The organism is Cupriavidus consociatus (assembly GCF_017814975.1).
GTDB classification, from domain to species: domain Bacteria; phylum Pseudomonadota; class Gammaproteobacteria; order Burkholderiales; family Burkholderiaceae; genus Cupriavidus; species Cupriavidus consociatus.
The window spans coordinates 56,012-167,224 of sequence record NZ_JAGIQA010000007.1; the positions used below are offsets into that span (position 1 = coordinate 56,012).

Here is a 111,213-nt window from a genome sequence, read left to right on the forward strand (position 1 = left end):
TAAACCTTACAACGCGGCGGTAAGAATGCCCTCCGCTGCCCGTCCCCGGAGGCCATCGTGACTGATATTCCCTCTCCTTCTCCATCACCGGTCCGCACCGGCCTGCTTGCCGTGGTCACCGGTGCCTCGTCAGGCATAGGCTATGAACTGGCGCGCTGCTGCGTTCAGCACGGCTATGACCTCGTCATCGCCGCCGATGAGCCGCAGGTTGAAATTGCGGCCGCGCAACTGCGCGACGAAGGTGCCCAGGTGGAGGCGATGGTGGCGGACCTCTCCACGCCGGCCGGCGTTGAGCAGTTGTGCGCGGCCGTCGACAACCGCCGGATCGACGTGCTCTGCGCCAATGCCGGCCGCGGCCTCGGCCACGCGTTCCTGGACCAGGATTTTGCCGACATCCAGCGCGTGGTCGAAACCAACGTGACAGGCACGGTCCACCTGTTGCACCGCATGGGCCAACGCATGCGCGAGCAGCGCAGCGGACGCATCCTGATCACGGGTTCGATCGCCGGTTTCATGCCCGGCACCTACCAGGCGGTGTACAACGCCACCAAGGCGTTCCTGGATTCGTTCTCATACGCGCTGCGGCACGAATTGCAGGGCAGCGGCGTCACCGTGACCTGCCTGATGCCCGGCGCGACGGAGACCGAGTTCTTCGAGCGGGCCGACCTGCTCGACACCAGAATCGGCCAGCAGAAGAAGGCCGACCCGGCCGATGTCGCACGGAACGGCTTCGATGCGATGATGCGTGGCGACGGCGAGGTCATCACCGGGTGGCAGAACAAGCTGCGTGCGGCAATTGCCATGGTCACGCCGGCCGACGTGCTGGCCGAGCAGCATCGCCGCATGGCGCAGCCGCACAGCGAGCCGGACGATCGACTGCCGCCGGAGGAACCTCCTGAAGGAACGCGCCGCGACGCCTGACCCTGGCGGCAGAGGGGCCGCGCCAGCGGCGCAGCCCCTTCTCACCTCATGGCACGGCAAATCAGATGCGCCTCGTGCCGCCGGTGCTGTCCCGGCCGGCACCCGGGCCGCCGCTGCCCGCCTCCATGCCGCCGCCATAGCTGCTGGCGGTCGACCCGGTCGCGCTGCCTGCACTGCTGACGCCGCTGACATGTTCGCGCCCGCCCGCGGCCGACCCGGTGCGTCGCGTATCCCCGACACCCTCGGAAATGCCCGAGACGCCGAATGGTCCGGCCGAACCCATCCGGATCCCGTTATGGACCTCGCGTACGCCAAACACGTCGTCGGCGATGTCCTCGATGCAGTATTTCTCGCGGCGATCGCGCACGTTGCCGCTCAGCCGCACCACGCCGCCCTCCACGTCGACCTCGACGTCCTGCACGTCGACATGGCGCGCATGGGCCAGGCGTTCGCAGATTTCTTCGCGGATGCGTTCGTCGCTGCGCTGGTAGCCCTTCGGGCCGACGCGGTCGCGCCCACGCAACGGCTGGCCATACCTGCCTGCACCCGGGCCCCGCGTGCCGAAATCGCCGGCGCTGCGCCCGGACGAACCCAGCCGCTCGGACATGCCGGTCCGGCCGGCGTCGTCCTCATCCCGGCCGCTCTCCCAGCCATAGGAAGTGGTGGACGACGATCCGCTGCGTGCCCGGCGCGTCTGCGCGCCGGGTGAGGCGTAGTCCGAAATGCTATAGCCCTGCTCATATCCGCTTCGGCGCGAGGTCATGCCACCCTGGCGGCCGGTCATGGCCTGGCCGCCGCGGCTTTCGCCCCACTCGTCGCGCACGTTGCCGCCCTGGTCCGAGGCGCTGCCGCGCCACGCTTCATCCTCGTCCCACGGCGCGCGCCGGCCGGAACGCTGCCAGTCTTCGCTCTCGCCTTGACGGCTGCCGTAATAGCCTTGCCCGCGCACGTCGTCGCCGTGGCGCTGGCGGCCTTCGTATCGTCCCTCGCCATAGTCGCGGGCCGGTCCGCCCGACTGCCCGTAGCGGCCTTCGCCATAGCCGCGCGGGTCGTCCGCGCCTTGACGGTGCGGCGCCTCTTCGTCGCGCCACCACGAGCTGCTGCCCTGATTCCGGAATGGATGCATGGTTGGCCTCCTGCCGATCGGAACTGCTGAATGGGAACTGCGGCGCCGCATGGAGCCGCGCCGCACCGCTTGCCAGAGGGCGCAAGTTCCGTACCACTGCGGCAAGCATCTCGCGCCGCCGCGCGCGGCTTGCAGTTCACGCAGGCACAAGCCAACGCAACGGCGGGCGCCCTGTAAAAAGCGCCCGCCGTTGTAAGGCATCCTTGCGATGCCTGGGAGACCCCAGAGTTTCGTCCGAGCGGTCCGGCGCGGATGCCGGATGATGCGCCGCCTCAGGCGGCAGCGAGTGACTCCGCAAAGCCCAGTGCGGATTCGCCGTTCTGGTCTTCCTGCATGATCAGCCCGACGCCACGCCGCTTTGCCGCGGCCTTGCCAATGTTGACGGCGACGTCCCGATCCTCGCAATGAACCAGGCCCTTGCGTGCGCTTTCGACCGTCAGTTCCCAGCCCTGGGGCGTCTGCCTGATGAGGAAGTTCGCAGCCATGGGTCGCTCCCGAGTCGTTTACGTGTTCTTGAAGCGTAGCGCATGGGTGCGAGGGCAAAATCGGCGTCCGTCCTATAGCGTGTGGGCACTTCTCCTACATGCCCGATCCAAAGCGCCTCTTGATACATATCAGAGCTATAACTAAACGGAGTTTCATAAAATTCGTCGCAATTTAGCGAACACAAACGCAGGAAACGATGGATTTGCGCACTGCCACGGCCCCACCGTCCCCCGGCAAGAGCGTGCTGCATGACGTAGAGCAAACCCAGCTGGCAATCGAACTGATCGGGCTGGGCGCGCGCCTGCAGGTGCTGGAATCGGCACTGACGTTGCCGCGCGGGCGTCTGGTCCGGCTGTACAAGGAACTGCGCGGGACTTCGCCGCCAAAGGGCATGCTGCCCTTCTCGACCGACTGGTTCGTGACGTGGCGGCCCAATGCGCATGCGTCGATGCTGCTCAATGCCTACCGCTTCATGCGCGACGCCGGCGGGCTGGCGGGTATCCGCGCGGTACTGTCGGGCTACCGCGTCTACCGGGAGCAGCTGTCCATCACCGGCGAAACCGCGGAACTCAGCTTTACCCGCGCCTGGACGCTGGTGCGCTTCCATGAGAACGGCATGCTGCAGCTGGCGCGCTGCCGGAGCTGCGCAGGCAACTACGTGGTCCAAGCCCATGGCCGGCGCAGGCATGCCGTTTGCGGCCTGTGCATGCCCCCCGCACGGGCCGGCAAGGGCCGCAAGGCGGTCGCGCGCACCGCGGCCTGAGCGCGCCGGTGGCAGGCATTGTCTCCTGCCGCACCGTCAGCGCTGCCGCGGCCTCCCAAGATAGGCAAGCCAGCCAGACCGGCTAGCCGCGCGCTTGCACGCGGTCTTCACGATTGTCCTCGGGGAGCCCCGCCGATGTTCAGGATCAACCTGCTGTCCCGCATACTCGGCGCCGCGGCGCCACCCCAGGCCGCCAACGATGCAAGCAACCTGGCGCCAGCGCATACCGTGCCGCCCGCGCCAGCCGTCACCGCGCCGGCCTACCCGGATCCGCTGGCTACCAGCCTCAAGACCCAGGGCGATGCCATGGTGCAGTACGGCGCGCGCCTGCTGGTGATACGGGAGCTGCTAGGCGCCCTGGCTGCCGGGCTGCCGCCGGCCGCCCAGGCCGGGGTGGAACGGCGCTTCCGCGTCCGCGTCGACCAGCTGCTGGCGCTGACTGACGACCGGGGGCTGCCGGCGGAATTCCACGACACCTTGCTGGCTGAAATCAACTACTACCTGGGCGAACTGAAGCGCTGAGGGGCAGCGCTTCAGCCAGGCGCCAGCGCTGCCATGCGTCGTGTGCGCGTTGCGTGGCGGGCACTTGTCATCGTTGTAACACCTCGGTACAAGCCAGCGTGGCGCAACGTGCTACAGTGCGCCCTCGCACCGGGACAGCGCAACTGCACGCTATCGCCCAGGTCCGACCTTTCCGACGCGCACACCGTGCGCGCCAGGTGTTGCCCATCGACGTGCCGGGCCGCCAGCCATCGCTCTTGCCGACCGCGCGCGCCCCGCCCGCCCTCGTCCGCCACCTGTCGTGGCGCCCAATCATTGCTGTGCAGCCGCGCGCCGGGACGCCGCGCTGCCGCCACCGCTCCACAGGATCCTCATGACCCATCGGCTCTGGGCCGCACTCGTCGTCGCTGTCTTCAAGTTCTTTGCCGCGCTGCCTTACGGCGTGACCGCGCGCCTGGGAGACGGCATCGGCAAGCTGCTGTACCGGATACCCAGCCGCCGGCGCCGGATCGTACTGACCAACCTGGCCCTGTGCTTCCCGGACATGGATGAAGCCGCCCGGCATCAGCTGGCACGGCGCCATTTCGGCCATGTGATGCGCAGCTACCTGGAGCGCGGCGTGCAGTGGTTCGGCAATGCAGAGCGGCTGGACAGGCTGATCGAACTGGACAGCCGCATCGACCTGGCGACCTGCAACGAGCAACCCACCATCTTCCTGGGCTTCCACTTCGTCGGCATCGAAGCCGGCTGCATGTTTTATTCGATCCGCCACCCGGTCGCGTCGCTGTACACCAAGATGTCGAGCCCGATGCTCGAAGAGATCGCGCGCACGCAGCGCGGGCGCTTTGGCGCCGAGATGATTCCTCGCAGCGGCAGCGGCAAGCAGGTGGTGCGCACGCTGCGTGCCGGCTGCCCGGTGATGCTGGCGGCGGACATGGACTTCGGCCTGACCGATTCGGTGTTCGTGCCGTTCTTTGGCGTGCCGGCGTGCACGCTGACGTCGGCCTCGCGGCTGGCCAGCATGACGGGCGCGCGCGTGGTGCCATTTACCACCGAAGTGCTGCCCGACTACCGGGGCTATCGCCTGCGCGTGTTCGATCCGCTGGAAGGCTTTCCGTCCGGCTCCGTGGAGGAGGATTCGCGCCGCATGAATGCTTTCCTGGAAAAGCAGATCGCGACCATGCCAGAGCAGTACTACTGGGTCCACCGCCGCTTCAAGAACCGGCCCGCCGGCATGGCGCCGGTGTACTGAGCCGGCGCTAGCCGTCGCCGGCGCGCTGCCACGCCGACTGGATATCGTCCATCAGCCGCGCCAGCTTCGCCGCATAGCGGGCGTTGTCGCGCCTGCGCTCGCTGGCTGAATACGGGAAGCTGATATTCAGGCCATAGAGCTGTTGGTCGGGGCCATGGAAGGCTGCGCCCACCGCCAGCAGATGCCCTTGCTGGTAGGCGGCTGTACAGAAGCCGCGCTGCTGCGACTGCTCGATTGCCCGCAGCACGCGTGCGCGCATCTCCGGCCAGGCCCCTGCCTGCCGCGCCGCAATGCCTGCCAGCAGGTCTTCCCGCACGCTACCCGGCTGAGCCCCCAGCCATGCCAGCCCGATCGATGTCAGCTCCATCGGCACGCGCGTGCCCGGCACCACGCGCCGCGTGCGCGAAACGCTGTCGCGGCTGTGCCGGATCGAGGCCAGGTACACCATGTCGAGCTTGTCGCCCACCGCCAACCCCACATTGACCTTGTCGGCCTCGGCCACCTTGCGCATCAGCGGCAGGGCGATATCCGCGGCGCGGTTGGCGTGGCGGAACGCATCGGCCAGGCTCAGCACCACCGGCGCGAGCCGATAGGCGCGTTCGTTGACGTCGTAGCGCAGGAAGCTGGCATCCACCAGCGAGCGCGTCAGCCGGCTGACCGTTGGCCGCGGCAGGCCGGTGCGCGCCGCCAGTTCGGCATTGGTCAGGCTGGTGGTCCCGACGCGGAAAGCCCGCAGCAGCACCAGCCCCCGTTCCAGCGACTGGCTGCCTGCGGTGTCACGGGTAAAGCGGCCGGTCTGGTGGGTGACGCGGCGCGTCGACACTTCCTCCGGTGCTGTATCGGCCATCTCCGCATAATTTCAGTAAGCGAAATCCGAGTATAGCGGCGAGGCGCCACTGCGCGAATACTGTGAGTTCCGCCGGCCCTTGTCGCCGGACCACACTACAGAGGAGCGCCCCGCATGTCATCCGCCGCCGATATCGAGCTCAGCCGCGACGGCCACGTCGCCCGCATCGTGCTGTCCCGTCCGCCGCACAACTTTGTCGATGCCGAGGTGATGCGCCGGCTCGCGGATACCCTGCTGGCGCTGGACGACGACGCCGGTTGCCGCGCCATCGTGCTGGCCTCCGGAGTCAGCGCCTTCTGCGCGGGCGCAGACTTCAGCGGCGCCGGCCAGGGCGAAGTCGCCAACGACCCGGCCAGCTTCTACGTGCATGCGATGAAGCTCTACCGCAACCGCAAGCCCATCGTCGCCGCGGTGGAAGGCGCCGCCATCGGCGCCGGGCTGGGCCTGGCACTGGTGGCCGACTTCCGCGTGACCTGCGCCGAGGCGCGCTTCAGTGCCAACTTCAACCGGCTCGGCTTCCACCCCGGCTTCGGCCTCAGCGTGACGCTGCCGCGGCTGGTCGGCGAGCAGCAGGCCGCACTGCTGTTCTACACCGGCCGCCGCATCTCCGGCACCGACGCCGTCGCCATCGGCCTGGCCGACGAGCTGGTGGCCAAAGCTGAAGTCAGCGACCGCGCCATGACGCTGGCGCAGGAGATCGCTCACTCTGCGCCGCTGGCGGTGGAGACCACGCGCGCCACGCTGCGCGAAGGACTGGCCGACCGGATCGCCGAGGTCAACCAGCGCGAGCTGGCGATCCAGCGCGGGCAGTTTCGCAGCGAAGACTTCCGCGAGGGCGTGGCCGCGATGGCCGAACGCCGCACGCCGGTGTTCCACCGCCGCTAAGGAGCCAACCGTGCCTGGACAACACACCCATGCCACGCCCGCCGGCCCGCTCGACGGCATCCGCGTGCTGGACCTCACCGCGGTGGTGCTTGGCCCGCTGGCCACGCAGGTGCTGGCCGACTTTGGCGCCGACGTGATCAAGATCGAGGGACCAGAAGGCGACCTGATGCGCGCCAACGGCGTGTCACAGCACGCCGGCATGAGCTCGATCTACCTGGCGCTGAACCGCAACAAGCGCTCGGTCGTGCTCGACCTGAAGACTTCCGAGGGCGCCGAAGCGCTGCGCGCGCTGATCGCCGGCGCCGACGTGCTGGTGCACAACATGCGCGTGGCGGCGATCGAGCGGCTGGGCTTTGGCTACGAGGCGGTCGCTCGCATCAATCCGCGCATCGTGTACTGCGTGGCGACCGGCTTCGGCCAGGACGGCCCGCACCGCGACAAGCCCGCCTTCGACGACATCATCCAGGCCGGTTGCGGACTGGTGGCGCTGGGTGCCGGCAATGGCGAGCGGCCGGAATACGTGCCCAGCCTGATCGCCGACAAGACCACCGGGCTGGCGCTGGCCAACGCAGTGCTCGCCGCACTGCTGCATCGCGAACGCCATGGCGTGGGCCAGTCGGTCGAAGTGCCGATGCTGGAGACCATGGCCGCCTTCGTAATGACCGAGCACCTGGGCGGCCTGACCTTCGAGCCCGCGCCGGCCGGCGCGGGCTATGCGCGGCTGCTGCAGGGCGGCCGCCGCCCCGCGCCGACGCGCGATGGCTGGATTTGCGCGCTGCCCTATACCGAGCGGCACTGGCAAGCCTTCTTCCGCGCGGTCGGCCGCGACGACCTTGCCGACCGCTATGAAGTCGGCGACCGCGCGCAGCGCAATGCCAATATCCGCGCGCTGTATGGCCACCTGGCCGAACTGACGCCTGAGCGCGGTACCGACGAATGGATGGCGCTGTTCGAATCGCTCGACATCCCCGCCACGCCGATCTACGGGCTCGATGCGCTGGTCGATCACCCACACCTGCAAGCCGTGGGCCTGTTCCAGGCCACGCAGCACCCCACCGAAGGCCCGCTGCGCGAAGTGCGCCCCGCCGCGCGCTTTTCAGCCACGCCGCTGTCGTTGCGCCGCCATGCACCGGCGCTGGGCGAACACACCGCCGAGGTGCTGCGGGAAGCCGGCATTACCCTGCCCGACGCACCTGCCGTCGTTCAGGAATAACAAGGAGACAGACATGAATTTCCAGCTCGATGAAGAACACCGCATGCTCAAGGACCTGGTCGCGCGCTTCGTGCGCGAGCAGCTGATCCCGCTGGAGCCGGCGGTGCTGGCCCGCGAGGCCGAGGGCGGACAGCACGCGCTGCTGCCGGAAGAACACGCACGCCTTGACGGCCTGTCGCGCGAGCTTGGCCTGTGGGGACTGGATGCGCCCACCGAGATGGGCGGCGCCGACCTGCCGGTGGTGGCGATGGTCGGCGTCAACGAGGAACTCGGCAAGACCATCACGCCCTACGACCTGCCGCCGGATTCGCCCAACCTGCGCATGCTGATGCTGACCGCGAACGACGCCCAGCGCGAGCGCTACCTGGACTCGTATGCGCGCGGCGAAACGGTATCGGCCATTGCCATTTCCGAGCCCGGCGCCGGCGGCGACCCCGCCATGATGACCACGCGCGCCGAACGTGACGGCGACCACTGGGTGCTGAACGGCCGCAAGATCTGGATCAGCCGCGCGGCGCGCGCCGACTGGACCATCGTGATGGCGGTCACAGACAAGGCAAAAGGCGCGCGTGGCGGCATCTCGGCCTTTATCGTCGACCGCGGCACGCCCGGCCTGCGCGTGGAGCGGCGCATCCCGATGATCGGCGGCCATTCCACCTACGAAGTCGTGCTGGAAGACTGCCGTGTCCCCGCCACGCAGTTGCTTGGCACCGAAGGCCATGGCTTCGCGCCGATGCAGGCTCGCCTGTCCACGCGCCGCGTGCAGATGGCCGCGTGGTGCATCGGCCGGGCGCAGCGGGCGCTCGACATGATCTGCGAATACGCGCCGCAACGGCAGACCTTCGGCGCCCCGCTGGCGCAGCGCCAGGCGATCCAGTGGTGGGTGGCGGACGCCGCCACGCGCATCCACGCCTGCCGCCTGATGACCTACGAAGCCGCCAGCCGCATCGATGCCGGTGAGGAAGCGCGCACGCAGGTCTCGATGATCAAGGTCTTCGCCACCGAAATGGCGTGGGAAGTGATCGACCAGGCAATGCAGACCTTTGGCGCGATGGGCATGACCAAGGAACTGCCGCTGCAGCAAATGGCCAACGAGACCCGGCTGATGCGCATCTACGAAGGGCCCAGCGAAGTGCACCGCTGGGTGATCGCGCGCGACCTGCTCGGCCTGCGCCGCTGAGTCTGACCGACCTCTTGCACCGGCGGAGAACACGCCGGGCTTGTTCCGACCGAAAGGAGACACCATGCAACAGCCTTACCGTTCGCGCCGCCGCTTCCTGGGGCTCGCCGCCGCGGCACTGGCAGCCGGCATCGCACCGCTGCCGGCGCTTGCCGCCGAAGACGCCTTCCCCTCGCGCCCCATGCGCTTCATCGTGCCGTTCCCGGCGGGCAGCGGCACCGACACCACCGCGCGTATGTTCGCCAAGAAAATCGGCGAACTGACCGGCCACGGCGTGGTGGTCGAGAACAAGCCCGGCGGCAACGGCTTTATCGGCGTGCAGACCGCGCTGAACGCGCCGGCGGACGGCTACACCGTGTTCATCGGCAGCAACTCCACGCTGTCGACCAACGCCGCCACCTTCCGCAAGCTGCCATACGACCCGCTGACGGATTTCGCGCCGATCACGCTGCTGTCGCGCGGGCCGTGCGTGGTGATCGTGCCGGCCGGCTCGCCCTACCGCACGCTGGCGGAATTGCTGGAAGACGCGCGCAAGCGGCCCGGCGCGCTCAATTACGGCACCGGCTCGATCTCGTACACGCTGTACAGCGAATGGCTCAACGAACTGGCAAGGATCAAGACCACGCCGGTGCCGTACAAGGGCGCGGGCGACGCCATCAACGGCGTGATGGCGGCCAACGTCGACTTTGCCGTGGTCGATGCCACCGGCGCGATCGAACTGGTGCGCGGCGGCAGGATCCGTGCGCTTGCCTATACCGCGCCGCAGCGCTCGCCGCTGTTGCCGGACGTGCCCTCGATCGTCGAGGCCGGCCTGCCCGATTTCCTGGCCTACAACTGGGTAGCCGCGGCGATTTCCGCCAAGACCCCGCCCGCGGTGGTGAAACGCCTGCAGGACCTGTTCACGCAGGCCGGCAATGCGCCCGACGTGCGCGACTACTACACGCGCCAGTCGACCAAGCTGATCCTGTCTTCGCCGGCGGAAATGCTGCAGTACCAGAAAGACGAGATCGTGCGCTGGAAGCGGCTGGCGGCGGTAGCCAAGATCCCGCTGCAGTAATCCGCAGAAGCCGGCTCAGCGGCTGTGCTCGCGCAGCAGCGTCGTCAGGCGCTGCGCCAGCGGCGACAGATATGCGCCGGCGCGGGTCAGCACGCCGATGCGCCGGCGCAGGTCCAGCTCCTCCACTCCCAGCGGCAACGTGCGCAGGCCGTGCTGCATGGCGTCGCCGCCGGCGTTGGCGATGCTCAGCATCTGCGTGCCCTGCATCAGCGCGAACAGCGAGGGGCTGCCGAAGTCGATCTCGACGCGCGGCTGCGGCGCCGGCAGGCCGCGCTGGCGGAAGGCGGCGTCGACCTGCTGCCGCAGCGTGATATGCGCTTCCGGCAGCAGCCATTCCTGGTCCGCCAGGTCCGCCAGCCGCAGCTTGCGCCGGCGCAGTAGCGCATGGCCCTCGTCGGCGACCACCACCAGCCGGTCGTCGAACAGCAGCTCCACGTCGAAGTCCGTCGAAGCCTGCACCGGCGCCACCGCGAGATCGAGTTCCCCCGCGGCAAGCAGGTCCAGCAGGTCCCGCGCCAGCCGGCGCCGCAAGCGCAGCCGCGCCACCGGGCGCTCGCGCATCAGCTGCTGGCACGCGCCCAGGATCACGCCTCCCGGCATCGACGGCGAATAGCCCACGCGCAGCACGCCCTGCTCGCCGGTGCGGATACCAAGCATTTCCTTGATGCCGTCCTCGTACTCCAGCCGGATGCGCTGCGCCCGCTCCAGGAAGCGCGCGCCGGCGTAAGTCGCGCTCATGCCGTTGGCAGTGCGCTCGAACAGCGGCAGCCCGGCCTGCGCCTCGACCCGCTGCACCGCCTTGGTCAGGGCCGGCTGGCTGATCCCCAGCGCTTCCGCCGCCCTGCCGATGCCCCCGTGCGCCGCCACGGCAAGGATGTATTCCAGGTCCCGAGTCTCCATTGCCTCACATTCCAGATGGTTATGGGCTTATAGCCAATGCCGCATTGTGGTGATGCCCATGATCTTACAGACTTAGCCGCAGAGCCGTAGCACAACGACATTCGCCCATATCGAACACGGAGACAGCATGAGTTTTGCGTACTTCCTGCGCCGCGCCGCGCGCTACTGGGGCGACCAGCCCGCCATCCTTTACCAGGAGCAGGTGGTGACCTACCGCCAGCTGGAAGAGCGCTCCACCCGCCTGGCCAACGCGCTGCTGGCACTGGGGCTGCAGCGCGGCGACCGCGTGGCGGTGCAGGCGCGCAACCGGCCCGAGCTGGTTGAGCTGGAGTGCGCGCTGTACAAGGCAGGCCTGGTCAAGGCAGCGCTGAACCCGCGCTTCACCGCCACCGAAGCCAGCGACGTGGTCGAGAACTGCACGCCGCGCGTGCTGATCGCCGGCCCCGGCTACACCGGCTATTCGCGCGCCACGCCGGGCTTCGGCAGCGTCGAGACGTTTATCGCCATCGGCGAGGCGCCCGCAGGCTATGTCGGCTACGAATCGCTGCTGGCCAACGCCGGCACCACGCCGCCCGATATCGCTCCCGCTGCCAGCGATCTTGCCGTGCTGCACTTCTCCTCCGGCTCCACCGGCAAGATCAAGGCGGCGATGCAGACCTACGGCAACCGCATGGCGGCACTGCGCAAGATGGTGGCCGGCATGGACCGCCCTGCACGGCCCGGCGACCGCCTCGCCCTGATCGGCCCGGTCACGCACGCCTCCGGCATGCTGATGCAGCCCTACCTGTACCTGGGCGCGACGCTGGTGCTGTTCGACAAGTTCGAGCCCGCGCACTTCCTGGCCGAGGTCGCGCGGCTGCGCATCACGCACGTGTTCATGGTGCCGGCGATGATCAACATGCTGATGGCCGAGCCCACGCTGGCGCAGGCCGACCTGTCCAGCCTGAAGACGCTGGCCTACGGCGCCGCGCCCATGGCGCCGGCGCGCATCCGCGAGGCGTGGGAGCGCATCGGCCCGATCCTGTCGCAAGGCTATGGCGCCAGCGAATCGACCTCCGGCGTCACGCGCCTGTCGACCGCCGACCACGCCGATGCGATCGCCAACCACCCGGAGCGCCTGGCCTCGTGCGGCCGCGCGCTGGGTGAGACAGAGGTGCGCGTGGTCGACGAGCAAGGCCGCGAGGTGGCAGCGGGCGAGATCGGCGAACTGGTGATCCGCGGCGAAGACGTGTTCCGGGGCTACTGGGGCGAGCCCGCGCTCACCGCCGAGACCATCGTCGACGGCTGGCTGCACACCGGCGACATGGCGCGCGTGGACGACGCCGGCTACCTGTACCTGGTCGACCGCAAGAAGGACATGATCATTTCCGGCGGCTTCAACGTGTACCCGACCGAGGTCGAAGCCACGCTGTACCAGCACCCCGACGTGCTCGAAGCCTGCGTCATCAGCGTGCCCGACGACACCTGGGGCGAAAGCGTCAAGGCCGTGGTCACGCTGCGCCCGGGCCGCGCAGCCAGCGCGCAGCAGCTGATCGCGCACTGCCGCGAGCGCATCGCCGACTACAAATCGCCGCGTTCGGTCGACTTTGTCGCCGAGCTGCCCAAGAACGCCAGCGGCAAGCTGGCCCGCAAGATCGTGCGCGAACGCTACTGGCAAGGCGTAGCGCGCCGCGTCAACTAAGGAGCACGCCTGTCATGTTCGATCACCTGACCAACCCCGTGCTGGTGGAAACCCGCGCCGGCATCCGCCGCTTTATCGACGAAGAACTGCGCCCGCTGGAGCAGGAACTGGGCCTCGGTTCCGAAGATCCGTGGCCGCGCGAGGTGTTGCGCAAGGTCTGGCGCCGCTCATATGAACTGGGGTTCTATGCCGCCTGCCTGCCGGAATCGCTCGGCGGCAAGGGGCTGAACATCCAGGAGCAATGCGCGCTCAAGGCCGACCTGGCCGCCAGCGGCTCGACGCTGGCCGCACATGTGCTGGGCGACCTGGGCGGACCGCCCCGCGTGGGCAACATGCTCAAGTACGCCACGCCGGCGCAGCTGAAGCAGTACTTCGAGCCGGTCATCCGCGGCGAGAAATCGACCTGCTTCGCGCTGACCGAAACGCATTCCGGATCGGACGCGCAGAGCATCAAGACCAGCGCGGTCGCCCACGGCGACGAGCTGGTGATCAACGGCGGCAAGCACTACATCAGCGGCGCGCCGTTCGCGGACTTCGCCATCGTCATGTGCGTGACGGATGCCACCACTACGCCGCCGGCGATCAGCGCGGTGCTGGTCGACCTGAACCTGCCGGGCGTGACCGTGACCAATGAATACGTGCCGATGTCGGGCCAGCATATCGACGGCGATATCCGTTTCGACAACGTGCGCGTGCCGCGCGCCAATATCTTTGGCGGCGAGGGCAACGGCTTCAAGCTCGGCATGTCGCGCATCAACGTGAACCGCTTGCTGCACTGCCCGTCGATGCTGGGGCTGGCCATGCGCGCCTACGAGTCGTCGGTGGAATACGCCGGCAAGCGGCGCCAGTTCGGCGGCCCGATCGCTCGCTTCCAGGCGATCCAGCACATGCTCGCCGACATGGCCGCGGCGCTGTGGGCCTGCGAAAGCATGATCGCGCACACCGCGGCGCTGGCCGATGCCGGCGCGGACCTGCGCATGAAGGCCGCGGCATGCAAGCTCTTTGTCTCGGAACGCTGCTTCGAAGTGGCCGACAAGGCGGTGCAGATCCACGGCAACGTGGGCGTCACGCGCGGGCATCCGGTCGAGCAGACCTTCCGCAAGCTGCGCATGTTCCGCATCTTCACCGGCACCAGCGAGATCCAGCGCAACACCATCGCGCGCGCGATACTGGAGCCGCTGCAGCAGCAAGCGCAGCCGCCGAAGCAGCAACAGGCTTGACCGTGCCGGCGGCACGGTCGCCGCCGGCATCAGGACAATACAACAAGACCACGGAGACCTAGCATGAACCGCCGAGAATGGCTCGCCACCGCTGGCGCCGCCGCCCTGGGAAGCGTCCTGCTGCCCGCGCGCGCTGCCGCGCCAGCCAACTACCCCAGCCGTCCGATCCGGCTGATCGTCCCGTTCATCGCCGGCAGCACGCCGGACAGTACCGCCCGCACGCTGTCTGCGGAGCTGGGCCAGAAGCTCGGCCAGCCGCTGGTGGTCGAGAACATGCCTGGCGCCGGGGGCATCATCGGCGCCACCGCGCTGCGGCGTGCGGCCCCCGACGGCTACACGCTGGGCATCCTCGCCAATACGCACGTGATCAACGTGCACATGTACCGCAAGATGCCCTACGACCCGGCGCGCGATTTCACGCCGATCACGGCGCTGTCCGGCGGTCCGACCGCGCTGGTCGTGCCCGCGTCGTCGCCGTACAAGACCGCGGCCGAGCTGGTCGCTGCGATGAAGAAGGCGCCGGGCAAGTTCAACTATGGCTCCGGCGGCAAGGGCAGCATCGCGCATCTGGCGGTGGAAGCCATGCTGCACCAGACCGGCTGCGACGCGGTGCATATCCCTTACAAGGGTGCGCCGGAAATCATTACCGCCATGCTGACGGGGCAAACCCAGTTCGGCATGCCGGTGCTCGGCACGGCCACCCAGTACGTGCGCAACCAGCAGGTGCGCGTGCTGGCCGTCACCGCCGCGGCGCGCTCGCCGTTCTTCCCGGACGTGCCAACAATGGCCGAAGCGCTGCCGCCCGGCTTTGTCATCGACAACTGGAGCGGGCTGTTTGCGCCGGCCAATTTCCCGGCCGAACTGGCGCAGAAGCTGCATGCCGCGGTCGCCGCGCTGCAGAACGCAGGCGTGTTCGACGCGCAGCTCAAGGCCAGCGCGGGCGAACTGCGCCGCAGCGCCACCCCGGCCCAGTTTGGCACCGTCGTGGCCGCGGACAACTCCCGCTACGGCGAGTTGATGAAGTCGATCGGCATGATCGGCGATTTGGGCTGAGCGCACTGCTTTTGAACCGGGATTACTCATGAAGCCAGAATGGTCCTGCCTGAAGGACGTCACCATCATCGATGCCAGCCAGCTGCTGCCCGGCCCGCATGCCTGCAGCCTGCTGCGCCAGTTGGGAGCCGATGTGATCAAGGTGGAGCAGCCCGGCAGCGGCGACTCCATCCGCCAGCTCGGTCCGTCGGCGTATGCGCAGTTCAACCGCGGCAAACGCTCCGTAGCGCTCGATCTCAAGACCGAGGCCGGCCGCGAAGCCTTCCTTGAACTGGCCCGGAATGCCGACGCCGTGGTGGAAGGCTTCCGCCCGGGGGTCATGAAACGGCTGGGACTCGACTACGCGGCATTGGCCGCCGTCAATCCGGCCATCGTGCTGTGCTCGGTCTCCGGCTTCGGCCAGACCGGCCCTTACGCCAGCCATGCGGGGCATGACCTCAACTACCTCGCACTGGCCGGCTACTGGGCGACGCCGGTGCAGGTGCACGACAAGGTCTCGCGCCCGCGCGTGCGGGTATCCGACTACGCGGCGTCGGGCTATGCCGCGTTGTCGCTGGCCGTTGCCATCATGAGCGCTCGGCAGCACGGACGCGGGCAGCATCTGGACGTGTCGATCCACGACGCCATCCTGTCGTGGACCGCCCACGGCGCCTGGGCCGCGCGCGGGCACGAAGCCGCGCCGCGGGAATCGCCGACGGTGATGCCGGAGAACGATCTGTTCGAGACGCGCGACGGGCGACATCTGGCGATGGGAATTCTGGAGAACAAGTTCTGGCTTAACCTGGGCGAGGCGCTGGGGAATGAGTTTCCGGCGCTGCGCGACCCACGCTTTGCCACGCGGGCGGGGCGCTATGGGCAAAAGCTGGCGGTCAATGACCTGCTTGCGGCGGTCTTTCTTACCCGTGATCTGGCAGAGTGGGAGGCATTCTTCGGGCCCCTGGATATACCGTTTTCGCCTGTGCTTGGGGCGGCGGAATTGTTTGAGGATGCGCACGTGCAGGCGCGCGGGGTGGTGCGGCGCCCGGCAGGAGAAGCTGGGATTGCGGTGGACTTCCCGGTCAGGTTCTCTTTAGGATTGCCAACGGGGGAGGACTTTGTGGCCGCTGTTGGAAAAGGGGCTGCGGGCTAAGAAGTTCTCGAGGCGACAAAAAGGTATCTTTTTAATCACTTCCCTCTGCGCGCAGAGCCGGCCAACCCCATCAATTAGCAAGAATTATTCTCTAGCTATAATTATTGGGATTCCATAATTTCCAATAAGTGCGCCATGACACACATCTATCGTCGGCCGGCCCTTGCGAACCAGATGGCGCAGCAGTTGCTCCGCCCCAGCGTACTGGACGAAGGGCTACGGTCGGGCTTGTTCCTGTCCGGTTTACGGCGCACGGGGAAAACGACGTTTCTTATCAACGACCTCGTCCCTGCCCTGGAGGCCGAGGGTGCGATCGTCATCTACGTCGATCTCTGGAGCGATACGCAACGCAGCCCAGCGTCCCTCATCCTTGCCGCGGTAAAGAAGACGCTTGCCGAGCTGGAGCAGCCGGGCTCAGCGGCCCTCAGGCAGCTCAAGCGGGTGTCGGGTGCCGACTTTGGCGCCTTTGGCCTCAAGTTCGTGTTCAAGCTGGAGAGCGTTGGCGAGCCCGGCGGCGCCACGCTGGCCCAGGCCCTTGCCGAAGTCATCGACAAGGCCAGAACCAACGTGGTCCTGATCGTGGACGAGGTCCAGCATGCCATTACCTCCGAGGAGGGCAATCGCATGCTCCTGGCCCTCAAGGCCGCCCGCGATGCCGTCAATCCGCGCCCCAATACGCCAGGCTACTTCATCTTTGTAGGCACCGGCTCGCACCGTGCGCTGGTTGGCGAACTGACTGCGCGCCGCAACCAGGCCTTCGCAGGCGCCACCTCCGTCTCCTATCCCGTGCTCGGAGAAGACTACGTCGCTCATCTGCTGGAACGCTTGTCGGCAGAAGAATTCAGCGCCCGACCATCGCTGGACGTTGCCGTGCAGGCGTTCCGCGCACTGGGCAACCGGCCGGAAGAGATGATCAAAGCCTTGCGGCAACTGCATTTCCATTTGCCTTCCGGAAGCAATCCGGACGAGCACTTGCCGGTCATCGCCAACACGCTTCGCTCGACTGCCGCCGATCTTGAACTGATGAAGCTCGAGCAACTGGGCGGATTGGCTATCGCAATTTTCGATCGCATTGCATGCGCTGAAGGTGATGCCCGCGGCCTGTTTTCAGCCGAGTCCGCCGCTGCCTACTCCGCCGCGCTGGGACGTGAAGTCCGTATCGAGGAAGCGCAGCCTGTGGTCAATGAGATGATGGCGACCAACCTGATCATGCGCAAAGGGCATGGGGTTTATGGCGTGACTGACCCCTTTGTGCAGGAGATCTGGCTGGAGCGCAAGTCGCTTGAAGGCAAGCTGTAGCGGGCGGCGAGATAGCCGCTGCCTTTCAGACACTGGCCGGGTGGAAATCCGCAGAACTGTTCCTGTCCGCTACCCCCCTTCCCTGCTACTTTTCTCCAAATCAAAGGGCCAGTTGCGCAAAGGGAGTACAGCATGAAGACCATCGGACTTATCGGCGGCATGAGCTGGGAGTCATCCGCCGAGTACTACCGGGTGATCAACCAGGGCATGAAAGCTCGGCTCGGTGGGCACAACAACGCCCGCAGCCTCATGGCCACCGTCTGCTTCGAAGAGATCAAGGCATTGCAGCACGCTGAGCAATGGGATGAGCTGGGCCGGCTTATGCAGCAGGCCGCGCGGCAGGTCGAGGCCGGCGGTGCAGATTTCGTGCTGCTCTGTACCAACACCATGCATCGGGTAGCGCCGGCAATCGAGTCAGTGCTAAACGTGCCCTTCATCCATATCGTCGACCCGACGGCGCAGGCATTGCGCCACGCCGGCATCCGACGCGTCGGCTTGCTCGGCACGCGCTTCACGATGGAGCAGGATTTTCACCGCGGGCGGATGCGCGAACTGCATGGCATCGACGTGGTGGTGCCGGAGCAGGCGGACCGTGACCGGGTACACGATGTGATCTATGAAGAGTTATGCCACGGCATCGTGCGGGATGAGGCAAGAGCCGAATACCAGCACATCGTCGCCGCGCTCGCGGGGCAGGGCGCCGAAGGCGTGATCCTCGGCTGCACGGAAATCACGCTGCTGCTCGAGCAGGGTGATGTGGCGCTGCCGGTGTTCGATACCACGGCGCTGCATGCGCAGGCGGCGGTAACGCTGGCGCTCGGCTGAGCTGTTGTTCCCTTCTTTTGGCAATCTCTGAAGCACTGGCGGCCTGCGTGAGCCCTCCACGCTTGCCGCGCCAAACCTAGCCGTACCTCCCTCCCCGCTCGCCTGTACCATTTTCAGGACTCAGCGATTTCCCAGGAAACCGCGTTCCTGCAAGCTTCGCTTTCCCAACTGGAATGCGACGACTCTTATCGCCTTTGATGTCTCATCCAGGAAATTCTGGCTTCGTCTCCGGCGCGCCGGTGACCGGGCGTGGAAACCCGAGCAATTGACGCGAACACTTAGTGAGGTGTCAGGCACGCACAAGAAGCCCTTCCTCGGGGCATTCGCGCACGCCGGAGGCGCTGCGGTTGATGCGGCTGCTCAAGCGGTCGACCCGAACGGGATTCTTCCGGGGCGGGTGATTGGCGTGGAGTGACAAGCTTCATGTCACGCCTCAAGCCTTGAAATTTCCCATTTAGGTGCTCCCTCTCCCGCAAGCGGGAGAGGGGAGAAAACCGAGCGGCTTGGCGTAGTCAAACCGCCAGCCGCCCCGCCACCCTCTCCCGCCTGACCACTCCCAGCGAGAACATCGACACCCCCGCGATCAGCGCCGGGATGCCGACCAGCACGAACAGCGCCGGCATCCCCAGCCCCATCGACAGCATTGTCGCGCCACCCATGGACCCGACCACGGAACCGATGCGTCCCACTCCGTTGGCCCAGCTCACGCCGGTGGCACGGCAATCCGTCGGATAGAAGCTGGCTGACAGCGCGTTGGCCCCCACCTGTGAACCCGAAATACAGAACCCCGCCAGGAACACCGCAATGCCTGCTGCAACCGGCTCGGACGCAAAACTGCCCACCGCCGCGATGCACACCGCCGCCAGCGAATAGCTGGAAGCCAGCACGTAGTGCGGATTGATCCGGTCCATCAGCCAGCCCAGCGCGATGGCGCCCACGGTGCCGCCGACCTGGAACATGGTGGTCACCAGTGCCGCCGTGCGCAGCGAATGCCCGGTGCTGCGCAGCAGCGTCGGCAACCAGCTCGACAGCAGGTAGATCACCAGCAGGCTCATGAAGAACGTCAGCCAGAACAGCAGCGTGCCGCGCAGCAGCTCGGCGCGGAACAGGTGCCGCACCGGCGAGGTGGTAGCGCGCTGCTCGCTGACCGCGAAGGTGGCGCTGCGCAGGTCTTCATGCGGGGCGATCTTCTGCAGCGTGGCGACGATGCGCTCGCGCGACTTGCCGGTCATCATCAGGTAGCGCACCGATTCCGGCAGCATCCACACCAGCGCCACCGCCAGCAGCAGCGGCAGCACGCCGCCGGCCACCAGCACCGAGCGCCAGCCAAAGGCGTCGATCAGCCCGGCCGAGGCCAGGCCGCCGAAGGCGGAGCCCAGCGTGAAGCCACAGAACATGGTGGTGACCAGGAAGGAGCGGCGCTTGTCCGGGCAGAACTCGGAGGTCAGCGTGATCGCGTTGGGCATGGCGCCCCCCAGGCCCAGGCCGGTCAGGAAGCGCAGCAGCACCAGGGTCCACAGGTCATTCGACCACGCCGAAGCCAGGCTCGCCGCGCCAAAGAACAGCACCGACAGCACCAGCACGCCCTTGCGGCCGAACCGGTCGGCCAGCGGGCCGAACAGGAAGGCGCCGGCCATCAAGCCGCCCAGCCCGGCGCCGAACAGCGGCGCAAGCTGTGCCGGCGTCAGCTGCCATTCCGCGCGGATGGCGGGCGCGATAAAGCCGATCGCGGCGGTATCGAAGCCGTCGACGGCGACGATCAGGAAGCACAGTACGACGATGGTCACCTGGAACGCCGACAGCGGCTGGCGGTCGATGAACGCGGTGACGTTGAGCGGTTGGCTGGCAGGCATGGTGTCTCCTCCTTGTTGCCAGGATCAGGGGCGAGAGAGGGCCGGCGGCTTCGTCGGCCGCCAGCTCGCTGTCAGGGTTTTCAGCGCGGGAAGAAAGCCGCGCTCAGTGATTTACAGCCAGGGCGTGGGGCTCAGGCATTTGTCGGCGCGCCAGCCGTGCAGCCACTGCAGCGCGTCGTAGAACTGGGACTGGCTGCGGCCGGTCCACAGGCTGTTGCGCACCAGGCGGTCGACGCCCCTGGCGTGGTAGACACGGCCCATGTCGCGCGCGGCATAGAGCACGCGCGCGGTGCGCGGGATGCGTGCCTGCTCGTACAGCTTGAAGGCCGCTGCGTAGTCGCCATCCGCGGCTTTCACCGCCGCGCCGAGCGTCACGGCATCTTCCAGCGCCTGGCAGGCGCCCTGCGCCACGTACTGGGTCATCGGGTGGGCGGCATCGCCGAGGATGGTGGCGCGGCCGAAGCTCCAGCGCTCGACCGGGTCTCGGTCGGCGGTGGCCCAGCGCTTCCAGGAGGTCGGGCGGTCCAGCATCTGGTGCGGCAGCGGGTGGATGCCCTCGAAGTACGACAGCACTTCTTCCTTGCTGCCGTCGCGCACGCCCCAGGTTTCCTGTTCGCGGCTGTGGAAGGTCACCACCAGGTTGTACTGCTGGCCGCCACGCAACGGGTAATGCACCAGGTGGCAGTTCGGGCCGGCCCATACCACCGGGGCGTTGACCTGCAGGTCTCGCGGCATATTGGCCACGTCGACCACCGCGCGGTAGACCACGTGGCCGGTCACGCGCGCTTCGTCGCCGATCAGCGCCTGGCGGATCGCGGACTTGACGCCGTCGCAGCCGATCACCGCATCGCCGCGGTGGTGTTCGCCATGCTGGTCGATGACGGTCACGCCGTTGTCGTCCTGCAGCAGTTGCTCCACGCGCGTGCTGGTGCGGAAGGTGATGAGCGGATGATCCTGCACCGCTTCCAGGATCGACAGGTGGATGTCGGCGCGGTGGATCACCGCATAAGGGTTGCCGAAGCGCTCGCGGTACGCCTGCCCGACATCGACTTGCGCGATGACGCTGGTGTCGATGGCGTCGCGCAGGCTGAGGTAGTCGGTAAAGACCGCGCGGCCGCGCGCGGCCTCGCCCACGCCCAGCGCATCGAGCGCGGCGAAGGCGTTGGCGGCCAGCTGGATGCCGGCGCCGATCTCGCCGATCTGCTCGGCCTGTTCCAGCAGTTCGATGCGGATGCCCTGGCGTGCCAGCGCCAGCGCCGCGGCCAGGCCACCGATGCCGCCGCCGATGATGAGGACCTTGCCGGTCGCGTTGTTGGTCGCGTTGTGGGTCGCGTTGTGGGTGCTGCTCATGTCAGTCTCCTGGCCTGCGCCGCTGGCGTCAGGCGGTGTAGTCTGGCTGGCGCGCGGGCGCAGCCTGGGCGAAGGCGGGATGGGCGCTGGCGTGGGCGTAGACGGCCATCGCGCGCTCGTAGCGGCCCAGGTCGCAGCCCATTCGCAAGGCGTTGGCCACCTGCGGCACCAGCGCGACGTCCGCCAGCGTTGGTGCATCGCCGAAGCACCAGTTGCCGTGGCCCTGGCGCGCCAGCAGCCGCTCGACGCCGGCCATGCCTTCGTCGATCCAGTGGCGGTACCAGGCGTCCTTCTGCCCAGGCGTGACCTTCAGCGTGTCCTGCAGGTAGCGCAGCACGCGCAGGTTGTTGACCGGGTGGATATCGCAGCCGATCAGCATCGACAGCTCCAGCACGCGTGCGCGCTGCACAGGATCCTGAGGCAGCAGGCGCGGCTCGGGATGGCGCGCGTCCAGGTAATCGATGATCGCCAACGACTGGCCCAGCGTGAAGTCGCCATCGACCAGCGCGGGCACGGAAGCGGACGGATTGATGCCGTCGACATATTCCGCCACGCGGTGCTGGCCGGTGCGGATATTGACGCCCAGGTAGTCATACGGCAGGCCCTTGAGGGCCAGCGCGATGCGCACGCGATAGGACGTCGAGCTGTTGAAGAAACTGTAGAGCTGCATGGTCGGATTGCCTGTGTGCTGTACCTGCGGCTGGATCAGACCACGCGCACGGTCAGTTCGCCCAGGCCGTCGACGCCGGTGACCATGGTGTCGCCGGCCTTGACCGCGCCCACGCCTTCAGGGGTGCCCGTGAAGATGACGTCGCCCGGCTCCAGGCGGAAGAACTGCGACAGGTAGGCCACCGTCTCGGCGACCGACCAGATCAGGTGTGCCACGGTGCTGCGCTGTTTGGTCTCGCCGTTGACCGTCAGCCAGAGGCCGGCCTGCTGCGGGTGGCCAATGTCGCTGGCGCGGTGGATCGGGCCGACCGGCGCCGAGGCGTCGAAGGCCTTGCCGATTTCCCAGGGACGGCCCATCTCGCGCATCTTCATCTGCAGGTCGCGACGGGTCATGTCGAGGCCGACGGCGTAGCCCCACACGTGCTCGAGCGCCTGCTCGACGGGGATGTCCGAGCCGCCCTTGCCGATCACGGCCACCAGCTCGGCCTCGTAGTGGTAGTTCTGGGTCTGCGCCGGATAGGGCAGGTCGAGCGTGGTGCCGGCCTGCATCGGGACGATGGCATCGGCCGGCTTGCAGAAGAAGAACGGCGGCTCGCGGTCGGGATCGAAGCCCATTTCGCGGGCGTGGGCGGCGTAGTTGCGGCCGACGCAGTAGACGCGGCGCACGGCGAACTGGTCATCGCTACCGGCAACGGGGATGGCAACGGTGGCGGGGGGCGTGAAGACGTAGGACATGGTCAAGGCTTCCAGGGATTTGTCATGTGAGCGCCGGCCCGGCGGTGCCGGCCGGCACCGCGCGCGGCGGCTGTTGTCAGGGGTTGGCGGGCTCAGGTGCGCGACTCAGGTGCGAGACTCGCGCAGCAGGTTCAGCGCGGACAGCACCGGCCGGTCGGAATAGCTGAACAGCACGGCGTCTTCCAGCGCGCCGAGCTGCACCGGCGCCCATGACGGCGCCACGAACACGTCGCGCGGTTCGAACTGGAACTGCGCATCGCCGATGCGCACCGTGCCGCGCCCTTCCACCACGCTGTACACGGTGGCATCGGTGCTGCGGTAGGTCTTGCCCTGGAAGCCCGCCGGCAGGTACTGCATGAAGGTGGCGATGGTCGGCATCGGCCAGCCGCCGGTGGCCGGGTTGACATAGCGCAGCTTGACGCCGTCCCAGGGATCGAGTTCGCCGTTGCGGTAGAGCTGGTCCAGCGCCTCGCGCGACCGCGCATACGGGTAGCTGAAGATCGGCGAAGTGGGATCGGTCACGCGGTGCCGCACCGGCACCATGTTGTGGCCGAAACGGGCAAAGCTGTCGCCTTCGGCGCGGGTCACGGGCTGCTGCGACTCGGGGTAGTTCTCGGCAAAGCCGGCGTCGAACTGCTGCACCAGCGGGATATCCAGGCCGTCGAGCCACACCACCGGCTCGCCGCCGTCCTCTACGCTCGGGTTGCCATGGTCATGCCAGGTCCACGACGGCGTGATGATGAAATCGCCGGGATGCATGGTGGTGCGTTCGCCGTTGACGGCGGTCCAGGCGCCCTTGCCTTCGACGATAAAGCGCAGCGCCGACTGCGTATGGCGGTGGCTGGGTGCGATCTCGCCCGGCAGGATCAGTTGCAGGCCGGCATAAAGCGTGGAGGTGATGCTGGACTTGCCGGGGATGCCGGGATTCTCCAGCACCAGCACGCGGCGCACCGCTTCCTCGGCGCTGATGACGCCGCCGGCCTGCATCACCAGCGGGCGAATCTGCGCGTATTTCCAGATGGCGGGAACGATCTGCGGACGCGGCTGCGGCGGCACCAGGGCGTGCAGCGACTCCCACAGCGGGGTCATGTGGCTGCGGCCGATTTCTTCGTAGTAGGCCACGCGGGCCGGGTCTGGGGTGTGCTCGGACATGCTGTCTCCGTAACTTTGTACAGGGCGTTTTGAGAGCGCTTTAGGTGGATGCCTGGATCACTGCGCACCGTCTGTGTTGTCGTTATACGCCGCGCCCTATAATATTTGAAATGAACTTTTAATCTTATCGATACGATTTACCGTATAGGTCACGCCGATGGATTGGACCCAGAGACTTCGCCTGCGCAACCTTCAAATGCTGCTGAGCCTGGCCGAAACCGGCAACATGAGCCAGTCCGCCGCCATGCTGAACACCACCCAGCCCGGGCTTTCCAAGTGGCTGAAGGATCTGGAGGACGATATCGGCCTGCCGCTGTTCGAGCGCCAGGCGCGCGGCCTGCGGCCCACGCCCTACGGCGAGTCGCTGATCGAGCACGCGCGCCGGATCGAGGCCCAGCTCGATACCGCCCGCGATGACCTGGAGGCCATGCGCGACGGCGGCAGCGGGCTGGTGGTGGTGGGCACCTCGGGCGCCTCGGCGGCGGACACGGTGCCCCTGGCCGCGCTGCAATTGCTGCAGCAGATGCCGCGCGCCAGCGTGCGGCTGCTGGAGACCACCATGGACCGGCTGATGGGGCAGCTCGCGCGCAGCGAGCTGGATATCGTGGTGGGCCGGTCGGCGCCGGAACTGCAGGATGCGCAGATGCGGACCGAATCGCTCTACATGGAGCCGATCCACTTCGTCGCCCGGCCGCGGCACCCGCTGCTGCAGGGCGGCAAGGTGGCCTGGGACGACCTGTACCGCCACCGCTGGGTAGTCTGGCCGCGCGGCACGCCGATCCGCAATGCGCTGGAAGGCGCGCTGGCCAGCGCCGGGCGCGCGCTGCCGGCGGACTGCGTGGAAAGCAATTCCACCGTGCTGAACCTGACCCTGTTCAACAACAGCGACATGGTCGGGCTGGCCTCGCACCGCACTGCGCGACGGCTCGAAGAGCTGGGCGCGCTGCGCATCGTGCCATTGCGGCTGGCGGGGTTCGGCTCGGTGTCGATGTACTGGCGCGCGGATGGCGAGTCGCGCGCGGCGGTGGCGGCGATGCTGGATTGCCTGCGGCGGGCGGCCGGGGCGCAGCACGTGCCGGCGGAGGCGCCGCTGGCGTAGCGGCGGCATCCCCGGCGTTGGCGGATCAGTGGCCCGAGGCGCGATGGACCGCCAGCGCGGCGGCCACCAAAGCCTCGGACGACTCCAGCGCGCGAGCGGATTCGTCGCGCTGGCGCACGCCGGCGGCGCTGGTCGGGCGCGCGGCGTTGTCCGGGCTGGCTGACAGCTTCACCACGGTCAGGCCGAGCCGTGGATTGATATAGATCTTCTGCCCGAAGCGCCCACTCGCCTCGATGGCGCCATCGCCGTCATTGCGCTGGAACCAGTAGTTGCGGTAGCTGTAGCCAGCGCGGCCCGCCGCGAGGTTGCCGCGGGCAAAACGCGCCTGGTTGCCGGCGGCCTGCAGGGCGATGCGCGCGGCGCCGGGCGAGATCCCGGCCGAGGCATCCCCTGCCGCGGCCCGGCGCACCGCCTCGGCAAAGCGCGCCGCGTCGCGCAGCGTTGAGTTCAGCCCGCCGCTGGCCATCTCGGTGCCTTGCCGGTCGATATGGGTGTATGCATCGTCCTCGGCAAAGCGTGACCAGAGCCGTTCGGTGACGAGCTGCGACCAGCTCTTGCCGGTGATGCGCCGGATGGCCCATGCGACGGCTTCCGGCGATCCGTTCTGGTAATACCAGGTACCACCATCGCCTCCATCGTGGGTCGCGTGGACCGTCTTCAGGAAGTCATAGATATTGTCCGGCGCGTCTGGCTTGCGCGGCACGAGGCCGACCGCGCCGAACAAGCCGAGGTCAGGGGGCAGCGATTCCGCGTAGCCGACCTGCACCTCCATGTCGAGGTTCTGCTGCACCGTGGCCTCGCCGAACGGGTTGCCCGCCAGTTCGGGCACATACTGCGCCAGCCGGGCCTGCGGATCGAGCTTGCCCTCCTCCACCAGCATCGCCGCCAGCAGGCCCGTCACCGACTTGGTCATCGATGCCCAGATATGCGGCTGGTACGGCCCGAAGCCGCCGAAATAGCGCTCGTACACGATGCGGCCCTGATGCAGCACGATAAAGCCATCGGTATGGGTAGCGCGCAGGTAGTCGGCCAGCCGCACGGTATTGCCCGCTACGCGGAAGGTGGTGCCATCCAGCCCGTCGCCCGCTTCACCGGCCAGCGCCATGGGGTGCGCGGCATGCCGGATGCCGGCCGTCGGCGACATCTCGCGCGCGTGGCTCAGCGCCCAGCGCATGAACGGCGGGCGCAGGCCGCTGCCGCGGCTGACCTGCTTGTCGGGCGGCGGCGGGAAGCCTTGCATGATGCCGTCGCCGGCCGCGGCATCCTGCGCCATATGCTGCGCCATATCCCGTGCCAACAAGCCGCCCGCAGGCAGCGCCAGCACCATTGCCGCCACCCATGCCGGCCCCAGCCCCAATCCAGTCTTGCGCCATGCCGATTGCGCCCGCATGCTGTCTCCTGTCTTTTTTGGGGGCGTCCGCACGCACGGTGCGACGCCGCTGTCTGCGTCGATACGGCCCCGCATGAGGCAGTCCGCGGGCGCCATATTGCGCGCGGCAAGTCATGGCCACAATGACGCATCCGGCATAGCGCCATAACCCGTAGGAATGTCGCCGGCGTCTGCTGCCCTCAAGGTTGGGCGGCCAGGGCCGTCATTGGTTGCTGGCGGCAGCTCCGTCCCGGCCACCGGCGCGGCGGCTGTCCGCCGTCTCTCTCCCAACCTTCACCAAGGAAAACGATTCATGGAAATCTCTAACGTCACCGCCGGCCTGGCGGGCGATCCGGGCGCCGATCCGGTGAGCCTGCTGATGCTGCGCAAGTCGCTGGACATGCAGGCACAAGGCATGGCTGCACTGCTGCAGTCCATGCCCCAGCCGGTTGCGGCCAGCAACCCGCCGCACCTGGGCCAGACCATCGACATCAAGGTCTGATTCCGCGCGGCGCAAGCCGTCGCGGCGCGGGCGCTGCCGGTACCGCAGGCCGGGCACTGGGGCGCCCGCCGACGCATAATGTCGGCACCTGCCCTCTCGGTGCCCGCCATGCAGCTTCTCGACGCCCGCGTCCGCGACCTGCTCCGTCATCCGGGGCGCTTCCTGTGGCGCACGCTGGTCCAGTTCCGCGCCAACCAGGGCCTGTTGCTGGCCGGAGCGGTGGCCTACTACGCGCTGCTGTCGATCGTGCCGCTGCTGATCCTGATGGTGATCGCGCTGTCGCATGTGATCGACCCGCGGCTGTTGCTGTCGACGCTGGCGCGCTACCTCGAGTGGGTGGTGCCCGGACAGTCCCGGGCGCTGGTGCCCGAGCTGGCGTCGTTCCTGCGCAACCGCGCCACCGTCGGCTGGGTCTTGCTCGGCACGATGCTGTTCTTCAGTTCGCTGGCGTTCACGGTGCTGGAAAACGCCATGTCGGTGATCTTCGTCCATCGCGTCGCCATCCGGCGCCGGCATTTCCTGATCTCGGCGGTGCTGCCTTACTGCTATATCGCGGTGCTGAGCCTGGGGCTGCTGCTGGTGACAGTGGTCTCGGGCGGGCTGATCGCCATTGGCGAACGGCATGTGGAAGTGCTGGGCCATGACTGGTCCCTCGACCGGCTTTCCACCACGCTCCTTTACCTGCTCGGCTTCCTGGGCGAGATCCTGATGCTGACGTCGATCTACATGGTGATGCCGGTCGGCCGGCTGTCCTTGCGGCATGCGCTGTGCGGCGCGGTGCTTGCCGCGGTGCTGTGGGAGATCTCGCGCCATGCGCTGGTGTGGTACTTCACCACGCTGTCGCAGGTGGGACGGGTCTATGGCTCGCTGACCACGGCGATCGTGGTGTTGCTGAGCCTGGAGATCGCGGCGACGCTGCTGTTGCTCGGCGCGCAGGTGATCGCGGAATTCGAGCGCAGCGGCTGGGAGCGGCCACCTTCTGCGGATGCTCCCACCGGGGAGTTCCATACCTGATACGCTCCCTTGGGAAATTACGGGCCCGGCGCTGGCTTATGCGAATCCTCCGTTTGCGCGCAGCACCTGCCCGTTGATCCAGCCACCGTCCTCGCCAGCAAGGAACGACACGACGCGGCCAATATCCTCGGGCGTCCCGAGCCGTTCGAGCGGAGCGAGCCGCGCGATCTGGTCGATTTGCTGCGCACTCTTGCCATCGAGAAACAGGTCGGTGGCCACCGGCCCCGGCGCCACGGCATTGACGGTGATGCCGCGTCCGCGAAGCTCGTTGGCCAGTACGCGGACCAGTCCCTCCACGCCCGCCTTGGATGCGATGTACGGGCCATAGGAGGGGAAAGACTTGGCGATGACGCTGGTTGACACCGCAATGATCCGGCCACCGGCGCCAAGGTTTTCGGCCGCTTGCGCCAGCACCAGGAACGTGCCACGCAAGTTGGTCGCAATGACCTTGTCAAAGTCGGCCAGGCTACCAGGCACGATCGGTGCCATCGGCATCACGCCGGCGCAATTGGCCACCACGTCGATGCCGCCGAACGCGGCCTTCGTTTCCACAAACAGCCGGGCCACATCCTCGGGGCTTCCGATATCGCCCTGGATCGCGATGGCCCGGCCACGGGCCGCTTCAATCGCCGCGACGGTGTCCTGGGCGTGCGCCACATTGCCCGCATAGCCGACCGCAACGGCAAAGCCATCCGCCGCCAGACGCAAGGCGACGGCCCGGCCTATGCCACGCGATCCGCCGGTGACAAGGGCCGCTCTGGTGGTGTGCGTAGTGAGAGAGTTCATGGGAATGCTCCGGAAGGGACAAGGCGACATGCCGATGGAGCAAATTGTGGTTGTTCGTGGAGGCTAGATAAATGGTGCAGAATCGCCATATCAATTCAACCAGCCTCAACAATAGCTGCTTCCCGTGGACCGCTTCGATTCCCTGCAATTGTTCACCCGCATCGTCGAATTGGGCAGTTTCAGCCACGCCGCGGCTGCGCTCGATCTCCCGCGCGCCACCGCTACCCATGCGATCAAGGCGCTCGAGATGCGACTCGGGGTACGGTTGCTCGAACGCACGACGCGGCAGGTCAGGCCAACACTCGACGGCCAGGCGTTCTATGAGCGCTGTGTCCACCTGCTGGCTGAACTCGACGATGCCGAGTCGTCTCTGCAGCACGTGGCGGCGAATCCGCGTGGTGTCTTGCGAGTCGACATGCACGGTACCCATGCCACCAGGATCGTGCTGGCGCGAATCGACGAATTCCGCGCGCGCTATCCGCGCATCGATCTGGTGGTATCCGGCGGTGACCGCCTGGTGGACCTGGTACGGGAGGGCGTCGATTGCGTCATCCGCGCGGGCACGCCGCGCGATTCTTCACTGGTTGCGCGGCGCCTGGCGCTCATGCCGCAAATCGTGTGTGCCAGTCCGGCCTACCTGGAAGCGTTTGGCCTCCCGCAACATCCCGACCAGCTCTACACGCACCAAGTCGTGAAATTCTTCTCGAGCAGCGGCGCGGCCAGCTATCCGCTGGAGTTGCATGTCAATGGGCAGCTCCAGTCGTTCTCACTGGCCGGATGGATGTCCGTCAACGATGCCGAGAACTACGTCACGGCCGCCTTGCGCGGCTGCGGGCTGATCCAGGTGCCGCGCTTCCACGTCGACGACGACCTGCGCGAGGGGCGGCTGGTCGAGGTCCTGACCGATTGGCCTAGCCCGCACCTGCCGGTGTCGGCACTGTATCCGCATCACAGGCAGCTGTCTCCGCGCGTGCGCGTGTTCGTCGACTGGCTGGTGGCTCTTTATGCGGAGAGGTTTGGATAGTGCCGGCGCCGGTGGACGGCGCGTCGGACCAGCCGCTCCCCATGGGAGCATCGACGCGAAGGTCAAGGCGCGCGCCGCTGACCTGCCCATCTCCGCTGATGTATGCTCCGCCCTGATCCCCAGCTCAAACCCGGCATGACCAATTCCACGCCTGGCCGCCCCCGCCGCCTCACCATCCACGACGTCGCCCGCGCCGCCGGCGTGTCGCTGACCACGGTCTCGCACGCGCTGAACGACCGCGGCGTGCTGGACCCGGCCACGCGCGCACGGGTCAAGCGCATCGCCGCGGAACTGGGCTACCGGCCCAGCGTGCGCGCGCAGCGGCTGCAGTCGGGGCGCGCCAACTGCATCGCGCTGCTGTCGTCGATGCCGTTCGCGGTAGCGGGCGGCACCTCGCGGCTGGGTTTCATGATGGAGGTGGCCGCGATCGCGGCGGAAGCGGCGATGGGCCGCGGACTCGGCGTGGTGCTGGTGCCGCCGCTGGAAGGCGCGGGCGGATTGCTCGATACGCTCGATATCGACGGCGCCATCGTGATCGAGCCGATTGCCGGCGATCCGCACATCGCACGGCTGCGCGAGCGCGGCGTCAGCATCGTCTCGATCGGGCGCGAACCTCTGACCGAAACGCCGGTGCCTTGCGTCGACCTGCAATCGGCCGCAACCGCGCGCCTGCTGCTGGAACACCTGCACGGCCATGGCCGCCGGCATATCGGCCTGATGATCGGCGCCGCGCCACGCCAGTCATACGTGGAAACCGAACGCGCCTATCGCGAGTTCACGCAGGCGGCCGGCCTGCCCTGCCATATCGTCAAGGCGCCCGAGGAACGCGGCGAGGCAGGCGGCGCCGATGCCTGCGCGCAGCTGCTGGCGCAGCTGCCGCAGCTCGATGCGCTGTGCGCGCCGGTGGATGCATTCGCGGTGGGCGCGATGGCCCACCTGCAAGGCCTGGGCAAGCGCGTGCCGGACGACGTGCTGGTGGTCACGCGCTACGACGGTATCCGCGCCCGCGGCGCGCAGCCGCCGCTCACCGCGGTCAACCTGCACCTGGAACGGGTGGCGTCGCTGGCGGTGGAGCTGCTGTTTGCCCACCTCTCCGGCGACCGCAGCCGCACGGTGATCGCCGGGCCCGCCCCTGAACTGGTGGTGCGGGCCTCGTCTGCGCCAACTGCCTGACTGCCTGACTGACTAGCCGCGCAGCAACACCACCGCACCCGACACCAGCGCGAACACCAGCACGCCGATGCGCAGCATGCGCTGGTTGATGCGCCGGTGCACCAGGTGGCTGGCGACCATGCCGACGCCCAGCACCGGCAACAGGCCGGCGGCGTAGAGCACCTGCTCCATGCCGAGCTTGCCGCTCAGCGCCAGCACCACCAGCGAGATCACCTCTCCCACCAGGAAGCACAGCGCCACGGTCGCGCGCAGCGTCGCCACCGGTGCATGCTGGTAGGCCAGCGCCAGCGGCGGCCCGCCCACGCCGGTGGCGGTCTCGGTGACGCCGGTGATCAGCCCGGTCGAGGCAAAGGTCAGGCGCCCCGGCGTAAAGGCCGGCGCCAGCAGCGAGGCCAGCGCGGCGGCGATGGTGCTGCCGCCGACCAGCGCGTTGAGCCACGCCATCGGCATCGCCACCAGCACCCACAGCCCGCCGAAGGTGCCCGCGAGCCGCCCGGCGCTGATCCAGCCCGCGCCGCGCAGGTCGATGGCGTGGCGCTCGCGCCAGGCCACGTAGGCGTTGAGCGGCAGCATCGCCAGCAGCAATGCGCCGGGCAGCATCGCCGGCGCGGCCAGCGCCAGCACCGGCACCACGATCAGCGCGAAGCCCATGCCGGTCGCGCCCTGCACCAGCGCGCCGGTGAAGACCGCCACGCCGACACTGAACCACGTCATGTCCATCGTCACGCTGCCTCGCCGGTTGCGGTGGCGGCACCGGCGTTGCGCGCGCGGTGCACGTCGGCCGCTTCGTGCAGCTTGCGGATCGGGGCATTGGCGACGGTGTCCGCGGCCATCGCGTGGATGGCCTGCATCAGCGCGCGCGCATCCCAGTCGGTGGGCCAGCCTTGCCACAGCCGCAGGCTGCCGTCGACAAAGACCGCGCGGATCTGGTCGCGGTTGGCCAGCCGCACCAGCTCCCAGGTCAGGTCCCATGACGGCGCCAGCTCGGGCACGTCCAGGTCGACCAGCAGGAAGTCGGCGCGCTTGCCCGCGGCGATCTCGCCGGTCAAGGCGCCCAGTCCCGCGACGTCTGCGGCATCGTGCGTGGCCATGTCGACCCAGCGCCAGCCTGCGCCGCACGACGAATCGCCCACGCCGATGCCGAAGGCAAAGCGTTGCGCCGACTCGGCGTAGTCGAGCAGGCGGAACGCGTCGCTGCGGGTGCCGTCGGTGCCCAGGCCCAGGCGCACGCCGAAGGTCGCCATGGTTTCGGCGGGCGCCACCGCGTTGCCTTTCCACGCGCTGGCGACGGGATTGTAGGCCACCGCCGCGCCGGTGTCGGCCAGCAGGCGGATCTCGTGCGGCGTCACCAGCGTGGCATGCGCCAGCAGCGCCGCCGGGCCCAGCGCGCCGACCGCGGCCAGGTGTTCGATCGGCCGGCGGCCGCAGGCGTTGAGCGAGCGCTCCACCGCCACCAGGTGCTCGTTGGCGTGGGTCTGGAAGATGCGGCCGGATTCTGCGCAGAGCTGGTAGACGTGGTGCAGCATCGCGTCGGAGGCGACCTCGGGGATCGAGATCGCCAGCGATGGCGCCACCAGCGGGTCGCCGGCGTACTTGTCGAGGTGCGCGGCGGCGCGGCGCAGGATCGGCGCGGCGTCGAGCGTTTCGGCGCCCGGCTTGTCATTGCAGATCAGCCCCAGCACGCAGCGCACGCCGGCATCGGTGACCGCCCGCGCGATCGCATCCAGCCCGGCGTCGCTGCGCGTGCCGGCATCGACCACGGTGGTAAAGCCGCCGCGCAGCGCTTCCAGCGCCGCCAGCTTGGACGACAGGTACAGGTGCTCCGCCGTCAGGCTGCCCTCCAGCGGCACCCAGACGCGGCGGAAGATCTCCGACGGCTCGCCGAACACCAGCGACTTGCCAAAGGACTGGGTCAGGTGGTGGTGCGTGTCGATCATGCCCGGCATCAGCAGCATGCGCGGCAGCGGCAGTGTTTCAAGCCCGGGGAAGCGCGCCTTCACCTCATCGGCGCTGCCCGCGGCGGTGAAACGGCCATCCTCCACGACCACGGCATGCCCGCGTACCGCGCCCTGGCGCAGCAGCGTCCATTCCGGCAGCAGGATGCGGGGTTGCCTGAACAGCTCCGGCTGCAGTGCCGGAGTATTTTCGCCGGGCCAGGCCGGCAGGATTGCATCGTGTCGAGTCATTGCGATTCAGGAAACGGGATCAGTGCGTGGCGGCGGCATCGTCGCCGACCGCCGGGGCAGGTGCCGCGGCACGCAAGCCCGTGTGGAAAAACAGGAAGTTGAGCAGCGCGGCGGTGATGGCGCCCATTGCCACGCCGTTGCCGACCAGGATGCGCAGGTTGGCCGGCAACCCGCCGTAGATGCCGGGCACCAGGATCGGCAGCAGGCCCACGGCCAGCGCCACCGCGACGACATACATGTTGGCGTGATGGCGCAGGTCGACCTTGCGCAGCATGTCGATGCCCATGGTGCCGACGATGCAGAACACCACCAGGCCGGTGCCGCCGACCACCGCCTCGGGGATCGCGCTGATCAGCGACGACACCGGCACCAGCAGCCCGAACACCACCAGGATCGCGCCCGACACCGCGGTGACGAAGCGCGAGCGCACCCCGGTCGCACGGACGATGCCGATGTTTTCGCCGCTGGTGATGATCAGCGAGGTGCCGAACATCCCGCCCACCAGCGAGGTCAGCGCATCCGCGCGGATGGTGCGCGGCACGTCGCGCTGCTGGTCCACCGGCTTGCCGACCGCGTCGCTGATCGCCAGCGTCTGGCCGGTGGCCTCCACCATCGAGATCACCGCAAATACCATCAGCGGGATCGCGGCCACCACGTCGAAGGTCGGCATGCCGAACGGGAACGGCGTGGGCAGCGCGATCACCGGCGTCATCGACACATGGCCGACGTGGAAGCCACCGGTCAGCACCGCCACCAGCGCTCCGCCCAGCAATCCCAGCAGGATCGCCAGTTGCGCGAGCATCCCCCTTAGCAAGCGCGAAGCGGCGACCGTGCAGGCGATGGTGGCAAACGCCAGCAGCAGGTTGAGCGGATCGACCGTGGCGCCCGCGGCAGGATGGCCGGCGACCAGCCGTCCCGACACCTGCGCCAGGTTGATCGCCACCAGCAGCAGCATCGTCCCCACCACCACCGGCGGGAAATAGCGCAGGCAGCGCCGGAACACCGGCAGCACGCAGAAGTAGAAGACGCCGGTCAGGATCACCGCGCCGGCCGCGGTCTGCACGTCGGTCTGCTGCGCGATCAGGATAAACAGCACGATCGGCGCGCCGCCGGGCAGCATCACGAACGGCAGCCTGGCGCCGACGCCGCGCTTGCCCAGCGACTGCAGCAGCGTACCGAGGCCGCAGATCACGAAGGTGGCGCTGAGCAGCTGCACCGCCAGCGCCGGCGGGAAGTTGAGTGCCTTGCTCATCAGGAACACGGACGCGATCGGCGACGCGGCCATGACAAGGACATGCTGGAGGCCGAAGACGAACAGGCGCCGCCATGGCAGCAGTTCGTCCACCGGCGCGGGGGCGGCGTGGGACATGAATAGGCTCCTCGTTTGGTGTGCCGGGCGTTGTGCGGCGGCCGAAGGCCAGCCGCTGCGTCTGTGCGCAGTTCGCCTCAGATGATATGAATTTCCGCTAACAAAAACGTTTTTGTAAGTGTAGGGAAAGCGGATTCACCGCGCAAGCGGTTTGTGCCGGCGCCAACGGCGGTGTTCCCCTATATCGACTTAATCGATAAGTGCTAGCAGGAAAACCCGTTTCACAAGCTAACCCGCGTGGGTGCAAAGTGAGCGCCACACCGCATCGCGCATGCCCCGCTAGCGCCAAGGAGACCGCCCCCATGCGAGACAAGAACACGCCCGCCGACCTTGCCGGCGCCCCGCACATGCCCACCCGGCCCGCCCGTCGCCGCTTTGTCCGCCATGTCGGCGGGATGGCGCTGGTGGCCTCGCCGCTCGGCGCCCTTGCCGCGAAGGCGACCGACGGCGTCACGCTCGCCGACGGCCCGCGCCCGCTGGTGCGCTATCCCGGCAAGCGTCCGCTGGTGCGCGTCAGCACCCGCCCGCCGCACCTGGAAACGCCCTTCTCCGCGTTCAACGAGGGGCCGATCACGGCCAACGACGCCTTCTTCGTGCGCTATCACCTGGCCAACATCCCGCTGTCGGTGGACCTGAACACTTACCGGCTGAGCGTCGGCGGCCATGTCGGCAAGCCGTTGCGGCTGTCGCTGGACGAGCTCAAGAAGCTGGCCGATCCCGTGGAGGTGGTGGCGGTAAACCAGTGCTCGGGCAACAGCCGCGGCTTTGCCGAGCCGCGCGTGTTCGGCGCGCAGCTGGCCAACGGCGCGATGGGCAATGCACGCTGGACCGGCGTGCCGCTGCGCAAGGTGCTGGAGCATGCGGGCATCAAGGCCGGCGCCAAGGTGGTGACCTTCAACGGCATGGATACGCCGGTGCTGCCGAGCACGCCGGACTTCCGCAAGTCGCTCGATATCGCGCACGCGATGAACGGCGAGCCGCTGCTGGCCTGGGGCATGAACGGCGAGGACCTGCCGCTGCTCAACGGCTATCCGCTCAAGCTGGTGGTGCCGGGGTATTTCGGCACCTACTGGATCAAGCACCTGTCCGAGATCGAAGTGCTCGACCACCCCTTCGAGGGCCATGACGCGTTCTTCATGACCAAGGGCTACCGCGTGCCGGACAACGACTGCCAGTGCGTGGCTCCCGGCACGCCGGCGGCCAAGACGCGGCCGATCTCGACGCTGGCCGTGCGCAGCTTCATCACCAGCGTCGAAAGCGGCGCCAGGCTGCCGGCCGACCGTACCGTGGCACTGAAGGGCATTGCCTTCGACGGCGGCTCCGGCATCCGCACCGTCGAGGTTTCCGTCGATGGCGGGCAGAACTGGCAGCCCGCGAAGCTGGGCGAAGACCTGGGCCGCTTCTCGTTCCGCGCGTGGCACTTGCCGGTGAAATTCGCCCGCAAGGGGCCCGCGGTGCTGATGGTGCGCGCGACCAGCAACAACGGCGAGACCCAGCCGGCCAAGGCCAACTGGAATCCCGCCGGCTACCGCCGCAATGTCATCGAAGCCACGCCGGTCACCATCGCCTGAGGAACGCGCCATGAAAGCAACCATCGCCCCCGCGCTGCTGGCGCTCGCCTTGCTCGGTGCCGGCCATGCCGGCGCCGCGCCGCAAGACATCAAGCTGCCGGCGGAGAACGTCAAGCTCAAGCCAGCCAGGCTGCCCGGCTATGGCATCGCCATGCAGAAATGCGCGATCTGCCATTCGGCCGACTACGTCTCCTACCAGCCGCCGGGGTTGAGCCTGGCGCAGTGGACCGCCGAGATGAAGAAGATGCAGCAGGCCTACGGCGCGCCGATCGACGACGCCGAGGTCGAGCAGCTCGGCGCCTACCTGGCCGTGGCCTATGGCTCGGCCAAGGCGAAGGATCCTGAGATCGTGGCGATCGCGCAGAAGGCCGGCAAGCCGGCCGCGGCTGCGCCCAGTACCACCGCAGCCAGCGTCGACGTGCAGGGGCTTCTGGCAAAGAATGCCTGCCTGAGCTGCCACAGCGTGACGCAGAAGGTAGTCGGTCCGGCCTACCATGAGGTCGCCGCGCGCTACAAGAACGATGCGCAGGCCCAGGCGAGGCTCGAAACCAGCATCCGCGGCGGCAGCAGCGGCAAGTGGGGCGCGGTGCCGATGCCGCCGTTTGCCAGCCTCAAGCCGGAAGAAGTACGCGCGTTGGCGGCATACGTGCGCCAGCAATAACTCTCACCGGGCAACGAACTGCGCAAGCTTTCGGCGTGGCTAGTCGGCACCAGTAATTTTCACACTTCCATCACGGTTTTACCGCGACTCCCGCCACCCTCGCCCCTTCTCGGGGCGATTCAAAAGGCCCCGCTTGCAACGTGGCAAGCCCCACGTCACCGGATGCAACACACCGCGGCGCTGGGCACGGACGTTGCAGCGGCTAAGCGTCGGCCGGGCCGTCATTCTTCCTCGCAGCATGCCGCAACGAGCACTGGCTCCCCCGCCTTACACCAATCGGAGGAACCACCATGCTCACGCACAGCAAGCGACTACCGACACCGGAAGCGGCGGTGCCGCCCGTACCGCTGCGGCGGCCGACGATGCGGCTGGCAAATGCCCTGATGGCGGCGATCACGGTGGGGGCAGTCACGGCATGCGGCGGCAGTTCCGGAGGGGGAGGAACCGACGCGGCCGGCACGGAAGAGACACAGAAGGCCCTGGTCGAGCAGGGCAAGCAGATATTCCGCTTCGATACCTTCGGGGATGAAGTGCGGTGGACCGATAACCTGAGGATGCACGAGGTCATCGCCAGCGCGGTGGATCCGTTGACCGCCCTTTCCGTCGGGCTAAAGGTCGACGCCGAGGCCTTGCCTGACGCTGTCGTGAGTGGAATCCGCGATGGCTCGGTCGATCTCAGGAGTCCGGCGACGACGGTGACTCTGCTCAAACTGAACGCGGTGGTCGGCCTCCAGGGGACCGTTGAGACAGTCAATGGCGTAGACAAGCTCATGCGCGTCGGCATTACCTGTGCGCTCTGTCATTCGACAGTGGATAACTCGTTCGCGCCCGGCATCGGCAAGCGGCTGGACGGATGGCCCAATCGCGATCTCAATCCCGGCGCCATCATTGCGCTGTCACCAGCCATTGACGAGCCCATGAAGAAGGTCCTGAACGCGTGGGGCGCGGGCATGTACGACCCCCGGCACAATATCGACGGCCTCAGCAAGCCTGTCGTGATACCCCCCGCCTTCGGGCTGGCCGGCATTCATCGCATCACCTTTACCGGCGATGGGGAAGACATCATGTACTGGAACCGGTATGTCGCCGTCTCCCAAATGGGCGGACTTGGCTCGGTTTCCGAGCCTCGGCTGAATATTTCCATCACGCATGGTTCGGTGGACCTTGTCACCAGCAAGCTTCCGGCCCTGCAAGCGTATCAGCTATCCCTGAGTGCTCCGCCGCCACCTGCCGGGAGTTTCGACGCCGCGGCGGCACTGCGGGGCAAGATGGTTTTCGAAGGCGCAGGCCGATGCGCCACGTGCCATAGCGGCCCGGCATTTACCGATGCCAACTCCCGCCTTCATCCACCCAGCGACTCCATGGCTGAACCGGAAAGCCCAAGCTACGCCTCGCGCTCCGCGACCAAGGAATACCGGACCACGCCCCTGAAGGGTGTGTGGCAACACCCGCCCTATTTCCATGACGGATCCGCGGCGACTTTGTCGGACGTCGTCACGACCTACAACACAAGGCAGGGACTGGGGTTGAGCAGCCAGGATATTGCCGACCTGGCGGAGTATCTGAAGTCGCTGTGATCGCTATTGCGCTATTGCGGGGGGACGAATACGTGCAGGCGCCCCGGCCATCGCCGGGGCGCCTGCATTGATTCCTTGCCAGATACAAGGTCATCTCTATACTTAGCCACATGGCTAACCATTCCGTCCCCCAATCCGCCTTGCCCGCCGTTCCCGAGCTGTCCGACGTCTTCTACGCGCTGGCCGATCCCACCCGGCGAGCCGTCGTCACCATGCTCGGACGCGGGCCGGAAACGGTCTCGGCACTGGCAGCCCCGTTCGCGATGGCCTTGCCCTCGTTCCTGAAGCACCTGCAGGTGCTGGAGCGCAGCGGCCTGGTCCGCTCGCGCAAGACGGGGCGCGTGCGCACCTGCGAGCTGGTGCCGCGGCCGCTGTCCGAAGCGCAGCAATGGCTGGCCGATCAACACGCGCTTTGGGAGGCCCGCACGGACCGCCTCGCCGCCTTCGTCGAAGCGCTTCACCAGGAGGAACTGTCTGATGCCGAACGGAAACAACGCAAGCCCTGAAGCCGCCCAGGACCTGGTCATCTCGCGCCTGCTCAAGGCCCCGCGCGCCAAGGTCTGGCGCGCATGGAGCGATCCGGAACTGCTCAAGCAATGGTGGTGCCCCAGGCCCTGGACCACCGAGGTGCGCGCCTTCGACATGCGACCGGGCGGGGCCTTCCATACCTTCATGCAGGGCCCTGACGGCGGCACCAGCGACAATCCCGGCTGCTTCCTGGAAGTGGTGCCGATGGAGCGCATCGTCTCCACCTCGGCGCTGGTGGCGGGCTATCGCCCGGCGAAGCCATGGCTGTCGATGACCGCGGTCATCACCATGGAAGACGAAGGCGACGGCACGCGCTACACCGCGCGCGTGATGCATCCGGACGAAGCCACACGCAAGCAGCATGAAGAGCTGGGCTTCCACGAGGGCTGGAATACCTGCATCACGCAGCTCGAGGACTTCGCCTCGCAGCTGAAGTAGCGCACGCAATCGCTCCCGGATTTGTGGGAGCCGGCGGCGTTCAGTGGGAGAACAGCACCGGCACGGTCATCGACTGCAGCAGCACCCGGGTCACGCCGCCAAGGACCAGTTCGCGCAGCCGGCCATGGCCGTAGGCGCCCATCACGATCAGGTCGGCGCCAAAGTCCGCGGCGCGCGACAGGATCAGCTCGCCAATGGTCATGTCGGCGCCGCCGGGACCGTGCTCAACCTCGACCGAGGCACCCTGCCGCTCCAGCACCCGCACCGCGTGGCTGACCGGGGTGGCATCGGCGCGCGACTCCCTGGCCGCGGTATGGGCGCCGAGTATGCGGACTTGCGCGCCAGCCAGCAGAGGCAGCGCGTCGTGGAGCGCACGCGCGGCCTCGCGGCTGCCGTTCCAGGCCAGCAGCACGCGCGTGCCGATGGTGCTGAACTCGCCGGCGCATGGGACCACCAGCGTGGGTCGGCCGGACTCCAGCAGCAGCGCTTCCAGCAGCTGTCCGGCGACCGGGCCTTCGACGTTGTCGCCATCGTACTGGCCGGACACGATCAGCCCGGCCTCGCGCGCTTCGCGCAGCGCCAGCGTGACGGGGTCGCGATCGACCGCACGCCACTCGGCCACGCCCCCCAGTTCGCGGGTGACGGCCTCGAAGGCGCAGTGCATGTTTTCGCGCTGCAGCCGGCGGCGTTCCTGGTCTTCGGCCAGCCAGCGCCAGGCGCTGTCCATGCGGTAGGACCAGCCGGGGTCGGGTACGCGCCCGGCCAGCAAGCCGATCAGCGGGCAGCCGACGGCGCTGGCGAGGCGGCCGGCAAGGTGCAGGCGGCGGGAGGCCTGTGGATTGCCGTCCAGATGGACCAGGATGCTGTCGTAGGCCATGATGCGCTCGCTTCGGTCTTGTTTGGATCCAGTCTAGGCCGCAAGACCGACTAGACCTTGACCCGAGTCAAGGCGGCCGGAACCCGCGCTTCATCCGGCCGGCACCGAACGCGGCAAGAAGCGGAGAGGATCGGCCGCGATCTGCCGCATCTGCCGTCGGCATCACTCAGTCGTCGTAGCCTTCGTGCCAGCGGCGCCATTCACGCTCGCGCCGCCTCTGCTCGCGCCATTCCCGCTCGCGCCACTTGCGCTCCCGCCATTGCTGTTCGCGCCAGGCGCGGGCGCGCCAGTCGTCGTCGTAGGCAGGCGCCACGACCACCGGTTGCGGTGGTGCCACATAGACTGGCGCCGGCTCGTAGTAGACCGGGGGCGGCGCCACGGCATAGGCCGGAATGCCGATGCCGATATCGACGTTGACGCGGGCCTGGGCTGTGCCCGGCCCCATGACTGCCACGCCTGCCAGAGCGCAGGCCGCCAGGATGCTTCGCATGGTGATGTCCTCCTGGACGGCAATGTAGCGGCGCCCCGCGGCCGCAGGTGTTCGCAGAGCGTTAGCCACGTAGCAACGTGTAACCGCGCTGGCACTTTCCGCGCTAGCGGCCCTTGACGTCCGGCCGGCCGCGTTGCCCGCCGCCCAGCGCCTCCTCCAGGAACTGCATCAGCGCCTGCACGCGCGCCGTGCGGCCGCGCCGCGTGGGCACCAGCAAGGTCACCGGCGCGCTGTCGCACTCCCAGTCGGCGAGCACCCGCACCAGCGCGCCGCGCGCGATGGCATCGGCGGTATCCCATTCGGAGCGCAGCACCAGCCCGAGCCCCTGCTCCGCCCACTGGCGCGCGACGCTGCCGTCGTTGCTGGTATAAGCCGGCACCACGCGCACGGTTTCCCGTGCGGGCGGGCGCCTGACGGCATGGGTTGCCTGCCGGCGGAAACGCCATAGCGTCACGTCCTCGTCGTTCTCGCGGATGCAGATGCAGGCATGGTTCAGCAGCTCGCGCGGCTCGGCGGGCGTGCCGTGCCGGCGCAGGTAGCCAGGGCTCGCGCACACCCAGCGCGCATTGGGCGCGAGCGTGCGCGCGATCCATGAGGAATCGCGCACCGCGCCGATGTGGATCACCGCATCCGAATCATGGCGGTCAGGCCATGGCGTCTCGCGCAGGTCCAGCTGCAGCCGCAGTCCCGGATGGCGCTCGGCAAAGCGCGCCAGCAGCGGCGCCACGTGGTGCCGGCCGTAGCCGAACGGGGCGGCGATGCGCAGCGTGCCCGTGAGCCGGCTGTCCTCGCGCCGGAACGACTCCGGCAATGCCTCGAGCTGCGCCAGCAGCGCCGCGCCTTCGCGCGCAAAGCGCTCGCCCTCGGGGGTCAGGCTCAGCCGCCTGGCGGTGCGGGTGGCCAGCGCCAGCCCCAGCGTCGCCTCCAGCTTGCGCAGCCGCGCCGACAGCGCGGGCGGCGTCACATTGAGCGAACGCGCCGCCGCGCTCAGCGACGGCGACTGCACGAGCGCATCCACCAGGCGCAAGTCCTCGATCTGGATCATTCACTTCAGCTTAACGATTGATGTTCCGCCATTTAACCACGGGCTACTGTTTGCTTCCTACACTGGGAACCTCTGGCCGCGGCACTGCACCGCCCTGCCGCCCGCCCAGCCAACCTGAAGGAGACCCATGGACTTGCCCCGACCCGATGCCGCGCCCGCCTGGCCCCATGCCGTGCTGTTCGACCTGCTCACGGCCCTGCTCGATTCCTGGACTGTGTGGAACGCCGCCGCCGGCGGCGAAGCCGAGGGCCGCGCCTGGCGCGCCGAGTACTTGCGCCGCACCTACGGCTGCGGCGCCTACGTGGGCTACGAGCAATTGGTACGCGAGGCGGCGCAGCACGTCGGCCTGCCGCCATCCGCCGCCGATGCGCTCGAAGCCCACTGGGATTCGCTGCCGCCGTGGGACGGCGCGCGCGAGTTGTTGCAGGCCCTGCGGCCGCATTGCCGGCTGGCCGTGGTGACCAATTGCTCGGAGCGGCTGGGCCGCCGTGCCGCCGCACTGCTGGGCATCGACTGGGACATCGTGGTTACCTCCGAAGCGGCGGGCTACTACAAGCCAGACCCGCGCCCGTACCAGTTCGCGCTGGACCGGCTCGGCGTGCAGGCACGCGATGCGGCGTTCGTGGCCGGCTCCGGCTACGACCTGTTCGGCACCTCGGCGGTGGGGCTGCGCACCTACTGGCACAACCGCGTCGGACTGGCGCTGCCCGCCGGTGCGCCACTGCCCGAAGCCGAGCACCGCACGCTTGGGCCGGCGCTGCCATGGCTGCAATCGTTCCATGCCACCGGCCGGTGAACGGGAGTGACGTCATGACTGTGCAGATCCCTTGCCGTTCCACGCGCAAGTCCACCCCGCGTCGGCTACGCCGCCTGGCCACCGCCGCAATCACCGCAGCCGTCGCGGCCACACCCGCGCTGGCGCAAACCGCGGCATACCCGGCCCGGCCGATCGCGCTGATCGTGCCATTCCCCGCAGGCGGCCCCAGCGACGCACTCGCGCGCGGCATTGCCCGGCACATGGGCGAGCAGCTCGGCCAGACCATCGTGATCGAGAACCTTGCCGGCGCAGGCGGCACGGTCGGCCTGGCGCGCGCGGCAAAGGCCACCCCTGACGGCTATACGCTTGCGCTCGGCACCATCGGCACGCACGTGGCGAACGTGGCCCTGTACAGGAAGCTGCCCTATGACCCGGTGGCCGACTTCCGGCCGGTCGGCATGGCCGGCTCGGCGCCGCTGCTGCTGCTTGCGCGCGCCGGCCTGCCCGCCAGCAACCTGCAGCAATTCAGCGCCTGGCTGCGCAGCCACGCCGGCAAGGCCACTTACGGCAGCGCCGGCGTGGGCTCGGTCTCGCACTATGGCTGCGGCATGCTGCTGGCGGCGATGAAGCAGGAAGTCACCCACGCGCCGTATCGCGGCGTGGCGCCGGCGATCAGCGACCTGATGGGCGGCCAGATCGACTTCATGTGCGACCAGACCACCACCGCCCTGCCGCAACTGGCGGGCGGCAAGATCAAGGCGCTGGCGGTGCTGTCGGGCGAACGCCTGAAACAGCTGCCCGCCGTCGCCACCGCCAAGGAGGCGGGCTATCCGCTGGACCTGCGCTCGTGGAATGCGCTGTTCGTCCCCAAAGGCACGCCCGACGCGATCGTGGCGCGCCTGAATACCGCGCTGGCAGCCGCCTCGGCCGAGCCGTCGTTGCGCCGGCAGATGCAGGCGGTCGGCGTCGAGCTTCCCGCGCCGGGCACCACCGCCCCGGACCTGGTGTCGGACCAGATCGCCCGCGGCCTGCGCGACGACGTGCCAGCCCTGAAAGCCAGGGGCCAATTCCTGGATTGAACCTGGATTGAACCTGGATTGAACCTGGACTGAACCCGGACTGAACCCGGATTGAACCCGGACTGAACCCAACGTGAACGACATGACCATTTCCCGCACCCCGCTGGCGCAACTTGAAACGCCCGCGGCAGTGATCGACACCGTACGCATGCAGCGCAATATCGACCGCATGCAGGCGCATATGGATGCGCTCGGCGTACGCTTCCGCCCTCATGCCAAGACCAGCAAATGCATCCCGGTCGTGCGCGCGCAGATCGATGCGGGCGCCAGCGGCATCACCGTCTCGACGCTGAAGGAAGCCGCGCATTTCCTTGCCGATGGCATCACCGACATCCTCTACGGTGTCGGCATGGTGGCCAGCAAGCTGCCGCAAGCGCTGGCGCTGCGGCGCCAGGGCTGCGACCTCAAGATCGTCACGGACAGCGCCGAATCGGCGCGCGCCATCGTTGCCTTTGCCGCGGCGCATGGCGAGGCGTTCGAGGTCTGGATCGAGATCGATACCGACGGCCACCGCTCGGGCATCCGTCCGGACGAGCCGGCGCTGATCGAAGTCGGCACCGTGCTGCATGAAGGCGGCATGCGCCTGGGCGGCGTGATGACGCACGCCGGCTCCAGCTACGACCTGGACACGCCCGACGCGCTGGCAGCGATGGCCGAACAGGAACGCGCCGGCTGCGTGCATGCGGCGCAGCGTCTGCGCGAGGCCGGCCTGCCGTGCGCCGTGGTCAGCGTGGGCTCGACGCCCACCGCGCTGTCCGCGCAAAGCCTGGAAGGCGTGACCGAAGTGCGCGCGGGGGTCTACGTCTTCCTTGACCTGGTGATGCGCAACGTGGGCGTATGCGCGGCCGGCGACATCGCGCTGAGCGTGCTGACCACGGTGATCGGGCACCAGCCGGAGAAGGGCTGGGCCATCGTCGATGCAGGCTGGATGGCGATGAGCCGCGACCGCGGCACGCAGAAGCAGAAGCGCGATTTCGGCTACGGACAAGTGTGCGGGCTCGACGGCGCGGTCATTGACGGGTATGTGCTCAGCGGCGCCAACCAGGAGCATGGCATCCTGTCACGCGAGGGCGAGCCCGATCGCGATATCGCCGCGCGCTTCCCGATCGGCACGCTGCTGCGTATCCTGCCCAATCACGCCTGCGCCACCGGGGCGCAGTTCCCCGCGTACCACGCGCTCGCCGCCGACGGCGAGACCACCGAATGGAGCCGACTGCATGGCTGGTAATCCCGATACAAGCGAGCGTCCGATCCAGGCGATCTCTCCTGACCACACTGGCCACCCCGGGCGGTCACTACAGCCACGCGACCGTCGCCAACGGGCTGGTCTTCATCTCGGGGCAACTGCCGATCACGAAGGACGGTCGCAAGCTGGTCGACGCACCATTCGCCGAGCAGGCCATGCAAGCACTGGCCAACGTCGAAGCCGCGCTGGTCGCCGCCGGCAGCGGCATCGGCGCATTGGTGCAGGTACGCGTGTATGTCGACAGCATCGACAACTGGCCTGCCTTCAATGCGATCTACGCCGCGTGGGCCGGCGCAGCGCGGCCGGCACGCGCGGTGGTGCCCACCGGTCCGCTGCACTTCGGGCTCAAGGTGGAGGTGGAAGCGGTGGCGCTGGCGTCGCGCGCGTAATTAACCTGCTCACGCGGGCTTGGCAAGGCTGGTAAATCACCGTTGCAAAAACAAACAGAATGTCAGGTGCCTCGGCGCTAAAGTGGCCCTTCCCATGCCTGAAGGCTAATTTGGAGGTACACGCATGAAGCAACATCTGGCGAAATCCCTGTTGATGGCTGGCGCGATGGTCGCGTCCTACCCGCTGTTCGCACAGCAGGCCCAGCCCCTTCAACCGGCCCAGCCGATGCAAGCCACGCAACCGATGCAAGCCACCCAGCCGGCGTCCGCGCAACCGATGCAGGCCATGCCGGCCACCGCACCGTCCGCCCAGGTCGCGCAGGCCCCGGGCGCAGCCAGCCCGTACGCACCGGCAGGCCAGCCCGCGCAGCCGGGCATGGCCCCGGCCCCGGTCGATCCCATGCAGGCCGCCGCGCCTGCCAGCGCCGTCGATCCCGCCAGCATGAGCCTGGCCCCCGACGCACTCGGCAGCCGCCTGGGCCAGCGCAGCGCCTTCCTCGACGGCGCCTGACGCCAGGCTCCCGTGCGTCCCGCGCGCCTGCGGCGCGCGCAAGCTGTGGTAGCGTAGCGCCCTGCCGACTGGACGCTACCATGACTCCGTTCGATTCCGACGCACTGAAGCGGCTGGTCAGCGTCACCATGCCCTATGGCAAGCACAAGGGCACGGTGATCGCCGACCTGCCTGGCAACTACCTGAACTGGTTCGCCCGCGAAGGCTTCCCGCCAGGGGAGATTGGCGGGCTGCTGGCGCTGATGCACGAGCTCGACCACAACGGGCTGTCGCATCTGCTGAAGCCGTTGCGCGGACGCGGCTAGCACCGCGCCGCCTACAGTCCCAGCGCGCGGCCGTCGCTGCGCGGGTCGTGCGCGCCGGCAAGCTGCCCTTTCGGTCCGATGCTGATCGCGCCCGGATGCCCGGCAAGCTGGCTCTGCGCCGGAATCGGGCTCAGCTGGTGGCCGCGCGCCGCCAGTTCACTGAACACCTGCCTGCCGGCGTCCTGCTCCAGCTTGAGGCTGTCGCGGCTGTCCGAGAAGGTCTTGCCCAGCAGGAAACGCGGCCGGCCGAGCGCGGTCAGCGGGTCCATGCCGTAGTCGATCATCCGCGTGAGCACCGCCGCCAGCGTCTGCGGCTGCCCGTCGGCGCCTTGCGTGCCGTACAGCAGCCGCGGGCGGCGGTTCTTCAGGTAGATGCCCGGGTTCAGCGTGTGGAAGGGCCGCTTGCCGCCCTGCAACACGTTGGGGCTGGCGGGATCGAGGCTGAACGACGCGCCGCGGTTGTGCCAGAGCACGCCCGTGTCGCCCACCACCACGCCGCTGCCCCAGTCGAAATACACCGTCTGCAGCATGCTGACGCAGCGGCCCTCGCGGTCGGCCGCGCCGATATACACCGTATCGCCGTGCTGGTAGGCATGCGGCCACGGCATGGCCCGCGCCATGCGGATGCGTTGCGCCTGCGCATCCAGGTGCCGGCGCGACAGCAGCCGGTCCACCGGCACGTCGACAAAATCGGGATCGGCAACGTAGCGGTTGCGATCCAGGAACGCCAGCTTCACGGCTTCGACCAGCAGGTGATAGTAGTCGGCGCTGCCCTCCGGGATGGCCGACAGGTCGAAACGATCGAGGATCCCCATGATCTCCAGCGTCGTCACGCCCTGCGTGGGCGGACGCAGGCCCAGCAGTTCGCCGCCACGGTAGGCAACGCGCAGCGGCACTTCCTCGCGCGCCTCGCAGCGTGCCAGGTCGCTGGCGCGCAACGGCGAGCCCGCCTGCGCCAGCCCTGTCGCGAGCCGGCCGGCGATGTCGCCCTCATAGAACTCCCGTCCGCCCTGCGTTGCCAGCCGGTCCAGCGTGCGCGCCAGTTCGGGCTGGCGGAACATTGCGCCCGGCTTCGGCATGCGTCCGTCGGGGGCAAACACGCGGCCGAAGCCGCCCCAGCCCGGCAGGTCGGCGGCGCGGAACTCCTGCCAGAAGCATTGCGACGGCGTGACCGGGAAGCCGTTGGCGGCGTACTCGGTGGCACGCCCCAGCAGGCTCGACCACGACTGGGTACCGCCCCACTGGCTCTTGCTGAAGGCAAAGGCACGGTCCCAGATCGCGACCGTCGCGGCCGCGGTGAGCGCGGCACCCGGCCCGCGCAACGGTATTGTGCCGCTGTAGCCCGGCGTTTCGGCGGCGGCCTGCCCGATCCCGGAGAACGAGCGCACATTGCCGTCGCGGTCGCTGATCACCAGGAAGGCATCGCCGCCCAGCCCGGTGAAATGCGGATAGGTCACGCTCAGTACCGCGCCGATCGCAATCGCGGCCTCGATCGCATTGCCGCCGGCCTTCAGCACTTCCAGCCCGGCCTGGCTGGCGAGCCCATGCGGGCTGGTGACCATGCCTGCATCCGAATGCGCCAGTCCGCTGCGCGCCGTGGGCGCGGCGTCCTGCGCCGCCTCGGCGCTTGCCGGCGCGAGGATCGTGCTGCCCGCCAGCGCTGCCGAACCTGCCAGGAAAGCCCTGCGCGAGGTGCCGCCGCAGGGATCAACTTCAATCGCATGTTCCATGCCGCCGTATTCCATGCCCATTCCCCGTAACCGGCTGCGCCGTGCTGTCGCCGCGCGGGCAGCCGCGATGATGATGAAGATGCGAAGCGGCTCAGGCCTCGCGCTTGTGCGCCTGCCATGGGCGCTCGACCAGGCTTTCCGGCGCCGAGTAGCGCGCCTTGATCCAGGCATAGGCCGGGCCCATGGCATTCATGGCGACGACGGCACCGAGCGCGGCGACGGGATCGCCCGGCGTGGGCCCGAAGCCGCCGAACAGCGTGGCGAAGTACGAGGCAAAGCCGAAGAACATCCCGGGAATGAAGCGCAGCGTGTAGAAGGCGCGCGCCAGGAACATCATGCCGGCGTTGAGCAGGAACAGCATCACCATCTCCGCCACGATCAGCGCCGGCCCGGAGAACTGCTCGGCGGCCTGCCGGAAGCACAGCACGATCACGAACGCGAATAGCGACCCCACCGGCAAGGTCGGCCAGATCTTCTTCAGGTTCTCAGGCGTGGGCCCGCCCATGGCAAAGGTCGCGGCCCAGCTGATAAAGATGGCCCACGGCGGCAGGTGCGAGGCATGCGCGGCAATGGGAACGGTGGTGATGGCCAGCAGCGAGGCCACGACTTCGGCGGGCAGCTTCTTCATGATCGTCTCCTTGTGGATTGGGGCGGTTCAGTGCGCGCAGCAACGGTGCCGGCGGATGTCGCAGCGGTGCTGCGTCACCACCGTGATCCGCCCGCGCTTGACCACCCACAGGCGCGGCGGAATGTCGATCAGCGCGTCCGCCACCTTGAAGGTGTCGAGGATCACGATATCGGCCTGCCGGCCCGCTTCCAGGCCATAGCTGTCCTGCAGCCCGATCGCGCGCGCGGCGTTGTGCGTGCCCATGCCGAGCACCGCGAGCTGGTGCTCCGGCACGCCGAACTGCGCCACGTGCGCAAGCATGTTGCCGATCTGCAGCATGTCGGCCTTGCCGAACGGCGTGAAGGCATTGCGGATGTTGTTGGACGAATAGGCCACGTTGACCCCGCCGTGATGCAGCGCCTTCACCGGCGTGAGCCCGCGGCGCTGGTTCCGCGCGTCCTTGCGCCCGCCCAGGTACAGATCGGTGGCGGGCAGGGTCACGATGCTGATGCCGGCCTCGCGCAGTTGCGCCACCAGCGGCTCCAGCTGCGCCGTGTCGAGTGCGCCCAGGCTGGTCACATGTCCCAGCGAGACGCGGCCCTGGTAGCCGCATTCGATGGTCTTCCGAGCGATGTAGTCCACCGCGGCAAAGCGCTGGTCGGCGGTGTCGTCGGCAAAGTCGGCGTGCATGTCGACCGGCGCGTCATAGCGTTGCGCCAGCTCGAACACCATGTCGATATGGCGCACGGTATCGGTCCAGCTCAGCTCGTTGTACGGGCAGCCGCCGACCACGTCAGCGCCCATGTCCATGGCCTCGATCATCAGCTCGCGCGTACCCTGCGACTTCAGGATGCCCTCCTGCGGGAAGGCCACGATCTGCAGGTCGAGCAGGTCCTGGTACTCCGCCTTGAGCTCCAGCAGCGTCTCCACCCCGATCAGCCCCTGGATCAGGTCGACGTCGGGATGGGCGCGGATCGCGACGGTGCCATGCCTGACCGCCATGTCCAGCACCTGGCGCGAGCGGTCCAGCACATCGTGCCGCTGCTGCTTGCATTTCAGGATGCCGGTGACGCGGATGGCCTCGTCCAGCGTGCCCAGCCGGGCGGGCAGCCGGCGATGCAGCAGCGCCTTGTCCAGGTGCAGGTGCGGTTCCACCAGGCCCGGGATGGCGGCGCGGCCGCCGGCTTCGATCACTTCGTGCGCCGGCGCGTCGATGCCGGGTTCGATGGCGGCAATGCGCCCGTCGCGGATGGCAATATCGGTCAGGGGCGCGTCGTCGCGGACGCACGCATCCCGGATCAGCAGGTCCAGCTGCATGGCGTGTCTCCTCAGGTCTTGTCGTTCTGCCGGAGCCGCTGCCCCGTGACCTGAAGCGTAGGTGCCGGCGCGTGCCGGCTGCATCAGGATCGGCTGAATTCGACCTAAGGATCGGCCTAGCTGCGCTGCACCATGCTATGGGATATGGCTCGCCGCGCCGACCTCTCCCGCTTCCGCCAGGAGCCCGTGCCGGATGGCGTAGTGCACCAGGCCCGCGGTCGAAGAGAGTTCCAGCTTGGCCAGGATGTTGGCCTTGTGCGTGCTGACCGTCTTGCCGCTGAGCGACAGCGTCAGCGCGATCTCATTGATGCCCTGCCCTTCGGCCAGCATCTGGAACACCTGCAGTTCGCGCGCCGTCAGCCGCGCATGCGGCAACACCGCCAGCTGCCGCGCCTGGCCGATCAGCTTGTCGGCGATCGCGGGCGACACCGCGGTGCCGCCGCGCGCCACCTTGCGGATGGCGCCGATCAGCTGGTCCGATTCGACATTCTTGGTCAGGTACCCGGCGGCGCCGGCGCGGATCGCCTGCACCGCGTACTGCGACTCGCGATACATGCTCAGCACCAGCACCGGCAGCGCCGGATAGCTGGCCTGCAGCTGCTGGATCAGCACGATGCCGCTGCGGCCCGGCATCGACATATCCAGCAGCAGCACGTCCGGCAAGCCGGCGCGCAGCAGCGCGAGCAGTTCATTGCCATCGGCGGCCTCGGCCACTACCTGCATGTCCGGCACGGTGGACAGGATTTTCTTCAGCCCGTCGCGGATGATGGTGTGGTCATCGGCCAGCAGGATGCGGATCATCTGGTGTCTCCTCCGGTCGCTCCGGTAGCCTCGCTAGCCTCGATAGCCCCGGCAACGCCGGCGTCACGCGGAATCAGCGCCTCGATGTGCGTGCCGTGGCCCTTTTTGCTGGTCACCACCAGCTTGCCGCCCAGCATCAGCGCACGTTCGCGCATGCCGAGCAAACCCAGGCTGCGCCGGCGGCCGGTAACGGAGGCATCGATGCCGCAGCCGTTGTCGGCGACCACCAGCCGCAGCCTGCCACCCACCTCGCACAATTCGACGCGGACGCGATCGGCCTGGCCGTGGCGGCAGGCATTGGTCAGGGCTTCCTGTGCGATCCGGAACACCGCGGTGCTGACTTCCGCACCGAGGTCCGCCACTGGCTCAAGCGCCCTTTCGCAGGCAATGCCGGTGCGCTCCGCCAAGGACTCGATCAGCCAGTCGATCGCCGAGGCCAGCCCCAGCTCGTCCAGCACCGGCGGGCGCAGGTCGGCCGCGATGCGCTGCACCGCTTCCACGGTCGAGTCGGCGATCTCCTTGAGCATCTGCACGTGCCTGCGGTACGCATCGTCGGCAGCCGGCCCCTGCTGCGCCTCGATGAAACTGAGCCCCAGGCGCAGCGCCGTCAGCGACTGCCCCAGCTCATCGTGCAGCTCGCGCGAGATACGGGTGCGCTCGGCCTCGCGCACGGATTGCAGGTGCGCGGACAGTTCGCGCAGCTGCGCGCGCGAGGCCAGCAGTTCCTGCTCGGAGCGCTTGCGGTCGGTGATATCGCGCGAGATCCCCACCGTGCCCATAACCTCGCCGCGCGGGTTGCGGATCGGCATCTTGATGGTGTCGAACCAGCGCACGCTGCCGTCCTTGCCATGCCGGCTCTCCTCGTAGCGATGGCGCTCGCCGCTGTCGACCACCGCCTTGTCGGTATCGAGGTAGACCCGACCCCATTCCGCCGACCAGACCTGGTCCGGCGTGCTGCCCACGATCTCGGCCTCGGTCCGGCCGCATGCGGCCATGAAGGCGTCATTGACCAGCACGTAGCGCGAGCCGGCGTCCTTCAGCCAGGCCTGGTCCGGGATGTTGTTCAATATGGCCCGCTGCAGTTCGACATCCATGGCTCCCCTTTTGCAGGGCCGTCCGCCGCCCCGCCGCTCCGGTCATTCGGATTGATTCGGGACGCGCATGCATTCATGTCGATTGCGCATGAGTTGCGCCCCTGTCCCAGCGCTGACTATAACCAGCGGCGGGCGGCGGCGCCCTTGTCGTTTTCCTGAATGGGCGGGATCGCCGGATGCGGGCGGGCGTCGTGGGGCGCCCTCCCTGCGTCCCTTACCCCAGCACCGCGCGCGCGATCACCGTGCGCTGGATCTCCGACGAGCCTTCGTAGATGCGCAGGATGCGCGCATCGCGCACCAACCGCTCCAGCGGCATCTCACGCGTGAAGCCGAAGCCGCCGTGGATCTGCAATGCGGTATCGGTGACAAAGGCGACCGTCTCCGAGGCATAGAGCTTGGCCATCGATGCATGCTCGGTGAAAGGCTCGCCGTCGCGGCGCCGCACCGCGGCCTGCAGCGTCAGCAACCAGGCCGCTTCCAGCCGCGTGCGCATGTCCGCGAACATCCACTGCAGGCCCTGCTTGCGCGCCAGCGGCTCGCCGCCGACCTGGCGCTGCCTGGCCCAGTCGACCGCGCACGCCAGTGCCGCTTCGCTGATGCCGAGGCTGGTGGCGGCCACGTCGAGGCGGCTGTTGTCGAGCACCTTCATCGCGGTGCGGAAGCCGCTGCCCTCCGGTCCCAGCCGGTTTGCGGCGGGGACGAAGCAGTCCAGCGCCACCTCGTGGGCCGGCGCGCCGCGGATGCCCATCAGCTTCTCGGCGGGCGCGACCTCCACGCCGGCGCTGTGCCGATCCACCACGAAGGCGCTGATGCCGCGCGTGCCGGCCGCGGGATCGGTCTTGGCGTACACAACGATAAAGTCGGCGGCGTCGGCGTTGGAGATGAAATGCTTGACGCCGCGCAGGCGGTAGCCGTCGCCTTCGGGCGTGGCGCGCGTGGCCATGTCGGCCGGGTTGGAACCGGCGCGTGGCTCGGTCAGCGCGAACGCGCCCAGCTTGCGGCCGGCGGCGGCATCTGGCAGGTAGCGTTCGCGCAGCGCGTCGTCGCCGCCGATCAGGATGGAGTCGGTGGCCAGGTAGTGCGCCCCGATCATCGACGAGGTCGAAGCGCAGGCCTTCGCGACTTCGGCCAGCGACAGGATCAGCGCGACCGGCGAAGTCTCGGTGCCGCCCCAGCGCTCCGGCAGGTTCATGCCCATCAGGCCGAGTTCGGCAAGCTGCGGCACGTAGCGCGTGGTGGAAGTTTCGGCGCGGTCCACTTCGGCGGCGTTCGGAGCGAGTTCGCTCTGCGCGAAGCGGCCGATCGCTTCGGCGATCTCCAGGTCTTCCGCCTCGACGCCCATTCGCTTATGCATGTTGCTTCTCCTTGTCGAAATCGTGCGCGGCCAGGATGGCCTCGGTGTGCTGGCCCAGTGCCGGCGCGGGCGTCACGCGGTTGGCGCCGTAGGCGGAAAACTTGACCGGCTGCGATGGCAGGCGCACCGTGCCGCCGCCCGTGTCGGGCACCTCGGTCAGCAGGCGGCGATGCGCCGCGTGTTCGCTTTCCAGCGCTTCCCTGACATTGCGGATCGGCGCGACCGGGATGCCGGCAGCGCCGAGCACTGCGTTCACCTCCGCGACGGTGCGCGCAGCCGACCAGCTCTCCAGCATGGCGCGCAGTTCGGACTCGAAGCGGCACCGCGTCTCGTCATCGGCAAAGCGCGGGTCGTGCGCCATCGCGGGCTGGCCGATGGCGTCGGCGAGCGCCTGGAACAGCTTGTTGTTCAGCACCGCCACCACGTAGAAGCCATCCGCGGCGCGATACGCGCCAAACGGCGCCGACGACGGATGGCGATTGCCGACGCGCCGCGGCGCCGCCCCGGTGGCCGCGTAGCGCGCGACCAGCGTGGCGCTGAGGCTGAGCGTGGCGTCGAACATTGACACATCGACATGCGTGCCGCGCCCTGTCTTCTCGCGCGCCAGCAGCGCGGCCAGCACGCCCCACGAGGCGAACAGGCCGCTGACGGCGTCGGACACGGCTTCGCCGAGCATGGTCGGCGCGCCGTCGGGCGCGCCGGTGGCGTCCATCAGCCCGCACATCGCCTGCAGGATGATGTCGTAGGCCGGGCGGTGCGATTCCGGGCCGGTCTGGCCGAAGCCCGACACGCTGGCGTAGACCAGCGACGGGTTCAGTTCGCGCAGCGTGGCGTAGCCGATGCCGAGCTTGTCCGCCACGCCGGGACGGAAGTTTTCCACCACCACGTCGGCACCGCGGCACAGCGCGCGGGCGACATCCCGGCCATCCTCCGTCTTCAGGTCGATCACGATGCTCTGCTTGTTGCGGTTCATCGCGGAGAACAGGCCGCTCTTGCCGTCGGCGAAAGGACCGACCGCGCGATAGTCGTCGCCGCCGGGCGGCTCCACCTTGATGACCTCGGCGCCGAGATCGCCGAGCAGCGCGGTGCAATAGGGGCCGGCGAGCACGCGCGAGAAATCGATCACGCGCAGGCCGGCTAGCGGGAGATCGGGCGAATCGGGCGAATCGGGCGAATCGGGCAGGTTGGGTTGCGTCATGGTCTTGCTCCTCCAGAGGCTGGTGGGCCGATTCTGCGCAGCGCAGGCTATCAAGTAAAATATTGATTTCGAGTAGCACCTATAGGATTTTCTGATGGCATCGCAGCCAACTTCGTCGCGCTCCTCGCGCATCTCGCTGCGCCTGTTGCGCTACTTCGCCGCCACGGCGGAAACCGGCAGCACCACGGCCGCGGCACGGCTGCTGAACGTCTCGCAGCCTTCCATCTCGGTCGCCATCCGCGAGCTGGAAGCCTTGTTCGACGAAGCCCTGTTCGCCCGTGATGCGGGCACAAGGCTGGCCTTGACCCGCTTCGGGACACGCAAGCTGGCGGAAGCGCGCCAGATCCTGGGCGCGGCAACGGCTTTCGAGATCGACCAGCGCGGCGACGGCGACGCCGGCGAGGTGCGCATCGGCGTGTTCCGCACGCTGGCGCCGGCCTACCTGCCGGCAGTGCTGCGCGTGGCGCGCGAGCGCTATCCCCGGCTCGCCGTGCGCTTTGTCGAAGGCGACCTGGCCCAGCTGGAAGACTGGCTGCGCGGAGGCCAGATCGAGCTGGCGCTGACCTACGACGTGGGGTTGCCTGCCGAGATCGACCGTGAGGTGCTGGCGGAACTGCGGCCCTACGGGCTGGTGCCGGCGGGCTCGAAGCTGGCCCGCGGCAAGGCCGCGATCTCCCTGCACGCGCTGGCGCGCGAGCCGCTGATCCTGATCGACCTGCCGCACAGCCGCGAATTCCTGATGGCGCCGTTCTGGCAGTTCGGCCTGCAGCCGGAGGTGCGCTACCGCGCCACCTCGCTGGAACTGGCGCGCAGCATGGTGGCGAACGGCCTGGGTTCGGCGCTGCTGATCACGCAGGCGCCAGCGTCAGGCCAGCCGGCCAGCGTCGTGGAAAAGCCGATCCTGGAAGAAACAGTGCGCCAGCCGCTGGTGATCGCGCAGGCAGGCACCGGCCAGACGCGCGCCGCGGCGCTGCTGGCGCAATGCGTGCGCGAAGCCGTACGCGAAACGATGGCGGCGCGGACGGCTGCGCCGGCGCGCAGGCAGAAGTCTGGCACTGACGCTCCGGGGAAATCCGGTACTGCGCCAGCGCGAAAACTAAGGTAGAAAGCAAGCCAGGGGGGGCGTTGCCCGCACCACCCCGAGCAAATCGCCACAACCAGCATGTCCAAGCCCCAGATCCTGACCTATGTCGACGCCGGCGCCTCTGACTGGACCGCCTGCCTGATGCGCACCATCGGCCACCAGCTGCAGGCCGGCGCCTACGAAATCCGCGCGGTCATGGCCGACGATATCCGCCACGACGCCACGCTGTTCGACGACGCGGTGATGTTTGTCATGCCAGGCGGAGCCGACCTGCCCTACTGCGCGGCGCTCAATGGCGCACCCAATGCGCGCATCCGCAGTTTTGTCGAACGGGGCGGCGTCTACCTCGGCATCTGCGCCGGCGCCTACTACGCGTGCCGCGAACTTGCCTTTCACGCCGGCACCTCGGGCGCGATCTGCGGCGCCCGCGAGTTGCGCTTTGTCGACGCGGTGGCGGTCGGCTCGCTGCCGGACCTCACCGGCGGGCGCCTCTACGACGGCACGCCGCGCACCGCCGCCGCCGTGGAGATCCGCACCACCGGCCACCTGACGCCGGCGCCGGTCTCGCTCTACACGCACTACCACGGCGGCTGCCTGTTCGATTTCGGGGGCGAGCCCGGTCCCGATACGCAGGTCTTGGCGGTCTACACGGGCATGGCCGGCACGCCGCCGGCGATCGTGGCCGCGCGCGTCGGCTACGGGCGCGCCATCCTGACGGGGGTCCACCTGGAGATCTCCGAGCGCGAGTGCAAGGACGCGCTGCGCGGCCACAGCGACATGGATGCCCATGTCCACGTGTGCCACCGGCTGGCCGAGACCGGCGCTACCCAGCTGGCGGTCTTCCGCCAGCTGCTGGCGCATGGCGGGCTGGCGCTGGGGTAGAAGGAGATCGAAGGCCGCGCCCCTATCAGCGGGCCGTTCTGCGCATGGCGCGCGGCTGGTCAAGCAGCTCGATCATCAGCCAGGCGTACAGCGTGACGCCGATAAACAGCCCCATGCGCACGACAAAGGCGGTATAGACGTCCTTGCCGGCCGCGCTGTCCTGCACCGACTGCCCCAGCAGGATGACCAGCGTCACCAGCGTATTGAGCCAGAATCCCGGCGCCTGGCGCGTGGGACTGAGCCCGTAGAGCTTGCGCGCCACCAGCAGCGCGAACAGCAGCATCCACAGGAAGTACATCCACAGGTGCACGAACAGGCTGAGCGCGCCCCAGAACGCGATCGCCAGCAGGCCGCCGAGCAGCGTCGAGCCCAGCAGCTCGCGGCCCGCGTTGCGCGCCGAGGTGGTGCAGCTCTGCCGGCCGAGGCTGACCGCTTTCATGATGATCGGCATGTAGGTGGTGGGATCGGTCATCGTGAGCAGGAAGGCGGGCATCACCACCAGCGCCGCGCGCAGCGCCACCCATGCCGCCAGGTCGTCCGGCAGCGCGCTGGCCGGGGGCGCCGGCGGCACGCCTGCGGGCTCGGGAAAGAGCCAGTGCCCGAGCGCCAGCGCCAGCACCGCCAGCAGCAGCCCCTTGACCAGCGCGGCAATGACCGTCACGGCCAGGCCGAAGTCGAAGGTGCCTGCCGACGAGATCATGGTCAGGCCGACCACCAGGAAGGTCGACACCAGGTTGTTGCCGCCGCGCAGCCCGTAGCGGAATGCCAGGAACAGGCACAGGCCGGTCAGCAGCACGCCGCTCGCCGGATAGTGGCGCAGCAAGGGAATCAGCAGCAGGCCGCTGCCGGTGGTCAGCATCGTCACCAGCGCCAGGCCCACGCCGGCCTTGAACGCCAGCGGGCGGTTCATGCTGGCGAGCAGGAAGATGGCCAGCACTGGCGCGAGCATCGGGATCGGCAGGCCCAGGCCGAAGCTGGCGGCCAGGCACAGCGCGGTGCCGGTGGCGAGGCGCAGCGCGCGCCGGGCACGGGGCGAAGGCGGCGAAGGCGGCGAAGGCGGCGGCCGTGCCGAAGGGGCCTGAGCCGTGCCCTCAGTAGACATAGGACAGCCAGCTCATCAGGTACAGGAAGGCGCGGCCGAGCGGGTTGAGCGGATTGCCTTCCGTCGGAAACGCCATGACTTCCGCCTGCCCGCCCACGCGCACGCCGCGCAGCGACGACAACTGGCCAGGATCGAACTCCACCGTCACCGGGAAACGCTGGGCCGGGCGCAGCCAGTCGCGGCTGTTCTGCACCGTCGGCAGGCTGCCCGGCTGCGTGGGGGGCCCGCCGACATTGACGCCGTAGCCGACGCTGCGCACGCGCCCGGTGAAGATCCGCCCCGGCAGCGAATCCAGCACGATCGCCACCGGCGTGCCGGGCACCACGTGGCCAAGGTTGTTCTCGGTCATCTCCGCGTTGATCCACACGTCGTGGATGGTGATCAGCGTCATGACCGGATGCCCCGCGGCGGCAAACTGGCCGGTCTCGGTGCGCAGGTCGGTGACCAGCCCGGCCGAGCGCGCGCGCACGCTGGTATTGGCCAGGTCCAGCTCGGCCTTTTCCAGCGCGGCGGCGGCGCTGCGCAGCTTGGCGTTGTCTTCCGCGCTGCCGCCTTCCTGCTCGCGCGCGCGCTGGACCTCGGCGCGCGCCGCGGCCACCTGTGCGGTAGCCGCTTCCAGGCTGGCACGCGCGATCTCGAGCCGGCGCAGCGATATGGTGCCCTGATCTTCGCGGTACAGGCGCTCCAGGCGTTCGCTGTCCTGGCGCGCCTTGACCTCGTTGGCGCGCGCCGCGCGCAGCGCCGCCTGCGCCGATTCGATGCCGGCGGTGCTGGCGCCGATTTGCCGGCGTGTCGACTCCAGGTCGGCGCGCGCGCGGTCGGCGGCAATCCGGTAGTGCTGCGGGTCGACCTCGAACAGCACCGTGCCGGCCGCCACGTCCTGGTTGTTGCGCACAGGGACGCGCGTCACGCGACCCGCCACCTCCGACGCCACCGGCACCACGAAGGCCTGCACGCGTGCCTGCTGGGTATAGGGCGTGAGCCGGTCCGCCAGCAGGTACCACACCAGGCTGACGGCGATCAGCACGAGCACCCAGCGGATGCCTTTCCTGGCCGGATCGGCCGCCGGTGCCGCTGCGGGCGGCGGGGGCGCGGGTGGCTGCGCCGGCGGCGGCGGAACTGCTGCAGGCTGTGGCGTGTCGCTCATCGGTCCTCCACGTTGGACACCTGTCGCGGTGTCGCCGGAACGCCCGCCCCGTCGGGCGCGGCCGGCCGCCCGGCTTCGTCGAACAGGTCGCCCCAGTTGGTGCGCTGCTGCATCTGCTGGCGCGTCGCCGGGTCGACCAGAGGCAGTTCGCTGTGCCAGCCGCCGCCCAGCGCCTTGTACAGCGCGATCAGGTTGCTCACGGCGCTGCTGCGGTTGAGCACGTAGGCATCCTGCTGGGCCGCCAGCGCGCGCTGCGCGTCCAGCACGCGCTGGAAGTCGGAATAGCCTTCGCGATAGAGCGAGTTGGCCAGCGACAGCGAACGGTTGGCGGCAACGGTGCCTTCGCGCAGGATCCGTTCGCGCTCCAGCGACTTGAGCAGGCCGCTGGCGGCATCGTCGGCTTCGCGCGCGGCCTGCCGCACCGCGTCCTGGTAGGCCACGATCAGCTGCTGCAGGCGTGCGTCCTGCACCCGCACGTTGTTGCGGATACGGCCATAGTCGAACACGTTCCAGCGCAGGCTGGGCCCGCCGACCAGCGCCAGCGTGTTGGGCGTGCCGGCCAGCGTGCCGGCGGACCAGACGATGCTGCCCAGCAGCGACAGCGACGGGTAGAGATCGGCCTCGGCCACGCCGATCAGCGCGGACTGCGCCGCGATCTGCAGCTCGGCGGCGCGCACATCCGGACGGCGCACCAGCAGGCTGGCCGGCACGTCCTGCACCACGGCACGGTCGATCAGCGGGAGGGCCCCTTCCCGCTCCGCGAGGTCGGGCAGCTCCGGCAGCGCGCCGGGAGGGTGGCCCGCCAGCACCGCGAGCGCATTGCGCGTGCGCAGGATCTGGCCCTCGAACTCGGGAATGCTGCTGAGCGTGCCCAGGTACTGCGTCTTGGCTTGCTGCAGGTCGAGTTCGTCGGTCTCGCCGCTGCGGAACAGGCGCTCGGTGATTTCATAGCTGCGCTGCTGCAGCCGGGCATTGTCGCGGGCGATGCGCAGCCGCGCCTCGGCGGTGCGCAGCGCGAAGTAGGTCTCGGCCATCTGGGCGCGCAACAGCACCAGCACATCCTCGTGGTTGGCGCGCGCGGCAAAGTATGCGGCATCGGCCGATTCGATGGCGCGGCTGAAGCGCCCCCAGAAGTCCAGCTCCCAGCCGATGTCGAAGCCCGCGCTGAACTGCCAGAAGCGGCTGTTCTGCGGGTTGCGCCCGCCGGCCTGGCGGGTGGAGGTGTACAACGCGTCGGTGCTCACCTGCTGCAGCTGCGGGTAGCGGCCACTCTGGGCGATGCCGAGCTGCGCGCGCGCTTCCATCACGCGCAGGCCGGCGATGCGGAGTCCCGCGTTGTTGGCATCGGCCTCGGCGATCAGGCGCTCCAGCGTCGGGTCGCCGAATATCTGCCACCATTGCCGCAGGTCGGGGGCGGGGCGCTGCTCGGTGGCGCCCTGCAGCGCAGGGCTGTCCCATGTGGGCGTCCAGGCCTCGCGCTGCGGCTGGAAGTCGGGCCCCACCCGCGCGCATGCGCCCAGGCACAGCACGCCGGCCAGCAGCATTCCGTTCGGCCGGTTGCGGACGGGCATGAGGCGAACCGGCCTGCGCTATTCCGCGGTCTGCTCGATCGATTCGTGCACCGGCTGGGCAGGCTGCGGTGGCGGCTGGTCTTCGACCCATTGCCAGAACAGCCGGTAGGCCACGGCCAGCATCACAGGGCCGATAAACAGCCCGATGACGCCGCCTGTCACCATCCCGCCCAGCGCGCCGATCAGCACCACCGGCATCGGCACGTCCACGCCGCGGCCGAGCATCAGCGGCTTGAGCACGTTGTCGGCCAGTCCGGCGATAAAGGTGTAGACGGCAAATACCACGGTCGCCCCGGTGGCACCTTCGGCGGCAAAGACAAGGATAATCACCGGAATGGTGATCAGCGTCGCGGGCAGCTGCATGATGCCGAGCAGCAGCACCGCCAGCGCCAGCAGGCCGGCGCCGGGAATGCCCTTGATCACGAAGGCGACGCCGATCAGCAGCATCTGGATGAAGGCGATGCCCACCACGCCCTGCGCCACCGCTCGGATGGTGGCGGTGCACAGCATGGCCAGCCGCGGGCCGCGCTCCGGGCCGAACACGCGCGAGGCGATCTGCCTGGCGCTGTGCGTCCCTTCCTCGCCATAGGCCATGATGATGCCGGCGATGATCAGCGCGAACAGCAGGACCAGCAGGGCCACGCCGACGCCGGCGAGCTTGCCCAGCAGCGCCAGGCTGAAGCCCTTGAGTTGGGGCATCAGCTTTTCCATCACCGCGGCCATGTCAGTGGCGGCCTGGAGCCAGAAGTCGTAGAGCCGCTCCCCGACGAATGGCCAGGCGGCGACCGACTCCGCCGGCATCGGGATACGCACGCGGTCGTCCCTGATCATGGCGATGGCGTTCTCCACGGACTCGACCAGGGCGTTGCCCAGCAGGTAGGTGGGCACCAGGATGATGGCGAGGACCAGCACCACGATCAGCGTGGCGACGCGCCCGTCATGGCCGCCCAGCCGCGCGCGCAGCCTGACCTGCAGCGGGTACATGGTGACCGCCAGGATCACCGACCACAGCAGCAGATCGACGAACGGGTGGAAGATCTGGAAGCAGAAAACCGCCAGGACGGCGATCAGCCCGGCGCGGATCAGGACGTCAAGCAACCCGCGGGACAGCGCCTTCTCGGAAATGGGCGTAGGCAACATCGATCGACTCCCCCGGGTGCAAGCCGCAAAGGTTCACATCGGTACGCCAGCCTTGTACTCAGCGCCGGCCGCAATCCAGTCTAGGCGAGCGAGGGTGCTCGGGCAACCTTTTCGTCACCCGGACCACAGGCGCGTGCCCGCCCGGGCACGCACAGGCTTACGGTTGTCCGGGCTTGCGCAGCATCTTCTCGACCTCGCCGGCGTGCAGTTCTTCCAGCTGGATCGACTCGCGCGCATATTCTTCCAGCGCCACCGAGCGGCCCTCGACCAGGGCCAGCAGCTGGCGGTACAGCTCCAGCGCCTGCCGCTCGGTCGCCAGCGATTCGCGCAGGATGGTGCCGATGTCGGTGGTGTGGCTGTCCAGCAGCGCGGCGATGCCGAGCGAGGGATACGCGCCCAGGGTGGTGATCCACTCCCCGGCCTGCTGCGCATGGAGCAACGATTCGCTGGCTTGTTCGCGCAGCCAGGACACCACGGGGATGCGGCCGAAGCCGAACACCAGGAAAGAATAGTGCGTATAGCGCACGACCCCGGCGAGTTCGGCTTCCAGTATCTGGTTCAGCACCCCGACGACCTTGTCTTTCTCGATTTCCGCCATGGCATCTTCCTCACGGGTTGCAGGGACAAAAGCAGGCTGATTCATTCTAGTCGGCGCCGCGCCACACCTGAGCGTTCGCGCACTGGCTGCAAACGCGTGCGGGGCAGCAATCCGGCATTGGAATTCCTATCATGCAGACGTGGCGCGCGCCTGAGGTAGCCGGGCGCGGCCCGCCCGGAAAACTGACAACATCGCCGGTGATGCAAAAGGATCCAGGTTCGCCAGCCGACCAATGCGACGGCGCCGTGATGTTCGCGGACATCTGCGACAGCACGCGGCTCTACGACAAGGCCGGCGATGCGGTGGCACTCGCCGCGATCCGCCATTGCCTGGGGCTGATGAAGACACGCGCCGCGCTGGCGCAGGGGCGCGTGGTCAAGACCATCGGCGACGAAATCATGGTGCTGTTCCCCGCCGCCGATCATGCGATGCAGGCCGCACTCGACATGCAGGAAGGCGTGGCAGGGCTGGCGCCCATCGCCGGCTTTGCCTTGTCGATCCATATCGGTTTCCACCATGGCCCGATCCTGTCGGACGAGGGCGGCGACGTGTTCGGCGACACGGTCAACCTGGCAGCGCGGCTGGTCAAGCTGGCCTCGCGCGGGCAGATCATCACCAGCAAGCATGCGGTGGAGCAGCTGTCGGCACCGCTGCGGCAGATGACGCGCGCGCTGTATCCGATCCAGGTGCGCGGCAAGCACCAGCTGGTTGAGCTGTACGAGGCGATCTGGCAGCAGAACACCGAGCTGACCCTGGTCGCGCCGGCGGACGTCGCCGTGCGGCGTTCGCTGTTCCTGTCGCTGCGCTACCGCGACACCCTGTTCGAGATGGACGCCACCTCGGCGCCGCTGACCATCGGCCGGGACTCCACCATGAGCATCGTCATCCTGGACCGGCAGGTGTCGCGCTTCCAGGCCACCGTCGAGCCGCGTGGCGGCCGCTTCGTGCTGATCGACCGCAGCTCCAACGGCACCCATGTCCGCATCGACGGCGAAGACAGCCTGATGCTGCGCCGTGACGAGATCACGCTGCGGGGCCACGGCTGGATCACGTTCTCCCCGCCCGGCGATGCCGGCCAGGAGGCGATCGAGTTCTTTGTCGAGGAAGACTGAGGCGGTCACCGCACAGCTGCAGGATAGCGTGGAAATTCTCCTTGACTTCAGTTGTTCCGTATCCCATCATGCTTTCCATCGCATGCGATTTAAACGCTTGCGACAGATCAGCGAGAGCTGGTTGTTTTTTGCCGACATATATCGCATGCGATTAAATCTCATACGATTATAAAAGCCCAACCCCACCGAAAGGAACCCCACCATGAGCAAGATCGCCAAAGTCCTGGCCAGCGGCAAGACCTACACCACGTTCAGCGCCGCCGGCAACACGCCCCGCGGACATGACGGCACCGTCGACATGCGGCTGTCGTCGCCCGGCACCGAGGCCAACCCGACCCATGTCTTCGATGGCAGCGACGCGCATCCCACCGCCGAGCGGCTGTTCGCCGGTGCGTGGTCGGCGTGCTACATCAGCGCGGTGGCACTTGCGGCCAAGACGCACAAGCTGACGCTGCCCTCCGATCTTGCCGTCGAGATCGAGGTTGACCTGGGCCAGACCGGCAGCGAGTACCTGCTGCAGGCCCGCCTGAACGTGCGCATGCCCGGCGTGCCGCACGACGTGGCGACGGCGGTGGCGCATGCCGCCGATGAAATCTGTCCGTACTCCAAGGCCACGCGCGGCAACATCGACGTGGCGATCAACGTCATCACCGGCTGACGCAGGCGCGCGGCGCCGGTCCGTACCCCCCGGGGCGCGGACCGGCGCCCATAGGTCCGGGCCGGTTATCGCATCTACGATACAATCGCATACGACCTATAATTTCCCGCAGCGTCACATCCAGACACGGGAGCCAGACCATGAAAGCCACCGACAAGGCCGCTGCTGCGGACCCCAAGTTGTCCGATTTCCTCTGCTTCGCCGTCTATTCCGCTAACCTGGCATTCGGCAAGGCGTACAAGCCCGTCCTCGAACAGCTGGGCCTGACCTACACGCAATACATCACCATCGTGGCGTTATGGGAGGAAGACGACCAGACCGTGGGCAGCCTGGGCGAGAAGCTCTTCCTGGAATCGAACACGCTGACGCCGATCCTGAAGAAGCTCGAAGCCATGGGCTACGTCGAGCGGCAGCGCGATCCCGAGGACGAGCGCCAGGTGCGGGTCAGCCTGACCCGCAACGGGCGGCGCCTGCGCGAAAAGCGCCTCGAAGGCAGCCTGGCCGGCGCCACCGGCCTGGCGCCGGACGAGTTCGCACGCCTGCAGAAGGCGGTGGCGACGCTGCGCAACAACCTGATCCGGTCGGTCAGGCCCGGCGACTGAAAACGCGCCGGCGACCGCCCTGCATTGCGAGCTACTGACATGACCCACGCATCCACCCCGTACATCCCGATCAGCTGCGAATTCCACGATCGGCTCGAAGCGCTGGCCACCGTGCGCCGGCCCGCCGTAATCCATTATCGCGACCATGATGGCGCTGCGCAGCAAGTGACGGCAACGATCACCGATGTCTTCAGCCGCGAGCGGGAGGAGTTTGTCTCGCTCAGCTCGGGCGAGGCGCTGCGGCTTGACCAGCTCGTCGAGGTCAACGGCGACAAGCTCAGCGACTACTGAGCCCCTCCCCCGGCATTACCCCCGGCATTACCCCCGGCATTACCCCCGGATTACCCCCGGATTACCCCCGGGCTTTACCCCATCCTTGCCCTATCCTTCGAAGGAAAAACACCGGGCAAGGTGGGCAGCATGCGCGCATTGATCTTCTGTTCCGTGCAGTTCCTGCTGGCGGTCACGTGGACCCTCTACGTCGCGTTCCTGCCGCAACTGGCCACGCAGGCCGGCATCCCGCGCGCGCACGTCGCGTGGATCCTGGTGATGGACCAGGTGATCTTCGTCGCCATGGACCTGGCGCTGGGCATCGCCGCCGACCGTGTCGCCAACGGCATGCGCCGGCTCGGCGGCTGGATCCTGGCGCTGTCGGTGGTTTCCGCGCTGGCGTTCGTGCTGCTGCCTTCGGCTTCCTCGCCTGTGCTGCTGCTTGCCCTGACCGCGTTATGGGCCGCCACCTCCTCGGCCTTGCGCGCACCGCCCATGGTCATCATCGCGCGACGGCTGCAGGGATCGGCTTCCTCGTTCCTGATACTGGTGTCGCTGCTCGGCATCGGCCTGGCCGGCGCGGTCGCACCAGTGCTGACGGCGCGGCTGCGCGAGGCTTCGCCGTTGATCCCCTTCGCCGCTGCCAGTGCGGCGCTGGTGCTGGCCGTGGCGGCGCTGCGCTGGGTTGAACCGCCGCCGGCAAGCCAGCGTGGCAACGCGGCGCCGACTGCCAGCGCCGGCCCGCGGCGCCTGTGGCTGCTGTTCGCGGCGGTCTGGCTGCTCGCGCTGGGCTTCCAGGTCCACACCGCGATCAATTCGGGACCGGCCTACCTGCGCTTCGTTGCCAGCACCGAGCTGGTGCGGGTGATGCCGGCGTTCTGGATCGGCTTCGCCCTGTGCGTGCTGCTGCCCGAGACGCCATGGCTGCGGCGCTTTCCTGCCTGCGTGCTGCTGCTCGCCGCATCGGTGCTGGGCACGCTGGCTTTGTCCGGCTTCATTGGCGCCGCTTCGCTGCAGGCGGTGCTGGCCGCGCAATGCCTGGCCGGCGGCATGTGGGGCATCATGTTCGGCGCGGCGGCCAATGCCGCGCTCGATGCCGGGCATGTGGGCCGCGAAGGCAGGCTCGCCGGACTGGTGTTTGCCGTGCTCGCCATCGCCGCTTTCCTGCGCATTGCGATGGTGGCGACGGGCGCCGCCAGGGGCGCTGTGCTGGCCAGCCTGATGCCGTGGGTGCCGGCGCTCGCATGGAGCGCGGGCGCGCTGCTGCTGGCGCTCTTCGTCACGGCAAACCTGCCCTATCTCGCCGCCCGCACTCGCAACTTGCGCCAGCAGGCTCGCTCCGGCTAGCGTGGCCGGCGACCGTTCACGGGCGCCACGGCAGTTCGACCACATGGCCGCGCAGCAAGCGGCCCGGGGCGGCCTGGCAGCAAGGCCACCGGCGTGACCCCGCAGCAAGGCCGCATCGGCGCTGCGGCTACGTCCCTTCCGCGTAGCCGCGCAGCCCGGTCACCAGCGCGGCAAAGGTCACAGCGCAGCGCGCACTGCCGCGCAAGTCCTCATGCATCGCTACCCAGGTATCCATCGCCACGGAAAACTCGCTGCGCAGCACCCTGGCCAGCCGCGGGTCGCGCGCCGCCAGCGCGCAATGGCACACGCCGATGCCAAAACCGGCGCGGATCGCGCCCAGCTGGGCCAGGTCGCTGTCGGCGCGAAAGGCCAGGCGCTGGCGCGACAAAGCCGGAAAGCGCTCCAGCAAGCGGCGGATGAACAGCGTCTCCCGGTCGAAACCGATCACGGCAAAGCCCGGCAGTTCCTCCAGCGACTGCGGCACCCCGTGCGCCGCCAGGTACCGCTCATGCGCATGCAGCCCCAGTTCGATGCCGCCGACGCGCTGCGCCACCAGCGCATCCTGCTCGGGCCGGAACATCCGCACGGCAATATCGGCTTCGCGATGCAGCAGGTCGTCGACACGGTTCGACAGCGCCAGTTCGATCTCCAGCGCCGGATGGGCTTCGCGCAGTGCGGCCAGGATCGGCGGCAGCACTTCGACGCCGACGACTTCGCTCGCCGACAGCCGCACCGTGCCGCGCACGCCGGCGCCGTGCCCGCTGGCGGCGCGCCGCATGGCCGCGGCCGTGGCGGCGAGCCCGGCGGCATAGGGCCGCAGTGTGTGCGCGGCGTCGGTGGGGGCGAAGCCGTCAAAGGAGCGGGTGAAGAGCTTGAGGCCCAGCGCGGCCTCCAGACTGTCGATATGACGGCCGACGGTCGGCTGCGTCAGCCCCATCGCGCGCCCGGCGGCCGACAGCGAGCCGGTTTCCAGCACGTGGAGGAAGGTGCGGTACCACTCCCAGTTCGGTTCGCCGGCCATGCTATGCATTTTTGTTTAGCGACCAGCCGATTATAGGTAATTTTCTTTTTGCTCCGGTGGCCGCAAACTGGCCTGCATCAAACCACGGCAGTACCCATGCAAAGGAGAATCCCATGTCCAGGATCGCGCTCTTTGGTGCCGCCGGCGCCATCGGCCACAGCATTGCCGCAGCGCTGGCAAGCCGGGGCGAGCCGTACCGCGTGGTCGGCCGCGATGCGACGCGCCTGCGCCAGGCCTTCGGGGCCGACCCGCTCGCCGGGATCGTCACGTGGGATCCCGAATCGCCGGCCTCCATCCAGGCCGCGGCGAGCGGCATCGACACGCTGGTCTACATGGTCGGCGTCGACTACTGGCGCTTCGATCTGCACCCGGAACTGCTGCGCAAGACACTGGATGGCGCGGTCGCTGCCGGCGTCAGGCAGTTCGTCCTGATCGGCACGGTCTACCCGTATGGGCGCGTCCAGGGCGGCAATCCGGTCAGCGAGAACCACCCGCGCGCGCCGCATACCTTCAAGGGCCGCATGCGCAAGGCGCAGGAAGACCTGCTGATGCAGGCCGACGCCGCCGGCCGCATCCGCGCCACGGTGCTGCGGCTGCCCGACTTCTACGGTCCGGGCGTGCAGGCCAGCCTGCTGCACCGCGCCGCGCAGGCTGCCGCAGGTGGCGGCACCGCGGACCTGATCGGGCCGATCGATGCGCCGCACGAGTTCGTCTATGTGCCGGATGTCGGTCCGGTCGTCGCCCGCCTGGCCGGCACGCCGGCGGCCTTCGGCAGGATCTGGCACCTGGCTGGCGCCGGCGTCACGACACAGCGCGAACTGGTGTCGGAGATGGAAAGGCAGACCGGCCGCAAGCTGAAGCTGCGCATCGCCGGCAAGGGCATGCTGCGCCTGCTCGGGCTGTTCAACCCGTTCATGCGCGAACTGGTCGAGATGCACTACCTGATGACCGATCCGCTGATCCTGGACGATGCCGCGCTACAGCGGCTGATCGGACCGATCCGCAAGACGCCGTACGCCGAGGGCATCCGGCAGACGCTGGCGGCATGCCAGCCTGGCCGGCGCGCCCCTGACCTGCCTGCTTGCGGAACGCCCAGCGCCCCGCGAATCGATCTCGCGCACGGCTCCGCCGGGCGCGAACAGAAAACCGCTGACCAGGCCGACCGGGTCCGATCCATAGCCCGCCTCGACAATGCCCGCTTGCATGCCTGCTCCCTTCACATGGAATTTGCCTCGCGCGACGTTATCACGCCGCCATGACAGCGTCGGGAAAAGAAGGCGCAGGCATCTGGCGCGGCTCTGCCCTACCGGGCCCTACAAGACCGCCGCGTACTCCAGCGTCTTCGGCGTCTTTACGATCACCTCCGGCTCCTCCCCGACGATGACGGTGTCATCGAGCCGGAATCCGCCCAGCCCGTAGACGTACAGCCCCGGCTCCGACGAATACACCTCTCCCGCCAGCAGCGCGCGCGTGTTGAAAGCCATGTCTTCGGGATACTCGTGCAGCAGCAGCCCGACCGCATGCCCGGTGCGGTGGAACACGTACTGTCCGCAGCCCGCGGCTTCGATCACCGCTTGCGCGGCGGCGTCCATGTCGCAGACGCGCCGGCCGGGCACCGCGGCGGCGACGGCGGCGTCGGTCGCGCGGGCCGCGACCTGGTAGAGACGTGCCTGTTCGTCGCCGGGCCGGCCACAGAACCATGTGCGTTCGTTCTCGACATACAGGCCGTTCAGCCGCGGCAGTATCAGGTTGACAATGGTGTCGCCCGCGGCGACGCGCGATCCGCACGCGGCGCCGTCGCCGTGCGGCGAGGCCGAGGCCGGACCCGTCAGCGTCCAGCACTTGAGGATGTCGAAATCCTCCCCCGGGAAGCGCCTGGCCGCTTCCTCCACCATCAGCGCCGCCATCGCGTGATCCAGTTCCTGCACCAGCCGGCCGGGGCGGATGTTCTCGCGGTAGCGGTCCTGCACCCAGTCGGTCAGCGCACCCAGCTCGCGCATCACCTGCAGTTCTTCCGCATGCTTGACCCAGCGCAGGCTGCGCATCTCGGCCAGCGACGGGCGCAGCATCAGTTCGGGCAGGTGGCGTTGCGCGCCGGCGAGGATGGAATGCGGCACGTCGACGGCGATGCGCGACATGCCCAGCCCTTTCGCCGCCAGCAATGCGGCAACCACCTCAGGCAGCTGCGCGGGTAGCGGCAGGCGGTTGGTGACGCGCGGGTGCTCGGCATACCAGGTGACATCGCGCAGCCAGACCGTGCCCTTCTCGATGGCAAAGCGCATGTGGTTGATCGACAGTTCGTTCATCACCGCGAAGGTCTCGCCGTTGCGCGGCACGACCACGAACACGGGCCGCTCCCACGGCCAGACGTCGAGCTGGAAATTGGTGGCGTACTGGAAGAAATCGGGCGTGCCGAATACCAGCGCGTCCACGCGCAGCCTGTCCATCAGCTGCTGCATGGCCGACAGCCGGTCGTCGTGTACTGCCTTGGTCAGATGTGGCATGGCAGGTTCTCAGAGGGAAATGTTCAGGCGCTTGATGATGGGGCCCCAGGTCTCGGCGTCGCGCTTCATGTAGCGCTCGACTTCCGACGGCGGCCCCTTGATCGCATCGAGGAACTGGAAGCCGAGCTTCTCCCTGAACTGCGGATCGTCCAGCACGCGATTGATGTCGGTGTTGACCTGCTGCACCACGCTTGCCGGCGTGCCGGCGCGCGCCACGATGGCGTACCAGCCCGGCACCTGCACGTCGTAGCCGAGTTCCTTGAAGGTCGGCACGCCCGGCAGCGCGGGCAGGCGCTTGTCACCGGTCACGGCCAGCGGCACCAGCTTCTTGCCGGTGATAAAGGGCTGCACGCCGGCAACCACATTCATCATCACAGGCGTCTGCCCGGTCATCAGGCTGGTAGAGCCGCCGGCGCCGTTAAAGGGCACATGCTGCATCCGCACGCCGATGCGCTCGGCCACCAGTTCCATCGCCAGGTGCGTGGAGTTGCCGATACCGCCCGAGGCAAAGCTGATTTCGCCCGGCCGCCCCTTGGCCATGCGCACGAAGTCCTGGAACGTGTCGACCTTGAGCGCTGGCGCCGCGACAAACACGAACGGCGAGTTGGCCAGCATCGCCACGCCGGTCAGGTCCTTTGACGGGCTGTACGGCAGCTTCGGATACAGGAAGGGATTGAAGGCAAGGTTGGAAACGCCGGCGAAGAACAGCGTGTAGCCGTCGGCCGGCTGGCCCAGCACGTATTGGATTGCCAGCGTGCCGTTGGCGCCGGGCTTGTTCTCCACCACCACCGGCTGCTTCCAGGCCTGGCCGAGCTTCTCGGCCAGCGCGCGCGCCAGTACGTCGTTGCCGGTGCCGCCGGCCTGCGGCACCACCAGCCGCACGGGTTTCATCGGAAAGCTCTGCGCCTGCGCGATACCCGGCAGCGTCATCGCCACCGCGGTACCGGCAGCCCATGCCAGTAGTTGTCGCCGGTCCATATTGCACCCTGAATCGTTCACCAGGCCGCCCCGGCCATCGGGGCGTCGACGTGACTGTACCACGTGGTACACGATGGGGTGAAATCAGGGTTTACGCTGAATTTTCGCGAAATCCATGCGATCCTGACTTTGCGCGGGAAGGCTACTTGCGGGTCTTGCGAGTGGCGCCGGGCAGCGCGGCCATCATGCTGGCGAAATATTTCAGCGCGTCGGTGGTGCCATTGCGGTCGCCTGTGGTAACCAGATCGAGCAGCAAGCCGCGCATGGTCGCCAGTTCGACGCGGGCGCGCAGCCGCGCCTCGGATTCGGTGAGGCCCATGTCGTGGCGGAAGCGTTCCGCCAGCATCGTGGTCCAGCTGCCGACCACGTCTTCCAGGAAGCCGCTGAAGCGCTCGCGGTCGCGGATGGCCTTGCCGTAGATCTCGAACAGCAGCTGCATGATCGGCAGATAGGACGGCGCGGCATATCGCTCCCATGCGGCTTCCATCGCAGCCTGCGGGTCCATGCCGTCGACCACCACGTTGTGCCGCGCGTCCTGCTCGGCATGCCGGATCCGGTGCAGCAGGGCCTGCCAGAAACCATCGGCCGATCCGAAGTAGTAGATCAGCATGCGGTGGCTGGTGCCGAGCGCGTCGGCGACGCTGCGCAGCGACAGGTCGCCGAGGCCGTTGGCGAGAACGTGTTCGGTGGCGGCGTCCAGGAGCTGGAGCGCCTGCTCGCTGGCGGAGCGGTCGGGGACGGTGGCTTTGGCTTTCGGCATGGAGGGACTGTGCTGGGGCACCGCCAGCAAGCCGCGGCAGTGTAGCGGCTACGGATTCTACGTCATGGATCGGCGTCGCCCCGCGCGCTCGGTTCGGGCGCATCGGCGCCGTGCTCGGGCCACTGATCGGCAGGTGGCTCGCCGGCGCGAACCCGGGGGATGCACTGGAAGATTCATGCGTTCATCGTTCCCGCGGGAATCGCGGCGCTGTTCGCGCCGCTGGTTCCCAAGACCCGCTTACCACCTGCTTGCACCCGATCAGCGCTGGCCCGCATCGAAGGCCTTCTGCCAGACATCATGGTCCGGCGGATAGACCGCGTCGAAATGCTCGCGCAGCGCGGCGATCTCCTGCACGATCGCGAACGAAAAGCCCTGGCGGCCACCGCGGTCATCGAACTGCAGGCCGTTCAGGTACTGCCGGCACCCGACCGCATCGAACCACTTGGCGGCGATGGTATTGATGATCCGGGGAAAGGCACGCCCGAGCTCTACCGGACGGACGGCTTCGGGCAGCTCGGCCATCCAGCGGATGGTTTCGCGGCGCAGCGTCAGGTCATCGTCGGTGGCGGTCTTGCGGTGGAAGGCTGGGTCTTGCGTCACGTGAGTCTCCGGGTGCAGCCGGGAGGATAGCCGATTGTGGCCGGACCATGTCAGGTCCGGCCAGCCCGGGCTTTCCCCCGGTTGCACGCCGGCAAGGCTCAGGCCGCGGCCCGGCGCGCCGCCCCGCGATACTGCGCCAGCAGGGCTTCGCGGCGCGCGGCCGCAGCCTGCATGCTGGCTTCCTTGACGTGGCCGTAGCCGCGGATGTCGTCGGGCAACGCTGCCAGCGCCAGCGCGGTGTCGAGCTTGTCGGCGCCCAGCGAGGCGGCGAACTCGTCGACCATGGCCAGGTAGTCGGCCACCAGCGCGCGCTCGGCGCGACGCTCCGCGGTCTTGCCGAACACGTCGAACGCGGTGCCGCGCAGGCCTTTCAGGCGGGCCAGCAGGCGGAAGGCGGTCAGCGTGCGCGGGCCGAAGCGGCGCTTCACGGGATGGCCCTTGCTGTCGGTCTTGCCCGCATTCGCCAGCGTGGGCGGGGCCAGCCAGAAGTTGAGCTGGTAGTCGCGGCCGGGCTCGCCTTCGAACTGCGCGCGCAGCTTGTCGAGGAACGCCGGATCGGCGTACAGGCGCGCCACCTCGTACTCGTCCTTGTAGGCCATCAGCTTGGCCAGGTTGCGCGCCACCGCTTCGGTCAGCGGCAGCTTGCGGTCGGCGCCCAGCTTCTGCTCGGCGGCGCGGATGCGCTCGACCGCGTCGCGGTAGCGCCGGGCGTACGCGGCATTCTGGTAGTCGGTCAGCATTGCCTCGCGCTTGCGGATCAGCGTGTCGAGGGTCTGCGGCAACGCCACCACCTGCGCAGCCGGCGCACTCGGCGCATTCGGCAGCAGCGCCTTGACCGCTGCCTCGCCGTGGTGCGCGAGATACCGGCCCCATTCAAAGGCCTGCCGGTTCTTGTCGACCGACACGCCATTGAGTTCGATCGCGCGCAGCAGGCTGGCATGCTGCAGCGGGATCCAGCCCTTCTGCCAGGCAAAGCCGAGCAGCAGCGGGTTGGAGTAGATGGCATCCGCCAGCAGCGTCACCGCCCAGGCGCTGGCGTCGATAAAGGCGCTGGCCTCGCCCACGCTGTTGCGCAGGTCCTGCTCGGCGCTGGCGCCGGGGAACTGCCACTTCGGGTTCTTGATGAACTCGGCGGTCGGGGTGTTGGCGCTGTTGACCACCGCGGCGGTCACGCCGTGCCGGGTCTTGGACAGCACCTCGGCCGAGGCCGAGACGATGGCGTCGCCGCCGATCACCAGCCGCGCATCGCCGGTGGCGATACGCGTGGCATGCAGGTCGTGCGGCGCCGGTGCGATCTGCACGTGGCTGATCACCGCCCCGCCCTTCTGCGCCAGGCCCGCCATGTCGAGCACGGTGACACCCTTGCGCTCCAGGTGCGCGGCCATGCCAAGCAGGCCGCCGATGGTCACTACGCCGGTGCCGCCAACGCCTGTCACCAGCACACCGTACGGCCGTTCCAGCGCGGGCAGCGAAGGCATCGGCAGCGCCTCGAAATCGGCGCCTGCACCCTTGCCGCCCGCCGCCGCCGGCTTGCGCACCTGCGCGCCCTCGGCGGTAACGAAGCTGGGGCAGAAGCCGTTGACGCAGGAGAAATCCTTGTTGCACGACGACTGGTTGATGCGGCGCTTGGTGCCCAGTTCGGTCTCCAGCGGCTCCACCGACAGGCAGTTGGACTTGGCCGAGCAGTCGCCGCAGCCTTCGCAGACCGCATCGTTGATAAAGGCGCGCTTTGCCGGATCCGGATACGTGCCGCGCTTGCGGCGCCGGCGCTTCTCGGTGGCGCAGGTCTGGTCGTAGATCAGGATGGTGACGCCCTCGGTGTCGCGCAGCTCCAGCTGCACGGCATCGAGCTGGTCGCGATGGAACACGGTCACGCCGGACGGCAGCATGCTGCCGTCACCATACTTCTGCGGCTCGTCGGTGACGACGACCAGCTTCTTCGCGCCCTCGGCCAGAACCTGGTGGGCGATCTGCGGCACAGTCAGCACGCCGTCGATGGGCTGGCCGCCGGTCATCGCCACCGCGTCGTTGAACAGGATCTTGTAGGTGATGTTGGCCTTCGCCGCGATCGAGGCGCGGATCGCCAGCAGGCCCGAGTGGAAATACGTGCCGTCGCCCAGGTTGGCGAACACGTGCTTGTCACCGGTGAAATGCATCTGGCCGGTCCACGCCACCCCTTCGCCGCCCATCTGGCTGAAGGTGTCGGTATTGCGGTCCATCCACAAGGTCATGTAGTGGCAGCCGATGCCGGCCAGCGCGCGCGATCCTTCCGGCACGCGCGTGGAGGTGTTGTGCGGACAGCCCGAGCAGAACCAGGGCTTGCGCTCGGCCGAGATGCGTGGCTGCGCGGCCTCGCGCTCCTTGGCCTCGATCACCGCGACGCGCGCGGCAATGCGGGCGCGCACGGCTTCCGGCAGGTCGAAGTGCTCCAGCCGCCGGGCGATGGCCTTGGCGATCAGCGCCGGCGACAGCTCGTAGTGCGCCGGCAGCAGCCAGTTGCCGCGCGGCACTGACCATTCGCCGCCGTCGTTGCCGCGCTGGTCGAACTTGCCGAACACCTTGGGCCGCACGTCCTCGCGCCAGTTGTACAGCTCTTCCTTGAGCGCGTATTCCAGGATCTGGCGCTTTTCCTCCACCACCAGGATTTCTTCCAGGCCGGTGGCGAATTCACGCGCCCCGTGGGCCTCCAGCGGCCACACGCAGCCTACCTTGTAGACGCGGATGCCGATGCGGGCACAGGTCTCGTCATCGAGGCCGAGGTCGGCCAGCGCCTGGCGCACGTCCAGGTAAGCCTTGCCGGCGGTCATGATGCCGAAGCGCGCATTGGGCGAGTCGAGCACCACGCGGTTCAGGCGGTTGGCGCGGACATAGGCAAGCGCCGCATACCACTTGTGGTCGAGCAGCCGCGCTTCCTGTTCCAGCGGGGTATCGGGCCAGCGGATATTGAGGCCGCCGGCCGGCATGGCAAAGTCTTGCGGCAGCACCACCTGCACGCGGTCGGGGTCGATCTCGACCGAGGCGGTCGACTCGACCACGTCGGTGACGCACTTCATCGACACCCACAGGCCGGAATAGCGGCTCATGGCCCAGCCATGCAGGCCGTAGTCGAGGTATTCCTGCACGTTGGCCGGGTACAGCACCGGGATGCCCGCAGCCTGCAGCACGTGCTCGGACTGGTGCGCGACCGTGGAGGACTTGGCGGCGTGGTCGTCGCCGGCCAGCAGCAGCACGCCGCCATGGCGCGACGAGCCGGCGGAATTGGCATGCTTGAGCACATCGATGGACCGGTCCACGCCCGGGCCCTTGCCGTACCACATCGAGAACACCCCGTCGCGCGAGGCGTTGGGGAACAGGTTGACCTGCTGCGAACCCCACACCGCGGTGGCGGCCAGGTCCTCGTTGACGCCGGGCTGGAACACCACGTCGCTGGCAGCCAGGTGCGCCTTGGCCTTCCACAGCGCCTGGTCGACGCCGCCCAGCGGCGAGCCGCGGTAGCCGGAGATAAAGCCGGCCGTGTTCAGGCCGGCGGCGCGGTCGCGCGCCTTCTGCAGCATCGGCAGCCGGACCAGCGCCTGGACGCCGCTCATGTAGACGCGGCCTTTGTCGAGGGTGTACTTGTCGTCCAGGCTGGCGCTGGCCAGGGTGTCGAGCAGGGCGTGGGGTAGGGGTGCGTTCACGATGTCTCCGTGCTTGTATTCTGATGTCCGGAGCAGTGTAGGAATCCCGCTGGCTATCGTAAAATCAAGAATTCAAACACCTGATATCTGCAAAACGGATATCCCGGAGACGATCATGGCCAAGGCGCGCGAAGCCCCGGAGAGACTTGCCAAGGAAATCACATTGCGGCAGTTCCGCTACTTTGTCGCGGCGGCGGAAACCGGACAGTTCTCGATGGCGGCCACCGCGGAGCACGTGTCGCAGTCGGCGGTGACCAATGCCGTGCTGGCGCTGGAGCAGCGGCTCGCGGTGCGCCTGTTCGAGCGGCGCCCGCATGGCGTGACACTGACGGCGGAAGGCCACCTGTTCTACCAGCATGCGCGCCAGATCCTGGATTCGGTCGAGGATGCGCTGCGCGAGCCGCGCTTCCAGGTGCACGGCCTGCAAGGCAGCGTGCGCCTGGCCGCCTCCTATACCGTGCTCGGCTACTTCCTGCCGGGCTTGCTGGCGCGTTTCCGCACCAACTACCCGGACATCGAGCTGGACCTGCTCGACATGGACCGGCCGGATATCGAGCGCGCCGTGCTGGCGGGCGAGATCGAGCTGGGGATCGCGCTGCTGTCCAACCTGGAACGGCCGCAGCGCTTCAAGCGCCACACGCTGATGCGCTCCCGCCGCCAGCTGTGGACCTCGGCCAGCCATCCGCTGCTGGAAATCGAGCGGCCGTCGCTGCGCGACATCGCGGCCTACCCATACATCCTGATCACGGTCGACGAGGCCGAGGAATCAACCATGCGCTACTGGCGCAGCCTGAGGCTCTCGCCCAGTATCGCCTTCCGCACCGGGTCGATGGAGGCACTGCGCGGACTGGTCGCGCACGGCTTCGGCGTCACCGTGCTGTCCGACATGGTGTACCGGCCGTGGTCGCTGGAGGGCAAGCAAATCGAAGCCCGGCCGATCGCCAACGCGGTGCCGGACATGGAGGTCGGCATGCTGTGGCAGCCGGGGCGCAGGCTGGGCAAGCCGGCCGATGCGCTGCGGGAGTTCCTGATCCATGCGTGCGGCAGCTGAAGCGCCATCGAAGTGCGCAAATCACCGTATTGTCAAGCTCCAGAGGGCTACCGCCAAAAAGAAATTAGCGCAGCTGCTAAAAAACTTCACCCAGCCATTGCCGCGCCTTGATGAGCCTTTGCCTTACCTTCATGGAATGGGAATGGACAAGGCGAGGAGATGCGATAAAGGCACGACTGATGTCCGTGGCCGCGGCGGGCTTGCTCATGCTTGCCGCCGCTTGCAGCACGCCCAGCCAGCCAGGCCCTGGCGCTTCAGGCAAGGTCGTCTGGGACATGGAGCAGTACAAGAGGGGCACACGCCCCTTCGTACTTACTGCGCAGCGCCGCACTACTTCACCGGCGTCAGGATCGGCGCCCCCTTGTTCTTCAGCAGCATCACGAGGAACTTCGCCGGCTGGGTGTTGCTGGCATTGCGCCCCACCGAATGGATATCGTCAGGGCCCTCGTGCCAGGTCTGGCCAGGGGTCAGCGTGACTTCCTTGCCGCCCCTGACGCCCATCACGATGGTCCCTTCCAGCACATAGATAAACCCATGCGCATCGTGGCGATGGATCGGGTCGGCACCGCCTGGCGGGTATTCCACCATGATGATCTGCACTTCCTTGCCGGGGTATTGCGGCAAGGGCTCGGTCGTCAGCAGCGTGACCTTGGCTTCCGGGGGTGCCGCCACCGCCGGCTGCACGGCCAGCAGGCCGCTGAGCATCAGCGCGGCGATGCCGTATTGTCGGGCGCGTTTCATGATGGCTATTCCAGGTTGGCCTTGTCGAGGCCGTAGGCTTTGTCGGAAGAACCCGGCACGGTACGGAAGGCCACGTTCACGCGGTTCCAGCCGTTGATGGACATGACCAGGAAGGTCAGGTCGGACAGTTCCTTCTCGGACAGATGTTCGCGCACGCGCTCATAGACGTCGTCGGGCACGCCCTGCGCCGGGAGGTTCGTCAGTACTTCGGTCCATGCCAGCGCGGCGCGTTCGCGCGGCTGGAACAGCGTCGATTCGCGCCAGATCGCCACATGGTGCAGGCGCAGCTCGCGCTCGCCGTGGATACGGGCCTGCTTGACGTGCATGTCGAGGCAGAAGCCGCAGCCGTTGAGCTGCGAGGCACGGACCTCGACGAGGTCGCGGATCGACGCCTCGATCGCGCTGTTGTCGAGCAGCGTGGAGAATTCCAGGTACTTCTTGAACAGCTCGGGGGATTGCTTGATGTAGTTGATGCGTTGCGTCATGGTATCTCCTGCTCGATTGGTATTGCGGTGCCTTGGTGGCCCCTTCGCGGCGCGGCGCCGCCTGCAACAAAAGCCTAGCTGGCCGGCATCGCCGGCGCCAGTTCAAAGTCATGCCGGCTCGGGCCGGCACTGCGTCCGTCTCGCGCCGGGCATGGAGCGCGCGTGCGACGCGGGAAATTGCTGCGAACGCAGCTTAGTTGCTTCCGTCCGGTTGAGCAGCCCCCAGCGCTTGCACGCAGCTTCCAAGACTGCCGAACGATCGCGCCGGCACGGCACCATGGCAAGGCGCGCATCGGGGTCACTGCCCTGCTGCGGCAACCCTGACTGCGGAGGCATGCGTGCGGCATTCCGGACTAGGCCAGCCCGTCGGCCGCGCCTAGAATAGGCTGACACCACGGCACACGGCACGGACGCCGCTGCCATTCCCGGATCCGGATCCCGACAGACGGAGGCGCGAATCATGAAGCCAGAACCCTTTGTGGTCACGCCGGACACGTATGCCCGCGCGCTCAACGTGGTCGGGGAAAAGATCACCGTGCTCGCTTCCAACGCCGCCACGCAGGGCTACGAAGTCTTCCTGCAGCAAGGCGACGAAGGCACCGGTCCGCCGCCGCACTGCCATGACTGGGATGAATCGTTCTTCGTGACCAGAGGGACGATCGAGATCGGCTACGGCGGGCAGGTCTTCCAGGCGGTTGCCGGCACCTTTGTCCATGTGCCGGCGGGTACGGTGCACTACTTCCGTTTCGGCGCCGGGGGCGGCGAAATGGTTTCGGTCACCAGCCACAACGGCAACGCCTCGCGCCTGTTCACGCAGCTGGATGAAGAGATCCCACCCGGCCCGCCGGACTTCGAAAAACTGCTGGCCGTGGCGCAGGCGTGTGGCGTGACCGTGCCGCTACCTGAACACTGATACCACCGACCCCGCTGCTAATTTGCACCGACCTCGGCCAGATCCCTCGCCGGGGGCATATGGTTCTGCGCATACCTTGGTTCCCTTGCCCCCATGGCTCGACTATGGTGAAAGCATTCCCCCGCGCATGCCAGTCGCCGGGGGCCGCGAGGAGGGTTATGGACCTGCTTGACTGGATAACCGCCGTGGCAACCGTGGTTCTGGTGTATGCCGCGTTGCGTCATCCGCTTTATCCGCCCGGCTGGAACCGCCGGGAAAACGACCGCTCGTGACGGGGCCGCCGCTTGGCGGCTCTTTTGTGTTTGCCTCATGCCACTGCCAGCGCGTCGGTCTCGCGCTTGCGCTCCTTCTTTGCATCGGCCGCATATCGAATGATGAAAGCTCCCCAGGCCGCGCGCGAGTGGTACAGCTCTTGCAGCTGCCCTGCTAACCATCGGCCTGCAGAGGAGAGTCGCCGTGCGCACACCTGCCAGTATTGCCAAACACCCGATTCATCCGATGCTGGTCGCCATCCCCATCGGTCTCTGGATCCTTTCCTTCGCCTGCGACCTGATTCGCTATTTCGGCGGCACCAGTCCCAACTGGGGCGTGGTCGCGCTCTACAGCCTCGTCGGCGGCATTATCGGCGCGCTGCTGGCCGCCTTGCCGGGCCTGATCGACCTGCTCTCGCTGCGCGGCGGCCTGCGCCGCATTGCCTTGATGCACATGGGCATCAACCTCACCGTGGTGGCACTCTATGTCGTCAACGCCTGGCTGCGCATGCGCGGGACGGACACGCTGGCCGTCCTGTTGTCGGCCGTGTCGATCGGGCTGCTCCTTGTTTCAGGCTGGCTGGGCGGAAAGATGGTGCATGTGCATGGCGTCGGCGTGGTGACGCCGCCTGACCCGGTCCGCTGAAAATTGGGCGCGGCGTGGCGGGCGTGTAAATCTTGCACGGCGTGCAATCTCCCCGGTACGGTTTGCGGCGCCGCAGGCAGTGCGGCACCCTGGCGCTCGCCGCCGCGGCATTCGGCACGACCTGCGCGGCACAGGACCTCGATGAGGTGGAACGTCCGCTTTGGGAAATCGGCCTTGGTTTCGGCGGCATTACCTTGCCGCATTACCGCGGCTCGGACCAACGCGCCAGCCTGCTGTTTCCCGTGCCCTATTTCATCTACCGTGGCGAGCACCTGCGCGCCGACCGCAATGGCGTGCGCGGCAAGCTGTTCGACAGCGACCGTGTCGAACTCAACGTCAGCCTGGGACTCTCCCTGCCGGTGAAGAGCGGCGACGATGAAGCGCGCCGCGGCATGCCCGACCTGAAGACCGCGGTGGAAATCGGCCCCTCGCTGAACCTGACGCTATGGCACTCCGGCTCGGACCGCACCCGCCTCGATCTGCGGCTGCCGGTGCGGCTGGCATTGACAGTGGAATCGTCGCCCCGCGCAATCGGCTGGATCTTCTCGCCGAACCTGCATCTCGATATCGCCGACGTGGGCGGCTTCGCGGGCTGGAACCTGGGCGTCACGGCCGGGCCGCTGTTCGCTACCGCACGCTACAACCAGTACTTCTATGCGGTCGACGCGCAGTTCGCGACCGCGACGCGCCCGGCCTACGTGGCCCATGGCGGCTACGCCGGCAGCATGGCGACGGCAACGCTGTCGCACCGCTTCCGCCACGTCTGGCTGGGTGCGTTCATGCGCTATGACCGGCTCGACGGCGCGACCTTCGAAAACAGCCCGCTGGTCCGGCAAAAGGACGCGCTCGCGGCCGGCGTGGCACTGACCTGGATCTTCGGCGAATCGGCGACGCGGGTTCCCAGCCGGGAATAGCGCGCCAAACCCGGCACACCGGCGCATGCGAAGTCAATGTGACGATCGACGATGCCGGCAACGCGATGCGCTGCCGGCGGAGCTTTGAATCATTCCTCGCTGGTCCACTCGACATGAACGCCGAGGCTGCGCAGGTTCTCGACAAAACGCGGATGCGCGCGCCGGATCGGCGTGGCGTTGCGGATTTCCGAGCGGCCTTCGATGCTGGCCGCGACCATGAACAGCGCGATCGCGACGCGGATGATGTACGGGCTTTCCACCACCGCCGGGGTCAGCGGGTTGCCGCCGAAGGTGATCAGCCGGTGCGGGTCCGACTGGAACACATGCGCGCCGAACTTCGACAGCTCGCCGGTCCAGCCGAGCGCGCCGTCGTAGATCTTGTTCCAGAACATCGCATTGCCCTGCGCACGCACGCCAAGCGCGATAAAGATCGGCAGCAGGTCGACCGGGAAGTACGGCCACGGCGCGGCTTCCACTTTGGTCAGCACATTGCTGGTGAAAGGCGTCTGCACCTTCAGCGGCCCCTGCAGCAGCGCGCGCGACCAGCCGCCCTCATGCACCACCTGCACACCAAACTTGGCAAAGGTGCGGTCGATCAGCGGAAAATTGTCCGGCGTGCTGTTGCGCACCACCACGTCACCGCCGGTGATCGCGCCCAGTGCGAGGAAAGTGGTGATTTCGTGGAAATCTTCCTCGAAGGTGAACTCGCCCCCGCGCAGCCGGCCACCGCCGCGCACGGTCAGCCGCGAGGTGCCGATGCCGTCGATGTCGGCGCCAATCATCTGCATGAAGCGGCAGAACTCCTGCACATGCGGCTCGGACGCGGCATTGGTCAGCGTCGATTCGCCTTCGGCGGCGGCCGCGCACAGCACGAAGTTCTCGGTGGTGGTGACCGAGGCATAGTCGAGCCAGTGGTGCGTGGGCTTCAGCGGGCCGCCGCTGCGCACCAGCAGCGAGCCGCTGGCGCGCTCCACTGCGCCGCCGAACGAGCGGAAGATGTCGACGTGCGGGTCGATTTCGCGCACGCCCAGCGTGCAGCCCTTGACGTTGTCTTCCAGCCGCGCCACGCCGAAGCGGGCCAGCAGCGGCGGCACCAGCATGATCGACGAGCGCATTTCTTCCGGCAGGCGGTGCGTGGCCGCGTCGAAGATGGTGTCGCGGTGGTGCAGGTCGAGCGTGCCGGTCGCTTCATCGAGACGGACATCACTGCCCAGCATGCGGAAAATATCGAGGATCTTGCGGACATCGGTGATGTCCGGCACGCCGTGCAGGCGCAGCGGCTGGTCGGTCAGCAGCGTGGCGCAAAGCACCGGCAGCACTGCATTCTTGTTGGCCGAAGGGATGATGCGGCCGCGCAGGGGCGTGCCACCGTGGACGATGAGATTGGACATGGGCGAAGCGGTCGGGTGGCGGAAAAGGCAGATCCGGTAAAACAAGCGTCCGGCATTGTACTGTCCCCGGGCGCCGCGCCGGCTCGCGCAGAAAAACGCCGCCGGCCCCGCCGGCTATGAGATGACCCTTACTGGCCCTTACTGACCCCTACCCCCGTCACGGCGTGACGCAGCCTGCGCTTGTCCGCGCCGGTCAGCGCCGGAACCACAGCAGCGACAGCGCGGATGCCAGCACCAGCAGCAGCACCGCCGCCGCCGACAACAGCGCACTCAGCTCGGTTTCCCGGCGTTCCAGCGCAAAACGGGCGCTGAGCTGGCGATAGACCTTGGTCAGGTCGGCGGCCGATCCCGCCTGGAAGTACTCGCCGCCCGTCAGCGTCGCCACCGCGCGCAGGGCTGGTTCGTCGAGTTGCATGAAGTACGCGAGGCTCGACTCCGGCACGCCGCCGCCCTGGGGCGAACCGAAGCCCACGGTATAGACGCGCACGCCGCGCTCGGCCGCCATGCGCGCGGCGTCGATCGGGTCCGGGCCGGTGGTGCGGCGGCCGTCGCTGAGCAGGATCACCGCACCATGCCGGTATGCGCCCGGCTGCATCGGCTGGCGCGCCTGCTCGCGCTTGCGCGCGGCCTCCGCGGCAGCAGCCTCGTCGAGCGAGGGCGCGCGGCCGAACAGGGTCGCGCTGTCGCTGAAGAGAATCGCCTCCAGGTCGATGCCGTCGTCGGGAAACAGCACCGCCAGTGCCTGGATCAGTCCGCTGCCGGTGGCGGTGCCGCGCTGCAGCTGGACCCGATCCAGCGCGTCGAGCATGTCCTGGCGGTTGCTGGTCGGCGGCAGCACCACGGTTGCGGTGGCGGCGAAGGAGACGATGCCGAGCCGCACGCTGGCCGGAAGTCCCACGATCAGGTCACGCGCGGCCTGCTGCGCCGCGGCGATGCGCGTGGGCGGCACATCGGTGGCCTCCATGCTGCGCGAGGTGTCCATGGCCAGCACCAGCGTGATGGTGTCTGACGGCAGGGTGACCGTTGCGGTGGGTCGCGCGCACGCCAGCAGCGCCGCGCCCAGCGCGACCAGGAACAGCAATGGAGGGAGGTGACGCCGCAGGCGTTGGCGCGGGCCGAGCGCGGCGCGGGGCAGCGCAAGGCTGGCATACAGCAGGGCGGATTTCTTGCGCCGCGCGAGCAGGTACAGGTAGGCAGCTGCCAGCACCGGGAGCGCCAGCAGCAACCAGAGCATCTGCGGCCAGAGAAACTGCATGCCCTGCTCCTTGGCGCGTGGTTAAGAGGATGGTACTGTATTTTTTAAGGCGGGACGGGACCTGGGGGGCTGCGATGAAACGGGTGACGATCTACGGGCTGGTCTCGGCGGCGGTCGTCGTGGTCATCGCAGCGGGCACGGCCATCGCCCTGCGGTCGCAGACGCCAGCCCGCGTGCTCAAGCAGGCAGACATCGACGCCGCGGTGCTGCACACGCTGCAGACCAAGAGCCTGCCGTCGCGCACCGCCAGGGCGGCCGAGGCGGTCCGCGAATCGGTGGTCGAGATCCGCAGCTACACGCTGGAAGACGATCCCGTGGAAGCGGCCTCGGCGCCGAAGGCCAAGCGTGATCCCCCTGCCACACGCCGCAAATCGTCGCCAGCCTCGCAGCCTGCGCCACAGGACGAGCTTGCCAGGCGCGAACCGCCCGCCGGCAAGGATCCGGCCGGCGGCAAGCGCGAAGCGCGCCACATCGGCTCGGGCGTGGTCGTGACCGAAACCGGCATGGTGCTGACCAGCTACCACGTCGTCGCCGATGCCAAGCGGCTGGAGGTCAGGTTCCACGATGGCCACATGGCCGAAGCCACCGTGGTGCAGGCCATCCCCGAAAAAGACCTTGCCGTGCTACGGCCCAAGTCCATTCCCGACGACCTGCCGGCGGCGACACTCGGCTCCAGCCGTGAACTGGCGCCCGGCAGCGAAGTCGTGGCGGTCGGCTTCCCCTTCGGCATCGGACCGTCGGTGTCGGCCGGCGTGGTTTCCGGGCTCGACCGCCATTTCGTCTCGCCCGACCGCAAGCAGAGCCTGGACAAGCTCATCCAGTTCGACGCAGCCGCCAACCCGGGCAATTCGGGCGGGCCGCTGGTGAACATGGACGGCGAAGTGATCGGCATCGTCACCGCCATCCTCAACCCTAACCAGAGCGGCACTTTCCTCGGTATCGGCTTTGCCGTCACCATCGAGAGCGCCGGCGTTGCCATCGGATCTTCTCCTTTCTGAAACGTGGGGGCCTATGAACGACCAAGCCAGGGACGCTGCGGACAGCGCAGACTTGATGGAACGCCTGCTGTACGAGGTGAAGCGCGTGGTCGTTGGCCAGGACCACTTTCTCGAACGTGTGCTGGTGGCGATGCTCGCCGGCGGGCACCTGCTGGTCGAAGGCGTGCCGGGGCTGGCCAAGACGCTGACGGTCAACACGCTGGCGCGGACCATGAGCGGCACGTTCAAGCGCATCCAGTTCACGCCCGACCTGTTGCCCGCCGACCTGATCGGCACGCGCATGTATAACCAGGGCACCGGAGAATTTTCCACCGTGCGCGGCCCGGTCTTCGCCAACCTGCTGCTGGCCGACGAGATCAACCGCGCGCCGGCCAAGGTGCAGAGTGCGCTGCTCGAAGTCATGCAGGAGAAACAAGTCACCATCGCCGGCGAGACGCACCGCGTGCCTTCGCCCTTCCTGGTCATGGCCACGCAGAACCCGATCGAGACCGAAGGCACCTATCCGCTGCCCGAGGCGCAGGTCGACCGCTTCATGATGAAGGTGCTGGTGGGCTACCCGAGCGAAGAAGAAGAAGTCGTGATCGTCAATCGCGTCACCGGCCCGCGCATCAACGTGGGCGCGGTCGCCACGCCCGAGCACCTGGCCGAGCTGCAGGAGGCGTGCCGCAAGGTCTATGTCGATCCCGCGCTGATCCAGTACGCGGTGCGCGTGGTCGCGGCCACGCGCAAGCCCGGCAGCTACGGCGTCGAGGACATGGACCGCTACATCGCTTTCGGTGCCAGCCCGCGCGCCACCATCGGCCTGATTGAAGGCGCACGCGCGCTGGCCTTCCTGCGCGGCCGGCACTATGCGCTGCCGGAAGACGTGGCCGACCTGGTGCCCGACGTCTTGCGCCACCGCCTGGCGCTGTCTTACGAGGCCATGTCCGATGGCGTCACGGCCGACCAGCTGATCGGCCGCATCCTGCAGGCACAGCCGGTCCCCGAGCGGCCGCTGGAATCCCATGTTCGGGCGGCTGAGCGCTAGGCGCCGCCGGCAGGCGGAGGCCGCCGCGAAGGCCTCCGCGGCCCCCGCGGCCGCCAACGCGGCAGTGGCCGCGGTCGGGTCGAAGCAGACCGAGGCGCTGCTGCGCCGGCTCGAATGGACCGTGGTGCGCCGCCTCGACGGGCTGCTGCAGGGCGACTACCGCACGCTGTTCCGCGGCTTCGGGCTGGACCTGGCCGACCTGCGCGAATACCGCCCCGGCGACGACGTGCGCCATATCGACTGGAACGTGACCGCGCGGCTGCAAACCCCGCACGTGCGCGAGTTCCAGGAAGACCGTGATGTCTCCGCGTGGTTCGTGCTGGACCTGAGCGGGTCGGTCGAATTCGGCTCGGGCGCGGTGCGCAAGCGCGACCTGCTCACCGACTTCACCACGGTGATGGCGCTGCTGCTGACGCGCTACGGCAACCGCGTCGGCGCCGTGCTCTATGGCGGCGCCACCGGCAAGGCTGCGACCGTGATCCCGGCGCGTTCGGGCAGGCGCCAGCTGCTGCACGTGCTCGACCGCATGCATGCCACGCCGCCGGCCTGCCCTGGCGAGACCCGCCTGCGCGACCTGCTGGAGCAGGCACGCCTGGTAGCCAGGCGGCGCTCGGTGGTGTTCGTCGTGTCCGACTTCATCAGCGCGACGGGCTGGCAGGCATCGCTCGGCATGCTGGCGCGGCGCCACGAAGTGGTCGCGGTGCGGCTGGTCGATCCGCTCGAACTGGCCCTGCCCGACCTGGGCCTGGTCGTGCTGCAGGATGCCGAGAGCGCCGAGCAGATCTTCGTCGACACGCATGACCCGGCTTTCCGCAAGCGCTTCGCCGCGGCCGCCGGGGCGCGCGAGGCCGAGCTGCACCAGGCCTTCGCGCGCGCCGGCGTGCAATGCCTGACGCTGTCGACCTACGCCCGGCTGGACCTGGCGCTGCTGAGTTTCACGCGCCAGCGGCGCCACCGGCAAGGCACCGCCAGGGGGGCGGCATGACCGACACGATAACCCGCCTGCCCGTCTTCAGCTTCCTGTGGCCGAGCATGCTGTGGGGGCTCGCGGCCGTGCTGGTGCTGGCGGGCGGCTACCTGTGGCTGGACGCGCGCCGCCGGCGTGCGACCGTGCACTATCCCGCGCTGAAGTCTGTCGGCGTGCCCCTGCGCGGCGGCGCGGGCTGGCGCCGCCATGTGGCACCGGCCCTGACGCTGCTGGCGCTGACGGCGCTGCTGGTCGCCATCGCCCGGCCCCAGGCCCTGCTGACGCTGCCCTCGCGCATCAAGACCGTGATTTTGGTGATCGACCTCTCCGGAAGCATGCGCGCGCAGGATATCAAGCCCACCCGCATCCGCGCGGCGCAGCAGGCCGCCCGGGTCTTGCTCGAAGACCAGCCCGCCAGCGTCAGCGTCGGCGTGGTGGCGATGGCGGGCACCGCGGCCGTGGCGCAGGCCCCGAGCCGCAGCAAGGACGACGTGGCTGCCGCCATCGAGCGCCTGAAGCCGCAGGGCGGCACGGCGCTGGGCAATGGCCTGCTGATCGCGCTGACTGAGCTGCTGCCGCAGGCCACCAACGACGCCGAACGCCTGATGAACGACGACACCCCGCAGCCGAAGAAGCCGGCGCTCCGGGGCAGCGCTTCCTCGTCCGCCGGCGACAGCGATTCGGAGCCCGTCACGCCCGGCTCGTACGGCGCGGGCGCGATCGTGGTGTTCTCCGACGGCGAGAGCAACGCCGGCCCGGGCGCGCTGCAGGCCGCGGAGCTGGCCGCCACCTACGGCGTGCGCGTCTATACCGTGGGCGTCGGCACGCCAGAGGGCGTGGTGCTGTCGGTCGACGGCATGTCGGCCCGCGTCAGGCTGGACGAAAAGGTGCTGAAGCAGGTCGCCAACGCCACCGGCGCCGAGTACTTCCGGCTGGAAGACACGGCCCAGCTGAAGAAGGTGTACAGCGCGCTCAATGCGAAGCTGGCCTTCGACAAGCGCGACCAGGTGGAGGTCACCGCGTTCTTCACCGCGCTGGGCGCGCTGCTGGCGGCGATGGCGGGACTGCTGTCGCTGTGGTGGTTCGGCCGGGTGATGTAGTGCGGCGGCTTGCGCCAGGCGCTGCGCGTCAGGCCTGCTGGTCAGGCGCAAGGCTCCGGTGCCAGTGCCCGGCATGCCGCGGCGCGCGCCGCGTCGAATTCGCGCCGCGTGCGCGCCACCAGTTCCGCCACCGGCTCCACCTGCGCGACACCCGACACCGAGTGCCCCGCGCTCCAGATATCGCGCCAGCGCCTGATGCCGGCCGAGCCCTGGCTGCCGTAGAGCGCATCGGCGCGCTCCTGGGTCATGTCGGTGGGCAGGTTGGCCGGGTCGAGGCCGCTGGCGATGATCGACGGACGCAGCGTGTTGGTCTCCAGCCCGGTGAAGGCACGCGACAGCATCACGTCGTCCAGCTCGCTGCTGACCAGCATGTCCTTGTACCCGTCGGCGGCCATGCTTTCGCGCGTGGCGATGAACCGGGTGCCCATGTAGGCGAGGTCGCAGCCAAGCACCTGCGCCGACAACAGGCCTACGCCGTCGGAGACACCTCCGGCCAGCACCACCGGCCCGTCGAAGAATTGCCGCACCGCGCGCACGAAGGCGAAGCCATTGGCCCACCCGGTCTGCCCGCCCGCGCCAGCGGTCAGCAGGATCAGGCCGTCGGCGCCGGCCGCCACCGCCTTGCGCGCATGCCGCACCGAAGCCACGTCGGCCAGCACCAGGCAGCCGATCTCGTGCAGCGGGCCGACCACCGCATCGGGGGCGCCCACGCTGGTGATGACCATTTCGACCCGGTGCCGCAGCAGGCAGTCCAGCTCCTGCTGCAGGGCCTCGCGGCGCATGATCAGGTTGGGGCAGACCGGCGCGTCGTCGGGCGTCAGCTCAGCGCCGAAGCGCGTCATCCACGCGTCGAGTTCCTCGGTCGAGCGGCAGTTGGCCGTGGGGAACGAGCCGATCACCCCGGCACGGCATGCGGCCAGCACGAGGTCCGGTCCCGACACGCGGAACATGGGCGCGGCGATCAGCGGCAGCGACAGGCGCCGGGTGATCGATGGCGGCAGGCGCTGGCCGAATTCAGAGATGGCAGTCATAGCGATGCAGGTAGAAAAAGTTTGCGGGATCAGGCTACGTTGCGGCCCTGGCCGCTCCAGTGGCGCGCGCGCAGCGCCTTCTTGTCGAGCTTGCCCAGCGCCGTCAGCGGCAGCGCCGGGACGATCTCCACGCGCTTGGGCGTGTTGACGCTGCCCTTGAGCGCCTTGACGTGGTGGATCAGCTCTTCCGCCGTCGCCGACCTGCCGGTGCGCAGCACCACGTAGGCGGTCACGGCCTCGCCCCATTTGGCATCGGGCACGCCGATCACCGCGCCCAGGCTGACCGCGGGGTGCGTGGCCAGCGCGTCCTCGACCTCGCGCGGATAGACGTTGAAGCCGCCGCTGACGATCATGTCCTTCTTGCGGTCGACGATGTACAGCCGCCCGCAGTCATCGGCCACGGCCACGTCCCCGGTATGGAGCCAGCCGCCGGCAAAGGCCTGCTCCGTCAGTTCCGGCTGGCGCCAGTAGCCGCTCATCGCGGCAGGGCTGCGCACGCAGATCTCGCCGTGCTGGCCGGGTGCCACCTCGCGGTTGTCGTCGTCGAGCAGGCGCACCTCGCAGCCGGCCAGCGGGAAGCCGCAGGCGTCCATCAACGCGGGCCGCGACAGGTCGTGGTCTTCCTTGCGCAGCGCGGTCATGGGCGAGCATTCCGACTGGCCATACAGCTGGCAGAACACCGGGCCGATGCGCTCGATGCCTTCGATCAGCCGCTGGCGCGAAATGGGCGCGCCAGCGTACAGCAGCGTTTCCAGCGCAGACAGGTCGAAGGCATCGAAGCGCGGATGGTCGAGCAACCCGTAGACCATGGTCGGCACCATCATGGTCGCGTTGATGCGTTCGCGCGCGATGGTGGCGGCCATCTCCTCCGGGTCGAAGCGCGCCATCAGGTGGACCGTGCCGCCGCGCAGCAGCGTCGGCACGACATTGGTGCCGGTGACGTGCGTGATCGGTGCCACCGCCAGGAAGCGCGGCGCCAGCGGCATGTCGAAATGAGCGAGCATCTGCAGCGCGACATGGCCGTTGGCGCCGCCCGACTTCATCACGCCCTTGGGCCGGCCGGTGGTGCCGCCGGTATAGGACAGCGTGCCCATGGCGCTGGCCGACGAATGGTCGACCGGTTCGGAAGCACCGGCCGCCTCTGCCAGCGCCGCCAGGTCGGTGCCGGCATCAGCGGCGCCCAGCGTCAGGATGCGGCTGCCCGGCAGGCGCGCCGCGATCTCGCCGGCGCGGTGGCCGTAGCTGGCGGCATCGACGATGACCGCCACAACGTCGGCGTCCTCGACCTGGAAGCAATGCGCGTCCAGCGAGCCCATCGGGTGCAGCCAGCTGGTGGCCGCGCCCAGGCCCTGCACGGCCATGCCGGCGCACCAGCTGTCGGCACGGTTGGCGCTGAGCAGGGCCACGCGCGTGCCGGCGCCGATGCCATGCCGCGCCAGCACGGCCTGGTAGCGGCCGATCAGGCTGGTGGCGTGCCGGTAAGTCAGCCGGCCGCCGGCCCACTGGAACGCGATGCGATCGGGATAGCGGCGCAGTGCCGCCAGCGCTAGCGAGAAGAAGGAAGGGGAAGCGTGGATCATCGTCAGGGTCCCGGATCGGTCGGCGCCTCAATCGGCGCGGATGGCGGCATGGGTAATGACGGTGCGCCACTTCTCTTCGTCGCGCCGCAGCTTGGCCGCGAATTCCTCGGGGCTGTTGCCGACCACGGTCACGCCCAGCTCTTCCATGCGCCGGGACACCTCTGGGTCGCGCAACGACTTGCCCACGGCCGCCGACAGCTTCTGCACGATGGCCGGGTCGGTCTTGCCCGGCGCGAGCACGCCGAACCAGCCTTCGAGGTCGAGCCCGCGGATGCCGAGTTCGCCGAAGGTGGGCGTCGCCTTGAAGTACGGCGAGCGTTCGCTGCTGGTGATCGCCAGCATCTTCATGCGCTCGTTGCCGGCATTGGCGCGCGCGCTGGCGAAATCCAGGAACGCCACCGGGATATGGCCCGCCTGCAGGTCCGACAGCAACGGCGCGCCGCCGCGGTACGGCACATGGACCATGCTGATGCCGGCGCTCTGCTTGAACAGCTCGCCGAGGATGTGCGACGAGGTGCCGTTGCCGTACGAGCCGTAGCTGTACTGCCCCGGCCGCTGCTTCGCCGTCGCAATGAAATCCTTCGCGCTGCCGGTCTGCGCAGACGTCGCGCCAATCAGCACGAAACTGGAGCGGGCCACTTCAGCAACCGGCGCCAGGTCGGTGAAGACGTCATACGGCGGCCTGGTCTTCTGCACCGACGACTGGATCAGCGCGGTCCAGGTGAACAGGATGGTGTAGCCGTCCGGCTGCGCGCGCGCCACCGCCGTGGTGCCGATCACGCTGCTGGCGCCCGGCTTGTTCTCCACCACCACCGGCTGGCCCAGCGTCTTGCCGAGCTTGTCGGCGACCAGCCGGGCCAGGATGTCGGCGCCGGCCCCGGCGGTCGAGGGCACCACCATGTGGATCGGCTTCTTCGGGTAGTCGGCGGCCTCGGCCGGGTTGGCCAGCGCCGGGACGGCGAGCCACCCGAGCGCGCATGCCGTCATCGCCACGGCACAGGCTTTCCTGCTTGAAACGCTTACGGTCACAGCTGTCTCCTGGTCGTCTTCTTGTCATGACGGGCCGGTCTGTCCGTGGGTCGGGCATGCCCGCCGGAGAATCTTATAACTTGCTTGTTGATTAACAAGTAAGTGAAATCCCGAGGCGTCGCGGCAGGGTTATGCCTGCATCACTGCGTTACCATCGGCGTGTCCACGGCGGATTCCCACGGAGAACACAGATGACGACCGAAGTCGGGGCCGCGCCGGCCCCCGCCCGGCGCCGCACGCAAAAGGAGCGGCGCGACGAGGCCGCGCGCCGGATCATGGACAGCGCCATGGCGCTGGTATGCGAGAAAGGCATCGCCGGCCTGACGCTGGGCGAGGTGGGCGAACGCGCCGGCTATAGCCGCGGCCTTGCGGCGCACCACTACGGCCACAAGGAAGGGCTGCTGGTTGCGCTGGTCGAGCAGATCGGCAAGGATGTGCGCGACGTGCGCCAGCAGGTAGCCAACTGGGCTCCGGGACTGGAAAGCGTGCTGGGGATCGTCGGCTTCTACGTCGGCCGCCACCCGTCGCTCGACACCGCGTTGCGCGCGCTGCACGTGCTGCTGTCGGAAAGCGTGGTCACCCGGGGGGCGGTGGCGGACGCGCTGGACCGGCTCAACCGCGAGTCCGTCTCGATCCTGGAAGGGCATATCCGGCGCGGCATCGAAGCGGGCAATATCCGCGCCGATGTCGACCCGCTGGCCGAATCGGTGGCTATCATCGGCGCCATGCGCGGGGTGTCGGCGCAGTACCTGTTCGGTATGAGCGATGCCAGTGCGAAGGCGGTGCGCAATGCGCTGGTGGAGACGCTGCGGCGGGGGTTGCGGCGCGAACCCGGCTGAGCACCGCCGGCATCCCGAGCCGAGGCATGCGCGGCGCGCATGCCCTGCGCCAGCATCAGGGCAAACCCTGATATCCGCTGTTTCGCCCTTGCCAGCGGCGTGGCACAAGGCTTTCCGGCCCGCGGCCCGCCAGCCCTGCGCTGGCGCGGCTTGGCCGCGACCCACCGCCCGCTCCGCCCGCCCCGCCATGCGCTACGCGCATGCCTCCATGCGCAGATATCGTTTTTTTCATCATCGGGCCGACACCTATCATCGGCTTGCCTACCGATGCCTGCCGCCCCCATTTCACGCGCGCCCGGCATCCCGTTAGCCCTAGCCCCTGATCTGTCGCCTGGAGTGGAGTGACATGCAAGCCAACCCAACCCTAGACCGCGTGAGCGCGCCGATCGGCGCCAGCCAGCGGCGCCGCGCCATCGTTGCCACCGTGATCGGCAACGGTCTCGAGTGGTTCGATTTCACCGTCTACAGCTTTTTCGCGGTCATCATCGCCCGGCTGTTCTTTCCCACCGGCGACGAGCTGTCGTCGCTGCTGCTGGCCGTCGCCACCTTCGGCGTCGGCTTCTTCATGCGGCCGGTGGGCGGCATCATCATCGGCATCTATGCCGACCGCGTCGGCCGCAAGGCGGCGCTGTCGCTGACCATCCTGCTGATGGCGGTGGGCACCACGCTGATCGGCATCGCGCCCACCTACGAGCAGGTGGGCCTGTTCGCGCCGATGCTGATCGTGCTCGCGCGCCTGCTGCAGGGCTTCTCCGCCGGCGGCGAGATGGGCGGCGCCACCGCCTTCCTGACCGAATACGCGCCCGAGCGCGAGCGTGCCTACTACTCCAGCTGGATCCAGGCCAGCATCGGCGTGGCCGTGCTGCTGGGCGCGGCGGTCGGCACCTTCGTCACCTCCTCGCTGCCGCCCGAGGCGCTCAACAGCTGGGGCTGGCGCCTGCCCTTCCTGATCGGCATGCTGATCGGCCCGGTGGGCTACTACATCCGCCATCACCTCGACGAGACCCCGACCTTCCGCGAAGCCAAAGACAAGACCGATTCGCCGCTGAAAGAAGTGCTGCGCGACTACCCGCGCCAGACCGCCGCCAGCTTCTCGATGGTGATCCTGTGGACGGTGTGCACCTACGTGCTGCTGTTCTACATGCCGACCTATGCCGTCAAGGTGCTGAAGGTGCCGCAGTCGTCGGGCTTCGTGGCCGGCATGGTCGGCGGCATGGCGATCCTGGTGTTCGCGCCGCTGGTGGGCCGCCTGGCCGACCGCTTTGGCCGCCGCATCCTGCTGTCGGGCTCGGCGGCGCTGATCTTCGTGCTGGCCTGGCCGATGTACGTGTACATCAACCAGGTCCCCGGCCTGTTCTCGCTGCTGGTGTTCCAGCTGGTCTTCGGCGTGCTGATCGCCGGCTATACCGGCCCGATCCTGGCGGCCTTCTCCGAACTGTTCCCGGCCAAGGTGCTGTCGACCGGCCTGTCGGTCGCCTACAACCTGGCGGTCACCATCTTCGGCGGCTTTGCCTCGTTCATCATCACCTGGCTGATCGCCACCACCGGCAGCACCATGGCGCCCGCGTTCTACGTGATGATCGCCGCCGCCATCAGCTTCGCCGGCACGCTGCTGGTGCGCGAACCTGCCTACCTCCGCAAGCAATGACCATGAACCAGATCCTGTTGAAGGGCGGCAACGTCCTGGACCCTGCCCGCGGCACCGCACTGCCGCGCGCCGATGTGCTGATCGAGGGCGAGCGCATCGTCGAAGTCTCCGCGCAAGGCATCGTGGCGCCGCACGCGCGGCAGATCGATGTCGCCGGCAAGACCGTGATGCCGGGCCTGATCGACTGCCACGTGCACGTGCTGGCGGCGCTCGCCAACCTCGGCGTGAACGCGGTGCAGCCCAACGTGCTGGTGGCCTTCCGCGCCATGCCGATCATGAAGGCGATGCTGGAGCGCGGCTTCACCACCGTGCGCGATGCCGGCGGCGCCGACTGGGGCCTGTCGCAGGCGGTGGCCACCGGGCTGATCCCCGGGCCGCGCATCTTCCCGTCGGGCAAGGCGCTGTCGCAGACCGGCGGGCATGGCGATTTCCGCCCGCGCGCCGACGTGCTGGAGCCCTGCTCGTGCGCCTTCCGTGCCGGCGCCATCGCGCGCGTTGCCGACGGCGTCGATGCGGTGCGCCTGGCCGTGCGCGAAGAGATCCAGAAGGGCGCCACGCAGATCAAGATCATGGCCTCCGGCGGCGTGGCCTCGCCGACTGACCCCATCGGCAACACCCAGTACAGCGAGGACGAGATCCGCGCGATCGTGGCCGAGGCCGAGGCCGCGCAGACCTACGTGATGGCGCACGCCTACACTGGCCGCGCCATCACGCGGGCGATCCGCTGCGGCGTGCGCACCATCGAGCACGGCAACCTGGTCGATGCCGCGGCGGCGCGCGTGATGCGCGAGCACGGCGCCTTCGTGGTGCCGACGCTGGTCACCTACGATGCGCTGGCCCGCGACGGCGCGCGCCTGGGCCTGCCGCCGGAGTCGGTCGCCAAGATCGAGACCGTGCGCGAGGCTGGCCGCAACTCGCTGGCGATCTACGCCGAGGCCGGCGTGCCGATGGCCTTCGGCTCCGACCTGCTGGGCGAGATGCACCACTACCAGTCCGACGAGTTCCGCATCCGCGCCGAGCTGCTTGGCGCGCTCGAGACCATCCGCTCGGCCACCTCGATCGCCGCCGCGGTGCTGCAGCGCGAGGACGAGCTGGGCACGGTCAGGGCCGGCGCGCTGGCCGACCTGCTGGTGGTCGACGGCGACCCGCTGCGGGACATCGGCCTGCTGTGCGGCCAGGGCGAGCAAATCTCCCTGGTCATGCAGGCCGGGCGCATCCACGACAGGGCCAAGCATTCCGGCTGAGCCTTCTGCTGGCTTTCCCTTAAGATGGGCGGCTGGTTCCCCGACGTCCGGCCGCCCCATGCGCATCTCCCCGCTTCCTCCCCTTCCCTGCCTGGTCGCCTTCGAGGCGGCCATGCGGCACGGCAATTTCACCCGCGCGGCCGCGGAACTGCACCTGACGCAGAGCGCGATCAGCCGGCAGGTGGCGCAACTGGAACGCTTCCTCGGCAAGAAACTGTTCGAGCGCGGCCCGCGCGCGCTGAGCCTGACCGTCAGCGGCCAGCAATACGCCGAGCAGGTCCAGCGCCTGCTGGTCGACTGCGCCGAAGCCACCGAAAGCGTGATGCGGCGCAAGGGCAGCACCGAGCTGACGGTGGCGGCGTCGTCGGGCGTTTCCACGCTGTGGATCGCGCCGCGGCTGGCGCAGTTCCGCGCCGAGCATCCCGACGTGCAGGTGCGGCTGTTCGTCAGCGATGGGCTTGCGTCGCTGGTCGATACCAGCTTCGATGTCGCGCTGTACTACCTGCGCGAAGGCCCGCCGCAGGGGCTCGCCGCACAACGGCTCTATGACGAGGAAGTAATGCCGGTCTGTGCGCCCGGCTACCTGCGCGGCCGGCGGCTGGCCGTGGCCGACCTGCCGGGCGAGACGCTGCTGGTGCTGGAAGACGCGCAGCGCCAGTGGATGTCGTGGCCGGCGTGGCTGGCGCAGAACGGGCTGGGCAAGGCGCGCGTGCAGAACACGGTGGTGTCGAACGCCTACCCGATCCTGGTGCAGCTAGCGATCGAAGGCCACGGCATCGTGCTGGGCTGGCGCCACATGATCGACGGCTGCCTCAAGGACGGCAGGCTGGTGCGCGCGTGCGAGGCCAGCGCCACGCTCGGCGGCGGCTACTACGCGCTGTGGCACCGCGACCGGGTCGAGACGTCGGTCGCGCGCACCTTCCGCCAATGGCTGGTGCAGCAGAGCGGCAGGCCGGCCTAGGCGTGCGCCGCGTTCACCGCGTTCACCGGCCAGGGCTGGTCCACCAGGAAGCGCTCGCATAGCAGCGCCCAGTACGCCGCGCCAACCGGGATATTGCCGTCGTTGAAGTCGTAGCCGGGGTTGTGTACCATGCAGCCGCCCTCGGCTCCCTCGCCATTGCCGATCCACAGGTAGCAGCCGGGCACCGCCTCCAGCATGAAGGCGAAGTCCTCGCTTGCAGCGATCGGCGGCGCCTGGCAGTCGACCTGGCCGGGCCCCAGCAGCTCCAGCGCAACCTGGCTTGCCAATGCCGTTTCCGCCGGCGTGTTCACCAGCACCGGATAGCCGCGCTCGTAGTCGATCCGCGCCTTCACGCCGTAGCTCTGTGCCTGCGCGGCAACCAGTTCGCGGATGCGCTGCTCGAGCTGGTCGCGCACGCGGCGGTCCAGCGCGCGCACGCTCAGGCTCAGCACTGCCTGCGCGGGAATGATGTTGGAGACGGTGCCCGCCTGGAACGCGCCCACCGTGACCACTGCCGTTTGCAGCGGATCGACATTGCGCGCCACGATGGTCTGCAACGCCATCACGATCGAAGCGCCGGCCACGACCGGGTCGGCCGCGTTGTGCGGAAATGCCGCGTGGCCGCCGATGCCGGCCAGCGTGATGGTCACGCTGTCGGCCGAGGCCTGCGCCGCGCCCTGGCGCAGCAGCAACCGCCCGGGCGCCGTGCCGGGGACATTGTGCATGGCGAAGATGGCATCGCACGGGTACTTGTCGAACAGCCCCGCTTCCATCATCCGCCTGGCACCGCCCAGCCCTTCCTCCGCCGGCTGGAAGATCAGGTTCAGCGTGCCGCTGAAATTGCCTTGCCGCGCCAGATGCCTGGCGGCGCAAAGCAGCATGGCGGTATGCCCGTCGTGTCCGCAGGCATGCATCACGCCGGGATGGCAGCTGGCATAGGGCAGCCCGGTGGCCTCGGCCATCGGCAGCGCGTCCATGTCGGCGCGGATGCCGAGGCGGCGGCCGCCGTTGCCCCGCCGCAACCGGCCAACGACGCCGGTGGTGCCGAGCCCGCGCTCCACCTCGTAGCCCCATTCGGCGAGCAGGCCGGCGACGATGTCGCTGGTGCGGTGTTCCTCGAAGCCAAGTTCCGGATGGCGATGGATATCGCGGCGGATGGCAACGAATGCTTCTGCGCTGTCCCGCAGCGCTGCCAGGAGAGGATGCATGGCGGCCTTCATTGCGGCTGCAGGCCGATGGCACGCGCAATGCCGCGGTACTGGTCGATGCTCTGCTGGTACGCCTTCTGGCTTTCCGCCAGCGATGCCGGACGGGATGCGGGCAGGTTCGCGCCATCCAGGCTGGCACGCACCGCCGGGTCGGCCAGCGTCTGCGCCAGCGCCTTGTGCAGCGCCTGCACGACCGGCTCGGCAGTGTCCTTCTTCACGAAGACGCCGGCCCAGGTCGAGTAGTTGAAGCCGCGCAGCGCCCTGCTTTCATTGACGCTCGGCACGGACTTCACCGCGTCGAGCCGCGTCGGCGACAGCACCGCCAGCATCCTGACCTGGCCGGTGCGCATGCGCTCGATGTCGGGCTTGCCGAACGGCGAGACAAAGATATCGACGATGCCGCCCACCAGGTCCTGGATCACGGGTGCGCCGCCCTTGTAAGGCACGTGCGTCATCGGCGCGCCGATGGTCTGCGACAGGTGTGCCCCCAGCAGGTGGTAGAGCGAGCCGACGCCGACGCTGGCATACGTCAGCGGCTTGCCCGCCCGGGCCGCCTGCGTGGCATAAGCCGCGAGTTCATCGACATCCTTCACCGGCAGGTCCTTGCGCACCAGGATGGCCAGGTCGACCGCGCCGACCATGTGGACCAGCCGGAAATCCTCGCTCTTGTACTTGATCGCCGCGTTCGCCAGCGGGGTCGTGATCAGTTCGCCGGGACCGGCCTGGAACAGCAGGTGCCCGTCGGCCGGTGCATGCAGGACCTTCTGCGCGGCGATCGCGCCGCCGGCCCCGCCCAGGTTTTCCACGATGACCGGCTGGCCGAACTGGCGGCCCAGCGGCGCATTGAGGTTGCGGGCGACCACGTCCGACAACCCGCCCGCCGGAAACGGCACCAGCAGCGTGACAGGCCGGTCGGGATAGGCGTAGGCCGGCGCCAGGCCCGCGCACAGCAGGCCGGTCGCCGCCGCGCGCAGCAGCCGGCGGGCGATGTTCTGGAATCGGATTCGGGTCATGGCAGTCTCCTTGGCGCCTTGCGTCGCTTTGTGTGTGTTTGTGCGACGGATCGTATCGGCCAGCCTGCTATGTGTCCAATGCATTACTCGTCTAAAATTTATTCACAAAACTCATTCACAAGCCATCGATGCACCTCAAACACCTGCGGCACCTGCTCATGGTCGCGGACGTGGAATCGTTCAGCCGCGCGGCGCAACGGCTGCACCTCACCCAGTCGGCGCTGAGCCGCAGCATCCAGGCGCTGGAGGACGAGCTTGGCGGCAAGCTCATCGACCGCCATGGCCGGCGCAATGTGCTGACCCCGCTGGGCGAACTGATCGCCGAGCGGGCCCGGCGCATGCTGTTCGAGGAAGCCGAACTGCATCGCAGCGTGGAACTGTTCCACCGCCATCACCTCGGCGCCATCCGCGTCGGGCTGGGCGCGGGGCCCGGCGCGGTGCTGATGACGCCTTTTCTGCGCCACATGGCCGTGCACCACCCTGGCATCCAGGTGGCGGTATCGCTCGGCACTTCCGACGCGCTGATGATCCAGCTGCGCCAGCGCACGCTGGATGCGGTCATCGTCGAGGTCACCAGCGTGGCGCCGGCCACCGACCTGCGCCACGAATTGCTGGCGCAGCTTCAGGGCCGTTTCATCTGCCGCGCGGGCCATCCGCTGCTGCTGCAGGCCGCCGTCGGCGAGCCCGTGACCTTCGACGATGTCATGCGCTATCCGCTGGCGTCGGCACCGCTGAGCCCGGAAGTCGCGCGCGGGCTGGTCAAGCGCTTCGGCCCGCGCGCCGACCCCGAGCATTGCCTGAGCCTGCGCTGCGAGAACGTGCGCAGCCTCGTGGAGGCCGTGCTGGTGTCGGACGCCATCCTGTTCAGCATCGTCGCGGCGGTGCGGGCGGAAATCGCCGAGGGGAAGCTGTGCGAACTGGCGACCACGCCGGCGGTCGACGACGGCCCCCGCTATGCGTTCTTCACGCTGGCGGGCCGGACCGAGGCGCCGAGCATGGCGCTGTTCCGGCGTTTCGTGGACGAGCACCTGCACGACTGACACCGGCACGACTGACACCGGCACGACTGACACCGGCACGCCGCCGCATTGCTGGCAAGTCAGGCTGCCAGCAATGCGGCGCGGCCGGCGGCCAGCACCTCGCGGCTCAGGCCGTCGAGCAGGCCGGACGCGGCGCGCGCGTATTGCCAGTGCAGCGGCACGTCCAGCGGCGTGCCCGGCACCAGTTCGACCAGCGCGCCGTCGTCGAGATGCTGCGCGATCAGCGACTGCGGATGCAGGCCCCAGCCCATGCCGGCCAGCGCCGCGGTCACGAACGCCTGCGAAGAAGGCAGCGTGTGCCGGGGCAGCTCCACGTGCCGATGGCACAGCCGCCGCGCCCAGCGCACCTGCAGTTCGTCCTTGGTGTTGAACATCAGGCTCGGGGCCTTCGCCAGCGTGCCGGCTCCCACCCCGCCGGCAAAATGCTGCCGCACGAAGGCCGGGCTGGCGGCCGCCAGGTAGCGCATCGCCCCGAGCGGCTGGCTGTTGCAGCCTGCCGCCGGGCGCGCCGTCGCGGTCACCGCGGCCAGCACGGCGCCGCTGCGCAGCCACTCGGTGGTGTGATCCTGGTCATCGACGGCCACTTCCATCAGCACGGGGCTGGCCGCGGCGAAGGCTGCGATGGCCGGTGCGGCCCAGGTCGCAAGGCTGTCGGCATTCACCGCGACCGGCAGCGCGACGCGCGCGATGCCCTCCGGCGCCAGCGCCGGCAACGCGCCCTGCAGATCCTGCTCGAGCAGCCGCACCCGGTCGACGTGCTGGCACAGCCTGCGCCCCGTCTCCGTGGCACGGCAAGGCTGGTCGCGCACCACCAGCGCGCAGCCCAGCCGCTCTTCCAGCAGCCGGATGCGCTGGGAAATGGCCGATGGCGTGACATGCAGCGCGCGGGCGGCGCGCTCGAAGCTGCCTTCTCGCACCACGGCGGCCAGGGCGGAGAGCGCGGAATAATCCAGCATCGCCTTAAGTTTTCCTAAACTGGATAAAGTAAAGATAGTTTGTCTTCATTTGCGCAGGCAGGCAAGCTGCGCCAATGATGACGCCATTCGCCACCTCTTCTCTCCTGTTTCTCCCGTTATCGGTCTCGCTCCAGGGCATGGCCCTGGGCCTGGGCCTGATCGTCGCCATCGGCGCGCAGAACGCGTTCGTGCTGCGCCAGGGCCTGCGCCGCGAGCATGTCGTGAGCGTGGTGCTGTTCTGCGCCGTTGCGGACGCATTGCTGATTGCGGCAGGAGTCATGGGCATGGCGCAAGCAGTGGGCGATAGCCCCGGCCTGGCGCGCGCGCTGGCGCTGGCCGGAGCCGCCTTCCTGGCGTTATACGGCTGGCGGGCCCTGCGGCGCGCGCGCCAGCCGCACCAGCTGCGCGCAGCGGCCGGACAGGATGGCCTGAGCCGCGGCGCCGCGCTGGCGCAGGCGGCGGCGTTCACGCTGCTCAATCCCCATGTCTATCTCGACACGGTGCTGCTGGTCGGCAGCATCGGCGCGCAGCAGCCGGCGGCGCTGCGCGGCTGGTTCGTGGCGGGCGCGAGTTCGGCCAGCCTGTTCTGGTTCGGGCTGCTGGGATTCGGGGCGCGCTGGCTGGCGCCGTGGTTTGCGCGGCCGTGGGCCTGGCGGGTGCTGGACGGGCTGATCGGCATGACGATGTTCGTGCTGTCGGCACTGCTGCTGCGTCACGCCCTGGCCGCGATCTGAAGGTCATTCCCGCGCAAGCGAGAATGACCGAGGCGATGCGCCTGAGGGCCGTCAGGCGATCCAGTTGCGGATCGATTGCGCCACCACGCCCGCCGAGATGCCATAGCGGTCGTGCAGCGTGGGCAGTGCGCCGGCATCGAGGAATGCGTCGGGCAACCCGACCTGCCGGAACGGCACCATGGTGCCCGCCTGCATCAGCGTGGCCGCGACCGCTTCGCCAAGGCCGCCGACCACCGTGTGGTTCTCGGCCACCACCACCAGGCGCCCTTGCCGCTTCGCCTCGCGCAGGATGGTCTCGGTATCGAGCGGCTTGATGGTCGGCACATGCAGCACCGCCACGCCGATGCGGTCCTTCTCCAGCGCCTTGGCCACCTCCAGCGCGCGCATGGTCATGATGCCCGACGAGATCACCAGCACCTCGGCGCCGTCGCGCAGCAATTTTGCCTTGCCAAGCTCGAACTTGTAGTCGTACTCGTCCAGCACCACCGGCACATTGCCGCGCAACAGGCGCGCGTACACCGGGCCGTTGTGCGCGGCAATGGCCGGCACCATCTGCTCGATGTCGATCGCATCGCACGGGTCGATCACGGTCATGTTGGGCATGGCGCGCATCAGCGCCAGGTCCTCGGCGGCCTGGTGGCTGGGGCCGTAGCCGGTGGTCAGCCCGGGCAGCGCGCAGACGATCTTCACGTCGAGGTTGTCCTCGGCAATGGTCTGGTGCATGAAGTCGTAGGCGCGGCGCGTGGCAAATACCGCGTAGGTGGTGACGAAGGGCTGCGCGCCTTCATGCGCGAAGCCGGCGGCGGCGCCCATCAGCAGCTGCTCGGCCATCCCCATCTGGTAATAGCGCTCCGGGAACGCCTGCGCAAAGATATGCAGGTCGGTGTACTTGCCCAGGTCGGCGGTCATGGCGATCACGTTCTGCTTCCGGCGGCCCATTTCCACCAGCGCGTGGCCGAACGGGGCGGACCTGGTGGCCTGTCCTTCGCCGGCGATGGAGGCGATCATGGCCGAGGTCTTCAGCTTCGGCTTCGGCGTGGCGTTGGTGGTGGCGATGGTATTGCTCATGCTTGTCTCCCGGCTTCCAGGGCCTGCAGTGCGAGTTGCCATTCGTCGGCATCCACGCGGATAAAGTGGTTCTTCTCGCGCTGCTCGAGGAACGGCACGCCGCACCCCATGCGCGTATCGCAGATGATCATGCGCGGCTGCGCGCCGCGGTGCTCGCGTGCCGCGCGGAAGGCGGCGGCGACAGCGTCGATGTCGTTGCCGTCGACGCGCTGCGTGAACCAGCCGAATGCCTCCAGCTTCGGCACCAGCGGCTCGAACGCCATGATCTGCGTGGACGGGCCGTCGGCCTGCTGGTTGTTGACGTCGACGATCGCGATCAGGTTGTCCAGCTTCCAGTGCGCGGCGGACAGGATGCCCTCCCAGATCGCGCCCTCGTCCAGCTCGCCGTCGGAGAACAGCGTGTAGACGAAGTTGTCGGAGCCCTTGCGCTTGAGGCCCAGGCAGCGGCCCACGGCGATGGTCAGCCCCTGGCCCAGCGAGCCGCCGGACATTTCCATGCCGGGCGTGTAGCTGGCCATGCCCGACATCGGCAGGCGGCTGTCGTCGCTGCCATAGGTCTCCAGCTCTTCCGCGGGCAGGATGCCGGCCTCCAGCAGCGCCGCGTACAGCGCGATGGCGTAGTGGCCGTTGGACAGCAGGAAGCGGTCGCGCCCTTCCCATTCGGGATCTTCGGGGCGGTAGCGCATGGCGTCGAAGTAGGCCACGGCGAGCACGTCGGCGATATCGAGCGCCTGGCCGATATAGCCCTGGCCCTGGACTTCGCCCATCAGCAAGGCGTTGCGGCGGATGCGGTAGGCGCGTTCCCGCAAGGACACGGCCTTGTCGGTGGTTGCTTGTTGCATGGTGTCTCCAGCAATCGGTTCGATCAGAGTTTCAGAAGGTCGGCAAAGAGGGGGGCTTCAGCGGTTCACTTCAGCGGTTCACGGACCTGGCCGGGACCAGGAGCACCAGCATCGCGCCGAAGACCACGGTGCCCGAGATGAACACCAGGCCGGCGGTGGACTTCCCCGTCAGGTCGTTCAGCCAGCCCACGATGGCGGGCGAGAAGAAGCCGGCCAGGTTGGCGACGCAGTTGACCGCGGCGATGCCCGCTGCCGCCGACATGCCGCCAAGCAGCGCGGTGGGCAGCGCCCAGAACTGCGACGACGACGCCAGGATGCCGGCGGCGGCGATGCACAGGCACACCAGCGACGCGCTGACACTGCCCAGCAGCGGCAAGGTGGCAAAGCCGGCGGCGGCGACCACCATCGGCACGATCAGGTGGAAGCGGCGCTCGCGGCGGCGGTCGGCGCTCATGCCCACCAGCGGCAGCGCCACGATGGCGCACAGGTACGGCAGCGCGGTGTAGATGCCCACCCACAGCGGATCGGCAACGCCGGCCTTGCGGATGATCGTGGGCAGCCAGAAAGTCAGCCCGTACTGGCCCAGCACCACGCAGAAGTAGATCGCTGCCATCAGCCACAGGCGGCGGTCGCCCATGAACGAGCGGATCGACATGTGCTCCATCTTGTGCGCGTTATCGCCTTCGATATTGCGCTTGAGCAGCGCCTTCTCGGCGTCGGTCAGCCAGTGCGCCTGGTCGATGCCATTGTCGAGGTAGTACAGGATCGCCACGCCCAGGCACAGCGACGGCAGCGCCTCGATCAGGAACAGCCACTTCCAGCCGGCCAGGTCGCCCACGCCGTGGAAGGCATGCATGATCCAGCCCGACAGCGGCCCGCCCACGATGCCGGCCAGTGGAATCGCCATGAAGAACATCGACAAGGCCTTGGCACGCCGCTCGGACGGGAACCAGTACGTCATGTAGAGAATCACGCCCGGCGCGAAGCCGGCCTCGGCCACGCCCAGCAGGAAGCGCAGGATGTAGAACTGCGTGGGCGTGGTGACGAACGCGAAGCAGGCCGAGATCACCGCCCAGGTCAGCATGATGCGCGCCAGCCAGCGCTTGGCGCCGACCCGGTGCAGGATCACGTTGCTCGGCACTTCGAAGATGAAGTAGCCGAGGAAGAAGATGCCGGCGCCGAGGCCGTAGATGGTTTCGCTGAAGTGCAGGTCGCTCAGCATCTGCAGCTTGGCGAAGCCGACGTTGACCCGGTCCAGGTAGGCGCCCAGGTAGCACAGCATCAGGAACGGGATCAGCCGCTTCACCACCTTGGCGTAGGTGCGGGTCTCGAAGGTGGCGGAATCGGCGTGCAGCGTCGCTTCGCCGCCAATGGGCGAAGCCGCGTATTTGGTCTTCATCGGTTGTCTCCTGCCTGGTGGCGCCGCGCTGCGGTGCCCCGGCTGTTGAAGGTCCCGCCTCTTTCGGGCGGCATCACTTGAATTTAGTGGATCAGCATGCCGCCGTTGACGTCGAGCGTGATGCCGGTCAGGTACGCGGACATGTCGCTCGCCAGGAACACGCAGGCGTTGGCCACGTCGGCGGCATTGCCCAGGCGGCCCAGCGGGATGCCCTTGATGATGTCGGCGCGCATCTCGGGCGTGAGCTTGTCGCCGGTGATGTCGGTCTGGATCAGGCCCGGCGTGATCGAATTGACGCGGATGCCGTCCGGCCCGAACTCGCGCGCCATGGCGCGAGCCAGTCCCAGCACGCCTGCCTTGGCGGCGCTGTAGTGCGGCCCGCCGAAGATGCCGCCGCCGCGCTGCGCCGATACCGACGACATGCACACGATGCTGCCGCGCTTCTGCTCGCGCATCTGCGGCAACACCGCCTGCGACATGTACAGCGTGCCGCGCAGGTTCACGTCGAGCACGGCGTCGTAGTTGGCCGCCTGGATATCGAGCGTGCGCACCGGCTGGGTGATGCCGGCGTTATTGATGAGCGCATCAATGCGCCCGTAGCGCTGCAGCACGGCTTGCGCCGCGCGTTCGCAGGCGGCCTTGTCGGTCACGTCGCAGGCCAGGCCCAGGTGCTGGTCACCCAGCTCACCGGCGGCTGCCTGCGCGTCTTCGAGGCGCAGGTCCAGAATCACCACGGTGGCGCCCTGCGCGGCGAAGGCTTTCGCGGTGGCCTTACCGATGCCGCGCGCCGAGGCGGCGCCGGTGATGATGACTACGTTGTTCTCGACCAGCATCTTTGTCTCCTTGCAATTGGACTTGGGATGTGTCGAGTTTTGTCGCTGGCGGCCTGACGATCAACGCGGTCTGCCTCAGCTATTGCTGAGAAATTTTCAAACGTCGGCGGCGGCGCTCCCGAAGCGCGCCGCTTGGTTCACTCGGCCGGCCGCGCCGGGGCTTCGCGGGTTCAGCGCCGCGCCGGCAACTGTCGGTCGAGCCAGGCCAGGAAGCGCGCCACGCGCGGCAATTCGGCGTTCTGCGCCGGGTAGACGAGGTGATGGCTGCCCACCTCCAGCGCATGACTGTCGTCGAACACGGGCACCAGCGCGCCCTTGCGGATCTGCACCGATGCCAGCAGCGTGCTTTCCAGCGCCACGCCCAGCCCCAGTGCTGCCGTCTCCAGCGACATGTAGGAGCGGTCGAAGCTGAAGTCGAAGGTCTTGTGCGAAGCCGGCACGCCGAACCGCGCGAACCACTGTTGCCACTGCACCAGCGGCGTTTCGGAATAAATGAGCCGCTGCGCGAGCAGATCCTCGGGTGTACGGATCGGATGCTTTTCGAGATAGGCGGGAGAAGCCAGCGGTGCGATCGTCTCGCGCCGCAGCGTCTTCACCTGCAGGTCGCGCCAGTGCGCGTAGCCATGGCGGATATCGACATCGTAGTAGCCGCTGGTGAACGACACGTCTTCATACGAGCACGACAGGTTGAGCTGGATATCGCCATTGTCGGCCTGGAACGATTCCAGCCGTGGCAGCAGCCACATCAGGCCGAAGCTCGGGCTCGAATGCACGCGCAGGATCTCGATATTGGCCGGGCTGGAGGCGCGTTCGGTAGCGCGATTGAGGTCGGCAAGCACCCCGGTGATATCGCGCAGATACTGCTCGCCCACCGACGTCAGCGCCAGCCCGCGCCCTTGCCGAAAGAACAGCGCCTGGCCAAGGATCTCTTCGAGATTGCTGAGCTGGTGGCTGACGGCCGACGCGGTCAGGCCGAGTTCCTCCGCGGCGCGGCTGACGCTCTTGGTCCTGGCAACGCTTTCGAAGGCGATGATGGCCTTTACCGGAGGAATCCGCATGGCATGTTAATGGAATGGAGTCGCAGCGATTCTACTGGTCGTGCCGCGGATCTCCTCAGTCATTGGTCCCGCAATGCCGCTGTGTTCCCGAACGCGCCACCCGGAATGCCAAACGAACACGAAAAAACAAATTCGTGCAGAAACGCCGAAACTATCGGGGAATCCCCTTAGATTTGCGGGGCACATTGTTTAGAGTGCTTACTCTAGAATTGGGCGCGAATGATGCAACGCAGCACGCCGGGCGTCTCCTTCGACGCACACCACCGGCCGTGCGTCCACCAGCAAACCTGTCGTCGGGCATCAAGCCCTCGCAGATCCAAGGAACCATTGCATGCCCGAATTCGCGCCCGATCCGTTCGCTGCCAGCCATGGCAGCGGCTTCGCTGACTGCTTCGCCTACTCCAGCATCCTGTTTGCCGGCTTCCAGCGGATCGCCGAGCTGAACCTGCAGGCCGCGCAGGCGGCCTTCGACGAAAGCCAGCAACGCATGCAGGCGCTGCTGGCCAGCAGGGACCTGCGCAAGGTCCTCGACACGCAGAACGGCCTCACGCCCGTTGCCGCCGACAAGGCCTGCGCCTACACGCGGCAGCTGTACGAAATCGCGTCCGAAACGCAGGCCGGGCTTGCCCGGCTGGCGCAGGCCCGCTTCCAGCAGGCGGTCGAGCTTGCGCAGTCCAGGCTGAGCCACGCCACCGCGTCGGCAGTCGCAACGCGGGTCGCCGCCTAAACCACGGCCCGGACGTGCCGCGCCGCCTGCCGCTCCCTGCCGCGGCAGCGGTACCGCGTCCGCAATAGAGAAGTGTGCAATGAAGGTGCTGTTGATTGAATCCCACGCTTTGATGCGGGTGGCGTTGCGCAGGACGCTGGAAGAATTCGACGCCGTCGGCGAGGTCGTTACCGCCGAACCGGCGGAACTCGCGGGGCGCCGCGCTGCCGGCGAAGCCATCGCATTGATCGTGCTCGGCCTGCCGGACGATCCGGAGGCAGCATGGCATCTGCTGTGCCAGGTCGGCAGGACCTGGCCCGCGGCGCGGCTGCTGGTACTGTCCGACATCGCGCCCCGGAACTGGGTGGATGACAAGGTCACGGCGGGCGTCGTGGGTTGCCTGCCGAAATCGGTGCCGCCCGATGTGCTGGAAGCAGCGATCCGGCTGGTCGCCAGCGGCTACCAGGTCAGCCTGGGTCCGTTCAGCCAGCGGCCGGGGATTGCACCGGCATCGCACGATGGCCCGCGCCAGGGCAGTGCCAACGGCAGCGTCGAGCGCCGCGCCAAAGGCAGCACCGTTGCGGCCACGGAGACCGTGGCCGGCTCCCGTTCGCCCGGCGAGGCCCACGTGCTCGGCCTCACGCCGCGCCAGTACGAAATCCTTGTACTGCTCGCACGCGGCTATCCCGCCAAGACCATCAGCCGGCAGTTGAACGTTTCAGTGGCGACGGTCAAGTGCCATTGCAACGCCCTTTACAAGGCGCTCGGCGTGCGCAGCAAGGGCGAAGCCGTCCACGTGGCGCTGCAACGCGGTGCGCGCCTGGGACAGGCAATGGGTCCCGGCCCCGGGCAAGCGGTACCGAAGCCCGTGGCAAGCCCACCCAGGCCCGGGCCGCGCGCTGCTGTCGCCGATCCCGAGGATTGCGCCGCGCTGTAAGGGGCGGAAAAGAAAAAAGAAAAGGCCCGCCGCAAGCGACGGGCCCCCGGTGCCAGGCGCGTTGCCTTAGTTCAGCGTCGCTCCCGCCTGCTTGACGATCCGGGCATGCTTGTCCAGCTCGCTGCGGAAGAACGGCACAGCCGCGTCGGCACCCGTGGCCGCCACGACCACGCCCTGCCCCGCCAGATGCTCCTGCACGTCGCGCTCCTGCAGCGTGGCCTGGATCCTGGACTGCAGCGCCGATACATTCGACTTCGACAGGCCCGCGGGGCCCACGATCGCCAGCCAGGCATCGAAGCTGTAGCGCGGCAGGCCGGACTCCGCCAGCGTCGGCACCTCCGGCAGCGCCGGCACGCGCTGCGCGGTCGAGACGGCGATGGCCTTCAGCTTGCCGGCTTTGAGCAGCGGCAGCACCGCCTGCACCGTCAGGAAGCCGACCTGTACCTGGCCGCCGACCAGGTCCGTGGTGTAGTTGCCGGCGCCCTTGTATGGCACATGCCGGATATCCACCTTCGCTTCGCTGGCAAACAGCTGGCCGGCCAGATGCAGCACCGTGCCGTTGCCCGACGAGCCATAGTTGAGTTCGCCCGGCTTCGACTTGAGCAGCGCGACCAGTTCGCGGGTGCTTTGCGCGTTGACGGAAGGATTGACGACCAGCACCAGCGGCAGCGTGCCAATCACGGTGATCGGCGTGATGTCCTTGAGCGAGTCGTAGGGCAGGTTCTTGTAGATAAACGGGTTGATCACGTGGTTCGACGAGATCAGGCCCAGCGTCGACCCGTCTTTCGGCGCCCTGACGATCTGCTGCGTGCCCGGCACGCCGCCGGCACCGGCGACATTCTCGACCACCACCGACTGGCCCAGGTGCTTGCCCAGCGGCTGGCTCAGCGCGCGCGCCACGGCGTCGGCCTGCGATCCCGGCTGGGTCGGCACGATCAGCCTGACCGGCCTGGTTTCCTGCGCATTGACCGCGCCAGGCAGGCCGCCCAGCACGGCCAGTGTGGTGATGCCCGCAAGCGCATGGCGCGCCCGCCGAAACAGCGTTGTCCGCATTCCTTGTCTCCGTCTATTGAAATCGCACCGTGGGCGGTGGCTTTGCGTCGGAGTGTAGTGCTGCGCCGCTGCGCGGCAGAGTGCTAATCCGCTGGACCGGATATCTCAGGCTGGCATAGCCTCGGCGGTGCCTGGCTGGAGCGCGCGGATCATGGCCGCGATCGTGCGCAGCCGCGGTTGCTTGTAGGGCGCGTAGATCAGCAGCTGCCGCTCGCGCCACGGCTCGTCGAGCTGCACGCGCACAAAACCGCGCGTGCCGGCATAGGCAGCGCCGGCGCTGGCCGGCAGCACGGCGATGCCCAGGCCGGCCTCGACCATGCGGCATGCGGCTTCGAAGCTCGACACCGTCACGCTCTGGTTGAACGGCAGGCGCAGGTTCGCCGCCTGTTCGCGCAGCTCCTGGTCGAGCGCGCCGCCGGGCTGCACCACCACCAGCGGATGCTCCAGCACTTCCGCGTAGCGGATGCGCTTGCGCCGCGCCAGCCGGTGCGACGACGGCAGGACCACATTGAGCGGATCGCTGGCGAACGGCCACGACTCCAGGCCAGCAGGCGTCTTGGCCGCGACGCCGATGCCGATGTCGACGCGGTCATCGAGGCAGGCGCGGATCGATTCGGCCGTGGAGCGTTCGTACAGCGCGATCTCGACCAGCGGATGCGCCGCCTTGAACGCATGCAGCCGCTCCGGCAGGAAGCCGATGATGGCCGACGGACTGGCCGACACGCGCACCACGCCGGCAACCTGGTCCCCCAGATCCTGCACTTCGCGCGCGAAGCTGGCGATGTCTTCGTTGAGCTTGCGGCCCAGTTCGAGCGCGCGGGCGCCGGCATCGGTCAGCACCACGCCGGCGGGCGATCGCACGAACAGCACCACGCCGAGGCTGCGCTCCAGTTCGGCGATGCGCCGGCTCAGCGCCGACTGCGCAATGTGTTCGGTTTCCGCCGCGCGCTTGATCGAGCCTTCGCGTGCCGCGGCGAGGAACAGTTGGATATTGACGGGGTCGATGCGGTGCATGGTCTTCGGGATGCGGGGCGGCGTGTCGCGTGTCGCGTGTCGCGTGTCGCCCGATACTAACGCCTGCGCACGTGCCTGCCGCATGCACCACAGGAACACATGGGTTAACCCTGATATGCCCCCGGCAGATAGCAGACATGCCGGATCAGCGCTTCGTGCCGGCGCAATGCAGCCAGTAAAGTGCCGCCAATATGCCACTGGAGACCCGCATGAGCGCCCCCGATTTCCCAGGCCGCATCCTGTTCCTCGCCGACTCGGCGGATGCCATGGCGCGCCAGCTGCACGGCGAGGCCCTCACGCTCGAACAAGCCGGACCCCTCCGTGACGACGTGTCCACCGACGAGATCACGCCGGTGCCGATCCTGACGCACTACGACGACAAGCTCGGCCGCTATCCCTATACCGGCTACAAGGTCGGCGGCGCCTGCCCGGTCGCGCCTGGCGCGATCCGCGAGGGCGGCTTCTCGGTGACGGTCGCGGGCAACCGCTACGGCAAGGGATCGTCGCGCGAGCATAGCCCGGCGGCAGAAAAGCTCGCCGGCATCCGGCTGGTGATCGCGCGCAGCTTCGAGCGCATCTACCGCCAGAACGCCGACAACATCGGGCTGTTCACCTCGACCGACTTCGGCCTGCTTGAGCGCCTGCAGGCCGGCGAGCCGATCGCCGCGGAAACGCTGGTGGCCGGGCGCGACGCGCTGGCCGCCGCCATCCTGCTGAGCGGCGGGTTGCTGAAGTTCGGCCAGCAATACCTGGACAAGGTCGAACCGGCACCAGCGACACCGCCCGCGGCACCGCAAACCCTGTTCGAGAAGATCGTCCACCGCCACCTGCTGGCGACGCCCGTGACGCCCGTATCCCCGGCGGGCCCGCAACCCGGCGACGGCATCTTCGTGCGCGCCGACTGGCGCTTTATCCACGAGTACTACACCGGCATGTGCGCCCACATGCTGCACGCCACGTTCGGCAAGCCGCTGCGACTCAAGGATGCCGGGCGCATCGTGGTATTCGAGGACCATACCTCCTACGTCAATGAAAGCCCCGCGCATGTGCGTGGCGGGCTGGTCGACAACGTTGCGCGGATGTGCGCGGCGCAGCGGCAGTTCGTCGACGCCTACCGGCTGCGCTGCCATCGCACGCTGACCGAGGAAGGCTCGCGCACCGACGATGGCAGCCATGCCGCGGGCATCTCGCACGCGATGATGGCCGAGCGCTATGCGCTGCCGGGACAGGTCGTGGTGGGCACCGACTCGCACACCCCGCATAGCGGCGCGCTCGGCTGCGTGGCGTTCGGCGTCGGCACGACCGACATGGCCAATGCGTTCGTGACGGGTGCGGTCCGCATGACCATGCCGCAGGGCATCCGCGTCGCGCTCCACGGTGCGCTTGCGCCGGGCGTCACGGCCAAGGATGTCGTGCTGCATCTGCTGGCGCAGGCTGAGATCAAGGCAGGCGCCGGGGTTGGCAAGGTGTTCGAGTTCACCGGTCCCGTCGTGCGCGCCATGTCCATCGACGAACGGGCCACGCTGACCAACATGTGCGCCGAGCTGGGCGGCTTCACCGGCATCGTCGCGCCGGATGCGCAGACCGTGCGCTTCCTCAGGGAGCGCCGCGGCATGGATTTCGTGATCGAGCCGTGGATGCGCAGCGACGACGATGCCGCCTTCGCGGCCACCATCGAACTTGACTGCGGCACGCTCGGCCCGATGGTGGCGCGCCCCGGCGATCCGGGCAACGGCCTGCCGCTGGCCACGCTGGACCAGCGCGTGCGGGTGGATATCGCCTATGGCGGCTCCTGCACCGCCGGCAAGCGCGAGGATTTCGACCTGTACCACGAGGTGCTGCACTGGGCGGTGCAGCGCGGCCTGCGGCTGCCGTCGCATGTCACGCTCTACCTGCAGTTCGGCACCACCGACGTCCGCGACTATTGCATCCGCCAGGGCTATATGGAAACGTTCCATGCGGTCGGCGCGCGCATATTGCAGCCGTCGTGCGGGGCGTGCGCCAACTGCGGCCCGGGTTCGTCGGAACAGGCCG

107 protein-coding genes and 1 pseudogene (1 of these 108 running past the window's edge) are annotated in these 111,213 nt (G+C 68.3%); 55 read left to right on the forward strand and 53 right to left on the reverse strand.

All coding sequences use genetic code 11. The features are described 5' to 3' along the window. Window positions 1-57 precede the first annotated feature (57 nt). A complete protein-coding gene (locus J8I82_RS11650) occupies window positions 58-921 on the forward strand; it encodes an SDR family NAD(P)-dependent oxidoreductase (protein WP_284183055.1) in 864 nt (287 codons plus the stop codon). A gap of 61 nt (window positions 922-982) precedes the next feature. Here J8I82_RS11650 and J8I82_RS11655 read toward each other — a convergent pair whose 3' ends face one another. Continuing rightward, the gene (locus J8I82_RS11655; RefSeq protein ID WP_209757458.1) at window positions 983-2,047 is read right to left on the reverse strand and encodes a BON domain-containing protein; all 1,065 of its coding nucleotides are present in this window, start codon (window positions 2,045-2,047) and stop codon (window positions 983-985) included. 272 nt (window positions 2,048-2,319) lie between these two features. Further along, window positions 2,320-2,532 (reverse strand): hypothetical protein, encoded by a 213-nt coding sequence (locus tag J8I82_RS11660; RefSeq protein WP_209757459.1) that lies wholly within the window; start codon window positions 2,530-2,532, stop codon window positions 2,320-2,322. A 197-nt stretch (window positions 2,533-2,729) separates the two neighbouring features. On the opposite strand from J8I82_RS11660, the gene flhC reads away from it, so the two are divergent. The 3 genes from flhC to J8I82_RS11675 all read left to right on the forward strand — a co-directional run bounded on the left by flhC (window position 2,730) and on the right by J8I82_RS11675 (window position 5,049). Continuing rightward, window positions 2,730-3,296: a flagellar transcriptional regulator FlhC gene (flhC, locus tag J8I82_RS11665; protein WP_209757460.1), complete on the forward strand. Its 567-nt coding sequence runs from the start codon at window positions 2,730-2,732 to the stop codon at window positions 3,294-3,296. A gap of 135 nt (window positions 3,297-3,431) precedes the next feature. Beyond that, a complete protein-coding gene (locus J8I82_RS11670; RefSeq protein ID WP_209757461.1) occupies window positions 3,432-3,818 on the forward strand; it encodes a hypothetical protein in 387 nt (128 codons plus the stop codon). A 352-nt stretch (window positions 3,819-4,170) separates the two neighbouring features. After that, entirely contained in the window at window positions 4,171-5,049 is an 879-nt protein-coding gene (locus tag J8I82_RS11675; RefSeq protein ID WP_209757463.1) for a lipid A biosynthesis lauroyl acyltransferase, read from the forward strand. Between the two features lie 7 nt (window positions 5,050-5,056). Here J8I82_RS11675 and J8I82_RS11680 read toward each other — a convergent pair whose 3' ends face one another. Then, window positions 5,057-5,896, reverse strand: coding sequence for an IclR family transcriptional regulator (locus J8I82_RS11680; RefSeq protein WP_209757465.1), 840 nt, complete (start codon window positions 5,894-5,896; stop codon window positions 5,057-5,059). Between the two features lie 114 nt (window positions 5,897-6,010). On the opposite strand from J8I82_RS11680, the gene J8I82_RS11685 reads away from it, so the two are divergent. The 4 genes from J8I82_RS11685 (at window position 6,011) to J8I82_RS11700 (ending at window position 10,231) form a co-directional block, all read left to right on the forward strand. Further along, window positions 6,011-6,781, forward strand: coding sequence for an enoyl-CoA hydratase/isomerase family protein (locus J8I82_RS11685; protein ID WP_209757467.1), 771 nt, complete (start codon window positions 6,011-6,013; stop codon window positions 6,779-6,781). Window positions 6,782-6,791: 10 nt separating this feature from the next. Beyond that, complete coding sequence (locus tag J8I82_RS11690) at window positions 6,792-7,994, forward strand: CaiB/BaiF CoA transferase family protein (RefSeq protein WP_209757469.1); 1,203 nt, start codon at window positions 6,792-6,794, stop codon at window positions 7,992-7,994. Window positions 7,995-8,007: 13 nt separating this feature from the next. Next, a complete protein-coding gene (locus J8I82_RS11695; RefSeq protein WP_209757471.1) occupies window positions 8,008-9,174 on the forward strand; it encodes an acyl-CoA dehydrogenase family protein in 1,167 nt (388 codons plus the stop codon). Between the two features lie 64 nt (window positions 9,175-9,238). Then, the gene (locus J8I82_RS11700) at window positions 9,239-10,231 is read left to right on the forward strand and encodes a Bug family tripartite tricarboxylate transporter substrate binding protein (protein ID WP_209757473.1); all 993 of its coding nucleotides are present in this window, start codon (window positions 9,239-9,241) and stop codon (window positions 10,229-10,231) included. A gap of 15 nt (window positions 10,232-10,246) precedes the next feature. Here J8I82_RS11700 and J8I82_RS11705 read toward each other — a convergent pair whose 3' ends face one another. Beyond that, window positions 10,247-11,131: a LysR family transcriptional regulator gene (locus J8I82_RS11705; protein WP_209757475.1), complete on the reverse strand. Its 885-nt coding sequence runs from the start codon at window positions 11,129-11,131 to the stop codon at window positions 10,247-10,249. Window positions 11,132-11,258: 127 nt separating this feature from the next. Here J8I82_RS11705 and J8I82_RS11710 point away from each other — a divergent pair, with 127 nt between their 5' ends. From J8I82_RS11710 to J8I82_RS11735, 6 genes are all read left to right on the forward strand, one after another. Beyond that, entirely contained in the window at window positions 11,259-12,812 is a 1,554-nt protein-coding gene (locus tag J8I82_RS11710; RefSeq protein WP_209757477.1) for an AMP-binding protein, read from the forward strand. 14 nt (window positions 12,813-12,826) lie between these two features. Continuing rightward, complete coding sequence (locus J8I82_RS11715) at window positions 12,827-14,032, forward strand: acyl-CoA dehydrogenase family protein (protein WP_209757479.1); 1,206 nt, start codon at window positions 12,827-12,829, stop codon at window positions 14,030-14,032. Window positions 14,033-14,095: 63 nt separating this feature from the next. Continuing rightward, window positions 14,096-15,085: a tripartite tricarboxylate transporter substrate binding protein gene (locus J8I82_RS11720; RefSeq protein ID WP_209757481.1), complete on the forward strand. Its 990-nt coding sequence runs from the start codon at window positions 14,096-14,098 to the stop codon at window positions 15,083-15,085. 28 nt (window positions 15,086-15,113) lie between these two features. Beyond that, window positions 15,114-16,214, forward strand: a complete 1,101-nt coding sequence (locus tag J8I82_RS11725) for a CaiB/BaiF CoA transferase family protein (protein ID WP_209757483.1) — start codon at window positions 15,114-15,116, stop codon at window positions 16,212-16,214. A gap of 135 nt (window positions 16,215-16,349) precedes the next feature. Next, a complete protein-coding gene (locus J8I82_RS11730) occupies window positions 16,350-17,513 on the forward strand; it encodes an AAA family ATPase (protein ID WP_209757485.1) in 1,164 nt (387 codons plus the stop codon). Window positions 17,514-17,645: 132 nt separating this feature from the next. Continuing rightward, entirely contained in the window at window positions 17,646-18,338 is a 693-nt protein-coding gene (locus J8I82_RS11735) for an aspartate/glutamate racemase family protein (RefSeq protein WP_209757487.1), read from the forward strand. A 512-nt stretch (window positions 18,339-18,850) separates the two neighbouring features. On the opposite strand, the gene J8I82_RS11740 is transcribed toward J8I82_RS11735, so the two are convergent. The 5 genes from J8I82_RS11740 to gtdA all read right to left on the reverse strand — a co-directional run bounded on the left by J8I82_RS11740 (window position 18,851) and on the right by gtdA (window position 24,097). Then, a complete protein-coding gene (locus J8I82_RS11740) occupies window positions 18,851-20,191 on the reverse strand; it encodes an MFS transporter (protein ID WP_209757489.1) in 1,341 nt (446 codons plus the stop codon). A 111-nt stretch (window positions 20,192-20,302) separates the two neighbouring features. Further along, on the reverse strand, window positions 20,303-21,541 hold the full coding sequence (locus J8I82_RS11745) for a 3-hydroxybenzoate 6-monooxygenase (protein ID WP_209757491.1): 1,239 nt from the start codon (window positions 21,539-21,541) through the stop codon (window positions 20,303-20,305). Window positions 21,542-21,569: 28 nt separating this feature from the next. Beyond that, window positions 21,570-22,211 (reverse strand): maleylacetoacetate isomerase, encoded by a 642-nt coding sequence (maiA, locus tag J8I82_RS11750; RefSeq protein WP_209757493.1) that lies wholly within the window; start codon window positions 22,209-22,211, stop codon window positions 21,570-21,572. Window positions 22,212-22,246: 35 nt separating this feature from the next. After that, window positions 22,247-22,945: a fumarylacetoacetate hydrolase family protein gene (locus J8I82_RS11755; RefSeq protein ID WP_209757496.1), complete on the reverse strand. Its 699-nt coding sequence runs from the start codon at window positions 22,943-22,945 to the stop codon at window positions 22,247-22,249. A 105-nt stretch (window positions 22,946-23,050) separates the two neighbouring features. Beyond that, window positions 23,051-24,097 (reverse strand): gentisate 1,2-dioxygenase, encoded by a 1,047-nt coding sequence (gene gtdA, locus J8I82_RS11760; protein ID WP_209757498.1) that lies wholly within the window; start codon window positions 24,095-24,097, stop codon window positions 23,051-23,053. A gap of 157 nt (window positions 24,098-24,254) precedes the next feature. Between gtdA and J8I82_RS11765 the strand changes: the two genes are divergently transcribed. Next, entirely contained in the window at window positions 24,255-25,196 is a 942-nt protein-coding gene (locus J8I82_RS11765; RefSeq protein WP_209757500.1) for a LysR family transcriptional regulator, read from the forward strand. Window positions 25,197-25,221: 25 nt separating this feature from the next. Here the strand turns inward: J8I82_RS11765 and J8I82_RS11770 are convergent, their stop codons facing one another. Continuing rightward, entirely contained in the window at window positions 25,222-26,481 is a 1,260-nt protein-coding gene (locus tag J8I82_RS11770; RefSeq protein WP_431831545.1) for a serine hydrolase domain-containing protein, read from the reverse strand. A 397-nt stretch (window positions 26,482-26,878) separates the two neighbouring features. Here J8I82_RS11770 and J8I82_RS11775 point away from each other — a divergent pair, with 397 nt between their 5' ends. Together J8I82_RS11775 and J8I82_RS11780 are read left to right on the forward strand one after the other, a co-directional pair. Continuing rightward, window positions 26,879-27,067: a YjfB family protein gene (locus J8I82_RS11775; RefSeq protein ID WP_209757504.1), complete on the forward strand. Its 189-nt coding sequence runs from the start codon at window positions 26,879-26,881 to the stop codon at window positions 27,065-27,067. 108 nt (window positions 27,068-27,175) lie between these two features. Next, on the forward strand, window positions 27,176-28,081 hold the full coding sequence (locus J8I82_RS11780; protein WP_209757506.1) for a YihY/virulence factor BrkB family protein: 906 nt from the start codon (window positions 27,176-27,178) through the stop codon (window positions 28,079-28,081). Between the two features lie 36 nt (window positions 28,082-28,117). Here the strand turns inward: J8I82_RS11780 and J8I82_RS11785 are convergent, their stop codons facing one another. Then, on the reverse strand, window positions 28,118-28,867 hold the full coding sequence (locus J8I82_RS11785; protein ID WP_209757508.1) for an SDR family oxidoreductase: 750 nt from the start codon (window positions 28,865-28,867) through the stop codon (window positions 28,118-28,120). Between the two features lie 124 nt (window positions 28,868-28,991). On the opposite strand from J8I82_RS11785, the gene J8I82_RS11790 reads away from it, so the two are divergent. Together J8I82_RS11790 and J8I82_RS11795 are read left to right on the forward strand one after the other, a co-directional pair. Then, on the forward strand, window positions 28,992-29,891 hold the full coding sequence (locus tag J8I82_RS11790; RefSeq protein WP_209757510.1) for a LysR family transcriptional regulator: 900 nt from the start codon (window positions 28,992-28,994) through the stop codon (window positions 29,889-29,891). 135 nt (window positions 29,892-30,026) lie between these two features. Then, on the forward strand, window positions 30,027-31,064 hold the full coding sequence (locus J8I82_RS11795; protein WP_209757512.1) for a LacI family DNA-binding transcriptional regulator: 1,038 nt from the start codon (window positions 30,027-30,029) through the stop codon (window positions 31,062-31,064). Window positions 31,065-31,076: 12 nt separating this feature from the next. Here the strand turns inward: J8I82_RS11795 and J8I82_RS11800 are convergent, their stop codons facing one another. Genes J8I82_RS11800 through J8I82_RS11810 form a run of 3 tightly spaced genes read right to left on the reverse strand, consistent with a single transcriptional unit; the run spans window position 31,077 to window position 34,619 of the window. Further along, window positions 31,077-31,784, reverse strand: coding sequence for a sulfite exporter TauE/SafE family protein (locus J8I82_RS11800; RefSeq protein ID WP_209757903.1), 708 nt, complete (start codon window positions 31,782-31,784; stop codon window positions 31,077-31,079). 2 nt (window positions 31,785-31,786) lie between these two features. After that, a complete protein-coding gene (locus J8I82_RS11805) occupies window positions 31,787-33,250 on the reverse strand; it encodes an amidohydrolase family protein (protein ID WP_209757521.1) in 1,464 nt (487 codons plus the stop codon). A 19-nt stretch (window positions 33,251-33,269) separates the two neighbouring features. Continuing rightward, window positions 33,270-34,619 (reverse strand): uracil-xanthine permease family protein, encoded by a 1,350-nt coding sequence (locus J8I82_RS11810; RefSeq protein ID WP_209757523.1) that lies wholly within the window; start codon window positions 34,617-34,619, stop codon window positions 33,270-33,272. Between the two features lie 302 nt (window positions 34,620-34,921). On the opposite strand from J8I82_RS11810, the gene sorA reads away from it, so the two are divergent. The 5 genes from sorA (at window position 34,922) to J8I82_RS11835 (ending at window position 39,394) form a co-directional block, all read left to right on the forward strand. Continuing rightward, complete coding sequence (gene sorA, locus J8I82_RS11815; RefSeq protein WP_209757525.1) at window positions 34,922-36,190, forward strand: SorA family sulfite dehydrogenase catalytic subunit; 1,269 nt, start codon at window positions 34,922-34,924, stop codon at window positions 36,188-36,190. Window positions 36,191-36,200: 10 nt separating this feature from the next. After that, on the forward strand, window positions 36,201-36,851 hold the full coding sequence (gene sorB, locus J8I82_RS11820) for a SorB family sulfite dehydrogenase c-type cytochrome subunit (protein WP_209757527.1): 651 nt from the start codon (window positions 36,201-36,203) through the stop codon (window positions 36,849-36,851). 290 nt (window positions 36,852-37,141) lie between these two features. Next, entirely contained in the window at window positions 37,142-38,428 is a 1,287-nt protein-coding gene (locus J8I82_RS11825; RefSeq protein WP_245179647.1) for a c-type cytochrome, read from the forward strand. A gap of 110 nt (window positions 38,429-38,538) precedes the next feature. Then, window positions 38,539-38,934 (forward strand): ArsR/SmtB family transcription factor, encoded by a 396-nt coding sequence (locus J8I82_RS11830; protein ID WP_209757529.1) that lies wholly within the window; start codon window positions 38,539-38,541, stop codon window positions 38,932-38,934. After that, window positions 38,906-39,394: an SRPBCC family protein gene (locus J8I82_RS11835; RefSeq protein ID WP_209757531.1), complete on the forward strand. Its 489-nt coding sequence runs from the start codon at window positions 38,906-38,908 to the stop codon at window positions 39,392-39,394. The genes J8I82_RS11830 and J8I82_RS11835 overlap by 29 nt, the downstream gene beginning before the upstream one ends. Before the next feature lie 40 nt (window positions 39,395-39,434). On the opposite strand, the gene J8I82_RS11840 is transcribed toward J8I82_RS11835, so the two are convergent. The 3 genes from J8I82_RS11840 to J8I82_RS11850 form a co-directional block, all read right to left on the reverse strand. After that, on the reverse strand, window positions 39,435-40,271 hold the full coding sequence (locus J8I82_RS11840; protein WP_209757533.1) for a universal stress protein: 837 nt from the start codon (window positions 40,269-40,271) through the stop codon (window positions 39,435-39,437). 166 nt (window positions 40,272-40,437) lie between these two features. Then, window positions 40,438-40,761 (reverse strand): hypothetical protein, encoded by a 324-nt coding sequence (locus tag J8I82_RS11845; protein ID WP_209757535.1) that lies wholly within the window; start codon window positions 40,759-40,761, stop codon window positions 40,438-40,440. A 103-nt stretch (window positions 40,762-40,864) separates the two neighbouring features. Continuing rightward, complete coding sequence (locus J8I82_RS11850; protein WP_209757537.1) at window positions 40,865-41,806, reverse strand: LysR family transcriptional regulator; 942 nt, start codon at window positions 41,804-41,806, stop codon at window positions 40,865-40,867. Between the two features lie 127 nt (window positions 41,807-41,933). On the opposite strand from J8I82_RS11850, the gene J8I82_RS11855 reads away from it, so the two are divergent. The 6 genes from J8I82_RS11855 to J8I82_RS11880 all read left to right on the forward strand — a co-directional run bounded on the left by J8I82_RS11855 (window position 41,934) and on the right by J8I82_RS11880 (window position 46,093). After that, the gene (locus tag J8I82_RS11855; protein ID WP_209757539.1) at window positions 41,934-42,602 is read left to right on the forward strand and encodes an HAD family hydrolase; all 669 of its coding nucleotides are present in this window, start codon (window positions 41,934-41,936) and stop codon (window positions 42,600-42,602) included. A gap of 14 nt (window positions 42,603-42,616) precedes the next feature. Next, window positions 42,617-43,642, forward strand: a complete 1,026-nt coding sequence (locus tag J8I82_RS11860) for a tripartite tricarboxylate transporter substrate-binding protein (RefSeq protein ID WP_209757541.1) — start codon at window positions 42,617-42,619, stop codon at window positions 43,640-43,642. Between the two features lie 82 nt (window positions 43,643-43,724). Further along, on the forward strand, window positions 43,725-44,870 hold the full coding sequence (locus J8I82_RS11865; RefSeq protein WP_209757543.1) for a DSD1 family PLP-dependent enzyme: 1,146 nt from the start codon (window positions 43,725-43,727) through the stop codon (window positions 44,868-44,870). After that, window positions 44,846-45,277, forward strand: coding sequence for a RidA family protein (locus J8I82_RS11870; RefSeq protein ID WP_209757545.1), 432 nt, complete (start codon window positions 44,846-44,848; stop codon window positions 45,275-45,277). The genes J8I82_RS11865 and J8I82_RS11870 overlap by 25 nt, the downstream gene beginning before the upstream one ends. Window positions 45,278-45,401: 124 nt before the next feature. Next, window positions 45,402-45,788: a hypothetical protein gene (locus J8I82_RS11875; RefSeq protein WP_209757547.1), complete on the forward strand. Its 387-nt coding sequence runs from the start codon at window positions 45,402-45,404 to the stop codon at window positions 45,786-45,788. An 80-nt stretch (window positions 45,789-45,868) separates the two neighbouring features. Continuing rightward, on the forward strand, window positions 45,869-46,093 hold the full coding sequence (locus tag J8I82_RS11880) for a DUF3820 family protein (RefSeq protein WP_063240740.1): 225 nt from the start codon (window positions 45,869-45,871) through the stop codon (window positions 46,091-46,093). Window positions 46,094-46,104: 11 nt separating this feature from the next. Here J8I82_RS11880 and ggt read toward each other — a convergent pair whose 3' ends face one another. From ggt to J8I82_RS11915, 7 genes are all read right to left on the reverse strand, one after another. After that, the gene (ggt, locus tag J8I82_RS11885; RefSeq protein ID WP_209757548.1) at window positions 46,105-47,823 is read right to left on the reverse strand and encodes a gamma-glutamyltransferase; all 1,719 of its coding nucleotides are present in this window, start codon (window positions 47,821-47,823) and stop codon (window positions 46,105-46,107) included. A gap of 91 nt (window positions 47,824-47,914) precedes the next feature. After that, complete coding sequence (locus tag J8I82_RS11890) at window positions 47,915-48,451, reverse strand: DUF1097 domain-containing protein (RefSeq protein ID WP_209757550.1); 537 nt, start codon at window positions 48,449-48,451, stop codon at window positions 47,915-47,917. A gap of 27 nt (window positions 48,452-48,478) precedes the next feature. After that, a complete protein-coding gene (locus J8I82_RS11895) occupies window positions 48,479-49,747 on the reverse strand; it encodes an amidohydrolase family protein (RefSeq protein WP_209757552.1) in 1,269 nt (422 codons plus the stop codon). A 135-nt stretch (window positions 49,748-49,882) separates the two neighbouring features. Further along, window positions 49,883-50,548, reverse strand: a complete 666-nt coding sequence (locus J8I82_RS11900; protein WP_209757554.1) for a response regulator — start codon at window positions 50,546-50,548, stop codon at window positions 49,883-49,885. Next, complete coding sequence (locus J8I82_RS11905) at window positions 50,545-51,642, reverse strand: PAS domain-containing sensor histidine kinase (RefSeq protein WP_209757556.1); 1,098 nt, start codon at window positions 51,640-51,642, stop codon at window positions 50,545-50,547. Before J8I82_RS11905 ends, J8I82_RS11900 begins: the two co-directional genes overlap by 4 nt. 214 nt (window positions 51,643-51,856) lie before the next feature. Further along, the gene (locus J8I82_RS11910; RefSeq protein WP_209757558.1) at window positions 51,857-52,996 is read right to left on the reverse strand and encodes an acyl-CoA dehydrogenase family protein; all 1,140 of its coding nucleotides are present in this window, start codon (window positions 52,994-52,996) and stop codon (window positions 51,857-51,859) included. Further along, the gene (locus J8I82_RS11915; protein ID WP_209757560.1) at window positions 52,989-54,194 is read right to left on the reverse strand and encodes a CaiB/BaiF CoA transferase family protein; all 1,206 of its coding nucleotides are present in this window, start codon (window positions 54,192-54,194) and stop codon (window positions 52,989-52,991) included. The genes J8I82_RS11910 and J8I82_RS11915 overlap by 8 nt, the downstream gene beginning before the upstream one ends. Before the next feature lie 94 nt (window positions 54,195-54,288). On the opposite strand from J8I82_RS11915, the gene J8I82_RS11920 reads away from it, so the two are divergent. Both J8I82_RS11920 and J8I82_RS11925 read left to right on the forward strand, forming a co-directional pair. Continuing rightward, window positions 54,289-55,299, forward strand: a complete 1,011-nt coding sequence (locus J8I82_RS11920) for a LysR substrate-binding domain-containing protein (RefSeq protein ID WP_209757563.1) — start codon at window positions 54,289-54,291, stop codon at window positions 55,297-55,299. A 57-nt stretch (window positions 55,300-55,356) separates the two neighbouring features. Next, complete coding sequence (locus J8I82_RS11925) at window positions 55,357-56,160, forward strand: BPL-N domain-containing protein (RefSeq protein ID WP_209757565.1); 804 nt, start codon at window positions 55,357-55,359, stop codon at window positions 56,158-56,160. Between the two features lie 25 nt (window positions 56,161-56,185). Here the strand turns inward: J8I82_RS11925 and J8I82_RS11930 are convergent, their stop codons facing one another. The 5 genes from J8I82_RS11930 to J8I82_RS11950 all read right to left on the reverse strand — a co-directional run bounded on the left by J8I82_RS11930 (window position 56,186) and on the right by J8I82_RS11950 (window position 61,718). Beyond that, window positions 56,186-57,262 (reverse strand): DUF2955 domain-containing protein, encoded by a 1,077-nt coding sequence (locus J8I82_RS11930; protein WP_209757567.1) that lies wholly within the window; start codon window positions 57,260-57,262, stop codon window positions 56,186-56,188. Then, entirely contained in the window at window positions 57,252-58,409 is a 1,158-nt protein-coding gene (locus J8I82_RS11935) for an HlyD family secretion protein (RefSeq protein WP_209757569.1), read from the reverse strand. Before J8I82_RS11935 ends, J8I82_RS11930 begins: the two co-directional genes overlap by 11 nt. After that, window positions 58,406-59,980: an efflux transporter outer membrane subunit gene (locus J8I82_RS11940; RefSeq protein WP_209757571.1), complete on the reverse strand. Its 1,575-nt coding sequence runs from the start codon at window positions 59,978-59,980 to the stop codon at window positions 58,406-58,408. Before J8I82_RS11940 ends, J8I82_RS11935 begins: the two co-directional genes overlap by 4 nt. Before the next feature lie 18 nt (window positions 59,981-59,998). Continuing rightward, window positions 59,999-61,120 carry an AI-2E family transporter gene (locus tag J8I82_RS11945; protein WP_209757573.1) on the reverse strand — a complete coding sequence of 374 codons (1,122 nt, stop codon included), beginning with the start codon at window positions 61,118-61,120 and terminating at the stop codon, window positions 59,999-60,001. Between the two features lie 157 nt (window positions 61,121-61,277). Beyond that, window positions 61,278-61,718, reverse strand: a complete 441-nt coding sequence (locus J8I82_RS11950) for a ferritin-like domain-containing protein (protein ID WP_029044582.1) — start codon at window positions 61,716-61,718, stop codon at window positions 61,278-61,280. Between the two features lie 200 nt (window positions 61,719-61,918). On the opposite strand from J8I82_RS11950, the gene J8I82_RS11955 reads away from it, so the two are divergent. The 5 genes from J8I82_RS11955 (at window position 61,919) to J8I82_RS11975 (ending at window position 65,707) form a co-directional block, all read left to right on the forward strand. Continuing rightward, the gene (locus tag J8I82_RS11955) at window positions 61,919-62,830 is read left to right on the forward strand and encodes an adenylate/guanylate cyclase domain-containing protein (protein ID WP_245179648.1); all 912 of its coding nucleotides are present in this window, start codon (window positions 61,919-61,921) and stop codon (window positions 62,828-62,830) included. Between the two features lie 202 nt (window positions 62,831-63,032). Next, entirely contained in the window at window positions 63,033-63,488 is a 456-nt protein-coding gene (locus J8I82_RS11960; protein WP_209757575.1) for an Ohr family peroxiredoxin, read from the forward strand. A gap of 140 nt (window positions 63,489-63,628) precedes the next feature. Further along, entirely contained in the window at window positions 63,629-64,090 is a 462-nt protein-coding gene (locus tag J8I82_RS11965; protein ID WP_209757577.1) for a MarR family winged helix-turn-helix transcriptional regulator, read from the forward strand. A 39-nt stretch (window positions 64,091-64,129) separates the two neighbouring features. Continuing rightward, window positions 64,130-64,381 (forward strand): hypothetical protein, encoded by a 252-nt coding sequence (locus J8I82_RS11970; protein ID WP_209757579.1) that lies wholly within the window; start codon window positions 64,130-64,132, stop codon window positions 64,379-64,381. A 129-nt stretch (window positions 64,382-64,510) separates the two neighbouring features. Further along, entirely contained in the window at window positions 64,511-65,707 is a 1,197-nt protein-coding gene (locus tag J8I82_RS11975; protein ID WP_209757581.1) for an MFS transporter, read from the forward strand. 127 nt (window positions 65,708-65,834) lie between these two features. Here the strand turns inward: J8I82_RS11975 and J8I82_RS11980 are convergent, their stop codons facing one another. Next, window positions 65,835-66,737, reverse strand: coding sequence for a LysR family transcriptional regulator (locus tag J8I82_RS11980; protein WP_209757583.1), 903 nt, complete (start codon window positions 66,735-66,737; stop codon window positions 65,835-65,837). Between the two features lie 104 nt (window positions 66,738-66,841). Here J8I82_RS11980 and J8I82_RS11985 point away from each other — a divergent pair. After that, window positions 66,842-67,795, forward strand: a pseudogene (locus J8I82_RS11985) (NAD-dependent epimerase/dehydratase family protein); the annotation flags it as partial. Between the two features lie 246 nt (window positions 67,796-68,041). Here the strand turns inward: J8I82_RS11985 and J8I82_RS11990 are convergent. The 5 genes from J8I82_RS11990 to J8I82_RS12010 all read right to left on the reverse strand — a co-directional run bounded on the left by J8I82_RS11990 (window position 68,042) and on the right by J8I82_RS12010 (window position 75,247). Further along, complete coding sequence (locus J8I82_RS11990; protein WP_209757585.1) at window positions 68,042-69,232, reverse strand: M24 family metallopeptidase; 1,191 nt, start codon at window positions 69,230-69,232, stop codon at window positions 68,042-68,044. Window positions 69,233-69,241: 9 nt separating this feature from the next. After that, window positions 69,242-70,210, reverse strand: coding sequence for a Bug family tripartite tricarboxylate transporter substrate binding protein (locus tag J8I82_RS11995; RefSeq protein WP_209757586.1), 969 nt, complete (start codon window positions 70,208-70,210; stop codon window positions 69,242-69,244). Window positions 70,211-70,352: 142 nt separating this feature from the next. Beyond that, complete coding sequence (locus tag J8I82_RS12000; protein ID WP_209757588.1) at window positions 70,353-70,970, reverse strand: TetR/AcrR family transcriptional regulator; 618 nt, start codon at window positions 70,968-70,970, stop codon at window positions 70,353-70,355. A 258-nt stretch (window positions 70,971-71,228) separates the two neighbouring features. After that, window positions 71,229-71,570: a hypothetical protein gene (locus tag J8I82_RS12005; RefSeq protein ID WP_209757590.1), complete on the reverse strand. Its 342-nt coding sequence runs from the start codon at window positions 71,568-71,570 to the stop codon at window positions 71,229-71,231. Between the two features lie 98 nt (window positions 71,571-71,668). Then, window positions 71,669-75,247 (reverse strand): indolepyruvate ferredoxin oxidoreductase family protein, encoded by a 3,579-nt coding sequence (locus J8I82_RS12010; RefSeq protein WP_209757592.1) that lies wholly within the window; start codon window positions 75,245-75,247, stop codon window positions 71,669-71,671. A 115-nt stretch (window positions 75,248-75,362) separates the two neighbouring features. Here J8I82_RS12010 and J8I82_RS12015 point away from each other — a divergent pair, with 115 nt between their 5' ends. Next, on the forward strand, window positions 75,363-76,298 hold the full coding sequence (locus J8I82_RS12015) for a LysR substrate-binding domain-containing protein (protein WP_209757594.1): 936 nt from the start codon (window positions 75,363-75,365) through the stop codon (window positions 76,296-76,298). 76 nt (window positions 76,299-76,374) lie between these two features. Here the strand turns inward: J8I82_RS12015 and J8I82_RS12020 are convergent, their stop codons facing one another. The 3 genes from J8I82_RS12020 to J8I82_RS12030 are packed head-to-tail and all read right to left on the reverse strand — an operon-like array spanning window position 76,375 to window position 77,524. Beyond that, window positions 76,375-76,575 (reverse strand): hypothetical protein, encoded by a 201-nt coding sequence (locus tag J8I82_RS12020; RefSeq protein WP_209757596.1) that lies wholly within the window; start codon window positions 76,573-76,575, stop codon window positions 76,375-76,377. A gap of 53 nt (window positions 76,576-76,628) precedes the next feature. Then, complete coding sequence (locus J8I82_RS12025) at window positions 76,629-77,039, reverse strand: cupin domain-containing protein (protein WP_209757598.1); 411 nt, start codon at window positions 77,037-77,039, stop codon at window positions 76,629-76,631. Between the two features lie 5 nt (window positions 77,040-77,044). Continuing rightward, window positions 77,045-77,524 carry a carboxymuconolactone decarboxylase family protein gene (locus J8I82_RS12030; RefSeq protein ID WP_209757600.1) on the reverse strand — a complete coding sequence of 160 codons (480 nt, stop codon included), beginning with the start codon at window positions 77,522-77,524 and terminating at the stop codon, window positions 77,045-77,047. 460 nt (window positions 77,525-77,984) lie between these two features. On the opposite strand from J8I82_RS12030, the gene J8I82_RS12035 reads away from it, so the two are divergent. The 3 genes from J8I82_RS12035 (at window position 77,985) to J8I82_RS12045 (ending at window position 80,248) form a co-directional block, all read left to right on the forward strand. After that, a complete protein-coding gene (locus J8I82_RS12035) occupies window positions 77,985-78,437 on the forward strand; it encodes a cupin domain-containing protein (protein ID WP_209757602.1) in 453 nt (150 codons plus the stop codon). A gap of 456 nt (window positions 78,438-78,893) precedes the next feature. Beyond that, window positions 78,894-79,334: a DUF2231 domain-containing protein gene (locus J8I82_RS12040; protein WP_209757604.1), complete on the forward strand. Its 441-nt coding sequence runs from the start codon at window positions 78,894-78,896 to the stop codon at window positions 79,332-79,334. Between the two features lie 146 nt (window positions 79,335-79,480). Next, the gene (locus J8I82_RS12045) at window positions 79,481-80,248 is read left to right on the forward strand and encodes a MipA/OmpV family protein (RefSeq protein WP_284183056.1); all 768 of its coding nucleotides are present in this window, start codon (window positions 79,481-79,483) and stop codon (window positions 80,246-80,248) included. Between the two features lie 89 nt (window positions 80,249-80,337). Here the strand turns inward: J8I82_RS12045 and J8I82_RS12050 are convergent, their stop codons facing one another. Together J8I82_RS12050 and J8I82_RS12055 are read right to left on the reverse strand one after the other, a co-directional pair. Then, a complete protein-coding gene (locus tag J8I82_RS12050) occupies window positions 80,338-81,639 on the reverse strand; it encodes a UDP-N-acetylglucosamine 1-carboxyvinyltransferase (RefSeq protein ID WP_209757606.1) in 1,302 nt (433 codons plus the stop codon). A gap of 193 nt (window positions 81,640-81,832) precedes the next feature. Then, entirely contained in the window at window positions 81,833-82,894 is a 1,062-nt protein-coding gene (locus J8I82_RS12055; RefSeq protein ID WP_209757614.1) for a VWA domain-containing protein, read from the reverse strand. A gap of 74 nt (window positions 82,895-82,968) precedes the next feature. On the opposite strand from J8I82_RS12055, the gene J8I82_RS12060 reads away from it, so the two are divergent. The 4 genes from J8I82_RS12060 to J8I82_RS12075 are packed head-to-tail and all read left to right on the forward strand — an operon-like array spanning window position 82,969 to window position 86,986. After that, window positions 82,969-83,892, forward strand: a complete 924-nt coding sequence (locus J8I82_RS12060) for a trypsin-like peptidase domain-containing protein (protein WP_209757616.1) — start codon at window positions 82,969-82,971, stop codon at window positions 83,890-83,892. A 13-nt stretch (window positions 83,893-83,905) separates the two neighbouring features. After that, the gene (locus J8I82_RS12065) at window positions 83,906-84,919 is read left to right on the forward strand and encodes an AAA family ATPase (RefSeq protein WP_209757618.1); all 1,014 of its coding nucleotides are present in this window, start codon (window positions 83,906-83,908) and stop codon (window positions 84,917-84,919) included. After that, window positions 84,897-85,904: a DUF58 domain-containing protein gene (locus tag J8I82_RS12070; RefSeq protein WP_209757620.1), complete on the forward strand. Its 1,008-nt coding sequence runs from the start codon at window positions 84,897-84,899 to the stop codon at window positions 85,902-85,904. Before J8I82_RS12065 ends, J8I82_RS12070 begins: the two co-directional genes overlap by 23 nt. Next, window positions 85,901-86,986, forward strand: a complete 1,086-nt coding sequence (locus J8I82_RS12075; RefSeq protein WP_209757622.1) for a vWA domain-containing protein — start codon at window positions 85,901-85,903, stop codon at window positions 86,984-86,986. The genes J8I82_RS12070 and J8I82_RS12075 overlap by 4 nt, the downstream gene beginning before the upstream one ends. Before the next feature lie 41 nt (window positions 86,987-87,027). Here J8I82_RS12075 and J8I82_RS12080 read toward each other — a convergent pair whose 3' ends face one another. From J8I82_RS12080 to J8I82_RS12090, 3 genes are read right to left on the reverse strand one after another with little or no spacing between them, the layout of a single operon-like run. After that, a complete protein-coding gene (locus J8I82_RS12080) occupies window positions 87,028-88,017 on the reverse strand; it encodes an NAD(P)H-dependent flavin oxidoreductase (RefSeq protein WP_209757624.1) in 990 nt (329 codons plus the stop codon). A gap of 29 nt (window positions 88,018-88,046) precedes the next feature. Then, window positions 88,047-89,597 (reverse strand): AMP-binding protein, encoded by a 1,551-nt coding sequence (locus tag J8I82_RS12085; protein WP_209757626.1) that lies wholly within the window; start codon window positions 89,595-89,597, stop codon window positions 88,047-88,049. A 27-nt stretch (window positions 89,598-89,624) separates the two neighbouring features. After that, a complete protein-coding gene (locus tag J8I82_RS12090; RefSeq protein ID WP_245179678.1) occupies window positions 89,625-90,584 on the reverse strand; it encodes a Bug family tripartite tricarboxylate transporter substrate binding protein in 960 nt (319 codons plus the stop codon). 233 nt (window positions 90,585-90,817) lie between these two features. On the opposite strand from J8I82_RS12090, the gene J8I82_RS12095 reads away from it, so the two are divergent. The 4 genes from J8I82_RS12095 (at window position 90,818) to J8I82_RS12110 (ending at window position 95,318) form a co-directional block, all read left to right on the forward strand. Beyond that, window positions 90,818-91,465: a TetR/AcrR family transcriptional regulator gene (locus J8I82_RS12095; RefSeq protein ID WP_245179650.1), complete on the forward strand. Its 648-nt coding sequence runs from the start codon at window positions 90,818-90,820 to the stop codon at window positions 91,463-91,465. A 346-nt stretch (window positions 91,466-91,811) separates the two neighbouring features. Next, window positions 91,812-93,113 carry an MFS transporter gene (locus tag J8I82_RS12100; RefSeq protein WP_209757630.1) on the forward strand — a complete coding sequence of 434 codons (1,302 nt, stop codon included), beginning with the start codon at window positions 91,812-91,814 and terminating at the stop codon, window positions 93,111-93,113. A 2-nt stretch (window positions 93,114-93,115) separates the two neighbouring features. Then, window positions 93,116-94,357, forward strand: a complete 1,242-nt coding sequence (locus J8I82_RS12105; RefSeq protein ID WP_209757632.1) for a metal-dependent hydrolase family protein — start codon at window positions 93,116-93,118, stop codon at window positions 94,355-94,357. A gap of 58 nt (window positions 94,358-94,415) precedes the next feature. Further along, complete coding sequence (locus J8I82_RS12110) at window positions 94,416-95,318, forward strand: LysR substrate-binding domain-containing protein (RefSeq protein ID WP_029044605.1); 903 nt, start codon at window positions 94,416-94,418, stop codon at window positions 95,316-95,318. On the opposite strand, the gene J8I82_RS12115 is transcribed toward J8I82_RS12110, so the two are convergent. Together J8I82_RS12115 and J8I82_RS12120 are read right to left on the reverse strand one after the other, a co-directional pair. After that, window positions 95,315-96,526 carry a M20 aminoacylase family protein gene (locus J8I82_RS12115; protein WP_209757634.1) on the reverse strand — a complete coding sequence of 404 codons (1,212 nt, stop codon included), beginning with the start codon at window positions 96,524-96,526 and terminating at the stop codon, window positions 95,315-95,317. The two genes, J8I82_RS12110 and J8I82_RS12115, sit on opposite strands and share 4 nt — an antisense overlap. Before the next feature lie 8 nt (window positions 96,527-96,534). After that, a complete protein-coding gene (locus tag J8I82_RS12120; protein ID WP_209757636.1) occupies window positions 96,535-97,539 on the reverse strand; it encodes a Bug family tripartite tricarboxylate transporter substrate binding protein in 1,005 nt (334 codons plus the stop codon). A 128-nt stretch (window positions 97,540-97,667) separates the two neighbouring features. Between J8I82_RS12120 and J8I82_RS12125 the strand changes: the two genes are divergently transcribed. Beyond that, the gene (locus J8I82_RS12125) at window positions 97,668-98,579 is read left to right on the forward strand and encodes a LysR family transcriptional regulator (protein WP_209757638.1); all 912 of its coding nucleotides are present in this window, start codon (window positions 97,668-97,670) and stop codon (window positions 98,577-98,579) included. 59 nt (window positions 98,580-98,638) lie between these two features. On the opposite strand, the gene J8I82_RS12130 is transcribed toward J8I82_RS12125, so the two are convergent. Then, entirely contained in the window at window positions 98,639-99,535 is an 897-nt protein-coding gene (locus tag J8I82_RS12130; protein ID WP_209757640.1) for a LysR family transcriptional regulator ArgP, read from the reverse strand. 74 nt (window positions 99,536-99,609) lie between these two features. Here J8I82_RS12130 and J8I82_RS12135 point away from each other — a divergent pair, with 74 nt between their 5' ends. Beyond that, entirely contained in the window at window positions 99,610-100,269 is a 660-nt protein-coding gene (locus J8I82_RS12135; RefSeq protein ID WP_209757642.1) for a LysE/ArgO family amino acid transporter, read from the forward strand. Between the two features lie 51 nt (window positions 100,270-100,320). Here J8I82_RS12135 and J8I82_RS12140 read toward each other — a convergent pair whose 3' ends face one another. From J8I82_RS12140 to J8I82_RS12160, 5 genes are all read right to left on the reverse strand, one after another. Beyond that, window positions 100,321-101,337 (reverse strand): transketolase family protein, encoded by a 1,017-nt coding sequence (locus J8I82_RS12140; protein ID WP_209757644.1) that lies wholly within the window; start codon window positions 101,335-101,337, stop codon window positions 100,321-100,323. Next, the gene (locus J8I82_RS12145) at window positions 101,334-102,179 is read right to left on the reverse strand and encodes a transketolase (protein WP_209757645.1); all 846 of its coding nucleotides are present in this window, start codon (window positions 102,177-102,179) and stop codon (window positions 101,334-101,336) included. Before J8I82_RS12145 ends, J8I82_RS12140 begins: the two co-directional genes overlap by 4 nt. A gap of 70 nt (window positions 102,180-102,249) precedes the next feature. Next, window positions 102,250-103,578 (reverse strand): MFS transporter, encoded by a 1,329-nt coding sequence (locus J8I82_RS12150; RefSeq protein WP_209757647.1) that lies wholly within the window; start codon window positions 103,576-103,578, stop codon window positions 102,250-102,252. A gap of 83 nt (window positions 103,579-103,661) precedes the next feature. Further along, window positions 103,662-104,411 (reverse strand): SDR family NAD(P)-dependent oxidoreductase, encoded by a 750-nt coding sequence (locus tag J8I82_RS12155; RefSeq protein ID WP_209757649.1) that lies wholly within the window; start codon window positions 104,409-104,411, stop codon window positions 103,662-103,664. 170 nt (window positions 104,412-104,581) lie between these two features. Further along, window positions 104,582-105,469 carry a LysR substrate-binding domain-containing protein gene (locus J8I82_RS12160; protein WP_209757651.1) on the reverse strand — a complete coding sequence of 296 codons (888 nt, stop codon included), beginning with the start codon at window positions 105,467-105,469 and terminating at the stop codon, window positions 104,582-104,584. Between the two features lie 331 nt (window positions 105,470-105,800). Here J8I82_RS12160 and phaP point away from each other — a divergent pair, with 331 nt between their 5' ends. After that, window positions 105,801-106,196 carry a TIGR01841 family phasin gene (gene phaP / locus J8I82_RS12165; protein WP_209757653.1) on the forward strand — a complete coding sequence of 132 codons (396 nt, stop codon included), beginning with the start codon at window positions 105,801-105,803 and terminating at the stop codon, window positions 106,194-106,196. Between the two features lie 79 nt (window positions 106,197-106,275). Continuing rightward, complete coding sequence (locus J8I82_RS12170; RefSeq protein ID WP_209757655.1) at window positions 106,276-107,112, forward strand: response regulator transcription factor; 837 nt, start codon at window positions 106,276-106,278, stop codon at window positions 107,110-107,112. Between the two features lie 66 nt (window positions 107,113-107,178). On the opposite strand, the gene J8I82_RS12175 is transcribed toward J8I82_RS12170, so the two are convergent. Both J8I82_RS12175 and J8I82_RS12180 read right to left on the reverse strand, forming a co-directional pair. Then, entirely contained in the window at window positions 107,179-108,165 is a 987-nt protein-coding gene (locus J8I82_RS12175) for a Bug family tripartite tricarboxylate transporter substrate binding protein (protein WP_209757657.1), read from the reverse strand. Window positions 108,166-108,270: 105 nt separating this feature from the next. After that, a complete protein-coding gene (locus tag J8I82_RS12180; protein ID WP_209757659.1) occupies window positions 108,271-109,179 on the reverse strand; it encodes a LysR family transcriptional regulator in 909 nt (302 codons plus the stop codon). A 209-nt stretch (window positions 109,180-109,388) separates the two neighbouring features. Between J8I82_RS12180 and J8I82_RS12185 the strand changes: the two genes are divergently transcribed. Continuing rightward, window positions 109,389-111,213, forward strand: partial view of an aconitase family protein gene (locus tag J8I82_RS12185; protein WP_209757661.1) — the 5' portion only. The gene runs 149 nt beyond the window's last position; the window shows 1,825 of its 1,974 coding nt (coding positions 1-1,825); it begins with the start codon at window positions 109,389-109,391; the stop codon falls past the right edge of the window.

Bases quoted from the DNA above. Each gene is read 5' to 3' on its own strand.
- sorA (WP_209757525.1), top strand. From the start codon at position 34,922: ATGCGAGACAAGAACACGCCCGCCGACCTTGCCGGCGCCCCGCACATG.
- J8I82_RS11955 (WP_245179648.1), top strand. From the start codon at position 61,919: ATGCAAAAGGATCCAGGTTCGCCAGCCGACCAATGCGACGGCGCCGTG.
- J8I82_RS12090 (WP_245179678.1), bottom strand. From the start codon at position 90,584: ATGACGGCATGCGCGCTCGGGTGGCTCGCCGTCCCGGCGCTGGCCAAC.
- J8I82_RS11765 (WP_209757500.1), top strand. From the start codon at position 24,255: ATGGATTGGACCCAGAGACTTCGCCTGCGCAACCTTCAAATGCTGCTG.
- flhC (WP_209757460.1), top strand. From the start codon at position 2,730: ATGGATTTGCGCACTGCCACGGCCCCACCGTCCCCCGGCAAGAGCGTG.
- J8I82_RS11995 (WP_209757586.1), bottom strand. From the start codon at position 70,210: ATGGACCGGCGACAACTACTGGCATGGGCTGCCGGTACCGCGGTGGCG.
- J8I82_RS11970 (WP_209757579.1), top strand. From the start codon at position 64,130: ATGACCCACGCATCCACCCCGTACATCCCGATCAGCTGCGAATTCCAC.
- J8I82_RS12075 (WP_209757622.1), top strand. From the start codon at position 85,901: ATGACCGACACGATAACCCGCCTGCCCGTCTTCAGCTTCCTGTGGCCG.
- J8I82_RS11795 (WP_209757512.1), top strand. From the start codon at position 30,027: ATGACCAATTCCACGCCTGGCCGCCCCCGCCGCCTCACCATCCACGAC.
- J8I82_RS12020 (WP_209757596.1), bottom strand. From the start codon at position 76,575: ATGTCCCAGACGACCTTGCCTGAAGCGCCAGGGCCTGGCTGGCTGGGC.
- J8I82_RS11900 (WP_209757554.1), bottom strand. From the start codon at position 50,548: ATGATCCGCATCCTGCTGGCCGATGACCACACCATCATCCGCGACGGG.
- phaP (WP_209757653.1), top strand. From the start codon at position 105,801: ATGCCCGAATTCGCGCCCGATCCGTTCGCTGCCAGCCATGGCAGCGGC.
- J8I82_RS11845 (WP_209757535.1), bottom strand. From the start codon at position 40,761: ATGCGAAGCATCCTGGCGGCCTGCGCTCTGGCAGGCGTGGCAGTCATG.
- J8I82_RS12060 (WP_209757616.1), top strand. From the start codon at position 82,969: ATGAAACGGGTGACGATCTACGGGCTGGTCTCGGCGGCGGTCGTCGTG.
- J8I82_RS11875 (WP_209757547.1), top strand. From the start codon at position 45,402: ATGAAGCAACATCTGGCGAAATCCCTGTTGATGGCTGGCGCGATGGTC.
- J8I82_RS11950 (WP_029044582.1), bottom strand. From the start codon at position 61,718: ATGGCGGAAATCGAGAAAGACAAGGTCGTCGGGGTGCTGAACCAGATA.
- J8I82_RS11800 (WP_209757903.1), bottom strand. From the start codon at position 31,784: ATGGACATGACGTGGTTCAGTGTCGGCGTGGCGGTCTTCACCGGCGCG.
- J8I82_RS11830 (WP_209757529.1), top strand. From the start codon at position 38,539: ATGGCTAACCATTCCGTCCCCCAATCCGCCTTGCCCGCCGTTCCCGAG.
- J8I82_RS11975 (WP_209757581.1), top strand. From the start codon at position 64,511: ATGCGCGCATTGATCTTCTGTTCCGTGCAGTTCCTGCTGGCGGTCACG.
- J8I82_RS11980 (WP_209757583.1), bottom strand. From the start codon at position 66,737: ATGCATAGCATGGCCGGCGAACCGAACTGGGAGTGGTACCGCACCTTC.
- J8I82_RS11810 (WP_209757523.1), bottom strand. From the start codon at position 34,619: ATGTCCCACGCCGCCCCCGCGCCGGTGGACGAACTGCTGCCATGGCGG.
- gtdA (WP_209757498.1), bottom strand. From the start codon at position 24,097: ATGTCCGAGCACACCCCAGACCCGGCCCGCGTGGCCTACTACGAAGAA.
- ggt (WP_209757548.1), bottom strand. From the start codon at position 47,823: ATGGAACATGCGATTGAAGTTGATCCCTGCGGCGGCACCTCGCGCAGG.
- J8I82_RS11870 (WP_209757545.1), top strand. From the start codon at position 44,846: ATGGAGCCGACTGCATGGCTGGTAATCCCGATACAAGCGAGCGTCCGA.
- J8I82_RS11735 (WP_209757487.1), top strand. From the start codon at position 17,646: ATGAAGACCATCGGACTTATCGGCGGCATGAGCTGGGAGTCATCCGCC.
- J8I82_RS12080 (WP_209757624.1), bottom strand. From the start codon at position 88,017: ATGACTGCCATCTCTGAATTCGGCCAGCGCCTGCCGCCATCGATCACC.
- J8I82_RS12100 (WP_209757630.1), top strand. From the start codon at position 91,812: ATGCAAGCCAACCCAACCCTAGACCGCGTGAGCGCGCCGATCGGCGCC.
- J8I82_RS11785 (WP_209757508.1), bottom strand. From the start codon at position 28,867: ATGAACTCTCTCACTACGCACACCACCAGAGCGGCCCTTGTCACCGGC.
- J8I82_RS12070 (WP_209757620.1), top strand. From the start codon at position 84,897: ATGTTCGGGCGGCTGAGCGCTAGGCGCCGCCGGCAGGCGGAGGCCGCC.
- J8I82_RS12055 (WP_209757614.1), bottom strand. From the start codon at position 82,894: ATGCAGTTTCTCTGGCCGCAGATGCTCTGGTTGCTGCTGGCGCTCCCG.
- J8I82_RS12130 (WP_209757640.1), bottom strand. From the start codon at position 99,535: ATGCTGGATTATTCCGCGCTCTCCGCCCTGGCCGCCGTGGTGCGAGAA.
- J8I82_RS12145 (WP_209757645.1), bottom strand. From the start codon at position 102,179: ATGCAACAAGCAACCACCGACAAGGCCGTGTCCTTGCGGGAACGCGCC.
- J8I82_RS11840 (WP_209757533.1), bottom strand. From the start codon at position 40,271: ATGGCCTACGACAGCATCCTGGTCCATCTGGACGGCAATCCACAGGCC.
- J8I82_RS11725 (WP_209757483.1), top strand. From the start codon at position 15,114: ATGAAGCCAGAATGGTCCTGCCTGAAGGACGTCACCATCATCGATGCC.
- J8I82_RS11675 (WP_209757463.1), top strand. From the start codon at position 4,171: ATGACCCATCGGCTCTGGGCCGCACTCGTCGTCGCTGTCTTCAAGTTC.
- J8I82_RS12180 (WP_209757659.1), bottom strand. From the start codon at position 109,179: ATGCACCGCATCGACCCCGTCAATATCCAACTGTTCCTCGCCGCGGCA.
- J8I82_RS12110 (WP_029044605.1), top strand. From the start codon at position 94,416: ATGCGCATCTCCCCGCTTCCTCCCCTTCCCTGCCTGGTCGCCTTCGAG.
- J8I82_RS11915 (WP_209757560.1), bottom strand. From the start codon at position 54,194: ATGACGCAACCCAACCTGCCCGATTCGCCCGATTCGCCCGATTCGCCC.
- J8I82_RS11860 (WP_209757541.1), top strand. From the start codon at position 42,617: ATGACTGTGCAGATCCCTTGCCGTTCCACGCGCAAGTCCACCCCGCGT.
- J8I82_RS12140 (WP_209757644.1), bottom strand. From the start codon at position 101,337: ATGAGCAATACCATCGCCACCACCAACGCCACGCCGAAGCCGAAGCTG.
- J8I82_RS11805 (WP_209757521.1), bottom strand. From the start codon at position 33,250: ATGACTCGACACGATGCAATCCTGCCGGCCTGGCCCGGCGAAAATACT.
- J8I82_RS12095 (WP_245179650.1), top strand. From the start codon at position 90,818: ATGACGACCGAAGTCGGGGCCGCGCCGGCCCCCGCCCGGCGCCGCACG.
- J8I82_RS11770 (WP_431831545.1), bottom strand. From the start codon at position 26,481: ATGGCGCAGCATATGGCGCAGGATGCCGCGGCCGGCGACGGCATCATG.
- J8I82_RS12015 (WP_209757594.1), top strand. From the start codon at position 75,363: ATGGCCAAGGCGCGCGAAGCCCCGGAGAGACTTGCCAAGGAAATCACA.
- J8I82_RS11990 (WP_209757585.1), bottom strand. From the start codon at position 69,232: ATGCCACATCTGACCAAGGCAGTACACGACGACCGGCTGTCGGCCATG.
- J8I82_RS11780 (WP_209757506.1), top strand. From the start codon at position 27,176: ATGCAGCTTCTCGACGCCCGCGTCCGCGACCTGCTCCGTCATCCGGGG.
- J8I82_RS12025 (WP_209757598.1), bottom strand. From the start codon at position 77,039: ATGAAACGCGCCCGACAATACGGCATCGCCGCGCTGATGCTCAGCGGC.
- J8I82_RS12155 (WP_209757649.1), bottom strand. From the start codon at position 104,411: ATGCTGGTCGAGAACAACGTAGTCATCATCACCGGCGCCGCCTCGGCG.
- J8I82_RS11865 (WP_209757543.1), top strand. From the start codon at position 43,725: ATGACCATTTCCCGCACCCCGCTGGCGCAACTTGAAACGCCCGCGGCA.
- J8I82_RS11945 (WP_209757573.1), bottom strand. From the start codon at position 61,120: ATGTTGCCTACGCCCATTTCCGAGAAGGCGCTGTCCCGCGGGTTGCTT.
- J8I82_RS12050 (WP_209757606.1), bottom strand. From the start codon at position 81,639: ATGTCCAATCTCATCGTCCACGGTGGCACGCCCCTGCGCGGCCGCATC.
- J8I82_RS12030 (WP_209757600.1), bottom strand. From the start codon at position 77,524: ATGACGCAACGCATCAACTACATCAAGCAATCCCCCGAGCTGTTCAAG.
- J8I82_RS11940 (WP_209757571.1), bottom strand. From the start codon at position 59,980: ATGCCCGTCCGCAACCGGCCGAACGGAATGCTGCTGGCCGGCGTGCTG.
- J8I82_RS11680 (WP_209757465.1), bottom strand. From the start codon at position 5,896: ATGGCCGATACAGCACCGGAGGAAGTGTCGACGCGCCGCGTCACCCAC.
- J8I82_RS12150 (WP_209757647.1), bottom strand. From the start codon at position 103,578: ATGAAGACCAAATACGCGGCTTCGCCCATTGGCGGCGAAGCGACGCTG.
- J8I82_RS11905 (WP_209757556.1), bottom strand. From the start codon at position 51,642: ATGGATGTCGAACTGCAGCGGGCCATATTGAACAACATCCCGGACCAG.
- J8I82_RS12170 (WP_209757655.1), top strand. From the start codon at position 106,276: ATGAAGGTGCTGTTGATTGAATCCCACGCTTTGATGCGGGTGGCGTTG.
- sorB (WP_209757527.1), top strand. From the start codon at position 36,201: ATGAAAGCAACCATCGCCCCCGCGCTGCTGGCGCTCGCCTTGCTCGGT.
- J8I82_RS11685 (WP_209757467.1), top strand. From the start codon at position 6,011: ATGTCATCCGCCGCCGATATCGAGCTCAGCCGCGACGGCCACGTCGCC.
- J8I82_RS11700 (WP_209757473.1), top strand. From the start codon at position 9,239: ATGCAACAGCCTTACCGTTCGCGCCGCCGCTTCCTGGGGCTCGCCGCC.
- J8I82_RS12035 (WP_209757602.1), top strand. From the start codon at position 77,985: ATGAAGCCAGAACCCTTTGTGGTCACGCCGGACACGTATGCCCGCGCG.
- J8I82_RS11965 (WP_209757577.1), top strand. From the start codon at position 63,629: ATGAAAGCCACCGACAAGGCCGCTGCTGCGGACCCCAAGTTGTCCGAT.
- J8I82_RS11730 (WP_209757485.1), top strand. From the start codon at position 16,350: ATGACACACATCTATCGTCGGCCGGCCCTTGCGAACCAGATGGCGCAG.
- J8I82_RS11660 (WP_209757459.1), bottom strand. From the start codon at position 2,532: ATGGCTGCGAACTTCCTCATCAGGCAGACGCCCCAGGGCTGGGAACTG.
- J8I82_RS12115 (WP_209757634.1), bottom strand. From the start codon at position 96,526: ATGCATCCTCTCCTGGCAGCGCTGCGGGACAGCGCAGAAGCATTCGTT.
- J8I82_RS11925 (WP_209757565.1), top strand. From the start codon at position 55,357: ATGTCCAAGCCCCAGATCCTGACCTATGTCGACGCCGGCGCCTCTGAC.
- J8I82_RS12105 (WP_209757632.1), top strand. From the start codon at position 93,116: ATGAACCAGATCCTGTTGAAGGGCGGCAACGTCCTGGACCCTGCCCGC.
- J8I82_RS11825 (WP_245179647.1), top strand. From the start codon at position 37,142: ATGCTCACGCACAGCAAGCGACTACCGACACCGGAAGCGGCGGTGCCG.
- J8I82_RS11695 (WP_209757471.1), top strand. From the start codon at position 8,008: ATGAATTTCCAGCTCGATGAAGAACACCGCATGCTCAAGGACCTGGTC.
- J8I82_RS11755 (WP_209757496.1), bottom strand. From the start codon at position 22,945: ATGTCCTACGTCTTCACGCCCCCCGCCACCGTTGCCATCCCCGTTGCC.
- J8I82_RS12000 (WP_209757588.1), bottom strand. From the start codon at position 70,970: ATGCCGAAAGCCAAAGCCACCGTCCCCGACCGCTCCGCCAGCGAGCAG.
- J8I82_RS11960 (WP_209757575.1), top strand. From the start codon at position 63,033: ATGAGCAAGATCGCCAAAGTCCTGGCCAGCGGCAAGACCTACACCACG.
- maiA (WP_209757493.1), bottom strand. From the start codon at position 22,211: ATGCAGCTCTACAGTTTCTTCAACAGCTCGACGTCCTATCGCGTGCGC.
- J8I82_RS11930 (WP_209757567.1), bottom strand. From the start codon at position 57,262: ATGTCTACTGAGGGCACGGCTCAGGCCCCTTCGGCACGGCCGCCGCCT.
- J8I82_RS11775 (WP_209757504.1), top strand. From the start codon at position 26,879: ATGGAAATCTCTAACGTCACCGCCGGCCTGGCGGGCGATCCGGGCGCC.
- J8I82_RS11935 (WP_209757569.1), bottom strand. From the start codon at position 58,409: ATGAGCGACACGCCACAGCCTGCAGCAGTTCCGCCGCCGCCGGCGCAG.
- J8I82_RS11745 (WP_209757491.1), bottom strand. From the start codon at position 21,541: ATGAGCAGCACCCACAACGCGACCCACAACGCGACCAACAACGCGACC.
- J8I82_RS11835 (WP_209757531.1), top strand. From the start codon at position 38,906: ATGCCGAACGGAAACAACGCAAGCCCTGAAGCCGCCCAGGACCTGGTC.
- J8I82_RS12175 (WP_209757657.1), bottom strand. From the start codon at position 108,165: ATGCGGACAACGCTGTTTCGGCGGGCGCGCCATGCGCTTGCGGGCATC.
- J8I82_RS11880 (WP_063240740.1), top strand. From the start codon at position 45,869: ATGACTCCGTTCGATTCCGACGCACTGAAGCGGCTGGTCAGCGTCACC.
- J8I82_RS12120 (WP_209757636.1), bottom strand. From the start codon at position 97,539: ATGACCCGAATCCGATTCCAGAACATCGCCCGCCGGCTGCTGCGCGCG.
- J8I82_RS11740 (WP_209757489.1), bottom strand. From the start codon at position 20,191: ATGCCTGCCAGCCAACCGCTCAACGTCACCGCGTTCATCGACCGCCAG.
- J8I82_RS11850 (WP_209757537.1), bottom strand. From the start codon at position 41,806: ATGATCCAGATCGAGGACTTGCGCCTGGTGGATGCGCTCGTGCAGTCG.
- J8I82_RS12085 (WP_209757626.1), bottom strand. From the start codon at position 89,597: ATGATCCACGCTTCCCCTTCCTTCTTCTCGCTAGCGCTGGCGGCACTG.
- J8I82_RS12160 (WP_209757651.1), bottom strand. From the start codon at position 105,469: ATGCGGATTCCTCCGGTAAAGGCCATCATCGCCTTCGAAAGCGTTGCC.
- J8I82_RS11705 (WP_209757475.1), bottom strand. From the start codon at position 11,131: ATGGAGACTCGGGACCTGGAATACATCCTTGCCGTGGCGGCGCACGGG.
- J8I82_RS12065 (WP_209757618.1), top strand. From the start codon at position 83,906: ATGAACGACCAAGCCAGGGACGCTGCGGACAGCGCAGACTTGATGGAA.
- J8I82_RS11855 (WP_209757539.1), top strand. From the start codon at position 41,934: ATGGACTTGCCCCGACCCGATGCCGCGCCCGCCTGGCCCCATGCCGTG.
- J8I82_RS12135 (WP_209757642.1), top strand. From the start codon at position 99,610: ATGATGACGCCATTCGCCACCTCTTCTCTCCTGTTTCTCCCGTTATCG.
- J8I82_RS12125 (WP_209757638.1), top strand. From the start codon at position 97,668: ATGCACCTCAAACACCTGCGGCACCTGCTCATGGTCGCGGACGTGGAA.
- J8I82_RS11920 (WP_209757563.1), top strand. From the start codon at position 54,289: ATGGCATCGCAGCCAACTTCGTCGCGCTCCTCGCGCATCTCGCTGCGC.
- J8I82_RS11670 (WP_209757461.1), top strand. From the start codon at position 3,432: ATGTTCAGGATCAACCTGCTGTCCCGCATACTCGGCGCCGCGGCGCCA.
- J8I82_RS11655 (WP_209757458.1), bottom strand. From the start codon at position 2,047: ATGCATCCATTCCGGAATCAGGGCAGCAGCTCGTGGTGGCGCGACGAA.
- J8I82_RS11890 (WP_209757550.1), bottom strand. From the start codon at position 48,451: ATGAAGAAGCTGCCCGCCGAAGTCGTGGCCTCGCTGCTGGCCATCACC.
- J8I82_RS11715 (WP_209757479.1), top strand. From the start codon at position 12,827: ATGTTCGATCACCTGACCAACCCCGTGCTGGTGGAAACCCGCGCCGGC.
- J8I82_RS11895 (WP_209757552.1), bottom strand. From the start codon at position 49,747: ATGCAGCTGGACCTGCTGATCCGGGATGCGTGCGTCCGCGACGACGCG.
- J8I82_RS11720 (WP_209757481.1), top strand. From the start codon at position 14,096: ATGAACCGCCGAGAATGGCTCGCCACCGCTGGCGCCGCCGCCCTGGGA.
- J8I82_RS11710 (WP_209757477.1), top strand. From the start codon at position 11,259: ATGAGTTTTGCGTACTTCCTGCGCCGCGCCGCGCGCTACTGGGGCGAC.
- J8I82_RS11910 (WP_209757558.1), bottom strand. From the start codon at position 52,996: ATGCATAAGCGAATGGGCGTCGAGGCGGAAGACCTGGAGATCGCCGAA.